Consider the following 114113-nt stretch of genomic DNA (forward strand, 5'->3'; position numbering starts at 1 on the left):
GAAATCGGCCGAGATATCGTAATTCCGAGCACGATGGGTTGCTTCGTTCAGCAGACGATTGAGGGTAGGCGAGAGCCGGTAGGTGTTCTCAACTGCGGCGTTGATACGCACTGCTCTGATCTGCTGAAGCTTCGTCAGCGCTCGAGCATTCTCATCATCCCGGGTGACATATCCGGCCGAATACATCTGTGATATCACTCTGCGATATTTATGCAACACTTCAAGATGACTGGCCACCGACTCTTCGAGCGTGTTCATGACTCGGCTCTCTTGTCGTACTCGCTATCTTCTTCAGAGATCTCGTCGTGCAGCATGATGTACTCGATAGCTTCCATCAGCCACTCGATGCGGCCAGTGAACATGAAGATTTCGGACTCAGGATTGACGAGGAGCAGGTATCCCTCATTCTGGAAGCGCTTGACGATCTTGTTCAGGCGCTCCCGATCGGAGCCATCCTTCGTGTTGATGTCGATCGTCGTCTGCCGCAGCTGTAGATATAGACTGGGATTCTCAGAGATCCTGGCCATCATTTGATTGAGGTTCAAAACCTGGCCGGCAGCAACGGACTCATCATCCCCAGTGATGCGCATCACCAGCTCAAGGAAAGACACCATGGGGCGCAGAACATTCTTGACCTCTGTGAAGCGCTTTTTTGCATCCTTTTTCCCCTCGATGTCGATGTCAGCATGCGCGGCAAAGAATGCACCGCCATCCCGCGTGGTGGTCAACCTGAGGTCAATGCGCCTGAGGTACTGATCAACATCGCCCTGGTTGCCGTTGTTGGCCAGGAACTGATGGCCTTCGTAGTCGGTAATCTGGCAGATGAACCCGCCCTGCATGAGAGCAGTCGCTACCCGGGCAAAGGTGCTCATTCGCCGTCCTCCCAGGCAAGCTCAAGCTCGCTGTCATCGGTTGCGTCGTTTTCCAGGGCGAGTTCGCAATGCACCAGGCGTCGTTCAGCATCCAATTTGTACTTGTGTTCAAACAGCATCAGCGTCTCAGCGTCAGGATCGGGGAAAGCGGTGCACAGAGTAATTCTGTTCTGGCCTAGGTTGCAGAGCGACACGATGTTCTCGGCATCAATCGCCTTGAGCTCATCGACACACCAGGTCAGCTGTACAGGAGCGTTGCCCCGAACCTTACAAATGAACCCCAGGAACAGGATGATGAGCACCAGGTAACTGAGACCGTTCGACGAGATGTTAGTTTTTCCTACCTTCTCAGGTAAACCCATTGCGGGTTGTGGGGTATGTAAACCTTTCGCCATCCCCGCCTAGCCAGAATCCCATGAATTCAAGGTTCTTCATCAAACATGGCGGTGTATAAAGGTCACGACGCTGCTCTGCAACAGATCCACGATGTAAACAAGCCTTTTTTGGGGCTTTTTTCACTGTGGATGTAAACCCAGACACAGGTTTCCAGGTGGCTCGGGCTAGGTGTTGAAGCGGTGCGATGTAAACAAGCCACGGAATTCGCGGCCTCCAGCGTTTACATTCTACTGTTCACGAGTCAAAAAAATGAGGTCATTCAGTGGGCCGACCTCCGCAAAGCTAACGAAGCGAAATCCGAAGCGCCTGATGCCGAAAGCTCTCCGATTTTGCATAGAGCTCGGCGCAACCGGCAAGAGCATTTGCCCACAAATCACGATCCACCCTCCGGTCGCTTCCTGCGCTGGTTACCTCTATCTAGGGAGTGATTCCGGCAGTTTGTCGGCGCTGATGTCACTGAGATATCATTCTGCGCCGCTTGGGCGCGCGACGCTTAGCGACCGATTAATGGATTTTGGATGAGAAGCCAGTGAGTTCAGCAGAACCGGATTTTTTGTTGGCAAAGGCGAAGCAGACTGTCGAGCAAAAACGGCGGGTACGTATAGTGGGCATGATTCTTCCAGGGGTTCTGGGAGGACTGCTATTTGTGGTGCACTCAATGTTTTACGGTGTGCTAATGGACTCCAATCTTGTTTTGCCAGTTGGGCTCCTGTCTATTGGTTTGATTGGGGTTTCAGCAGGTTTCGTTGTCATAAATTATCTGCAGACCGGATTTGCTCTGACTAAAGAGTATGAGGTCGAAGCCGAACTTGCAAAGCTCAAAGACCCTTCATCCATGGCGGGGATGCTAGGGCCAGAAATAAGAATGTTGAAAATAAAGCGCTCGAATTACCCTGTTGATGAGTTGTCGGGGTTACGAGATGAAGTGGAAAAGATTAAAGGTATAGTTGATAGCGACGCCTTTATGAAGATTAGTGAGGCTGATAGTGATTTTAGGCGCGCGTTCTTAAATAACTCTGCTGCGGAAATTGCTGATAAAGCTAACGCAATTTTGGCCTCGAAGGTTCATCAAAGTGTAAGCTCAAGCTTGACTTGCACTCGGTTTGAAGAGTGTCGTGTTCGTTTAATGCAGGAAATACGTGATCTTAATCGAAAGGGAGATATTAATTTAGCTATCGGTGCCGGGATTTCTGCTGCTGGTATATTGCTTTTAGGGGTGACGCTTGTATATGAGACAGCTGAGAGTAAGGATATTATAAGTCTTGTTTCTCATTATCTTCCTAGGCTTTCTTTGATTATACTAATTGAAGTTCTTGCGTATTTCTTCTTGCGTCTTTATAAGGCTGGTCTTGCGGAAGTCAAATATTTCCAAAACGAGCTTACAAACATTGAGGCTAAGCAGATAGCTACCGACGTTGCCAGGGAGGCTGGCGATAATACTTTGATTGGCGTGGTCGTGACCAAGCTTGCCGAAACTGAGCGTAATCATGTTCTCACGAAGGATCAGACCACTGTTGAGCTCGAAAAGGCTAGGTTGGAAAGCGATTCAAAAGTAGCGTTCGGTAAGTTTGTGACCGACTTCTTCCAGAAAGTTAAGCCGTCAAGCTGAATTAGGCTTTTCTTTCAAAGGGCGCTGATGATTGTTCGCTTTTAACTTCATTTGTAAAGCGCCTCAAAGATGGTTTGAAAGAGTTCCGATTTGCGTAGAGATTGATTCAAGCGATAGGGCCATCTGCAAGGGGGCTAAGTTAGGATACCTTCACGCCTCTGTACAGCCGTCCGACCTTCTTGCAGAAACCGAATTCACATTTTGCCATCGATAGCCGATTGAACTGGCGCATCGGAGCCGCTATGGTGAGCCGGTGACATCAACCGAGACTCCTTATGGACGATCCATCATCAACTGAAAATCCTACAGTCCAGGCTGCAGGTGGGCCTGTGCCCTCGGATCCGGTCACGGCGGAGCTCAGAGCGGAGTTCGCACGACTGGAGCAAGCCGAGAAGGACGCGAGAGAGCGGATGCGGCTGTCCATGCACATCCTCGACGACCTTGATCCTACTCGCCCAAGCGCTCGACGCATGATAATGTGCGCCATTGAGCGAGCTTTCTTTGCCCTGGAGGCTCTCGATCAGGCCGTGGGTGCCTTCGGCCCATCTGACTTCTTTGCTCATCAGTATCGTTTTTGGTTCGCTTTCCTCGCCTACTGCCTGAATGCGCTGGCGACACTCAATTCCCTCCAGGCTCGTGCTCAGCGAGCTGTTCTTCGGGTACCTCTCTTCGCGGATGGGCCTGAACTCAGCGGATACAAACACCGTCTTCGTTGATTCCCTTCGAAAAAATTCTCCATTTTCGAACGGGATGACCAGCATGAACACTGACCATCGTTGTATCTGCGCTACCTGCTCCAGAGAAATGGAGCCGGCTCGGGATTTCGCGCCTGCAGCAAATTACTCCAATCTTTCCACAGGACGTGCGGGCGCCTCGACTAAGGCTCCGCAACCTCCTACTCGCTCCTGGGCTGACCGGCTCATTGAATGGGCGAAGATCATTGTGAAGCTTGGGTACCTGCTGCTCGAATTCCTGAAACTGTAATCGGCCAGGCGACGCTCGCCTCCTCGGAGGCGGGCAGTTGCCCTGCATAGGCTTCGTCGGCCTTACCTTTACTGCCGCTCCAACGCATGGAGAAGATGCACAGGTTAGCGCATTGGATATCCTGGCGCTGATCATGGCGCTACACAAGCGACCTCTTAGCCACGCCGAGATTCACTCGCCAGTTTACGTCGAGTTGCGGATGCCGTTGAGGGTTCACCTCTTCCGTCACCTGCAGCGCTACCTGATCGAGCGCTCGCGTGCTACCGAGCCGGTACTGGAGGCGTTTTTGGCTGTTGAGGTTGGCTTGTAGCCCCGTGCCGGCAGATTGAGCTCGCTGCAGTCACAGGCTCAATACTGCCGTTCACCAGGTTTTATTTAGACCAGTGCCGCTTTCACCACGCCGAAGTAAGTGATAAAGACGAATGCTCCCACATAGATTAGGCCCACGAGTGCTGGATGAAGAGAGGCCAGCGGGGTAGGTCGAGGCAACCGAATCTGAATGTTCGCCATACTCATGGCGATGATCAAGCAGACAATCCAGGTGATGGTTACGGCTGCCGGTGGATAGTCATCTGGCCGAAGCTGGACTTTTGTCATCACGATCAGCAACGAGGTCAGCAGCCCAATGAGCGCGCCGAGTGACCACAATGTCAGATCGCTGGCCAGCCGGCGAGAGAGGCCGGCCAAACGACCTCTGGCCATTGCTCGGTACTGTGCATTTCTCAGGGCGACCTCTAGATCCTTGGTCATCAGAGCCGGGATACAGAGAATCAATGCGATGCTGCCCATGATATTGAGCATAGGGGCCACCGAACGGCCAACGCCATCGAGGTAGGCCAGAGGATCGAAGTGCTTGATGCCCGTGAGAGTTGCGACAGATGCAATCACCACGAAGACAAATGCGCGGAAGCACACGTCGCGAAATGGGGATTGCTTGAGCGTGCGCTCAATGTCCGTGTCAGTGATGGTGATGGTGATGTTTTCGATTGCCGTCATAGGGTTGTCATAAACCTTGTATGGATCATGGAAACTGCAGTGAGTCTTAACTCGATTCAGCAGCTCTATCTCAAGCATTGGCCAGGGGGGGTACCCGTGTGCACAGGTTTCTGCCCGAGGTAATGATCCAATCGGCATGATTTCTCAATTCTTCACTGCCTCAGCGATTTTCTTTTCTTCATGCTGATCCAACGTGGAAAAATGCATATGGGCTCCCTTGCTCTGGCACCAGCGCACTCGCAGTCTGCTGCTACGTGTTCTCAGGTTCTGATTTGAGCCAGCTTGTCACTGACCTCGGGAACGAGAAAAGCGATGACTCGGTTGTAAGACGGATCCTGTCGGAAAGCCACATCGTGATTTCCCATACCGTCCTTTATGACCTTGGTGCGACGGATCCATGTTCCCTTGGTGTCCTGGTCTTTCAGAATTTGCTCGTATCCGCATAGCCTGAGCGTCCAGCCAAAAGCGTATAAATACTCTTTGTAGTGATCGAACGCGGTGTTTGCAACGTTGAGCAATCGCGGCAAGTTGTAGCCAACCGGACGGCCGAAGCGAGCGCTTAGCATCAGCGAAACCACGCCATGGAACTTGTCCATGCGGTAGTCCATGGGAAGGAGGAGGTGTGGCACGGCGACGCGCATCTGCTCTCTTAATGCTTGCCAGGCAGTGTCTGTCTCCCGGCAATCGTGTGCGGCGTGCTCAAACCAGAAATCATAAAAAGCCTGCCGAGCAGTTGATATGTCCAGTAGTCGCTCCAGCTCAGCACGGACAGCATCGTAATCCCGGTAGTAGACCTTCTGTGCCTTGGTGTCGATGGTCAGTTGATCGAGAAATATTTCCTCTTTGATCCACTGATCGATGATCGTTCGACCCTTGAGGTGTGGGATCGCAAACCAGCAGTCCAAAGCCATGCGTTTGGCGCGGCGGGAGCGCTCCAGCGTTTCCTCGTTCACGATGAACGCGTTGTTGTTGTTCAGGTAAAAAATATCTTCCTCGGAGGTGCGGGTCTCATTGGGATCAAAGCTCTGAAAAACCCAGATCACACCACCATTGTTGGCACGATAGAATTCTCATCGACCCACGATTTCGGTGAGGTAGGTGGTCGATAACTGCACTTCGAATGCCAGCCGCTGGCCGGCACGTTCGACCTGGACATCCGGTTTACGCCACTGAGCTCGATCTGCCAGCGGCATCCCTTTCCAGATCTTTTCCACCAGGGGTTCTGAACAGTTCTCATCGGCGATCAGGCTGTCACGGATGATCCCTTTCAGCCGTAGGTGCGCAGCGCTTTCCTGCGCGGCGTTGTACTTCATGCAATTGATCTGGGCGGCGCTGAATTTGCCTCGCGTGGAGACAGAGCATTTGTGCCTACCCTCTTCTCTGGGGTGGTGACGAAAGTGGAATCGTCGTTCCTGAGTCAGCACGAGAATCACAGGAGTGGTGCACCATTCGCATACCAACCACGGTTGCTCGGGATTGCGTGCATACCGGCTTGCCAGTTCGCCACGGTCTTTCATGACCAGGCCGAGCTCGCGACTGAGAAAGGATTGAAGATCGACTGTTTGACCCGTCTCCAGATCGAGAATCTCAGTCAGGCGCATCGTGTCAGTGGGTTGTGCAACCTTGTATGTGAACATGCTGCTTCCTTCCGTGGAGGCAGGCCAGCTGAGTGCTGGCCCCTCTGGTTAAAAACCTACATCGCGGGCGGTAAGCGCGCTGTTGATCCTGCTCTTCAGATCTTCAGCAAAACTGCGGATTGAGCGTATCGCCTGTTGAACCTCCTCAGTGGTGAGTTGAATTGGCTCGTCTTTGATGGTTTTGCCATTGCGATGAACGATGTCGTGACGCTTGTCGGTGATGCGACCAATCGCGCTCACATCAATCCCTTTCATGGCGTCGCCGAACATTGCCTGCAGAACTTGTTGGATCGTGGATACGTTGTGGAAGGACAGCTCGGAAAGCTTTTTGAGAACGGTGCTTTCCACGATCTTCGGCTCTTGGGCGATCTGCTGGAGAGTGATGGGGATGCCGTTCAGCTTTTTGTAATGGGTTATCAAGCTCAGAAGTAGGTCTCGCTCGCTCACGAGGAGCTTTTGAATGACCGAGCTGATCAACGTTTCAAGGAGCGTTACGGCATGGGCATAGACGAGCTTGTTAATCGTTCCAGTGTGCGAGGGGCTGTTCGAGATCGTTAGCAAACTGAACGCCGTCTCTAACTCCGCCGAGAACTCAAGAAAGAATTGGCTGTGGGAGTGACGGTGCAACCATTCGAACTCCGCTGCCTCCTCCTCTGCATCCAGCATGGCCGAATACTCAGCCGCTAATTCTGCCCATTGATCTTCATCCTCGTCGGGATCGACCTCAAGCCCATACGTCTTGCGAATCCATTCGATGCATTTTTCTTGCTGAACTTCGAAAAAATAGTCCTTGATCGAGCTCATGGGTGTCCTGTCCTCTGACGTTTAGGGGGCGTTACTCGCTACTGTGGGGCGGGGCCAACCTGCAGGCGAGGTGTTGGTTTGCTACGTGCGATCAGCGATCATCCTCAGCTTCTGCGCAATTGTATTTTGCCACCATTGTGCGAAAGGATGACGAGATCGGCATGGCTGTAGAAAATGTGTGCTTCAAATGCGTGATGGACAAATTTCTAGGTGGGCAGATTGAGCGCAAAGGTACGTCCACCTGCTGCAGTCTGTGTGGCGCAAAGCGTAGAAGCGTGCCGCTTTCTGAGATCGTCACCCGTGTGGAAGCAGTCCTTCAGCTTCACATCGGTCAAGGTGACTTTGATTTCCGCTGGAGGGGCGATGGCCCAGAGCAGTATCAGCGAGGAGACACGATCGAATACTGGGTCAGCGAGGTGTTTGGTTGCGATAACACCGACTCTATCGTGCGCGCGGTGTGCGACAAGCTGACGTCTTACGACGAGGACGTGAACTATTCCCAGTTGCCATCCATGCCTAATGATATCCGCTACCAGTGGGGTGAGTTCCAGGAGGGGATCAAGCACGGAAATCGTTTTTTTAACGAGAGCGCGAAGGCTTTTCTGGGCTGGCTGTTCAAAGACCTGAGCAAGTACTCCGCATCGTCGGACGAACACGCTGTTGTCCGAGTGTTGACGCCCGATAATGCGCCGCCGATTTATCGTGCTCGTACATGCGTGACTTCAGGCAGTCTGAGTGAAATCACCGCCAATCCCGCTCGCAACCTTGGGGCACCGCCGAAAGACAGGGCGGGAGAGGGGAGAATGAACCCAGCCGGCGTGCCGGCTTTCTATGGCGCTCTAGAGCGTCTGACATGCATTGCTGAGCTTCGTCCTCCTGTCGGAGGTACCGTCGTGAGTGGCGAATTCAGATTGAACAGTGACGTCAGGGTATTGGATTTCACGCGTTTGGAGGCGTCGGATCTGGGCCCGAAAAGCTGGATCGACTCAATACATCGTCCCAATGCAGGCTCGATTTCGCCCATGTGTGGTGTTGTTATGGAGACGCTCAGGATGTCGGCAGCTTCGCCAATCCCCACGTGGACGGTCATCAAGTGATGTAAATCGCTAGGGCGAGGGAGTCGGCTCTGATTAATGCCTACTCGCAATCGCTGTCGGCACGGATGTGAGGGCATTCCGATCCGCGCAGAAAAAATTTGCAAGTGTACGGTTTTGGCCGTACATTCTTTTCTTGTGCCGTACATCGTACGGCTAATGGTGATTACCCATCCGTTTCCGAGGTTGCTATGGACGTCAAAGATCAGAGGCTTGAGATTCGCATTCCCCAGCAGCAGCTCGACGAGCTGGATGCCATCCGCAGTTCAACGGATTCTCCTTACACGCTGACCCGCTCTGACGTGGCTCGCATGTACATTGCTCAAGGCATTGAGCGTCATAAGCAAGGTGTAGCAGAGTCCTCTCGCCGTGAGCAGGAGCTTTCGCTAGGTGAGCGTCTCAGCGTATTTTTCCAGATGGCGCTAATGCGTCTCCCCCTCGCAGAAAAAAAAGCGTCAAAAATCGATCTTTACCACAACGATGAGCCCACCTCAATCGACCCTCAAGAACTCGTCAGGAAAGTTTACGAGAAGCGGTTTTTTTGGTTTTTCGAGCTAGAGCCTAAGTCTTTGGCTGAGTTAGGCGAAGGGTACGCGGTCGATGCTGTCACTGCGCTCCTTGATAGGCAGCCGAATGCACAAACGAGTTGTAACTTGGAATATGTCTGTGAAGTGGTGCGGATGCTTAACAGCATTAAAAGATGTATGGATCGGGCCGAGCATAGAGATGGGGTGGCTGAATCCATCAAAAAGTATAGCAATCGTAAGGGCGTACCTTTAGAGTTCAAAGGTTTCTCGGTCAGCCTTCCTCAACTCAATGAAATGGCAACCTTGGTTCGATGGGTTGATAAGCGAAGTGCGTGGGGTGCTTTTTCCCCTATCACGTGTGAACAGTATCAAAATGCCATCCTCGATCAAATGCTGGAGGTCTATCGCGAACTGAAAGACAGCCGTGGTGAGATCGAGCTTGAGAATCTGCAAGACATGATCTTGGATCCTCGTATTGGCTGACGGCGCAGCCACTGTTCTGGGGCGATGCCGTTTGCCGTGTAAAGGCCTTGAGCGGCTGCGGTGGCCAACCTCTGATGCGCTAGGAGGAAGCCGTATCGAGAGGGGGCGTGGGATCGCCCCTTGACGAGAAATGGCAGCATCCCCTAGTATGCAATACCGAGCTGAGCACTAAGAAAGTGCGAGCTTGAGATAGGTGATGCGCCACCTTAAGGGCCACTTCCATACACTCCTCTACTCACAATCTTAATAGGCATCAGTCTAATTAGATTGCCATAGAAATATATCCATCTTGAATTATCTCGGCGAATTAAATGCATAAATTTGCATTTGGTTGCTGGGCTCATATCGCTATTGCAAAGACTCGTCAGTCTCATAAACGGGAAACCACTGCGCACCGACTTCGTGAACCTAAGTGTTCGATAGGGCGCAACTCTTTCCGGCTAATTTATGAAATTACAAGGAGCTCTCACATGTACCAACTGCTTTTCGAGGAAGTATTCCCCCCAAGCTCATCGAAAGACGGAGCGATAGCTCTGCTTTTTGAAGGCTAGGAGCCTAATGAGCGTATCATCGTAGGCATTCAGGGGGTGCTGGTTCAGGATTGGAACCGTCCCATCACCATTCAGCTTCCTGGCTGGTGTCGTTGGAGCCCGCAACATGTATCAAGCCTGGGTGGCGGTTTGTACAAGTGGGCTCTCCAGCCAGCACAGGAACCCTACTCATTACTCTGGCCTGAAGATGTCCCAAGGGCCGAATACAAAATCGGCAGCCTGCCACTGAAGGTTTACTTCGGAGAGGAGCCGCCGGCGCTGAAGGGCACTTTGAAGCTAAATCGTTGACGATTCTTCAACAGATCAGTCCACCTAGAGCTTGAGATCCGGTCGGTCTGACGGATCTATCAAGTCGTGGGCTTTTCAGGATTCAAAGCCGTGTTCAAGGCGCTCGACGAGCGCCAAGGCGCCTTCGATAGAGCCCATTAGGGCGATGGCTGCATCCAGCCGCTGTAGATCAATCCGGCGACTCAGCGCTTCTATGTTCGGGGCTCACCGCTTCCTTGATAGCGGCTGCGAGCGTCTCCAGTGCTTCCCTAAGCCGAGCGTTTTCTCGAAAATCCCCACAGTTTGGTTGGTGCTCGGTGCAGTGGTGCAGAAGCGCTTGGGCGTCATTTATGTTCAGATCGAGCTCGATCAGCATGTAGATTCCTTTAGAAAGTAGGGCGCCTAAGTCGAATATCCGTGTAGTGGTCTTTCTGGTTGCCCAAGATCTGGCTGAAGGTGTCTCGCAGGCTGGTGAGGTTTTGCTGGGTTCGAGGCATGCGCAGGGGGGCTCCGATGTCGTTGAACGGATCGTGGTCACCCTAGTTCGATATTCGGCCCATAGGTCAGAATATCCACTAGGCGCAGCGCTTTTCGAGCATCCGTCTTTAGGTTGGCGAATTCAGTGTCTCGCAGGGCAGTGATAAGCATTGAGCGGTCGCTGGCATCGGTCGCTGCTATGAGCAACTGGCGAGTCCAGTATTTCTTAGAATCTGGATTCGCAGACGCATACACCGCAGGAAAAGCCTGGCCGGCAGTGAATTCGCCGGCATATAACGCGGCTAGTGGCGGTATTGCTTCCAAAGAGGCTTCACGAACAGTGTCTTCGTTGCGCTCCATCGAGTCGGGGATGCTTTCTCGTGCGGCTTCAGCCGCAGCAGATTGTGTGACAGTAAAGGTCGCAATTTCTGTAGCTGGCGGAAGTGTGCGCTCCTGTCTTTTGGCTTCAAGGGCTTTGATGGCTGCGGTACAGCGTTCTTTGAACTGTCCCTGAGCCGATACCGCCGAAGCCCTACGAAGCTGGCCGATTAGCTGACCGATGTCGTCGACCATCGATACCAAGAACCAGTATGGGCGCTCTGTTCCTTGCTGGCTCAATGCAGTAGCCACGAAAGGCCACACTTCTTGGCCGGTGAGCGTTTGCCGATCCAGAGTCTCGCGTAGCTGCTCTGGGCCTTGGAGGCACAAATCGAGCAAGAAGGACTCTGGGGGCAGATCCAGAATACCTTGATCGAGCCGTCCATTTGCATTTCCCACGTCTGCGCCAAACTGCTCACGCGCGTGGCCAAAGGCTTGGCGCATGTCCTGCAAGGCGATAGGTAACGCATTTGGGTCGTTTGGCCGGACAACTACTGGTAGTGCTTGGCCCCCTGCATTCATGCGACGGAATCTCATTGGTGCCGCGCGTTCAAGTGTTTCCAATAGCAAAGTGATGTCGGCAGGGCGTGGCGAGACCACGGAGCGGTCAAACGCTTCAAGCCACTCCGGTGCTTCTGGGGGGACTTCGGGGAGGATCAGAAACAAAGATCGTAAGGCGTTGACCCGCTCGGTCATTGCATCGGTACTTTGGAATTTTTGAATGAGGTCATCAATCAATACAGTCTGATCGATGACTTCATCTGGTGGTATCGGCAACCGATCCATATAGGCGCGGATACGTGTTGACCTGGCTAGGAGTTCAAGGAAACTGTGAACCTTCACGGCTTGTTTCAGTGTCACTGTGCGAGACAAACCAAGGCCAGCATGGAGCCCGGTCGCCCGGTAGGTGAAAAGCACAGAAAATCCTTCTGACGCCTGCAGGATCGACTCACGGTGTTGAGCCGGGTCGGCTACGCCTGCGGTCAGGAAAGAGCTGGCAGGAATGGGCGCGCGGAGTAAATCCCTCATGTCCGACAAAATCTGTCGCGCACTTTTGTACTGGGTGGGGGAAGCAGCCAGAGCCTCATCGCCCCGAACCTGAACGATAATTGCAGCCAAAGCCTGCTCAGCGGCGGCTCCGATCAATCCAATCGCGGGTGAGTATCGAGCTACCTCAACTCTCAGGCTTCCCCGATTTGGAGTGCCTAGACAATGCAGCGCCAAGGCCAAAGACTTTTGACTCGCTTCCAAAAGACGTATTGCGCTGTTACTGAGGTATCTGGGCATCGCGAATCCTTGCACTGCTCAAGTGGTGGCTCAGCGGAGGATGGCCTGGAGAGGTGACCGTCTCTGGCTAGATCAAAGCGATCGTCACTGCTTACGACGAATCAGCTCCGATGGCATGCATGACGTCCACTGTACCGCGTGGACGCCATCGTTCAGACCGAAAAATTCCCGTGGTGCACTGTCGAGTCGATGTTGCCGGGGCACTATCAGGTAAACCGGGGCAACTTCCCAAGGTTGTCTTTCTTGATATCGTTCGGGTCAGTCGACAAGTAGTCATCACCAATCACATGCAAAGTCGCACCATTCTCCCACTTCTTCGTGGAGGGATTGCGTGTGATGGTCTGGAAGGTGGCGCATCCTTTCCGAATCAAATCTGCCACGAATTCACGAGGGACTTTCCTCACGTCACCTACGCGGCTTGGAAAGTCTTCACGGACTTCCAACCACTCGATGTGCTGCTCTGCTTGGTCATACTTTACGGCTGAGACGCAGAAATCTGTCATGGCGCTTCCCTGGATGAGTGGCTTATTGCCACCCTTTAGACGTAAGGGCGCCTGTCTGTGAAATCAAGTCCGCTGGATCCCCGTGAGTTACCTCCGGATTGGCCAAGACTCAGGGCCTCCAGGGCACATAGAAAGGACAAGCTGATCTGCGCGTACCTATCGGTCTGGAAAAGAATTTCAAATAGGTACCGCCCCCTCAGATGTCGAGCGGTAGCCTTGGCACACGTTATCCAACAGGACTCACCGAGTGCACACACCTTCCGAAGCTGTATTTCAATGCGAAACCCTCTTGCGCACCATGATGGAGGATTTCCAAGCCAAGCGTATCTGGCCGAACGTGCGCAGCAGGATTGCTGGCATGCTCAAACGCCGCATCGAGCTCGCAGATGTTTACGATGAGGTGCATGCCGCGCTGGCCACTACTCCCAGGGCCCTTTACGCATTCTGGGATGCCTTCGTTCACGCTGCCGATGGGTGGAATCCAGAAAAGAACCGAGCCGCCAGGCAGGCGCGATATGAGCTGGTGGGGATCAACAGCCGGATCAGTGAGCTCGCTGACCAGATGACAGCACTGCTCGACCGGCGTGATGAGCTTCATAACTATTCGGGATTTCGCTCGGGTACCCAGTACCACATCATGGACATTGTGCACGAAGCGTCAGAGCACAATTATCACTACGAGAGCTACGTGAAGGATGAGGTGGAGCGCCTCCAATACCGGTACGACTTGAAGTACTGGCCGAAATTGGGTGAGGTCGTTCAGGCCATCGGTGACGATGCCGAGAGGGCAGAGGTTACCGCTTATGATGAGGCCACTGCGGTTGCCACGGAAAGCCGCAAATCCGGTCGCTCGGACTTCGTAAAAGCGCTTCTTGCTCGCATTGACGACAACAAAGTGAGGGCATGCGGTTTCATACCCAACAGCTTTGCGCTCTATGACAGCACCTTGGCTTCACTCGTCAACTGCGGGTTGGACTTGAACGTAGATGAGCTCGTCGATGCAGATTTCATCAAGCGATTCCGCCAACGCCAACGGCAGGCCAAGAGGGCTTGATTGCACTTAGGGGAAGCCGTGAATCGTCTCTGTGGGCCAGCCCCCTGACAACGGACGCCAAGAAGCGATACTTAAATCGCTATCTTGGAGGTTGCTATGTCTAAACGCACCCGCCGTACCTACACTGACGAGTTCAAGACACAGGCTGTCGCTCTGGCTGCAGCCTGCGGGCCGGCTCTTTGCCAGCGTTTTGATGACGTGGATGCATTTGCCCTGAGTTCAGAGCTGGGGATCATGAAGCTGCATCCTGACATTTATCGCCATATCTGCAGTCGGTTAGGCTTCCCCTTGCCCTGGGATGTAACTACTCCCGCCGATCACGTCGTCATAATCGGAGACTCGCCACGGTGTGATCGGGATGGCCCTGCTCTGGTAGGCATTTCTGGGTACCATCTGGACAGAACAGGGGGAGGGCAGATCACTGACCTGGTGCAGTTCGCAACGCGTGTTCTTGAAAGCGCACGCATCGAAAGCGGTCGCACCCCTGGCTGAGCAATCGCGCCTGGTGTGATCTGCGACTACCCGCTTCAGCCCGTGGGTTGTTGTCGTTGCTGACGGTGCTCCAGCCAGCGCGCGTAGGCCAGGATCATCTCCCACCCAAAATCTCGTGCATGACTGAACTCCTCCGCAGTCGGAGTCCTGAGAGGGCCGTTTGTTTGGCCTCGGTGTCTGCTGACGCTGGATGGGTCATTGCACACGGCATGAAACTTCCCGATCTTGGCCTTCTCAATAGCCAGCGCGTCGGTCAGCTTCGGAGGCTTTCCGAAGGTGGTTTGAAGGGCTTCTAGGATTTCGTAGAGGTGGGTGAATTCATTGCCAGGATTGCGTTTTGATGCACTGAGGCTTCCTAGCAAGCGGCAGAGCAGGTCATCGTCGGCATGTTTCGACAGCAGCTCAGCCTCACCCTGAAGCCGTTTTGAGCGTTCCTGCGCTGTGTCTTCAATCAGCACGCCATTGCGGTAGATCTTGATGTCTAGCGTCTCAGTCACGGAGATGGTCGCATGGCACTCAAGGTGGAGTTCGCGCGGTCGACCATCCGTATGGGTGATCGTGAGCACAGGTGACGATTCGATGATCACTGGCTCAGCACTCTGTTGCTCGTACGGTGCCAACCGGGCTCGGATTACCTTCAGCAGCTTCTGTGCGATTGAGCTGTCACCCCGATATAGCGCTTCGTCCAGATCCGCACGAGCTACACCATCCTGGATCACCATAGATGCTCCATGAGTGTCGAGAACCTGGGGTTCTGGTATGAGATTCGCTGGGGTGTAACACCATTCCAAGGCTGTAGTGCTGGATGTCATGTTCGAACTCAAAAAGAAGAGGGCCCCATCATACCTGGTGGGGCAAGCTTGGAGGCCGGCGAAGCAGGATGCTGAAGCTATTGCTGCACGTTATGGGCAACAGCATGAAGCTCGCTCCACAGGCGGTAGCGAATCAGCGCAGAGGCCACGCCAAACACTTCAAGGCGAGCGGTCTTGTCCTCCCGGTCATCGTCAGGCAGTACCGCTACAGTCCAAGGTACCGACCTGCCTCCCAGTGCATGCACCACGGAGGCAAAGTAAGGGCCATCCACCGGGTCAAGCGAGTGGCCAAGCACCACGACCTGGTCGGTATCGTGCAAGCGTGCGAAGAAGTCGGCATTGCGCTTGATGATCTCTCCCGAAGGTTTGAAGGTCGCCGCGAAATAGTCGTCCAAAGACTTCATGGCTTCGATGATGCGATGGTCTGAATCCTCGTGATCTACGGCCTTGAATAGCGATGATCGATCTTCTGGTGCCCAGCCATGGCCTAGTACAAGGTCAGAGTCATCATCTTCTGATTCGCCATGGATATGCAGAATGTTCGAGTCAGGCACCTGATAGACGCTGCTCAAGGTGCCTGTGTAGTTGAAGGTCAGGTAGGTTGCATTGGTGTCCAGCTCCGCCAGGCGATTCTGCGCATTGGATGCGTCGGGGATCTCGATTGTCCTGACCCATTGGGCGAATAGCGTTTGGAGTGTCCCTGACAACCCCTCGGCCACCCGGTCGACCTCATACTGAAAATCGTGATTGCCCGCGTCGCTCCAGTTCTCGTCGGCGTACGATCCCATGAAATGTTTGAGGCTATTGACGATGTGATCGGTGTCCAGGTGGGCGAGCGCTGCCTCCAGGTCTGCCCAGTGTTCACCGGCTGGCACGTAGTCCTCCATCCAGTCATAGACGTCACGATCATGTGACTTCACATACGCCTTGAAATGCCGGTATCCAGTGGGCATGTGGTGGTTCAGATCAAAGCCATTTCCAATGATGTAAAGCGTCTTGGTGTGCATAGGTATAACCACATTAGGTTGATGCTCCTGCTCCTGCTCCTGCTCCTGCTCCTGCTCCTGCTCAAGTTCAAGCAGGCTGCCTGGTGCTGTCTCAGGAGGTCGGGATTACAATTGTGTTTAATTGCCCAAGTACCCAGATACCCCGGGGTTACGAATCTCCAGGGAAGGGTTCCGGGGCTTTCATGCGACGCCAGTCTCATCACATCGGTGGCGAGCCCAGCGTTCAGTCACCGAGCTCTGGTTTCATGATGGCGCGGATGTCGTACAGCAAGCTGCTCACGTCGTGTAGCTCGCTGATGAACTCCTCCCGTATCTCGTTGGTGACTTCGAAGTAGCGACCTTTCTCGTCCAAGCGATGGTGCAGAATTTGCTGCCTAGCCTGGTTGGTGATTGGGTAGGCATGCATGATGTCCGAACGCCGGGTGTTCAGCGCTTCGAACATATCAGCGGCGGCGCGGCCAATAGGTTCAACCGCCGGCCTCGTTACCTTGGCCTTCTTTACGCACTTGCGGAATTCGCTGAGGATCTGGCCGCCCGTTTTTGCCTGAAGCTCAGTGCGGTTTACGAGCGGATCCAAATGGTGAGCGAGCTCGGCCATGATACTGCTCAAGGAGGCAAAGCCGTACAGCGCGACCCCAAGCCGGTAGATGTAGCCATCGTCAGCTGGAAGCGCGAGACGGGTGAGCCCTCTGATGGCTAGGGTGTTTAGCTCGATGGTCATGACGTGTACTCCAATATCCTTATCGTGTACTGAAGATGCCGGGTTCAGCGCTGCGAACCCGGACTGTGCTTTGTAGGGGGCAAATCACTGAGTTACTTGAGCTTGTCGCGCACCCAGCCCATTACCCGGATCAGGACTTTCAGCCTGTGGTAGAAGTTATCCGCATCGACCAGAAAGCCCAGTCGCTTGCGTAGCTGAGCCATCTCATTCGTGACGGCCCTGTGCGCATCGGTGTCAGCCAGGCCTGCTGCAACCATGTCCTGGTCAACCTCGCACAGCTGGCGATGCCAGGCAATATCGACTGCATGGCGCTCGAAGTAGCGGTTGTTGAGCATACGGTGTTTCCCGAGCAGAAACAGGTAGGCGCCAAGGCCCGCCATAAAGAACTGCAACATGCTGACCTCAACCCCGTGAGCATTCAGGAACTGGGCGATTTGTGGGGTTCGCCAGCAGCCGAGCGCGAACAGTACAGGCCATAGGGTAATGGCGAACAATGCTTCGTTCGTGTGCGGATAGTGGGTCAGTTGAACGGGGATGAAACGCAGGCGGGTCATGGCAACTCCTGTTGGACGGCTCTCCTGGCCGAGGGGCCAGGACTCGCTCAAGCTTCCGGTTTTGTATGGGGGCGTTGCAACTCATGTGGTTGCAGTTACTACCACCCGCACTCCTAGCCTCTGCTGCGGGCTTTTGCTCGTTCTTTTGCACCGTTCACCACAGAATGGCACACCGTCACCGGTGCTCGGTTCTGCCTGAGCACAAAATCTATCTGCCAGAGCCAAGTCGAAGCCCCTATGCAACCTGATGACCAACTCACTACCTTGGCCGTGCTCGATCCCGCCCAGCTCAAACGCATCGAGTCCTTACACAGAGGTTTCCTGTATCAACATCTGTATGGTGTAGGCTGCTTATTCCTGGCGCAGGCTGCGGGTGTCAACGAGGTGCTGGTCGAGCTGGATGAAGACATAGAGCTCAGCACCGATTCCGGGTGGGTTTATGTTCAGGTCAAAACTCGTTCTCAGCCCCTGATGCCTGGCGACGCTTCTGGTGCACTGGAGCGCTTTGAGCAGATCCGACGCACGCATGGGCCGGAGGGAAGGGCTGGGAACCCAGAGTTTGTGATCGTTGCGAACCAGCCGCTCGGTAAAACGCTCCAGACCCAGGTGGACGAGAAGAAGACACCTTCGGATCTGATCTACCTCTATCCCGGATCGACGGCCCCGCGCCCAGACTACCTTCCGCCCGCGTGGGCGACGTTGGAGGAGGCGGCCCAGTGGTGTGTCACACAGGCTGAAAAGCTGCAATTTTCACTCCTGTCGCCTTCGTCGTTGACCTGGAAAATGGCGGGATTGGTGATGTTGGCGTCCGCTGCCGGCAATGGCAACGCCAGGCACGTGTTCCGCACTTCGGATTTGCCGGGCTTGTTCGAGCAATTGATCGTGCAGCTCCAAGATTTTCCTACGCCACCTGCTTCCTACAAGCCGCAACAGAACGAGCCTGCTCTGGTGTCGGCGGAGCGGGTGCGGATCATTTGTGGGTTGTCCGGCGCAGGGAAAACGTCTTGGGCAGCCTATGCGGCTCTGCATAGTCCCGAACCATGTGCCTACTATGATGTCGGTGACCTCCCAGGGCCCGCTATTGCGAGCTCAATCGTGCGCGAGCTTGCCTCCAAGTACTCCCCAAAAGACCCCGAAGGTATTCGGCAAATTCTTTTGCCTGGTGCTAGCGGTTACGAGGCGATTCGCGCCTTCGACCGATTTTTGGAGCAGACTCAGACACCCTTGGTTGTTGTGACCGACAACGCACACCGCGTTCCAGTATCCCACCTGCGAGACTTGCTGAACGCGACTCGCCACATCCGTTTCACGCTTCTGTGCCAGCCGCATGAGAATGTCCGGGAACTTGAAGCGGTCATGACGTTGCGACGTGAGACGCTTCTTGGATGGGATCTGGATACCGTGGCGCGCGTTGCCAATGAAGCCGGGGCGTTCGGCAGTGCTCAGGCATTTGAAGAACTCCGGACATACTCTGGCGGGCTGCCGCTGTATGTTGACAGCGCCATTGCGGTTGCACTGTCGGAATATGGCGGGGACATCGAAGCGCTCTGTGTCGATCTCAGCCAGCAAGCGAACGTGGTGGAAACGGCCCAAGAGGTCATCCTGGCTCGCGTTTACGATGGTTTTGACCAGGTTACCCAGAACGCGTTGGCCGTCGTCAGCCTGGCTGATACAGGGCTCACGCATGAGGAAGTTGTTCGTCTGCTATCGGCCACGCTCAAGCTGTCACAGGGCGGCGCAGCTGCGGCCATCAAAAAAATTCTCGCCACAGGGACAGTTGAGGTGTTTGGGGCCAAAACACTTAAAGCCCATGATGCTGTCCGTGCTCTAGGCCTACGCCACCTGGAGCTCATGGGCACGCCCGTGATCACTGAGGCCTTGGTCACGCTGAAGGAGCTGCTGATTCAGAGCCTGAAGAAGCGTCGTGATGTCTCGCGGTTTTCGCTGCTCACACGTGTATTTATCAGACTTGACGACGTGATGACCCTGATTGGCCTCGCAGGCGAAGAGCTGTTCTACGAGATGGGGATATCGGTCGATATCACCTCCAGCTTGAAGCGGGCGCTTGAAGCGGGCGAACTTAATCCACACCAAGCGTTCTGGGCGCTTGATGCCCTAGCGTTCTCTTACATGCGAGAAGGGCGCTTTGACGAGGCGGCTGAACCAGTCGCCATGATGCAGCAGCTCCTGGATACCCACGGGTTCGAGCCCCGTGAGCAAATTGGGTGGGCGATGCGAAAAGTGCTGTTGGCATCTGATCAGGGGCGTGAAGACGAGGTCAAGCAGGCTGTAGCGTACGCCACTCCCAGAATCCCTGACGCTGATTACCGCCGGATATTCGATTACAACCACGCGGTCGCGCTCTGGAAGTTGAAGCGCAACAAAGTCGCTGAAGCGATGTGCCAGAAAATAGTCAGTGAGTACTTCGAAATTCTGGGGCTGACGCCTAGAGGTGTCATGGGCAAGAATTCGGATGCCCTCTGGGAAGTCATCAAGCGACCACCTGATGTCCATGAGCACATCAAGCACCTCGCGGATGCTCTGGAGGTGTATGCCAAAGCTCGCGAAGCTCAGGGGTTGGAGGCACGCCTTCAGCGTATCCATGCCATGAAGTTCTACGGAATGGTTGAAGGATACGAGTCAATTGTGCGTGTCGGGCAGGATTTGGCCGATGCGTTCGTGGATGCCAAGGACTTCGTGGGTGCAAAAGAGGTCATGGAGCAGCATGTTCTGCCGGTTGTTAGCCGGGCAGGCCTTATTGGCAGGCTGGTTCAAGTCCGGAGTCAATACGCGGTGATTTTGGCTTGGTGTGGTGATCACAAAGGTGCGATCTCCGAAATCAGGCGCCTAGACCCCTATTTGGAACTGGGCTGCAAGCGTGAAGTTCGGCACGATAGTTCAGAAAATAATCAATAGCCAGTCGGAGCTGGTAGCCCCAGCTTGAAGTGCGCCGCGGGGCGCACTTGACCATGATGAAGTGGAGGCTCAAGCAGAGATTGGTTTTCGGATCCCACCCTGGGTGATTCAGGTAGGTGCAAGTGACCACCTGGCCATTAGTCCCGGTGATGTAGGTGATGGGAACGCCTTCATTGATTTGCTCTGTTGAGGGGCTCGAAGCCGGAGGCTTCAGGGCGGTCTCGCTCTCAACCGGAATCGCGTCCTCAGGGAGCAGTTGGGTGAACTCATCTTTCACAGTGCAACTCCGTAGCTTGCCGGATGGCGTCTTTGCTGGGGAATTCAGTGCCTTCTATGCACGCTACGGTGTTTCGAGCGCTGGTGACTTGAGGCTCGCTGCTTCGGATCGCGGCGTTTCGGGCTTTAAGGCAGAGGGGGCTGAAGGGATTTGCTCCTCCCACTCCCCATGGGCCGCGCACCACGACCTTGCAGGTAGAAAATTTCACCAGGGGTTGCCAGAGGTAAGAGGCTTTCCTTGTACGTGCCTGGTGCTTTTCTGTCATTTTGACGCTTTTCATTATGTTTACATTATTGATCAAAGAAAACTATCAGATGAGGTTTACCTTGATCAATAAGAAAAACTAAGACACGTTTTCGAGTTCAGTACGATTGCGGAACTGCCGGAAGTTGCCCTGTTCCCGCACGGAGCCGCGGATACTGACCAACGATTTAAACTGAGCACTGATGCCGCGATTGCCATCCCAGATCGCGAGCAAGGCGTTCAGATAGGCAACGGCATCCGCGCTGGGCAGACTGTCCTCCTGCGTCCATTCCTCCCGGTCATTGGTGATTTTGTTGATCACAGACCAATAGTCGAGCTCTTCAACACCCGAGTAGATGGAGATCTTCAGTTCGGAGAGGTTGTCGAACACCGCCGAGCTGTGCTCCAGATGCTCTTGCAGGGACGTATTGAAGCTGGAGAGCTTCTTGTTGAAGGTCTGCAGCTCACGGTGAAGGCCTTGGATTTCGCCGAAAATGGTTTTGGCATCTGCGACCAGAAGCCGTCGGCTCTTATCATGCTCAGTGGCGAACCAGTCCTCGACAACTCGAAGGGTCACGCGGGCATCGACATCCTCACCAGTTTCAGTGCGGATGTTGTGGAGGCGATCTTGGAAGTAAGTCGACGGAGCAGCGTTCGGCACGTCGAGGAAAGCGTGGCGCATTTTGAAAGTAAGCTTCCGCAGCTGTGTCTCAGCTTCAGTGATCTGCTGCTGGAATGCGACCATCGCAGCCCTCAAGGGTAGGGCTTCCCATGCGGTGTCGTACGAATTATGGCGACTGGTGGATTCGTAGGCTTTGAGTCGTTCCTCAAGACAGGTAGCGACAATCATCAATTGCCCATCGATGCTTATGATAGTTGATCGACACTCTTTGATAGCGTCGAGTACCTGCTGCCGTTTTCGTAGCCAGGCCGCTGTAGTCTCTTCTAAACGAGTGGTGTCTCGTGCGAAGTCTACTTGGCTTTGCTCCTTCTTAGCCTGGAGCACCGGGATCTGCGGGAGGCTTTGGTTTTTCCAGATTTGCCACATGGACAAGAGCTCGCTCCATGAGCTGATATCCTCAAGCGTCTTCTTTAGGTCATCACGCTCGTCCTCGAGGGCGGTGATTACGTTCACATCAGCGCCCTCGCCAGCGAGTTCTTTCTTCTGCTGCTCCAAATAGAACTTGATGCTGGTGTCGCAGGTACTCTTGTGAGCAGCAACACCAGCTTGGATATCGCGAACTCCAGAACCAAGCCGAGTGTTGAGGGCCGAGATGTCCTGTTTACATTGCTGGGTGATGGCAGCCTTCTTACTTGCGATACGCTGGATCAGATCATCGTGAGCTTTCTGAGCATGACCGAGGAGGCGCTCGCATTCTGCCAATTGCGCCTGAGCAAGCTGGCGAGCTTCGTCCAGTGCCTCACGTAGCTGCTTTTTAAGCTCGTCGACTTGTCTCTCCAAACCTTGGGCCGTTGATCTAGCCTTCGTCAGGCCTGAGTTCGCCAGCGATAGATCTTCAGATGCTGTCTTAATCGCTTTGCGTAGCTCGACCTGCTGATCAACGGCGCGTTCTAACTGAGCTTCAAACGCCATCAAGGCTTGGTTGGCATCCTCAAGCTTTTCACGAAGCTTCGACTCATCTGCCTCGTCAGCTGCATCGACATATTCCAGCTCGAGTGTGATCCCGTAGAGGCTTTCAGATATGGCTGTCAGCTGGGGGTGAAGATCGTTACGGTGGAGGAGATCGGGGTTTATGACCTTGGCGATGTCTTGTGACCAATCTGGACGATTGCTTCGTAGAAACGCGAGAAGGCTATCCTGTTCAGGCTCATGAGCTTGTCGGATCTGGGCAATCAGGTCTTTTTTTTTGCCGATTGAGTGTTTCACAGCCTCGATCGTCAGATCGTATTTGGAAGACTGGGCCTGCAGATCGTTGACGACACGCTGCTTCGCCGCGACACATGCGTGGGCGGCACCGATGGCTTTGTGTGCGTCCCTGAGCTCGATGTCTCTCTTATCGATTTCATCCTGAATTGAGGGGTCTACGGAAGGATTGGCGACGTACGCCTGAGCTCGTCCCATGTCGCCATGGCGTTGTTGTAGCTCTAGCACAAGCCTGGCAAGCTCATCGGCGGATGAGTCGTCCAGCACCCTCAGGGCGTCTTCACATGCATCTTCGAGCTTGACCACGGCGTCCCGGGCCTGTTCGCGAAGGATGTTGGTTTTCTCGATGGCAGCAGCGTGGAAATCGTTGTGCAGCTTGGTTTCCTCGTTGATCTGCTTCTCGTATTTGGCCTTGACCTCTCTCGCTGCGCCGAGGGCCAGATCCAGTTTGGTATTTACACTTCTGAGCGCGTCCTCAAAAACTGCTTTTTGAGCCGCACGTGCGCGCTTTTCCTCGACCCCCTTGCTTTCGTAATCTTGGCGAGCACTTTCGATTTCAGTGAGATTACGATCGTAAGATTCGATATCAGCCTTGGTGCTATGAATGGCCCTGGTGATTTCCAGGGCATTCGCTTCGTGGGCGACAGCTTCTTGCTCAAGATACGTTTGCTTGAGGGACTCTTCGCTCTCTCGCTGGGCTTTTGAGAAGCGAAGATGGTCTTGAAGGAAGATGAACTTTTCCTTGACCTCTCGAATGGCATCCTCAGCGGCTTCGAGTTTCGCTCGGTGCTCCCTGGCCTCATCAACCAGCGGTGTGATGTTCTTGATACTTTGGTAAGCCTTGTGATCTCGCGGCCAGTTTTCTACACGCTTGCGCATCTGTTTGGATGCCGGCGGAAGGTTTGCCTTCGAAAACCCAGTCGGCCACCACCTGCTGTAGATCATCAAAATTGACCTTTCGAGAGAACATACCTTTGGTGAGCTTCTCAAGATGCCGCAAAGGACGGTTGTAGGTAGTGAATCCGTACATGTCCGACATCCCAAGCAGATAGCGCCTGTGCGTAGGGTCTACGTGCGGCGGCTGCCATCCCTGGATGATGGCCCTGTAGTCGACGTACGTGTCCACCAGTCTGTCAGCATGGGGGATTTTCAGGTAGATCAGGCGCTGGCGGAACTCCTTATTGAGTACAAACTGGCCGTCATCGGTGACGAACATGTCACGTCGGAAATGGCTGTTCACGAACCGAAAACGGATCTTGTCGGCGGTAGAGTTGCTGAGCACGACCACGAGCCGGCGAGTTCCATCGGGACGTTCATACTCATACACGAGGTAGGAAGTCTGGTTCGGTAGGTAGCAGTCGATGAACGAATCCTTACCTTGCGAAACCACGTCGCGGGGCTCAACGCCGGCGAAGAGCAGCGCCAAAGAGAGGAGGGAGGTTTTGCCTCGGCCGTTGCGCCCGGTCAGCGCCATGCCACCATCAATACCCATCGTCTGAACTCGCCCGCGGGAAAGCGAATCGATGAGATGGATGTTCATCAGTCGGAAGAGCGCCTCCGGCGCGTTCTGCGGCGGTTCAATTTGCTCCTGGGCCGGCAGTGGCGGCTCCTCGGCCATTACGACCTCTGGTACCAGAAGGTCGAGACCAGCGTTATGTGTTTCAATATTCATCGCAACTCCTTTGCTTTACCCAGGGCCAGCCAGCACCAAGCGAATCCACACGGGTGGACGGGGCGTGTGGATGGCTACCAGGTTAGGGAATGTATAAACGTGGACGAGCAGCGAGTGGGCCTCTCCATCTGACGGCAAGTGGCGCCCACTGGCGAGCTCATTGAGGGTTTCAAGGCGCTTTGGAGGGCTTCGCGGCCCCTGCCTTAGTCGCGGCCTTTGCTTTTTTCGTCTTGGTTGACGCACCTGATGTAGGTGGAATCTTCTCGATCAGCTCTTTGCCGATCTTCATACCCGTGCGTCGCAGTCGATCACAGGCTGCCATGAGGCTAACTTTGCTGAAGAAGGGGATTCCCAAAGAGCCGCCTTTATAGGGTGGCCGCATGATTCCGTACACTACGGTGTAGTCGCTGCGATTGAAGTCAGATTTTCGCCCATCCGGGAGTGACTTCAAAAATGCGCTCCCACCCTTGGTCTTTGAGACAGTGTCCTTCAGCTTCGTGCGGAATTTGCTGTCTGCCACGAAGGCCTCGGCACTGACAACACCTTGCATCCACAGGTGGCTGATGGGCCCTGATGAACCGCCATCCTTCAAATGGATGAATATCTTGTCGTTTGAGTAGAAGTCACAAGGCTCAAGGTTGCCCGCAGTGACGCCCTCGGGATTGATTTTGGTACGGTCTAGCTTGATCAAGTCGGGACGCTTAGCAGTGATGTCCGCAATCAGCTCTTCTTCGTTCAGACATGAGGTTCGACCGATGATGCTGAAATCCGGAATGCTATCGAAATGTTTTTCGACCAGATCTTTGAAGGTTGCGGAAATTTCGTACCATTTTCCTGCAAATAGCACGTAGTGCGTCCGAGTCGGCTTGGTTAGCGTGTATTCCCAGTTCAGGCAGTCATAAACCTTCCATCCAATCGGTTCACCAGACTTTTTGCTCACGGAACGAACCCGATGCGAGGACTTCATGACGTCCATCGTTTGGGCGCAGGTCAGCCGATTTAGCTCGTCTACGTAATCGGTGATGGATAGCTTGGTGAACTCGCTTTTGCGGCTACCAAAACCGGTGTACCCCAGTTCCGCGCCCTCTTGGTAATCAAGGATCTCTGGAGGGGACATGTGCAATAGGCTGTTGGCGCCTCTGCGGATCGCACGAATCTCGCTGTAGAGCTGCCGATCCAGGATCTTCAACCGCTCAGAACTGGTCTCCACCCTGACGTTGTCAAACCAGGCGTAATCGCGCTTGTAGGTGATTGACTTATAAGCCTTAAGAATTTCCGCGCACTTGTCGTGAAACTCGGACGGAGCCAGCGGGGCGTCTAGGCTTAGCGCGTCTTTGCCGGCAACAAACTTGGCAAATCCATTGTCACTGGGCTGACCGCCCGCCACCCTGGCCAGGTCTCGTAGTGTGTCCATACCAAACTGGCTGAAATCCGAGAGTTTGCTGGCTTGTATCCGCTTCTGAAATGTCACCGCGTCTGGAGTGGCGAGATCGAGGCTAAGCAAGCTACCTCGCGGCACAGTGTTGAGCGCCACCTTCAGTCCAAATTGGTGAACGAAGGCATCTTCCTCCAGCGCGAGGTGGGCATAGCCAAAACAAAGGGCCATCCAGCGGTTTTGTACGTACAAAAAGAGGATGGCTGCAGAACCGCTGGAGTGCAGGCTTCCGAGAGGATCTGAGATGTGGGGCTCGAGCAGGGCCAGCCATTCAGGAGTTCGGTCATACACCTGGCCATAGTAGAGGATGCCTTCTCCGCCACCCTCCCAGTCCTGCCCCTTCAACTCCTTAGCGCCGCTTGGCCCATATTTTGGGCTGAGGCCATCCTCTGGATCTAAGTTCGGCTTCAGCAGCCGCACCGTGATTGAGTTGACGCCAATCCTGCTCATTACCACCCCTCAGCAAATGACCAATTCAGACATATTTGGATCCGATTTTTGCTTACAGTGATATCAAATTGCAATGAGTGCCGATATTCTGGTGGCTAGGCGGCAGTGACTAGGACCTGGATGCAATAGGCAGGTACAGGGCAGGATTGTGGCCTGGTGTGGGCAGCGATTACTTGAGCGGGATAGCGAGGGCGCTGGTGAAGGATGTGGAGCATTCGATTTCTGTTTGTAAGCGTTCGGCAAAGTCACCTTCCGAACTCCAGCATTAAGGGTGATGTTGCCCGCGTATTAAGTGAACACCATGGCCTTCGGCGGTGGAGTCGGGAAGGTGTGGTCGCCGGCCCCTTACAGATGGACCTTAGACTGGGGGGATCATTTTCAAACCATCCAAAGCATACCCTCAGATTTGCCCCCAATGTAGCAACCCACTGGAAGTGAATGGAGCTCCATGGTCTGTGGAAAGGCAGAAGTAATCAGAAAAACAGCCTATCCGACGACACCTAAAGACTCTCAGGGTCGCCGAAAAACATCTGAATCCGCGAACGCAGCCAGCGTTCACCTGGGTCGTTGTCCTGTGCGCCGCGCCAGGCCATGTGCAGTTCAAAGCTGCGGACGTCGATCGGCAGTTCTTCGGCGCGCAAGCCGCCTGCAGCGGTCAGCACTTCGGCGGTGTAGTCGGGCACGATGGCCAGGATGTCGGTGCCGGTCAGCAGGCTACCCAGGCCATTGAACTGTGGCACGGCCAGTACGACATGGCGCTTGCGGTCGAGCTTGGCGAGTTCTTCGTCGATGAAACCACTCAGGTCACCGGCGAACGACACCAGTGCATGGGGGCGGCAGCAGAAGTCGTCCAGGCTGAGGCTGCCCGGCATGCTGTCGGCCCGCAGCAGCTTGGGTTTGCTGCGCCGCAGTACCTTGCGCTTGGCATTTGCCGGCAGGTCACTGGTGTAACTTACACCCACCGAGATCTCGCCCGAGGCGAGCAAGGCCGGCATCAGAATGTAGTTCACCCGCCGCACGACCAGCACGATACCCGGGGCTTCGGCGCGAATGCGTTTGAGCAGTTGCGGCAGCAGGGCAAACTCGGCGTCGTCGGAGAGGCCGATGCGAAAGACCGCCGTGCTGGTGGCGGGGTCAAAGTCGGCCGCACGGCTGACGGCGGTGGAGATGGAGTCCAGCGCGGGGGAGAGCAGGGCGAAGATCTCTACCGCACGTGCCGATGGCTCCATGCTGCGGCCGGTGCGAACGAACAGCGGATCGTCGAACAGCGTGCGCAGGCGCGACAGTGCGGCACTGATGGCCGGCTGGCCGAGGAACAGTTTCTCCGCTGCACGGGTCACGCTGCGTTCATGCATCAGGGTTTCGAAGACGATCAGCAGGTTCAGGTCGACGCGGCGCAGGTCGTTACGGTTCATCGCTTTGCTTCACTGGATGGGGCAGGGGTGAATCTTAAGGGGAAAGGCTGCTACCCTGCACCGAATAAATTGAACGTATGCCAGTACCTTCAATCAATGACAGGCATGTCGACTATTAATAGCCACGGATGGCCTAACCAGGAAAGCCCCGATAGAGTTCAGGGTATTAGCGATTCACTTGGCGAGGTTTGCGATGTCCCGCATGATCCGTTTCCACAAGTTCGGTCCGGCCGAGGTGCTCAAATGCGAAGAGCAGGCAGCGCCGACCCCGGCTGCCGGCGAGGTGCAGATTCGCGTCCAGGCGATCGGCGTCAGTTGGTACGACGTGCTCTGGCGGCAGAACCTCGCCTCGTCTCAGGTTCGCCTGCCGGCCGGCATCGGGCATGAGATGGCGGGCGTGGTCATGGCCGTGGGTGAGGGTGTCGATGACCTCGCCGTTGGTGACAAGGTCGCCAGCTTTCCGGCCAGCAGCGCCAATACGCACCCGGTGTACGGTGAAGTCATTGTGTTGCCGCGAGATGCCTTGACGCGCTACCCCGATGTCCTCAGCCCTGTCGAGGCCAGTGTTCATTACACGCCCTTGCTGATTGCCTATTTTGCCTATGTCGACCTGGCCAGGGCCAAGGCCGGGCAGACGGCACTGGTGACCGATGCCAGCCACTGTGCCGGGCCTGCCTTCGTGCAATTGGGCAAGGCGCTGGGCATTCGGGTCATCGCTGCCACCAAGCAAGCGAGTGAGCGTGACTACTTGCTTGGTTTGGGTGCCGAGAAGGTGATCGTCACTGAAGAGCAGGACCTGCTCATGCAGATCAACAAGTACACCGAAAACCGTGGCGTTGACATGGTGCTCGATGGGCTCGGCGGGCCGCAGATGTCGTTGCTAGGGGATGTCCTCGCACCCCGTGGCAGCCTGGTGCTGTACGGCTTGCAGGGCGGTAACCAGACGCCGTTCCCGGCGTGTGCGGCCTTCCAGAAGAACATTCAGTTTTTCGTTCACTGCATTGGCAACTTCACCGGCAAGCCGGAACTGGGCATTGTGCAGGACCATGTGGCATTGCAGCGTGCACTGCGTGACATCAACCAGTTCACCGCCGACCACTTGCTGACACCCCAGATCAGCAAGGTCTATCCGTTCGAGGCGTTTGTCGCCGCGCATCGGCATATGGATGAGTGCCCGTGTGGCGGGCGGATTGTGCTGGAGCTTGCTCCTCACTGACGGCTTGGGCCTGGTTGAGCCGCAGTGCCTGTATCGTTTGATTTAACGACAGGTCAGGCCTTACGGTTGCGGTTCGTACTGCTGTGGCGGGGCATCGGTAGCGCGAACACTGCTTTCGATCTGCTCTGCCAGGTAATACACCCCGGCCATGACTCCCGAGGCTCGGTTTTCCAGCAGTGTTGCCCATTCTTCGTCCAGGGCGACGTTCAATATGACCCTGAGCTGCTCGACCATTTCAGGCCGCTCACTGTCATGCATCAGCGCGCCAACGCCCGTCACTACCAGTGAAATCATCATTCCGGCAACCCGGCCAACGGCGGCCGCCGTTGCGCTCGCCGCACCGCGCACGGGCAGGGTGGACTCCAGTTTTTCGCTGGTGCGTTGTGCAACCGAGGACAACACCGCATCTGCCTGGTCTGCGCCACCTGCGCCCGTCGCGGTGCGCACCTGCGTTACCAGTGCCGCATACGCCGGCAGTTTGCTGACTGGGTTGGTGTAGACCAACTGGTAAAGCGATGCGTTGAGGGTAGGGGGTGGCCCCAGGCTGATCGCAGGGATACGGCTGAGCCGCAGGTTGAATTGGTCGGGCGGTAAACGATAGCGCTGCACGATACCCTGAAGTTGCGGACCGAGCAGTTGGGCGTACAGCGCGATGGCTTGTTGCATGACCGCATCGGGATCAATCTCCTTGGCGACCGGCTCCAACACTCGTTCGTGGTATTGCTCTTGAAGGTATGCAGCCAGGCGCTTTTCGCCGGGTTCAGTGTCATTGCCGGCGTTCATTTTGTACCAGGCAACCTTGATGGTCAGCCATTGCTGGGTCCAGTAGCTGGTGAACCAGGGAATGAAGTCGGCTTCGGTCTGCTGGTAGACGCGGTCCCGCCAGGCTTTCATCGAGCGGCGTGCGTAGTCTTTGACCGACTCTGTGACTGCCTGCGAAGCACTGACGATTTCCCAGTCCACCTGCTGCCAGGTGGATTCAGGTACCACCACGGGCGCCTGCGTCTCGGGGGGCGGCGCTTTTGAGGCGCAGCCAGGCATACCCGCCAGGAGCGCAATGATCAGGGGCACGGTCAGGGAACGTCGATTCAAGACCGCAGTCCCCCAGATGAGGTTCGACAATGGGTGGGGTCTGCTGTGCCTGCCCCCCCGCCAGTACGCTACCTGTTAAGTATAGGTGGCGAACCGGTCGTTCAGCGCCCGTGCGGTACAGCGCCTTCTAATGTGCGCAAGCTGCTGTCCAGTAGCTAACAGCGTTGCATGAGGGCTGTTGCGCGAACAACAGTAGCGGTGTTCTTCCTGAAAAAATATTCAATAAAAACAAATGGATACGATTGGCACAAAAGCTGCTGATAGTCCTGCAGCCTGTCCGCCGGACATACCGAAACAGTGCCTTAGCCGGTGCGGTGTTTAGCCCGCACCCAGGTCCAATCGAAATCGACAAGGAAGAACCGCATGTCAATACACTGGCTTCGCCATGCCGCCCTGGGGGGGCTGCTGCTGGCGGCGAATGGCCTCGCTCTGGCGGCAGACAGCCCTTGGCAAGTGCGCCTGGGCGTCAGCAATATCGTCCCAACCTCCGACTCTGGCAGCATTCAGCCTGGCACGGTCGATATCGACAGTGATGCCGGCCCGACCTTCAACCTGGCGTATTTCCTGACACCAAACCTTGCCATCGACGTACTGGGCGGCTTGCCGTTCAAACACGACATCAAACTGAACGGCAGCAAGGTTGGCAGCACCAAGCAATTACCGCCGATTGTCTCGCTGCAGTGGCATTTCGCCCCCGACGCCCCTGTGCGGCCCTTTGTCGGTGTCGGCCTGAATTACACCTATTTCTACGACGAACATCTGGATAACGGCGCCAAGCTGGAGCTTTCCGATTCTTGGGGAGCCGCCTTCCAGGCGGGGCTCGATATTGCCATTGATGAGCACTGGAGCCTCGGCGGCGATGTGCGCTACGCGAAAATCGACAGCACCGTGAAGATCGACGGCCAGAAGGTCGGCAGCGTCGATGTCGACCCGACGGTGTACAGCCTCAACCTTGCCTATCGTTTTTGAAGGAAACTCGCCATGACTGAATTGAACACCCCATTGGCCGAGCAGGCCGACGCCTTTATCCAAACCCAATCAAGCACGCCGGCACAGCGCCTGACCAGTGAAGCGCAGGCCATTGAAACGGCCCGGCGCCTGGCCAGCGAGTTTGCCCGTGAGGCCGTTGCGCGTGATCGCGAGCGGCGTCTGCCGGTTGCCGAACTCGACGCATACTCCCAGAGCGGGCTATGGAGCATCGTGGTACCCAAGGCGTACGGTGGGCTGGGCGCCGGTTACCGAACGGTCGGTGAAGTCTTCAAGCAGATCTCGTCGGCGGACGGCTCACTGGGCCAACTGGCGCAGAACCACTTCGTTATCCTGGCCCACATCGCCTTTGACGCCAGTGAGCAGCAGAAGCGCTTTTTCTTCGACCTGGCACTGTCAGGCGCACGCTTTGGCAATGCCTTCTCCGAGCGTGGCAGCAAGCACGTAGCAGACTTCCAGACCCGTATCAGCGCTGAAGGCGACGATTTTGTAGTGAGTGGCCAGAAGTTCTTTTCCACGGGGGCGCTGTTGGCGCACTGGGTGCCGATTGTCGCGGTTACCGAGGAAGGCTTGCCGCACCTGGCCGTGGTGCCACGCAATGCACCGGGGCTGAAGGTGGTGAACGACTGGTCCAGTTTCGGTCAGCGCACCACCGCCAGCGGTACGGTGCTGATCGATCAGGTAAGGGTACCTGCCGCGCAGGTGGTGCCGATCTGGAAGGCGTTCGACCGTCCGACCGCAGGCGGTGCCATTTCTCAGTTCATCCAGGCTGCCATCGATGCGGGCCTTGCCCGCGGCGCGTTCAACGATACCCGGGACTATGTGCGCCGGCATACCCGTCCATGGATCGACTCGGGGTTGGAGAAAGCCACGGATGATCCGTACATCATTCAGCAGGTGGGCGATTTGCAGATTCGCTTGCGTGCCGCTGATGCGGTATTGGACCTGGCGGCTGATGCGATTGACCATGCACTGCGCGAGCCGACAGAAGACAACGTGGCGCAGGCCTCGCTGCTCACCGCCGAAGCCAAGGTGCTGACCACCGAAGTGGCAATCCTGGCCAGCAACCGCCTGTTTGAATTGGCGGGTACCCGGTCGACCCTTGAGGAATACGGGCTTGACCGTCATTGGCGCAACGCCCGTGTGCATACGCTGCACGACCCGGTACGCTGGAAGTACCACATCGTTGGCAACTATGCGCTCAATGGCGTCAAGCCACCTCGCCACCCCTGGAGCTGATCGGCGTGTGCTGGCTAGGCACTGTGTGGTGTTGTAATGCGACGTAAATGTCCTGTTTTTATCCAAACGCTGGCGCCATCAGCGCCCGCTGTGGCGACCAAATGGTCGCCTTTGGGCAGGCGCATCCACGACAGGGCTGTAAGCAGGTCGCCATCAACCTCCACCTCACCGGCCAGCACCAGCATTTCGGCGCCATCCGGGCATGCCATCTCGATGTGCGTGCCTGGCACCCACACTTCCAGGCGTACCGTTTCGTGATTGTCCTGGAACAATGGGATAACGCCTATACCCGGGCGTTGGGCATCCGGTGTCAGTGTTGCGTGGTTCATGTCGATCACGCAGTGATGACGGTCTGCCGGATCGAACTGCCAGAGTTTGACGAAGATGATGCAACCATCGCTGGAGCCGGGTGTGTGCCGCGAGGTTGGAGGATTGCGCACATAGGTGCCGGCAGGGTAGTCGCCATGCTCATCCTGGAACACACCCTCCAGTACGATGAACTCCTCGCCGCCGTCATGGGTGTGAGGGCTGAACTGGCTGTTAGGCGCATAGCGCACGATGGAGGTGGCGCGTGCAACTTCGTTACCGATGCGGTCGAGCATTCGTCGCTGCACGCCCTGCATAGGGGAGTCTACCCAGGGCATGTGTGCTGCGTGCAGCACGATACGCTGGTCGAAGTCGGCGTTGATTTCCATGCAGGGAGTTCTCGTTTTGGCGGCGGTTCGGGTTACCTGTCACCCGTTAGTGTTGTGCCAACGCAGCGGCCGCGCAAGGCGTTAGTACTTGCCGTTGGGTAGCGGGCTCTTTAAATAAAAAACCCTTGCTTTCTGGCAAGGGCTTTTCCACGTCTGAGGGTGGTTATTCTTCGACAGTTTCGAGGGTGTTCTTGATGTGCTGAAACAGCGTGTCCTGGCACGTCCGGTATTGGCGTTCTAGTTCATCAAGCTCTTGCATTCTAGAAAGCCAAACCTCGTCGGATACAGTACTTAGATGATCCACGGTGTTTTGCCAAGTAGCTTTGGCGCAGTCGGTGGCATTCAGCAAGGCTAGGAAGTGTGCGTCTACAGGCAGTGCTTGCGCAGAGTGTTTCCGTGACAACATTAAAAAACCCGGTAATCCATTGATTTAGTGTGGTTAATGTTAACCCTCTGTGAGCAAAAAATCGTGCGGTATACGACGAATGGATAGTGGGCTATCAATCTGTGCGCGGTGTTGTCAGAGGTTTTCCCTGGCCTGTCACAAGCCTTAAACATGACGTCGGCAAAATGACGTCAAAATGCTCACGGGGCGATGTTAAAGTGATATTATTCTGCGCTGGCGATGTGCAAGTCTGAGCTGTGAGGGTGTGCGTATCGGCCCAGGAGCAGATTATTTATAAGCGTATGCACGGATGGCATCGTAAAAAGGACCCTCGGGTTTGTAACTTTCACATACCGCATTCATAACCGCTCAACTTATTCAGGGTTTGCCGTGTGCCTGGCGATTTAACGTCATGAACGCTGCGATGCAGTACCACTCGCCTGAAAATCATCGGATATAAAGTTTTTGCCAGAGCGTTTTACACGTCGTGGCCGCCAAGGATTATGTGCATGTTCAATCAGCTTAAATTCAGCCAGAAAATTTTGCTCGCTGCCGCTGTGGTAGTGGTGATGATTTTCTCCTTATCCAGCCTCTATAGTTACTCGTTACAGCGCGATGCGGTCAGCAAGAGCCTGGAGAACTACCTCAACGATATTGGCGGCGCCACCGCCAAGGGCATCCAGAGCTGGCTGGCAGGGCGTATTTTGCTGGTGGAAAACACCGCCCAGTCGATTGCGCGTAACCCGGCACCCGAGGAGGTCGTTAGCCTGCTGGAACAAAAAACGCTGCTGTCGAACTTTGTGTTCACCTACCTGGGGAGCACTGACGGCCGTTTTACCATGCGCCCGGACAGCAAGATGCCGGATGGCTATGACCCCCGCACGCGACCTTGGTACCTGGCCGCCAAGGCGGCTGGAGGCACCATCCTGACCGAGCCCTATGTCGATGCGGTCACCGGCGGGCTTGCCGTAGCCATCGCCACGCCTGCAGGCAGCGCGGGTGTGCTGAGCAGCGATCTGAACCTAAACGTGCTGAATGACACCATCAATTCGCTGAACTTCAATGGCTTGGGTTACGCATTCCTCGTGAGCAGTGATGGCCGGATTCTGGTTCATCCAGACAAGAGCCTGGTCATGAAGAACCTGAAGGACGTCTACCCTCACAATACGCCACGTATCGGCGACAACTTCAGCGAGGCGAGCAACCAGAACGGTACACGCATTCTCAGTTTCTCCCATATCGACGACCTGCCTTCCGCTGACTGGTACATCGTACTGTCCGTTGATAAAGCCAAGGCCTACTCGCTGCTCAGCGAATACCGCACGTCAGCGATCATCACCACGCTGGTCGCGGTCGCTGTGATCATGCTGTTGCTCGGCGTCCTGATCCACGTGCTGATGCGCCCGCTGAACGCCATGGGTGTTGCCATGCGTGACATTGCCAAGGGCGAAGGGGACCTGACCAAGCGCCTGACGGTACATACTCAGGACGAATTTGGTGAGCTGGCCACGGCCTTTAACCAGTTTGTCGAGCGCATTCATGCCTCCATCCGCGAAGTGTCGTCGTCGGCTTTCCATCTGAGCGATGTGGCGACCCAAGTAGTCACGGCTTCCAATTCGTCGATGCTCAACTCCGACGAACAAGCCAGCCGTACCAATAGCGTGGCTGCGGCCATCAATGAACTGGGTGCTGCTGCCCAGGAAATTGCACGCAATGCGGCAGAGGCTGCACACCAGGCCACCGATGCGCGGGCGCGGGCGGAAGAAGGCCAGAGCATTGTGGACGCCACCATCAAGACGATGAACCAGCTGTCCGCCAGGATCAGTGACTCGTGTGGCAACATCGAGGCGCTGAACGGCAAGACGGTCGACATCGGGCAGATCCTTGAGGTCATCCAGAGCATTTCCGACCAGACCAACCTGCTGGCACTCAACGCCGCCATTGAGGCAGCGCGTGCCGGTGAAGCCGGGCGCGGCTTCGCTGTGGTCGCCGATGAAGTGCGCAACCTTGCCCATCGCACACGAAGCTCGGCGCAGGAAATCCAGCAGATGATCGAGGAGTTGCAGGTTGGTTCCAAGCAGTCGGTAGAAACGATGGTAGAAAGCCAACGCGACAGCGAAAGTAGCGTCTTGATCGCCAATCAGGCCGGCTCCAGCCTTGGGGTTGTCACCGAGCGTATTGGTGAAATCGACAATATGAACCAGTCCGTGGCCACGGCGACAGAAGAGCAGACGTCGGTGATCGAGGCGCTCAACCTGGACATCAACGAGATCAATACCCTCAACCAGGACGGTGTCGAGAACCTGCAAGCGACCTTGCGCGCCTGCAACGATCTGGAGCGCGAAGCCAACCGCCTAAAGCATCTGGTCGGAACCTTCCGCATCTGATTGCGGCCAGCCGCTGCGCCAAGTGGGCCAAGGCGCAGTGTTGGACGGGTAGGGGCTTGCCCTTACCCGTCCTGGTGCTGGCGTGCGCCGTGCCGCAAACTCATCCAGTTCTCACGACTCAAGCGGTACATGCGCACTGGCCGGCCATGAAACTCGCGTAACTCGAATGTCGTAAAGCCGGTTTTTTCAGCCACCCTCAACGAGGCGATGTGCTCCGGTTCGATGACTACAACGACAGACGCCAGTTGTTTTCGAGCAAAAACGTCATCAACAACAGCGTTGCTCGCTTCGCAGGCAAGCCCTTGGTTCCAGTACCTTCTGGCCAGGCGATACCCCAGATTGGCCTCTTCTGCGCCATCAATCACTTCTGGCCCAACGCCACAAAATCCGACGAGGTCATTCGTGGCTTTTTCGACCAAGGCCCATGGGCCTATGCCGAGCGAGGCGTAGCAGGCCTGGCACCATTCAATAAAACGCCGGGTGGCCTGCTCGTTACATACCCCGCGCACCGAATACCTCATCACCTCAGGGTCGCTCAGCATTGCTGCCAGCGCGGGTAGATCGTGCTGTGATAGATGCCGCCCAATCAGCCTCGGCGTTTCAAATACATGCACTCATCTCTCCTTGTGCCTGCCCTTAAGTTGACCGGCGCGCGGGTGCGCGTCGTCCTTGCATGCAGCGTCAGTCGTCAATACGGTAACATCCTGGCCGCCGCTAGGTAGATCAAGCAACAACCGTTTACCTCTCTGGAAAATAGCGAGTAGCGCCCATGCACATGCCGAGTGTGAACTGATGACCGCCTTGACTGCCCGCGAGGTGTACCAATGCTTGCGAGACGCCGCCCTGGGCATTCGACCCTTGCAGCGCCTTGACCAGCCGTCTGGGCATGGCCTGTTGGAGGTTGCCATTGAAGGGTGGCAACTGACGCTCGACTTCAGCGGCAACAGCCTGCACCACTGCCTGCGTGGTCAGAGCCCGGATGGCCGTATAGGGGCCTGCGACAGTTGGCAACGTACCGACCCGGTCAGTTTGCTCAGTACCTGGGAACTGGCCCAGGTTGAGCGGTTGCTGAAGGGCGCCTGAGTCAAGGCTGCACGGGTTCGTCGGCACACTGCTTGAGCCAGTCAATCAGCACCTGTACACGCTGGGGCATGGCTTCGCGGTTGGGGTGGACGAATAACCTGTGGCCACGGCACTGCGATCAAGGGCTAGTGTCCAGCCAGTAGTGTACGGCCCCGGCTCAGGTAGGCGTCCATTTCTTCGTCCGGGACCATGCTGCCGCCAGTGCCCCACATGATGTGCGTCGCCTTGGCCATACGTAGGTCATCCAGCCCCAGGCGTGCCCTGTAGCCTTGTTGCTCCTGCAACACCCGCAGGAAACCGGGCAGCCCGGCCAGTGCCGAGGGCTCCAGCTTCAGGCCTTCGGTAGCCTCCATCAGGGCCAGCAGGCGGTAGAGTTCGTCATCGGTGACGGTGTAGTAACCGTCGATCAAGCGCTGCATAGCGCGCCCGACAAAGCCTGATGGCCTGGCCACTGCCAGGCCATCGGCGGCGGTGTGGTTGTCGATGCCGACGTCGTAGACGCTGACCGCATCGTGCAACCCGGTGTAAACCCCCAGCAGCATGCAGGGCGAGTGCGTCGGTTCAGCAAATACGCAGTGCACCGCATCGCCGAAAACCTGCTTGAGACCGAACGCCACCCCGCCAGGGCCACCGCCGACACCGCAAGGCAGGTAGACGAACAGCGGGTGCGCCTGATCTACCGTGATGCCTGCAGCGTCAAGCTGGCGTTGCAGCCGGCGTGCGGCTACGGCGTAGCCAAGGAACAGGTTCAGAGAATTTTCGTCGTCGACGAAATGGCATTTCGCGTCCATCTCGGCCTGTTTGCGGCCTTGCTCCACCGCCACACTGTAGTCGGAGGCGTATTCGATCACCTCGACCCCGCAGGCGCGCAGCCGGTCTTTCTTCCATTGCCGGGCATCGGCGGACATGTGCACGGTGGCCTTGAACCCCAGGCGGGCGCTCATGATGCCAATCGACAAGCCCAGGTTGCCGGTGGAGCCGACCGCGATACTGTACTGGGCAAAAAAGGCCCGGGCTTCATCGCTGTCCAGCGTGCTGTAGCTGTCGCCGGGCTGAAGCAAGCCGCCGGCCAGGGCCAGGTCCTCAGCGTGCTTGAGTACTTCATAGATACCGCCCCGGGCCTTGATCGAGCCAGAAATCGGCAGCAGGTTATCGGCCTTCAGCCATAGCCGGCCTTGTATCGGCAGCTGTTGCTCCGCGCACAAGGCAGCCTGGAGCTGGGCCAGCGGCAGCAGCGGCGACTCGATGATGCCGTCACTGGCGTGCGTCTCGGGAAAGGCTGATTGGATAAATGCGGCAAAGCGTTCAAGCCGGGAGGCGGCGTCGTCGACATCGGCGACGTTCAGGGGCACATCACCCAGCGCCTGTGCTGTCGGTGCCAGCGCCGGATTGAACCAGGTGGTTGGCTCAAGACGGATCAATTCGGCGAGCAAAGGATGGTTTTCGCACCCGTTGTCGATCATTTCATTGAGGGTCATGTTCTGCCCTTTGTTCTCGTCAGTGCATGAGGTTGTGTAGATCGCAGTTGCAGCGATTAAGCCTCGGACGCTGGGGCTTTACAACGGATGGATGTTCAGCGGATGGCTGATCTGTGGTCACCTGTGCATGTTCGGCAGAGCACGTCGGGCATGGCTTCGAGCCGGTGCCTGTCTGCCAGGCTTGCGCCATCACAAAGGAAGAAGCCTGTTCTGGATGACTTGCTTCATTACCAGGGTGGAGGTCAGCCGCTGCACATTGGGCAGTGTCGAAAGGCTTTCATCGTAGAGCCGCTGGAAGGCCGGCAGGTCCTGAGTGATGACCTGAAGCAGGTAGTCCGGCTCGCCAAACAGTCGCTGAGCGTCGACCACCTGGGGAATGTCAATCAGCGCCGTCTCGAACGCCTCGACCGCGCGCCTGTCGCCCTCTCGGAGCGTGACAAACACCATGGCAGAAAAGTTCAGGCCCAGTGCGCCGGGATTCAGCTGTGCTCGATAACCCAGCAACACGCCAGACTCTTCCAGTGCCCGTACTCGCCGATGGCACGGAGAAAGGCTCAGGCCCACGCGCTCGGCCAGTTCGGTGACCGATAGACGACCATCTTTTTGAAGCTCGGCAAGAATCTTCCGATCAGTCCTATCCATATAGAAGAATCTCCCAGTTAGCGGCACGTACATGATGATATTCGAAAGAAAATTCTAGCAAGATTTCACTAATCTTCCTCGCACCCTTAACAGCTGCACTTTTCTGGCGACCAGAGGAGGGCGGCGTTTGATTCACGGAGCGAGACGATGCAGATGGCGATGAGTAAGCAGCAGGGGCGGGTGGCCCGATGACGTTCAGTGTGGTCGTTGCATTCTGGGCGGTGTCGATCCTGTTCATTATCACGCCCGGCGCGGATTGGGCGTATGCGATTTCGGCGGGCCTGAAGGGGCGTGTCGTCATACCTGCGGTGGCCGGGCTGCTGTCTGGCCACTTGATTGCAACCGTGATTGTGGCAGGCGGTGTCGGCACGCTGGTTGCCAGCCACCCGGTAGCCCTGTCGGCACTGACCGTTGCCGGGAGCGCTTATCTGCTTTGGTTGGGCATCAATATGCTTGCCCATCCGGCTACACCGCACGCTGATGCCCGTCAGGCATCGGGCTCCTGGTCGCGCTGGGCAGTCAAGGGGCTTTGCGTGAGCGGGCTGAACCCGAAAGTGTTCCTGCTGTTCCTGGCACTCTTGCCTCAATTCACGGATGTCACCGCGCCATGGCCCGTTCCCATGCAGATCATTGCGCTGGGGCTCATACACGCCTTGAGTTGCGGTGTGATCTATCTGCTGGTCGGGTTTGGTTCACAAGCCGTTCTTCGGGCACGCCCGGCTGCAGCGCACCTCATCAGCCGGCTCTCTGGTGCAACCATGATCATCATCGCGTTAGTGCTGCTCGCCGGGCAGCTGTCCGGTTAATTCTATTTCAGCGAGGCGACCCCCGATGAGCGACCAGCCTTCACCTTATGGCAGTGCCCCTCGTGCCCAACAGGCGACCCGCGTCAGAATTTCACACCTGAAACAGATGAAAGTTGACGGCCAGAAGTGGGCGATGCTCACTGCGTATGACATGTACAGCGCCGCTATCTTTGAAGAGGCCGGGATACCTGTCCTTCTGGTGGGGGATTCTGCCGGGAACAATGTCTATGGCAATGAGAACACCCTATCGGTAACCGTTGATGAACTTATCCCGCTGGTACGCGCGGTAACTCGCTCGACACAGCGAGCACTAGTGATTGCGGATCTGCCTTTTGGTGCTTACCAGGCTTCGGTGGAGCAGTGCTTTAACACGGCCGTCAGGTTCATGAAGGAGGCCGGTGCGCACGCTGTGAAACTGGAGGGCGGTATCGAGGTGTTGCCGCAGGTTGAGAAGCTTGTCAGCTCGGGTATCCCCGTCATGGCGCATATCGGTTTTACTCCACAACTGGAACATCAATTAGGTGGATACCGCGTACAGGGTCGTGGCGAAGATGCACAGCGACTGATCGACAGTGCCAAAGCCTTTGAAGCCGCGGGCGCGTTCGCTATCTTGATCGAGATGGTGCCGGGGGACGTGGGTGGCGCGATCACTGCAGCTGTTTCGATTCCTACTGTCGGGATCGGCGCGGGTAACCAATGCGATGCCCAAGTGCTGGTCTGGCAAGACATGGCCGGGCTGCGCACGGGGCGGCTACCGCGGTTCGTCAAGCAGTACGCCGATCTACGTTCGATCCTTCACACCGCGGCAAGGGACTTTGCAGGTGAGGTAGAGGCAGGAACATTTCCCGGCCCCGAGCATACGTTTTAACCGCCGACTATCAGTAGCCAAGGAACCCCACATGAAAACCCCGAGAGAACGTGCTGCTGAAGGTCTTCAGGTCGGCGACTGCTTTACAGTATCCCGCTGTTTCTCAGAGGACGATGTTCGTCAGTTCGCACAGATATCTCGGGACTACAACCCGGTTCACTGCGATGCCTGCTATGCCGAACTGCGCAGGTTCAAGGCGCCCATTTCCCACGGTCTTCTGACGGCCAGCCTTCTCACTGAAATCGGCGGGCAGATTGGTTGGCTGGCGACAGGGATGCAATTCGAGTTCAAACGCCCGGTTTACCCAGGCGAACAGATCACGTGCCATTGGCGCATCACTGACATCAACGAGCGGGGGCAGGCAAAGGCCGAGGTGATAATACTCAACGCAGAAGGCGTCACGGTGCTGGAGGCTTTGACCTCGGGTGTGCTGCCGGGCGTACAGGAGCGTGAACGCCTCAAACAGATGCTTTGTGAGGGGGACCCCACCAACGGTGCCGCCGCGTCTGTGAGTTGATTGGCGGCCATGAACACCAAGCGGGCAGGGCGCTATGCCACTACCCGCATACACCGCTAGCGTGCTTCCGGCCTTGACCGGTCGGCCTCCATGCCTCCGAGTAACGCCTGCGCCAGCCCTTGAGCCATATCAACGGCTGTGCGCGTGGACCAGAGCAGATGACGGGTTTCGCTGTCGACCACCTGACAGGCCTGTTCATTGGTGGCGTAAGCGGAACGTAGCAGGATGGTGAGGTGGATCAGCACGTCTTCGACGTTGAGCCCGGCGCGAACACTGAACAGCGGATCGTGAGTGTCTTCGCAGGAACCGAACGTGGCGCAGGCGGTGGTTTTCAGGATGTTGGTGTGCGGGGGATCGGGGACTATCTTGGTCATGGTGGTGCTCCTGGAAAATCTGACCGCTGACCTCTTGCGCTAGGTGGACGGTCTCGCTGAGACCCTGTTCAGTCATGTTAAGGCTCAATAATGTCAATGGGCCGCTATGCCAAAAGGACGAGGTCATGCTTCTGCAAACCCGCAATTTTATTCTTGAAGCACTTGGCGACCTGGCCATTGGAGATTACAACGCACGCCCCTTCGACTGCGCTTTCGAGTTGCTCGCGGCACCACCAAGCCGCAAGCGTCTGATCATGGTCGGCTTTAACGGCTCTCTTGCCGATGCCGTCCACACCAACGCCGGTTCAATAGGTGCAGGTTACGATCAGCCTGAATTTTCCAATGTTGCCTATGGCCTTGATGGCGGTTGGGGGCCGAAAACCCTGGCTCGGCGCCTGACAGAGTTACCCACCGCACTGGGTTTTGAGTGGCGCGATACCGTTTACACCAATGCACTGTTGATGTGCTCCAAAGATGCCGCATCGATACAAAAAGTTGCGCGAGGATCCTCTGCTGCGAGCCTGGAGTCACTGACACGCAAATCAATGCAGTTTTTCCAACGGGTGACGATGTCGCTCGCTGAACCAGAACTGATCATCGCGTACAGCAATGGGTTGGGGAGCCCGTCCGCCGCGAGGATCATGTGGGAGGCATTCGGCAACGGTGAGGCATTGGACCATGTCGATTCGTCTTCCTACCGTGCGACGTACGGGTTCACCGCTACCATCGCAGGGCGGAGGGTACCGGTTGTGGGAATACGGCATATGTCCAGGTTTGTACCAAGCGTTGAGAACATAAAGCTGGCCTGGACAAGGCAACGAGAGCGGGCTTGAAAAGCTGAGTGGCCAGTTAAAGCAAGACAACCAGCCACTCAGCCAGCGCCTCAAGCAATGGTGGAGGTCGAGCTTTTACTCGCGTAAATCTGAAAGAAAGACGTTTCAGTAGGGGGCTCACCACTCAGGCGGGTTTGTTGGTGGTCCAGACACAACAACGCTGCTCCGCGCGTTCGGGGCGTGATGCGTCTGGAGGTTTCGGTCAGTCGTACGCTCTGACAGCCGTTCCGACCTGGCTGAGAGAGGCTTACTCAAGAACGCCAGGGTCGCGGCGGATTTCCTCGCGTGCCATGGCTTCCCACAGGAACGGGAAGCCATTCGTATCGGTGCGCGTTCCGGTTGCGAGAGCGACGCTAGCGGGCAATGGTGAGCCGCCACCTAGCGTTTCGACATGCCAGGCCAGACGGCTGCGCCACTCCAATGTGATAGCGCGCAAGTGCGCCTGGCGAATGCCATTGGCCACCACCAGTACGCCGTGGTTTGCGAGCAGCGCCCATTTATGCGTGCCCAGTGCATCTACGACAGCTCGGCCCAATGCAGTGTCTTCCACCGTGCCTCGATACTCGTCATAGAGTACCGGGTCAGTGTCAACCAACGCGGATGTCTGGTCGTAAATCGGCGGAATTCGTCCGGCCGCCGACCACACCGATCCCCATCGCGGATGGTTATGGATCACCACGCCCACATCATGACGGGCTACGTGCACATCCATATGCAGATTGATGGCCGGCGTGATGTTCCATTCCCCCTCGATCACCTTGCCTTCCTGATCGAGGCGCACGATATCCGAGGCGGTCACTTCTCCCCAGGTGAGTTCCCAAGGGTTGGCCAGGTAAGTGCCATCGTCCTGGCGAACGGTGATGTGACCGGCGATGTGGTCGTTATAGCCTTCGCGAGATAACACCCGGCAAAGTAGCGCCACGCTCTGGCGCGGAGTCAATTCAGGCAGCAGCGCATAGCGACCTGGCCTGGGTATGTAACGGGTCAGCAAATCGTAGTTCAGTTCATCCTTCTGCATGGCTGTTTCCTTGAGAGTTACGCGTGGAAAGGCCCGCGAGCGAATACCGAGGTACGCTGCATGCGCCGTTGATGCGGTTGATAGTCCAGGATGGCGTTGTGGAGCACGCTGCGGTTGTCCCAGAGCACCATGTCACCCACTCGCCAGCGATGGCGGAAGCCGAATTTAACGTGTTGGCAATGTGCATTCAGGTAGGCAAGGATCGCATCGCTTTCCTGGGTGGCCAGGCCGTCGATATGGGTGGTGTAGGTCGGGCTCAGATACAACGCCTTGCGACCTGATACCGGGTGCTGAATAACCAGCGGATGCAGGTGTCGACGGTTCATGTTGATGACCTCGACATAGCGATCATGCGTGACAACGTTCTGGCGCAGTGCGGCCGTCATCGGTCCGTTCATGTCGTGCCAGGCGCCAAGGCCTTCAAGGTAACGCTTCATGCGTTCGGACAGCTCGTCGTAAGCCGTGGTCATGCTGATCCAGCAGGTGTCGCCGCCACTCGGCGGCAAGATCTGTGCGTGTGTCATGGTGACGATAGGTGGGCTTGGCAGAAAGCTCTCATCGTGGTGCCACATATCGGCGCGGTCGCCCAGCTTTGAGTCGATCACGGTGATCTGTTCAAAGCCTTCGCCCAGGTTGGGATAGAAGGTGTGAACTTCAGGCTCACCGAAGTGCCGTGCCATTGCCAAATGTTGCTCGGGCCTTAGCCCTGGGACGTGCAGCACTATGGCTTCATGTTTTATAAGTAGCGCCTCAAGCGCCGCCAGCGTTTCCGGCAAAACGATTGAAGCGGGATCTAGATCAAGCACCTCGGCACCCAGGTTTGGGCCAAGAGGCTGGACGCTGAACGATGAAGACATAGGCAATCTCCCGGTAGGGTTGGAATATCCGATCTTATGGGCCGTATCACGCTGCGTTTAGACGTTGTCTGATCGACGAAAATGATCATACTCACGTCGCCAACGTTGAGATATTCGCATTCCGGAAGCCCTGGAATTTGAAGTTAAGTGATTGATTTAAATGGATAAATATATAAATCGTGGTGCGGCGATAAACGCAGCACTCGGGTTTTCATGAGCAAGAGAGGCGATGAAACCACGATGGCCCCAACGTCTAAGCCGGAGCAGCTTCCTGCGTTACGCAAGCGTCCGACTCAATCACGCTCTCGCGCACTGGTCGATGCTGTGGAGCAGGCGTGCCTGCAGATTCTGGATGAAGCAGGCGAGGCAGCGCTGACCGTCGCGCGCATCGCGGAAATATCAGGGGTCGCAGTTGGGTCGATCTACCAGTATTTCCCCAACAAGGACGCGATCGTCGCCTTGCTGTACGAGCGAGTACTCGATGAGGAATCCGAGGCATTATTGAGGCTGCGCGAAAGGTTGGTTGGCGTGCCCTTGAAGTCGGCGCTGCGGGTAATTCTGGCCAATATCATTCGGGTCGAAACACGTCTGTTCAACTTGAACAAGGCGTTTCACTTGCGTTATCACTCGGCCTTGCACCTGGGAATGTGGCGCGGCCCTTATCATACGGCGGGAGAGTTCATCGAAGCGACATGGCTGCCGCTCCTGCACCTTTACCAGGATGAGATCGCCACCGAGCACCCTGCTTTGGCGGCTTACTTGCTCGGGCAGGGACTGCGCAGCGTCATCCGGTCCGTACTGGAGGACATGCCGAACCAGCTCGAATCCCCGGCGTTACTCGATAGCCTGGTGGCCATGGCGCTCGGTTGCCTACGCCCCTCAACATTCGACTAACACGCCGTCACGCAGGCAGTGTTGGCTAACGCGGCACTCAGGCTGATCGAGTCGTTACGCATGAACAAGGGATGTTATCAGGGCTTCGGGTTGAATATTCCAAGCTGATATCATTCGCCAAATTGAATGCTGAGCAGACACAAATGAACCGTCGTAAAAAAATAAACCAGTTGTTAAAGGCTCATGCCAAAAAGGCGAGTGCCAAACTGGCGCCGAAGAACAAGCCTAAATATGTGAGTAAGGCTGATCGATTGAAGCTGGCTGCTGAGTCCGACCAAGACTCAATTAGACCGTAAGCGTCTGCCCCCCATGCGTTGCAGTGAATGAGTGGCCAACGCTATAGGTTTGCTACCATTAACGAACGGCATCGAGATGGAGGTCTGCAGCGTGCAGAGTCGGCCTTCGCCTCCCTGGCATTGACCCACTTGTTGCAAGCCTGCCTGACCACATTGGAGGTGCAATGCGCATTCCATTGTTTTACGCGGTGTCCGCAGCACTGTTCTTGAGCGGGTTTTCCTGCCTGGCGCAACCACTGGATGCGACCGAGAGCGCAAACACTGGTGATCATTGGCTCGTTGTGGGGCGATTGTTGGTGATAGCCGCCAGTGTGGAATGGTCGTGCATTGCTGCCGCACAGTAGGCATTTCCAACGCCTGAAAAGGCCGCTCAAGCGTTCGTCGAGGCCGTGGGGACGGAGCACGCCGATCAGGCACGTTTAACCGAGTTGCTCGGTGAGGAGTGGCGCAGTTTCATTCCGCGCGAAAGCCTGCAGCGCAGTGATGTGGATGCGTTTTAGCAGCAGTACCATGAACATCACGATTAGCACGTGGGGCGGCGGTCAGTAGAACCGCCTGACGCTTTTACCTGTCGCGCTGATCGTTGTGCTTGCGACGGGTGCTCTGTGTCGTCTGCCTGCACGCTGAACTGTCTACCGAGGCCTTGCATGCCGTAGCCTGACTTATCGAAACATCCTATTGTTGGGCAGTGGGGGATCACAGAGAGGACCGCGCGATGAGCAACGAACAGGAAGCACCTGAGACACACGGTGTGACGGTGAAGTTACTTGCAACGCTTGACCTTGGCCCTGAGATCGCCGGCATGGCAGGGCGCCAACTGAGAATGCGCCTGGTGACTATCGAACCCGGAGGCGTCTTCGGCCCGATGCACAGCCATAAAGACAGGCCAGGTACCGTTTACATCTTGCAAGGTACGATCACTGACCATCGCAATGGTGTCGCCACGGACTACGGGCCGGGAGTAGGGTGGCCCGAGGACAGGAACACCACCCACTGGCTTGAGAACAGAGGCGCGATTTCGGCGGTGGAGATCTCGGTCGATATCGTCAGGCAAGCGTAAATACAGGTCCGACCGTTAATGCGATCGGGCCTGTCAATATCCTCAGCTGCTTTGAATTGTGTTATTGCGGCCACAACTAACTACAGCGTGTTTTAAAAGTACAAACGCATTCATTGCCGTATTCATATCAATCGTATCCGCTGGGTGTAAGGCTCACCTGCACCGGGCGTTGAATCTTGAATACCTGAGCCTGCCAGAACGCCGGGTGCGGTGTGAGGCCGTCAGCAGCAACGCGGGTTGCTGCTGCGCAGCCTAGCCTGGCCTGGCCTGACGGGACCGGCCAGCGGCCATTGCTCAAAAGCACAAGACTTCCGGCCGAAAAGCCGGATAATGGCGGCCAAATCGTTTGGCTCGTATTCAGGTAATCCCGCATGGAAATCAAGGTTAATTTTCTCGACAACCTTCGGCTTGAAGCCAAGTTCGATGACTTTACGGTGGTGGCCGATCAACCTATCCGCTACAAGGGTGATGGCTCCGCACCGGGTCCGTTCGATTACTTTCTGGCTTCATCGGCTTTGTGTGCGGCTTACTTTGTGAAGTTGTATTGCCAAACGCGCAATATTCCCACCGACAACATTCGCCTCTCGCAGAACAATATTGTTGATCCGGAAAACCGCTACAACCAGATCTTCAAGATTCAGGTGGAGTTGCCAGCGGATATTTCCGAAAAAGACCGCCAGGGCATTTTGCGCTCCATCGACCGTTGTACGGTAAAGAAGGTGGTGCAAACCGGGCCTGAGTTTGTGATTGAAGAGGTGGAAAACCTGGATGCCGACGCCCAGGCATTGCTGATGCTGAACTCAGCGTCAGACGCGAGCACGTACATCCCCGGCAAGGACCTGCCACTGGAACAGACCATCGCCAACATGTCGGGAATTTTGGCGGGCCTGGGCATGAAGATTGAAATCGCTTCGTGGCGCAATATCGTCCCCAACGTATGGTCGCTGCACATTCGCGATGCGCACTCGCCACTGTGCTTCACCAACGGCAAGGGCGCGACCAAGGAAAGCGCACTGGCGTCGGCGTTGGGCGAGTTTATCGAGCGGCTGAACTGCAACTTCTTCTACAACGACCAGTTTTGGGGCGAAGACATCGCCAATGCGGCGTTCGTGCATTACCCGAACGAGCGCTGGTTCAAGCCTGGCCGTAAAGATGCACTGCCGGCTGAGATTCTCGACGAGTATTGCCTGGAAATTTACAACCCTGACGGCGAGCTACGTGGCTCGCACCTGTACGACACCAACTCTGGCAACGTAGAGCGCGGCATCTGTTCTCTGCCGTATGTGCGCCAGTCGGATGGTGAGGTGGTGTATTTCCCGTCCAACCTGATCGAAAACCTGTTCCTCAGCAATGGCATGAGTGCCGGTAATACGCTGGCTGAAGCGCAGGTGCAATGCCTGTCGGAAATTTTCGAGCGTGCGGTGAAGCGCGAAATTCTGGAAGGTGAAATCGCACTGCCTGATGTCCCGCACGACGTGCTGGCGAAATACCCCGCTATTCTCGCCGGTATTCAGGGGTTGGAAGAGCAGGGCTTCCCGGTGCTGGTGAAGGACGCGTCGCTTGGCGGGGCGTACCCGGTGATGTGCGTCACCTTGATGAACCCGCGTACTGGCGGCGTATTTGCCTCGTTCGGGGCGCACCCAAGCTTTGAGGTGGCGCTGGAACGCAGCCTGACGGAACTGCTGCAGGGCCGCAGTTTTGAAGGCCTGAACGATTTGCCTCAGCCTACCTTTGAAAGCAATGCAGTGACTGAGCCGAACAACTTTGTTGAGCACTTTATCGACTCCAGCGGTGTGGTGTCGTGGCGCTTCTTCAGTGCCAAAGCTGATTTCGAATTTGTTGAGTGGGACTTCTCCGGCGAAGGTGAAAACTCCAATGCCGAGGAAGCTGCGACCTTGTTCGGCATTCTCGAAGACATGGGCAAGGAAGTGTACATGGCGGTGTACGAGCATTTCGGCGCAACCGCCTGCCGCATTCTGGTACCGGGCTATTCGGAGATTTATCCGGTAGAAGATCTGATCTGGGATAACACCAACAAAGCGTTGTTCTTCCGCGAGGATATCTTGAACGTGCACCGTCTGGATGACGCCGGCCTGGAAGCACTGGTCGAGCGTTTAGAAGACAGTGAACTGGACGACTACACCGACATAGCCACCTTGATCGGTATCGAGTTTGACGACAATACCGCCTGGGGTCAGCTGACGATTCTAGAGCTGAAGCTGCTGATCTATCTCGCCTTGCAGAAATTTGAAGAGGCGAAAGAGCTGGTGGAAGCCTTCCTGCAGTTTAACGACAACACGGTCGAGCGCGGTTTGTTTTATCAGGCCTTGAACGTGGTGCTGGAAGTGCTGTTGGACGATGACCTGGCGCTTGAAGATTACGAAGTCAATTTCCGCCGGATGTTTGGCAACCCGCGGATGGACGCCGTGTTGGGGTCAGTGGACGGCAGCGTGCGCTTCTTCGGCTTGACGCCTACGAGCATGAAACTGGAGGGGCTCGACAGGCACCTGCGTCTGATCGAGAGCTATAAAAAACTGCACACGGCGCGGGCCAATGTGTCGGAGCTGTGCCGCTAATAGCGCAGCCGTGAAAAGCCAGGCACTGCCTGGCTTTTTTTTGTCAGGCGTTTGCTGGGCGCCTCTGTATTGTTATCGACGAGAAGCGGACCTTAACAATAGATGAACAGGAACAGATTGCAGTGATAAAGGGCTTATGAAACTTGCGAATAGATGCTTGCGATCTTTTTACGTTGCAGCGTGCTTGTCAGGGCAGCGACCAACGTCAGAATAGCTCCGGTACCAAGACAGATCTGAGGTGCGGATTCGATTGGGAACAGTTTAAAGAGCAGCGCCATAATCACTGCTCCAGCGGTTTGCCCGAGCAGCCGAGCAGTGCCCTGCATGCCCCCGGTGGCACCACTTCGCTCTACGGGCGTAGATAGGAACATATTACGATTGTTGGCCACATTGAAAAGGCTGAAACCCAAGCCGCACAGCACTGTCAGTGCTACAAGCAGAAGGTATTGGCCCGTCGGTTGGCACAGTGAGGTGCCCCCCAGCCCGGTAGCTAGACACAAGCCGCCTATGGAGCAAAGGCGAGCCATCGAGGTTCGGTCTGCAAGGCGGCCAGCGAGCGGTGCCACGATTGCAACGGTCAATGGCCAGGGAATCATAAAGAGGCCTGCCTTAACCGCCCCTAGTCCTAAATTGTGCTGCAGGTAAAAGGGCAGTGCGACCATTCCTGCGGTCTGTCCCGCAAAGCAAAAGGTCGAGGCGATCACTGAAATGCGGAATGAATGGGATCTAAGCAAATCAAGCGGGATCAGTGGCGTTTTTTTGGGCATTTCCCGTCTTACCAGCAACGTCAATTGAATGGCTGAGATGGCCATGAGAGCGCTAGCAAGCGCGGGCTTGTCTGTGATGATCCAGGCTGCGATGACCAACGTTGCAAATACACCCGCATTCAACAACACGCTCAGCAGGTCCATCCTACGAGCAGTGCCCTCAGTGCGAGGTAATGCACTGGCTGCTATCAGTACCAGCACGCCTAAGGGGAGGTGTACAGCGAAGAGCCAAGGCCAGTTGGTCACCGAGAGTATTGCCGCCCCGATTACCGGCCCCGCTGCCGATGATAGTGCTACAGCAAGGGCATTCCAGCCTATCGCGGCACCGAGCTGCCGATGCGGTACTACTGTGCGAAGTAGCGCAATCCCCAGTGCCATGACTGCCGCTCCTCCAAGTCCTTGTAAAAAACGGGCAGCGATGAGCCAGGTTATGGAGGGAGCCAAAGCACACAACAAAGTGGTGCCTGTGAACAGCACAACACCCCATCGGAATACCCGGCGATAGCCCATGCTTTCACCCAGTGCAGCGCATGGCAGTAGAGCCATTAGCAGTGCTGTCTGGTAAGCCGTCACAATCCAGACGGACATCGCAGCGGAGACCTTTAACGATCCGGCAATCGTTGGCAGGGCGACGTTTACTATCACCGTGTTCAGTACCACCAGAACCATGGCCGCCAGCACGGAACCGATCGCAATTGCACATAATGGCTCGGGCAGGTCTGAATCCGCATCTGTTGAGTGTGGCGAAGGGTATCTTGCCGACGATGCTGATTCAGGTTGTTTGCATGAGCGCAACGGTTCTGCGCAGAGCCGCAACGTCCTGGCGCTATTAGGGCGAGGTTTCACCGCCTTGCCTCCGGCACCCAGGCACCGTCTTGCTCGACATACCTCGTCAGCCTTTGGGCCTCTTTGTCCTCTTTCTTCAGATCCCGTTCGGTAAACCGGAATAACAGCGCGGGCCCATCTATACAGCGCGTATCGTGAATGTCGCCAGGCAGGTACACCTGAGTTTGTCCGGAGCAAATTACAGTGGAGCCCCGTTTTACGAGTTTCACCCTACCGTCCTGGTCCTTGATCCGGGAATAGGTGCCCATTTCGATAGCACCCTGCTGAACCGCATAAATTACCCATCCTCTTCCATGATCATGTGGAGGCCGATAGAGCCCTTCAGGTTCAGTGTGCGCCAACAGCATGAATCCACTTGTCGGGTCTCTGTAAACTTCTTGTTGCGCCAATGCTTCCAGGTGCAATGTTGCCAACCACTGCTCCGAGATAGGGGTATCCAAGAGTTCATCCAGTTGCTGTTGACAGCCTGCAACTAACTCAGCGCTCAGAGGCCCCCAAATTGACCTGACGTTGCTAACGAATTTGTCCAATGAGTTCATACATGCTTCCCCTATCTAGTTCAGTACGGATGTCCCGATAGCTCGAACTGTAGGTAGCAATGGTGCATGGCGGAAGACGCACCACTTGCACTTTATTGATGCGTTTGACGCCCTATCACCTGTGGGGTGCGCTAACATCAACCCATGACGATTCCAGATTTCAATCTGCTGATTACCCTTGATGCGGTCCTCGCTGAAGGGAGTGTTGCTCGCGCAGCCAAGCGCCTGCACCTTAGCCCGTCGGCCATGAGCCGAGCGCTTTCGCGGTTGCGGGAAACAACGGGCGATCCACTTTTGGTCAGGGCGGGTCGGGCGCTTGTGCCAACACCTAGAGCGCTAGAGCTCCGTGACCGTGTCAGTCAACTGGTGATGGATGCGCAGGATGTGTTGCGTCCTACACAGATGCTCGACTTCAGTCAACTCGTTAGAACGTTTACTCTTAGGACTAGCGAAGGTTTTGTGGAGTGCTTTGGGCCCGAGCTTATCGCACGCATCGAGGAAGATGCCCCTGGAGTGCGACTGTGTTTTTTGCAGAAGCCAGACAAAGACAGCCAGCCTCTTCGCGATGGGATTGTTGATCTGGAAACCGGTGTGATAGAACTCTCGACCGCTCCTGAGTTGCGGGGGCAGGCCTTGTTCAGGGACAACTATGTTGGCGTTGTGCGATCAGGACATCCACTTAGTCGTGAGAAAGTAACGCCTACTGAGTATGCTGCAGGCAAACATATCTTTGTGTCACGAGAGGGGCTGGACAAAGGCCCGATTGATGACGCTTTGATGTCTCTTGGACTGACGCGCAAGGTTGTTACGATCGTCGGAGGCTTTTCGACCGCTCTGGGTTTGGCCCGGGGGTCTGATCTGATCGCTAGCGTTCCTGAGCGCCATACTGCAAGTTTGCGCCAGGGGATGCATAGCTTTGCGCTTCCGGTTCGCACCGCAGAGTTCACCGTTTCTTTGCTTTGGCATCCAAGATATGGAGCTGACCCCGCTCATCAATGGCTTCGGAGTCTAGTGCTGGAGATTTGCAAAAGAGGTACTGAGGGCGTTTGATGGCTGCCAATACCAGTTGAAACCGGTCAACTGCAGCCATTCAGGTGCGCAGGCAGAACAGAGGCGCCCCGGGGCGAGCAAATAGCGGGCTCCGGGGCGCAAAGAACTAGGCCGAGAACCCCCCATCAATCGTCAAGCTGGCGCCGGTGATGTAGCCTGCTTCCGGGCCGGCCAGGTAGGCGACAAAGCCGGCAATTTCCTCGGCCTTGCCGTAACGATCCAGTGCCATCAGACCTTTCAGGTACTCGGCGCCCTCACCATCGGCCGGGTTCATCTCAGTGTCCACCGGGCCGGGTTGCACGTTGTTCACGGTGATGCAGCGCGGGCCCAGGTCGCGGGCCATGCCTTTGGCCAAGCCGACCAGCGCCGATTTGCTCATGGCGTACACTGCGCCGCCAGCAACCGGGATGCGTTCGGCGTTGGTGCTGCCGATATTGATGATGCGCCCGCCGTCGAGCATATGTTTGGCAGCTTCCTGGCTGGCGACGAATACACTGCGCACGTTCACCGCCAAGGTGTGGTCAAGCTGCTCCAGGGTGATTTCCTCAGTGTTGCCCCAGGCCAGCACGCCGGCGTTGTTGACCAAAATATCCAGGCCGCCGAAGTGCTCGACTGCCGTACGAATGGCCTGTTGCACGGCTGCGGCATCAGCGCTGTCGGCCTTGAGGGCAAGTGCCTTACCACTAGCGGCAACCACTTCACTGACCAGAACATTGGCCCGCTCGGTAGACGATACATAGGTGAAAACTACTGCCGCGCCTTCACGGGCCAGGCGTTTGACGATGGCCGCACCGATACCGCGGGAGCCACCTTGAACGAAAGCGACTTTTCCTTGCAGCGTTTGGGTAGAGGTCATGGTGTATCTCCTTTACAGAAAGTTAGTTCAGCCCGACTGCGGTGTGAGCAATCTATTGCCATGGGCCTGCTTAGCTATAGCCTGTTGATCAGGAGCAGGGCCCCATAATTTTTTACGGTTCATCCGGGCGCGGTGTGTCGAGGTGCAGAGTATTGCAGTGGGTGGTTAAGTCAGGATTATGGGCGTCCGCCACTGGCCGGTATTCGAGAACGCAGCGAGAATGGCAGCATAGCCCACACCGTGATTCACCGCGGAAGGTGACCTAGGATAAACGGGCAGGTGCGCCTCATCACACGTCAGGCAGCGCCAATATGAGGAGGACCGTGTCTATGCAAACGCGTATCAATGAAGCAATCCAGACGCACTACACCCGTGCGGATTTGGGAGACGTCATACTGACGGCGCTGGAGAAAGCGGGCAAGGACATAAACCCACCTCACGCCCGAAGACTTGGCGCTCATCGACCAGTTTCATATCCGCGGCCGGGCGGCGACGCTCGAGCTTGCCCGGGCTGCAGGGCTCGATGCATCAAAGCACGTACTTGATGTGGGTAGCGGCGTAGGCGGGACCTCGCGTTGCCTGGCGAAGGAGTTCGGTTGCCGTGTCACGGGCATCGACCTTACAGACGAGTACTGCCGCGCTGCTTCGATGCTCTCGGCCAAGACTGGCCTTGCACACCTCGTCGACTACCGCCAAGGCGACGCCACCAAGCTGCCATTTGATGACCAGACATTCGATGTCGTATGGACGGAGCATGTGGCAATGAACATCCCGGACAAGACGCGGCTGTACAAGGAAATGCACCGCGTTCTAAAGCCGGGCGGCACGCTCGCTATCTACGATGTACTTGCTGGTCCGTCTGGCCCGGTGCTGTTTCCAGTTCCGTGGGCGCGCACACCGGATACGAGTTTCCTCGTGTCGCCAACTGAGTTGCGCGCGCTTCTCGAGGAAGCAGCATTCACGATTACCGACTGGTCTGACACAACAGAAGCGGCGCGCGCGTGGTTTGTGACCCTGGCCGAGAAGATCCAGAAAGAAGGCTTACCATCCCTTGGATTCCATTTGCTGCTTGGCGCTGATTTCAAGGTAATGGCGCAGAATCAGGGTCGAAACCTGCAAGAGGGGCGGATTGCTCTTGCACAAATCGTTGCGAGGAAGTGAGCTATGCTCGCAGGGTAAGTTTATCCTCTTGGATATGTTTATCGACGGTATCTGCGTGGAGGGTTCAGTCAATTCGCCTCACAGTAGGATATGCGACTGAATCGAAAACTGAATCGATCCTCTTTTTGTACGTGCATGGAGTGAAGGCTCCTGGCCGATTCCTGCCATTCCCAATGACCGCTATGGGTTGTGGATTCAACCGGTCGCGTACGACTGCAATCGATCAAAAGCATCTGCTCATTCGCGGGTTTGTGGGGCGGGTAGAATTCAGATGCCTTGAAGGTCGATGACTCAGCGCTTGTAGAGTAACGCTTCAACTACAACGCCAAACGCTGATGAATGTTCACGGCGATTGGGGTAGTAGAGATGGTAACCGGCAAAGGGTTGGCACCAATCTTCCAACACCCGCACAAGGCTACCGTTGGCTAGCTCTTTCGCCACCATGTCCTCCGGCAGGAAACCCAAGCCACATCCCGCCACGGCCGCACGCAGGATCGGCAGGCTGCTGTTGAATGTCCATTGCCCTTCGACACGGGCCTTCAGTTCGTGACCATCCTTTTCAAAATCCCATTGCATCAGGTTGCCATGGGTGGGGAGGCGCAGATTGATGCAATTTTGCGCCGCCAGATCACCGGGCACCTTCGGCACTGGCCGCTTGTTGAAATACTCAGGTGAGCCCACGACTGCGATGCGCAAGGGTGGCCCGATAGGAACGGCGATCATGTCCTTAGCCACCTGATCTCCCAGGCGTACACCGGCGTCATAGCGTTGCGCGACGATGTCGGAGAGGGCGTAGTCGACGGTGATTTCGACTTTGATGTCCGGATAGTCGGGAAGCACCTTTAAAAGCTTGGGCCACAGAATATTGTTGGCGGCATGTTCGGATGCTTGAATCCGCACATTGCCTGCCGGGGTGTCACGAAACTCGCTGACTGCGGCCAGTTCGAGTTCAATCTCATCGAACCGCGGCGCCATTGACTGATACAGCCGCTGACCCGCCTCGGTCGGCGAAACGCTGCGCGTGGTACGCGTTAGCAGGCGCACACCCAATCGGCTTTCCAGCGCGCGCATGGTGTGGCTCAGCGCCGACTGCGAAACGCCAAGCTGGGCGGCCGCGCGGGTGAAACTGCCTTCGCGGGTGATTATCACGAAGGCTTGCAGGTCGTTGAGATTGGCGCGGGACATTGATGAGAACCTCTCATGAGGGGCGCGGGATTAATCCATGAAAGCAGGTTGCACACGGATGCGCGACCCCCAAGAGAGTTGATTACAAGGTGCGGGCGTAAAACGCGGTCAGTTTGCCAATCGCGGCATCGACATAACGCGGCACCCAATAGGTTTCGATGTGGGTCGCGCCGTCGAGGATAAACACTTCCTTGTCGGTGGTGCCGGTGGCTTTCGGAAAGGCGTCCTGCGTCATGTACAGGCTGTCGGCTTTGCTGCCAGCGATCATCAGCAACGGTTGGTTGATCAGCTCGATATGGTCAGTGGCGTCGAAACGCATCAAGTCGATCAGGCTGCTGGTGGTGTATTTGAAGGTCGAGTTCGGGTGCGCGTGGGTCTTCCAGTAGTACTCATAACCTTGGCGATACAGCTCGAAGGGCAGTTTGGCAATCTGCTCGTCGGCGAGGTTGGCATCGCCCGAATACAGCACCGCGCCGCCGGCCGCCTCTTGCGCGCGGGCTGCTGACGCCTGTTGCAGGCGTTGCTGAATGCTGTCCATTTGCGAGTCGTTGTAGCCGTTGCGACGTACCCGGCCCGAGTTGAACATGCTCACCGTTGCCAGCGATTTGAAGCGTTTGTCGGTTTGCGCTGCCGCCAGCGAATAACCACCGCCACCACAGATGCCGAGCAGGCCCAGACGCTTGTCATCGACGCCGGCAAACTGGCTGATGAAGTCGGCCATGCCGTGAATGTCTTCGATGCGATACGCCGGTTTATCGATGCTGCGCGGCTGACCACCGCTGGCACCCTGATACGCCGCATCGGCCGTGATGGTGATGTAGCCCTGTTCGGCCAGGCGTTGCGCGTACAGACCGGCGACTTGTTCTTTCACGCCGCCATTGGGGTGTGCAACGACCACGGTCGGGTAGGTCTTTTTCGCGTCATAGTTAGCCGGTGTGTACACGTTGGCGGCGATATCCAGACCGTTGAGCTTGTAGCTGACCGGATGGATGTTGACCTTGCCCGGTTCGTTCTTGCTGATCGCGCCGTCGTAGGCGAGGGTGAACGGGTTCTTTTTGTAATCGGCGGCCAAGGCTTCGCCCGCGGAGAGGCCGACCAATGCCGACATGAATGTGGCTTTGAGTGTGTTTTTCACGTGAAGCTCCTGAGCAATCAAAAGGGCGGCAGTGGCAAAAGTATTTGGGTCAGTCCAGCTGGTTTTCTTTGAGGAACTGCGCGACCAGGTCAGCGATCTGCACGTTGTTCAGATCCGACATGGGGAAGTGGGTATTGCCGTGAATGCCGATCTCCGGCAGGTGGATCAGTCGCACATCACCGCCGTGGCGATTGACCGCGTCACGCCAGAGTCGGGCCATTTTCAGGCGTGCGCGCCAACTGTCCTGAGCGGGCAGGTCGACCGCCTGCTCCGGGATGTTGTCGCCGTAAAGGATCAGAATCGGAATGCGCGTGAGAGCCATGAATTGCTCCATCGGCACCGCCGCGCCTTGCACTGTGTCGAACGCGCTGGGAATCGGCGCAGGCACTTCACCTTGAGCGAACACGAAGCTGCTGCCTGGCTCGAACGCAACAATGGCTTTCACCTTGGTGTTCTTGATCGCCGTCAACCAGCCCGGCCCGCCACCTTGCGAATGGGTGAATAAAATCCCCGGGCCGATTTTGTCGAACAGTGCTGACACGCCATCAGAGACCACGCCCATGTCGAACGGCCCGGTGTTCGGCGTCATCGCCCGGAAAAACTGCTCGCGGGTCTGGGCATCCTGTGCCACTTGCACGCCGTTGAAGTAGTTGGGCCACAGGCCGATGCGGAACTGGTTGAACCACAGTTGCTCGTCAGGCACAGGCTTGATTGTGGCCTCGACCATGCTGCGCCCGGCATCGCCACGCCGTGGCTGATCGATCAGATAGACGCCGTAATGGCGGCGCAGAAAGATGTTCTGAAAGCCTTCGCGACCATCGGCGGTAGTTTCCCAGGTCTTGGAAAACTGACCCGCACCGTGCCACATGACGATGGGCAGTTTTCGCGCATCCACCGGAATCTGATAGAAGGCGTATACGTGGTCACCGTGGTAGGTCTGGCCGTTGGGCGTCATCGGTTTGTGCGGGTTGAAGGTGCCCGGTGCAGTTGTCACCGTTCCGCCGGCGGCGAAGCTGCCTTGTTGTTGAATCAGCAACGAGCCATCGGGTTGGTTCGCGCAGGCCGCCAACAGGCTCAACAGCGTGATGCTCAGCAGGTACTTTACAGATTTCATGTCATTTCCCCGAAGCCGCGAGGGCCTGGGTCAACGCGGTATTGGCACGTTCAGCCGTCTGCGCATCGCCGTGTTTTTTCAGCAGTTCCGTGACCTCGAGCAACTGTGCCGTGCTCAGACCGACGCGCAAGCTCGCCGCCATGTGTGAGCGCAATTGCGGCTCGACACCTGGCGTTGCGGCCAGCGCCCCGACGGTCGCCAGTTCGCGGCTTTGCCAGTCGAGGTTGTCGCGCTCGAAGATGTCGCCGAACAGGTGGGTTTGCAGGAACCGGTTGATCACCGGAGCGAACTCGAACACCGGGCCTTTGACCGGGGCGCCGGAGATCCTGGTTTGATTCGCGGTTCCGGCGGCCAGCAGCTCATTCCCGATCGGAATCGCCCGGCTCGGCTCAAGCCCCGGCGCGTCTTCGATACCGCGCTGTTTGCGCGTCTGCACCACCGTCATCAGCTCGTTCAAGGCGTTGAGGCTGCGGGGGAAGCCCACATAGGCGTATAGCTGCACCAGAATTTCCCGGGTTTCGCTGATGGTCAAGCCGGCATCGAGCCCTTGATTGAGCGCGGTGTTGAGGTTGGGTATGTCGCTGGTTGCCATGAACGCGGCGATCAGGGGAATCGTTTGTTGTTGGCGCGACAAGGTAGCTGCGCTGGCTGGCGTGCTGGCCATGGTCTGCGATGCCTCGGCTGCTTGAGTGGTAACGCTGAACATCGCCCCGATGCCCAGACAAAGTGCCATGAGTGTGGGGAGGGCAGTGCTATTGCGTGCGTCAGTGGTCATCGTGAAAGGCTCCATCCATTGCGGGTCACTGCGGTGTCACTGGATCGTACGGAGGATGGTTGTTGCGATTAATCCCGAAATTTCGCATGGACTTCTGAGCAGAACTCATGAGTCGACATTGACATAACCGCTGCAATTCCGGCGCGACCCCACTGATACGGGGCCTCTAGGGCGCATGACGGTTTGTGACAAAGGTGCCGGGAGAGCAACTTCGACACATTCCGTAACTTCATTGGCCGGCGTACTGCGCCTCCGATACCTGTTCCGCCCAGGTGACGGTCTTGCCGTCCTCGGCTTCAGCGATGGCGATGTGGGTCATGCCGTTGCTGGCCGTGGCGCCATGCCAGTGACGGGTATGCGGCGGAATCCAGACAGTGTCGCCCGGTCGGATTTCCTCTCGCGGGCCGCCCTCTTGCTGCACGTATCCGACGCCTGCGGTGACGATCAGCGTTTGCCCCAGCGGATGGGTGTGCCACGCCGTGCGTGCGCCGGGCTCGAAGGTCACCGTGCCGCCGCCGATGCGCGCCGGCGCATCACCTTTAAACAGGCCATCAACGCGCACTGTGCCGGTAAAGTTTTGCGCCGCGCCCTTGACCGAGGGCTGCGAGCCGTTCGGCGTAACGCGGATTTCGCTGGCGGCCTGGGATTCTGCCGCCATGCATGACAAAGCAACGAGTGGTGCGATCAATCGGTTCATCGGGTCAACTCCGGTCAGGCGTGAAAGCGGCGCCGCACGTGGCGGCGCGTTGGGCAGACTCAGAGTCCTGTCATCTTCAGTGCCGATTCTGGCAGGCGTTCACCTTGCACCTGAATCTGCGCCATCTGCTCGTTGATCACGCGCAGATCGTCACTGGTCAATTGAAGCTCGACTGCGCCCAGGTTCTCTTCGAGTCGATGGGGTTTGGTCGTGCCCGGGATCGGCACAATCCACGTTTTCTGTGCGAGCAACCAAGCCAGCGCCACTTGCGCCGGTGTGGCGTGTTTGCGATGCGCGACGGCTTTCACCACGTCGACCAGCGCCAGATTGGCCTTGCGGGCTTCAGGGGAAAAGCGTGGTACAAAGTTGCGGAAATCGCTGGCGTCGAACTGCGTGTGCTCGTCGATTTGACCGGTGAGGAAACCGGCGCCGAGCGGGCTGAACGGTACGAAGCCGATCCGCAGTTCTTCCAGCACTGCCAGCAGTTCCAGCTCTGGGCCTCGCCAGAACAGCGAATATTCGCTCTGTACCGCCGTAACCGCTTGCACCGCGTGTGCCCGGCGAATGGTTTCCACACCCGCCTCAGACAGGCCGAAATGCTTGACCTTCCCCTCGGCGATCAGCTCCTTGACGGTACCGGCGACGTCTTCGATGGGTACCTGCGGATCAACGCGGTGCTGATAAAAAAGGTCGATGCAGTCGGTGCGCAGGCGCCTCAACGATGCCTCGGCCACGGCGCGGATATGCTCCGGGCGGCTGTTGGTGCCGCCGCCGCGTGCGCCGGTGATCAGGTCGATATCGAAGCCGAACTTGGTAGCGATGACGACCTGCTCGCGAATCGGCTGCAAGGCCTCGCCCAGCAGTTCTTCATTAGCGAACGGGCCATACGCTTCAGCGGTGTCGAACAGGGTGATGCCTTGCTCGTGAGCCGAACGAATCAGCTTGATCATGCCGGCTTTGTCGGCAGCCGGCCCATAGGCCGAGGTCATGCTCATGCAGCCCAGGCCCAGTGCGGACACTTCCAGGCCATTACCCAACGTGCGGATTTTCATGATGTCACTCCGTACAGAATTCGATTAACGCGTGCGGGGGTGATCGCTCAGCCAGGCGTTCACGCGTTCCATAGTCTTGCGCTCCTGCTCACTCTCCATCACAAATCCCTTCAGAACCCTAGCCTTCGGCGCGTGCTCGACCAGCACGCTGCGACTGTTGCCCAAGCCATAACCCCCGTGGGTGTTGAAGGGGATGAGGGTCTTGCCGGTCAGGTCGTGGGCGCTGAGAAAGGCGCGCACGATCGGCGGGGCGGTTTCACCCCAGATCGGAAAACCGAGATAGATCGTGTCGTAGTCGCTGAGGGCGTGAATCTTGCTTTGCAGCTCGGGTTCGAAGCCGCTGTCACGCTCCTGACGCGCCTGCTCCACGGTTTGCAGATAGTCCTCGGGGTAGGCGTGGGTCGGGCGAATCTCGAAGAGATCGGCACTCAGTCCACGCTGGATCAGCCCTGCAACGACGCGGGTATTGCCCGAGCGCGAGAAATACGCGACCAGAATCCGCGAGCCTGAGCGCGGTGTTTCACTAGCGCCTTGCGTGTCGGCGAGCGATAGCAGCGGGGCGCTGGCCAGTGCGGCGATCACCGTGCGCCGCAGCGGATCATGATCGTTGCTCATCGACCGACACGCGCCTTGAGGGCCTCGGGATAACGCTCGCCTTCGATGCGGATCTGCGCCAATGCTGTATCAATTGCCTTCAGTTCGAAGGCGTCGAGCGTGATGTCTGCGCCGCCGAGGTTTTCTTCCAGACGATGCAGTTTGGTCGTCCCCGGAATCGGCACAATCCACGGCGCCTGCGCGAGCAGCCATGCCAGCGCGATCTGTGCGGGTGTGGCTTGTTTCTGCGCGGCGATCTGACGGATCAACACCACCAGGCCCTGATTGGCTTGCAGCGCCGACCGGCGGAAACGCGGGACGACGCTGCGGAAATCGTCGCTGCCGTAAGTGGCCTCCGCCGACACCGTGCCGGTGAGAAAACCTTTGCCCAATGGGCTGAACGGCACTAAGCCGATGCCCAACTCCCAAAGCGTCGGCAGGATTTCCTGCTCAGGCTCGCGCCACCACAGCGAGTATTCGCTTTGCAGCGCTGTGACCGGCTGCACCGCATGCGCACGGCGAATGGTCTGCGCACCGGCCTCCGACAGGCCGAAGTGCTTGACCTTGCCTTCGCCAATCAAATCCTTCACTACTCCGGCGACGTCCTCGATCGGCACGTCCGGATCGACGCGGTGCTGGTAAAGCAAATCGATGTAATCGGTCTTCAGTCGACGCAACGAACCCTCGACAGCGACCCGGATGTGCTCGGGGTGGCTGTTGAGAATCTGCTGTTTATTGTCGTCGCCGAAGGTGAAGCCGAACTTGGTGGCGATGACCACTTGATCACGCACCGGTGCCAGGGCTTCGCCCACGACTTGTTCGTTCAGGTAAGGGCCGTAAACCTCGGCGGTATCGAAGAGCGTGACGCCTCGGTCAACCGCCGATCGGATCAGAGCAATGGCTTGTTGTGTGTCAGTCGCCGGGCCGTAGCCATGGCTCAAGCCCATGCAACCCAAGCCCAGGGCTGACACTTCGAGTGAACTGCTTCCGAGTGTGCGCTTGTGCATTTGGATCTCCCGACATTTGGCGTTGGGAGAACAGTAAGCGAGCTAATGAGCGGGCACTAGACGGTTAAATCGGCAAGGGTTCATGAAATTTGCTCATCAGTCTCAGAAAACGGGAGGTGACGACTGTGTCCTCATGGATACCTAGACGCCCTGAGCAAGTGCTCAGAAACAGGCCTAACTATCGCGTTTGATAGTAAATAATCGAGCGATCGCTTCTGGCCGTTACCTGCCCTCCGCGAAGGGCAGTTTTGGGTAAAGGGCTGCTGGTCATGGATGAGTGCTATCGACCCTTAGCAGACGCTTGCAGGTTCTCTATGAATGACCGGTAGTTGTTTGCTCTTCTGCACTGTCAACTGCAGACCAGTACGCCACCCCCTCCAATTGCACATATTCAATGCGGTTCCGTCCATTGTTTTTAGCCGCATATAGCTGCTGGTCTACGGCGTTGATGAAGTCTGTAGGCTTTTCCCACTCACCTGGCACCACCGAGCCCGCGCCTATGCTGACCGTGACGCGGTGACCATGCGGCGATAGCGCATGCACGATGGACTGCTTCTGAATCAACCGCTGGCAGCGCTCAGCAACTCTACGCGCCACCTCGGCATTGGCTTCGGGCAGCAGCACGACAAACTCTTCGCCTCCGTAGCGAGCCACAAGATCGCGAGGGCCATCCAACGCCAAACTCAGCGTCTGTGCAATCGCTATCAAACATTTGTCGCCTTGAATATGGCCGTACAAATCGTTGTACTGCTTGAAAAAATCGACGTCAAACAACAGCAGAGACAGTGGCTGGCGCTCGCGGCGCGCGCGTTCCCACTCCAACTCGAAGCAGCTATCGAAGCGGCGGCGGTTGGCGATACTCGTCAAACCGTCCTTGAACGAAAGCACCTCTAGCTCTTTCTGCAAGCTCAGCAGTTGGTCCTCGGTCTTCTTGCGTTCGCTGATGTCAAACATGAAGCCGATCAGTGCTTCGACCTCGCCTCTGTCATTGCGCACCACGTGCACAACGTCGCGAATCCACACATAGCCGTTGTCCTTGGTCAGCGCTCGGTAGTCCGCCTCATGGTCCACGCCAGCCTGGGATTGTGTTACGCAGAAATTCACCACATATTCGCGATCTTCTGGATGCATGCGCATAGCCCAGTCTTCCACGCTCACCCAACTTTCAGGGCTCCAGCCCAGCAACGCTTCGATCTGAGGGCCGATATAGGCGAATTTCATCGAGGTCCAATCAATCTTCCAAGGAATCGCCTTGGTCGACTCCAGCAAGGTTCTGTACACCTCACTGTCATTAACGAACTCGCTTGCATCGGACATACGCAATAGCCCTCAGAGTCATATCAGTAAACCACTTTAGCCTTAAGCAGGCAGTCGTGGAAATTTACTGAGTGTGTTGCAACGTCATCTGTCCTGCGACCGATCAGCGATGCGCTCTCACCGGCATTCGCGACTAGAATTCCACTGCCGACCCTTCTAAAGCCAGGTCCGGTTTCAACCCTGCAATGTCAGGTCGCTAGTGTTATTTCCGTCTATGGGATACCGGTATGGCAAATCTGCAAGACAAAACCGAATCCGAAGAGGATCTGGCCCAGATGGTAATAGGGCGGGGCCCCTGCACCTACCTGTTGTTGCTGTTGCTCGGATTGATCCTCCTGTTTCCTTTTCTCGAGGAGGGGATACTGGCCCGCACGTTGCTCGGCATTCTGTTTTCAATCGTGCTGCTGGTGGGCGCCTCTGCCACTCGGCAGACTCGGCGGGGGTTGATCCTCAAGCTGGGCCTGGCGTTGCTGGGGGTTGGCCTTCAATGGACGGCGTTGTGGGCGGAGAGTGTCGCGACTCTTGTCTTTGCCGCCGTATGTTATGCGGCGTCGCTTGCCGTCTCGTTTAGCGGCGTGCTCCGCTACATTCTCAAGCGCGGGCCCATTACAGCCGACAAGCTGCATGGTGCGCTTGCAGGTTACATCATGCTGGCCTTCGTCTGGTCCTTCGTCTATGGCCTGGTCGAGGTATCCAGCGCGGGTTCCTTCGGCCCCGGCCAACTCGACTTCATGCAGCCCGGCTCGTTCTTCAAGCTGATCTATTTCAGCCTCACGACGCTCACGACCACTGGCTATGGTGATGTTATCCCGTTGACCGACCACGCCCGCTCACTGGTGATGGTCGAACAATTTTCAGGCGTCTTTTACGTGGGTGTTGTCATCGCGCGGCTTGCCGGCCTTTATCCGTCGAATCAGCTCAGGTGACGCTCGATTTTGACTGAGTTGTCCCTGATTGAGGAGACACATGCCAGGCGACCCCATGAAGGCGATGCAGCGCATGTCCTGGGGGTCAGAGCCCTCCGCCGAAGCGGTACTGCCAGACGATGCCAATGGCATCGTATTCGCTGCCCGTACGGGTATGCCCGCCATTACTCGCGTTCAGCTTTAGCGAATGGTTGCGGTTCAATGGCAGCGTAAGGGTGCATCCGTAGCGTGTATTTTCCTGAAAGTCATGGTTGCCGACCCCATCGACTGAGCTACTTCCGCCCGCGAAATAGGTTGTATCCAGCGACGCCCAAACACCATTGCTAAAGGCATAGATGAGATGCCCTTGTACTTGGTAGATCGGGTTCTGTGACAGCGTGTGGTCGCCGAGGAACTCGTTATTGTCGGTGTAAAAGGTACCCGCGCCGGATAACTCCAGGGTCACTGGTTCCAGGCGTTTGGAAATCCCAAGCTCGGGTTTGAACGACCAGCGGTTGTTGCCCAGGTTCACCAGTTTGTTCGCGTCGTATTGCCCCAGAGGCGCTGTGATCGCCAGGCTGGCGCCGATAATGACATCTTGTTGATAGCGGGGGAATTCAGCCAGGGACATCGCCGGGGCGCCATACAGGTTCACCGAGAAGCGCAATCTTGGATCGATCAAACCCGTGACATTGCGCTCCTTGGGTTCACCGTTGAACAGGGCAGAGCCGCTCAGTTTTGCCTCAGGCACGACGATGTCGAACTTCCCCGAGCGGCCCCAGACGTCGAGGGACCTGGCAAAGGCAAACACGACTGTCTTGATGTTGAGCTTGGCATCCTGGAGCGGAACTGAGGGGTTGGCCGTCACGCTGCCATGGAGATCGCTGTAGCCCATCAGCAGGAAATTGATACCGACCGGCGTATTGGCGTAAGACCTGGGTTCGAGATCCTCTGCGACTGCGTTGGGGGCTGTGATGACGAGCGAAGCGGATGCGAATCGAACCAGCCTGACGACGCAGCGTTTGTGTTTCATCCACGTTTGCTTCCTGTCAGGCCCTGAAGTTCTATGTATTGTTGTAGCGCATCTGGATTTGTTTGGCACTGGCCGCGGCTACCCGCTCCATGTGCTGATCGCTGAGGATGTCTGTGGGTGAGTCGATATCCAGCAGGACACCTGAATCTTCAACCTCTACCGGAATACAGGCATCAGCATTGTCGAGGATGACCTGCCTGCCGCCCTGATCGCCTTGCAGATGAGCAAGCGCTGGCCAGAAGCGCCGACCAAACACCACGGGATGCCCCCGCTGTCCTTGATGGAAGGGCAGGACGATATGGTCGGTGCTGGACAACGTGCGCAGTTGCTTAAGCGTCTGCGCGTCGATCCATGGCATGTCACCGAGCAGAACCGCCACGGCCTTTGCCCCTGAATGCTCAAGTGCGCGTACGCCCGCCGCGAGACTGGCCCCCATCCCGTCATCGGCATGCGCCGCCCACACGATGTCGACCTGGAGGTCGATTGCCAACTGTTCGGGGACGTCACCTGGACGTAGCACCACCCGAACGTCGTCGAACACCTCCCGCGCACGCGCCAGGGTTGCCGCCAGTAGTGATTGCCCCGAACGCAGTCGGGCTTTTCGCTTGTCGCTGCCAAAGCGCTCGGCGCGGCCCGCTGCCAGTACCAGCGCGACACAGCCGCCCTGCGAGCCATGAGGCTGCTGATTACACCTGTCGTGTTGCTCCCTCGTACGCTTGGCCCGGTCCACGGACAGCTCGCCCGGCAGCGCGACATTGTTCTTGGCGGCAAGCACTTCGGCCATGACACTGACCGCGATTTCCGCCGGGGTCTTGCTGCCGATGTAAATGCCGATCGGCCCATGCAAGCGCCTGAGCGACGCTTCGGTCTCACCGAAATGCTCGATCAGCCGCTCTCGGCGGTTCTGGCTGTTGCGCCGGGAACCAATGGCTCCAATGTAGAACGCCGGGCCGTGCAGGGCTTCGAGCAAGGCCAGGTCGTCCAGTTTCGGGTCATGGCTCAGGGCAATGATGCAGGTACGCACGTCGGGTGCGAAGGCCCGGACGACGTCGTCGGGCATTCCGACCACCGTATCGACGCCGGTAACCGTCCAGGTGTTCATGTACTCGGGCCTGGGGTCGCATACCGAGACCTTGAAGCCATTGAACTGGGCCATGATCGCCACATATTCAGCCAGTGCGCCGGCGCCAATCAGCAGCATGCGGTAACCCGGGCCGAGTGGGTTGCTGATGCGCTGACCGTCGAAGCTGAACGGATCTGGTGTGGTGGTTGCTTCGAGTGCGACCTCGCCGGTCGCCAGGTTCAGGTGGCGACGCATCAGCATGCCTTCATCAAGTCGCGCCAGAAGCTGTTCCAGCGCCTGCTGGCACGGTGCGAATTCGAGGACGATCTCCAACGTGCCGCCACAGGGCAGGCCGAAGCGGTGTGCTTCGTCGGTGCTCACCCCGTAACGAACAAGCTGCGGTGCACCCTCCGGCAAGCCGGGCCCTTCGTAGGCACTACTGTAATGGTGAATCAGGTCATCCTCGATGCATCCACCGGAGACGCTGCCCACGACGCGTCCGTCGTGGCGCAGCACCATCATCGAGCCTACCGGTCTTGGCGACGAGCCCCAGGTGCGGACCACTGTCGCCAGCAGGCAGCGCTCGCCGGCAGCGAGCCAATCCCGGGCGGTGCGAAGAACGAGCAGGTCAATGCTTTCCATGGAATCTCCTCAGTGAGCACTGCGGCGTCACAGGTTGAGCCTGAGGCTCGATGTTCATCGGCCTCGCGGCTCCAGGCCTGCCTAGCCGAAGGTGTACCTGGACAACGGCATGCTACGGATGCGCTGGCCAGTCAGCCGCGCCACCGCGTTGGCCACCGCCGGTGCGACTGCCGGCAACGGCGGTTCGCCAATCCCGCCCATCTTCGCGCCGCTCTCGATGATGCGTACATGCACCCGCGCCATGCGCTGCGGTGGCAGGATAGGGTAGAGGTTGTAGTTGCGTGCACGTGGCTGGCCGTTGGCATACACCGCTTCCTCCACGAGGGCCTGAGACAATCCCAGCGCTACGGCGCCATTGACCTGAGCCTCGATGATGGCCGGGTTGACGATGCTGCCCGGATCAATCGCTTGCCAGATATCGTGGACTTTTACCTGGCCCTGTTCGATGGACACCTCGGCAATCACCGCCGCCTCCGAGCCGAACGGCGAGGCCATGGCCACGCCCCGTGCCCGGCGCGAACCATCTTCGGCGGTGAACGGGCCGCGTTTCCAGCCACCCGACAGCTCGGCGACCGCCTTCAGGAGATGGGTCAGGCGGTCGTTGCCGCGCAGCAGGTGCAAGCGCAGCTCAAAGGGGTCCTTTTTGCCGTGGTCGGCCAGTTCGTCGAGGAACGCTTCGTAGAAGAAGTCATTCATCGAGTTGCCCACCGAGCGCCAGTAGCCCAGCATTGCCGGGCCTTTGACGTACACCTGGGCGATGCGCTTGTGGGTGATGGCGTACGACTTGCCCGTCAGCCCCTCGAGTGCCGAGGGGTCGAGTTTTTCGCCCTGTTTTCCGGCAATTGCTTCGGTTGGGCCTTCGGTCGCGCTCACGGCTTCAAGCGCTACGGGCAGGCCCTCGGCGTCCAGTGCCGCGCGGAACTTGACCACCGCCATGGGGCGCAGGACATCGCGCAGAAACTCCTCCTCGCGGCTCCAGATCAGTTTGACTGGGCGCCCGACTGCCTTGGCCAGCAGGATCGCCTGTGGGTAGGGGTTGGCGCTGTCGTAGAGGAAGTGACGGCCGAAGAAACCACCCAGTAGGGGCGAGTGCAGGGTGATCTGTGACGGGTCCAGGCCGGTACGCTTGGCAATGTCGGCGCGGAACATGTCGGGTGCCTGGTTGGGCAACCACAGCTCAAGCGTGCCATCGGTGTTGAAGCGTGCCAGGGCCGAGGGCGGCTCAAGCTGCGCGTGGTTCAGGTACTGGTTGTGGTAGGTGGCCTCGACCTTGGTTGGCGCCGAGGCGAACGCCGCGCTGAAGTTGCCCTCGTTCTCCGCATCGCGGCCTGGGCCCGGCTCACCGGCCAGTCGCTCACGAAAGGCGTCACTGGAGAAGTCAGCAGGCATCGGGCGCAGCGGCGAGTCTTTGCCAGCTTCCTGCCACTCCACCTGCACGGCTTCCACGGCGCGCTTGGCATGCCACCAGCGCTCGGCAACCACGGCGACTGCGCCAGGCAGGCGATGAACCGAATGCACGCCCTTCATGGCCTTTACCTGCGCTTCGTTGCGCAAGGCGCCCACGGTCATGCCCAGGCGCGGCGCATGCTGCACGGCTGCGTGCAGCATGCCGTCGAGTTTGACATCGATGGTGTAGACGGCTTTTCCGGTGGACTTGTCGTAACCATCGACCCGCTGCACCGGCTTGCCGATCCAGCGGAACTGGCTCGGATCACGCAGTTGCACATGGGCAGGATCAGGCACCGGCAGGTCCATGGCGCGTTCGGCCAGTTCGCCATAGCTCAGGACACGGCCCGAGGCGGCATGGACTACGCGACCGGGTTCGGTGGTCAGTTCGCCGACCGGCACCTCCAGGCGTTCAGCGCCCGCCTGCAGGAGCATGGCCCGGGCCAGGGCACCGAGGCGGCGCATGGTTGGGTAGCTGGTACGTACCGACATGCTGCCGCCAGTGATGCGCATGCCGTTGTCCATGACCACGTATTGTTCGCCGGGCGGGGCGCTGTCGACCAGGAAGGTCGCAGGGTCGGCATCCAGCTCCTCGCCGACGATTTGTGCCATGGCGGTGAAGGTGCCTTGCCCGCCCTCCATGAAGGGGCTGAGCAGGCGAACAGTGCTGTCCGGGCGGATTTCCAGGAACGCCGGGACCTGTGTGCCCGCCGCCTGACCGCCACTTGCGGCGGCTTGGGCTCGGGTAAGGCTGATTGGCAGGCCGAAGCCGAGCACCAACGCGCCTGCGGCGGTCCCTGCGGACGCAAGGAGAAACCGGCGTCGGGAAATATTCACCGGTTCTCCGAGCGGGTATGGCTGTCCGTCGGGGCTGCTGAAGATGCTGTCGTTCATCAGCTGTTCTCCTGATCGGCCGCTACTTCATGCACGGCGGCCTGGATGGCGTTGTAGGTCCCGCAACGACACAGGTTGGTCATTGCCGCCGCGATCTCTGCGTCGGTCGGATGGGGCGTGTGCTTGAGCAGGGCGGTGGCCGCCATGACTTGTCCGGACTGGCAATAGCCGCACTGGGCGACCTGATGCTTGACCCAGGCGGCGACCACCCGTTTGCCCACCGCATCGGCTTCGATGGCTTCTATGGTAGTGATATCGCGCCCGACGACGCCCGCAATGGGGGTGACGCAGGCGCGCAGCACGTTGCCGTCGACCATCACCGAGCACGCGCCGCACTGTGCCAGGCCGCAGCCGTACTTGGTTCCGGTCAGCCCCAGGTCGTCCCGGATGACCCACAGCAGTGGTGTGTCCGCGTCGGCATCGACCTGGTAGGTCTGTTGGTTGATTCGAAGCTCCATGGCTCACCTGCAATCAGTCGGTTGGTGTCTCGGTTTTCTCGTGGGAGCAATACGCCAGGCGCACGTCATCCAAAGACGCTAGCACAAGGTCGGCCCGGCGATGCCCGCAGGGTATTGCTAAGACCTAGCGATGAGCTTGATAAAACGGGCTATGCCGTAGTGCGTCTGAAGGCAATCAGTCCACCAGGCGCAAGGCGTCGATCACGACCTGCATGGCCCGTGAGGTCTCCCGCTGGGCGGCGTAGTAGAGGTGATAGCCGGGAAAGCTGCGCCACCATTCTTCGAGCACCGGCACTGCCCGGCCCGACGCCAGGTGTGGGCGGGCCAGGTCTTCGGGTACGTACGCCAGGCCATGGCCGTCCAGCGCTGCGTTGAGCACTTGGTAGATGCCGTTGAAGGTCAGCCGGCCCTCGACCCGCACATTCAGCGCGTGTGCGCCGTTCTTGAGTTCCCAGGCATACAGGTTGCCGTGGGTTGCCAGGCGCAGGTTGATACACGCGTGGGCCATCAACTGCTCGGGGCGCGTGGGCATCGGGTGCTCGGCGAGATAGCTGGGCGCGGCGATGATCGCCAGGCGAAAATCCGGCCCGATACGCACCGCGCAGATGTCCTTGGTCAGCTCGTCACCCAGTCGCACGCCGAAGTCGTAGCGGCCCTCGACGATGTCGACAAGTGCATAGTCCGAGTGCATCTCGAACTGAATGCGCGGATAGCGGTGTAACAGTGTGGCCAGCTTTGGCCAGAGCAGGGTGTCGATGGCGTGGTCACTGGCGGTGAAGCGCAATGTGCCGCTTGGCGTGTCGCCCAATTCAGCCACTGCGCGCAACTGCGCCTCGATGTGTTCGATCCTGGGCGCTACAGCTTTGAGCAGGCGTTCGCCGGCTTCGGTTACTGAAACGCTGCGGGTGGTGCGTGTGAGCAGGCGCACGCCCAAGCGCGTTTCCATCGCGCGGATGGTGTAGCTGAGCATTGATTGGGACATGCCTAATTGCGCGGCGGCGCGGGTGAAACTGCGCTCACGTGCCACTGCAATCAGTGACAGCAATTGGCTGTAATGCTCCTTGGCCATTGATCAATACCATGCAAGGTTTAACGTTCAGTGTAATCGGGCCAGGGCGGATTCGAGCGTGATTCGGCCGCAATGGTCAATTGGGCGCGTGCTGTTCGGCCCTCGCAGTCAGCACGGTCAGCAGTGCCGAGCAGAGCAGAAGCGCTGCGCTCATCTCGAAGGTGGCGCGGTAGCCCAGTGCATCGAACAGCAGGCCGCCCAGCGTCGCCCCGAGCATGATCGCCATCTGCACCACCGCAACCAACAAACCTCCACCGGCTTCGGCGTCGTGGGGCAGGCTCCTGGCTAGCCAGGTCCACCAGCCCACCGGCGCTGCCGTACCCATCAGGCCCCAGATGCCAAGCAACAGGGCGGTGCTCATCAGTGAACTGCCCAGAAGGGTAAGCGCCAGTGCGATTGCCGCCATGACGACGCTAATCAGGGCCAGGGGGCGATACACGTCGTTCTTGAGAAAGCTGCCGATCAGCGCGGTACCGATGAACCCGGCAACACCGACCACCAACAGCAACAGTGACAGGGTGGCGGCATCGACCTGAGTAACGCTTTCCAGGAACGGACGCAGGTAGGTGTACAACGAGAACTGCCCCATGAAAAACAGACTCGATGCGGCCATGCCCAGCGCCACGGGGGTACGCTTGAGCAGGCTGAAGGGGCTGGCGCGGTATTGGGTGCGTTCGGCTTTCAACGTCGGCAGGCTCAGCAGCTTCCAGCACAGTGCGATAGCGGCGACCGGCACCACTGCGAAGAAGGCCATGCGCCAGCCAATGATGGCGCCGAGAAAACTGCCCAGCGGTGCGGCGACGACGGTAGCCAGTGCGTTGCCGCCATTGAGGATCGCCAGCGCCTTGGGTACCTGCGGCGCCGGCACCAGGCGCATGGCTGTGGCGGCGGACATGGACCAGAAACCGCCAATGGCCACGCCGATCAGCGCTCTGCCGAGAATGAAGGTCAGGTAATTGGGGGCGAAGGCAATGACGGTACCGGACAGGATCATCAACAGCGCCAGTGAGGCCAGCACACGCTTGCGGTCGAGGTGTCCGGCCAACGAGGCGATGCACAAGCTGGTCAGCAAGGCGAACGCGCCGGAAACGGCGATGGCCTGGCCGGCCTGGCCCTCGCTGACCCGAAGTTCAGTGGCGATTGGCGTCAGCAGGCTGACCGGCATGAACTCGGAGGCGACCAAGGCGAAGGCGGCGAGCGCCATCGCCAGTACAGCGCCCCAGGCTGCGGTGCCCTCGGGTTGGACGTTGGCGAGCGAGGTGGGTAGGGTTTTCATGGTGTTCCTGCAAGGGCAAGGCTTTGAAGGCACTTGTGCGTGAGGCCAGCCCCCATCCAGCGATGAGTGCTCTCCTTCGTATGCGACAAGTCCCCAAGGGGACGAAGTTGCCTACTCTAGGTGCTGCTCGACTAGCGGGTAACCCGCATAAAGCGCATGTACCTATGCAAGAAATTGATTAATCAAACCGGCAGGGTGGGACGCTTCACTCCAGACGCAGTGCCGCGATCAATAGAGACATGGCGCCAGTGGGTTGCCGTCGGCTGGGATAGTACAGGTGCAAGCCGGGCCACATCGGGCACCAGTCATCCAGCAGTCGCACCAGGTGCCCGGAGCGCAGGTAGGGCTCGGCCAGTTCTTCCGGCAGATACGCCACGCCCAGTCCGGCAATGGCGGCGTCCAGGCAGTCGAAGGTCGTGTTGAAGATCAACTGACCGTCGACCCGGATGTTCAACCGGCGGCCGTCCTTCTCGAACTCCCAGGGCCACAGGTTGCCATGGGTAGGCAGGCGGATATTGATGCAGTTATGGTGCATCAGGTCCTCAGGCTGTTCAGGTGCGGGGTGTCGGGAAAGATAGCTTCTGGTTGCCACCGCAGCGAAACGTGCGTCGGGGCCGATGCGCACGGCGATCATGTCCTGGTCCAGGGACTCACCGAGCCGCACGCCGGCATCGAAGCGCTCGGCGACGATATCCACCAGCCCGTTGTCGGTGAATACCTCCACCTTGATACCGGGGTACTTGGGCAGGAAGCGCTTCAGCTTACCCATCAGCACGGTATGAACCGCGTGGTCCGAGGCGGTGATGCGCAGGGTGCCGGTCGGGCTGTCGCGCAGATCATTCAGCGCTTCGAGCTCGGCGTCGATCTGTTCCATTTGCGGCGCAACAGTCTGCAACAACTGCTCACCGGCTTCGGTTGGGGTCACGGTGCGGGTATTGCGTGACAGCAACTGCACACCCAGGCGCGTCTCCAGCGTACGCACGGCGTGGCTGACGGCGGTCTGGGACAGGCCCAGGCGTGCGGCTGCCTTGGTGAAGCTCCGGTCCCGCGCCACCGCAAAAAATACGGTCAGGCCGGCAAAAGCGTCGCGTAGGGTCTTGTGTTCCATGGGCTGGCAAACCTCGAATAACCGCATCTGTAGCAGGCTTGGCAACGTACTCGCACATGGAAGACCTGAAAAGCCCCTCTAGCTTATGGCGCGTTTCATAGAGGATTGGCAGGCATTTGCATCCCCGCAACCATCTCTCGTGCAGCCTCGATGAATGCCGTCGAAGCCCCATTGACCTGGCACGTGACGATCAGCCCCTCACCGATCACGAAAAGCTGCATCGCAGCCACAGACGGTTGCTTGAGCTGTGCCTCGGTACAGATCGTTTCCAGGTAGGCGAGCACCTGTTGCTTATGCTGCTTTGCCAGTTGGTGAGGTGTTTCGTGCTGGTCACTGTATTCAGCAGCAGCGTTGATAAAGGCACAGCCACAAAAGTCTGGCCCTTGTGCCCAAGCGGCAATGAAATCGATGTAGGCCAGTGGTCGCAGCGGGCCAGGCGTAGCCTCTACCGCTGCCTTCATCTGCGCTATGAATTCGGTATGGCGAAGCTGTAGCGCGGCCTCGATCAAGTGTTCTTTGCTCGGAAAATGCCGATACAGCGTTTTCTTGGTGACCCCGGCCACCTGGCTCAGTTGTTCTACGCCGGAGGCGTGGTAGCCCTGGCGGTAAAACAAGCGCAAGGCCGACTCGGTGATGGTCTGGTATGTGCTCATGTGTTCTGGCCTCCAGGGTGCTGGGCGTAGTGTACACCGATCGGTTGACATGCATGTATACCGATCGGTATCTTTTGCGCGATCTCAAGCCTTTCTGGAGTTGCTACGATGCCCATCGGCCCCATCCTCAAATCGAGTGCGCCCCCCGCGCCTTCGCTGCATTTCAGCCTGTTGTCATTCATTGGTGCGGTTATCGCGATTGGTGCCACAGGCTGGCTTAGCCATGTGTCTGGAGCTCCCTGGTTGATGGCGTCCTTTGGTGCAAGCTGTGTACTCGCCTTCGGGTTGCCGGAGTCACCCTTGGCCCAGCCGCGCAGCATCATCGGTGGGCACCTGGTATCGACACTGGTCGGGTTGCTGGTACTGCACACGTTGGGGAATTCGTGGTGGGCCGGTGCGCTGGCCGTGGGCCTGGCGCTGGTAGCGATGCAACACACGCGCACATTGCATGCACCGGCAGGCGGGAATCCATTGGTGGTGTTGGCGGCCGGTGCGCCTTTCAGTTTTCTGCTCACACCGGTATTGGCCGGCTCAATCGTGATCGTTGCCGTTGCCTGGTGCTTGAACAACGCCCGTAGCCGTTCCAGTTATCCGAAGTACTGGCTATAGGCCGGCGGTGTTCAGTTGCGAGGTTCGCTGCTGTCGGTCGAGGCCGGGTGGAGGCCTTGCCGTTCGGCGACAGCGCGCAATGTTCTGAGGGTAATCATCGGGGCGTCGATGACGAACTGATTGGCCAGCCATGAAGGAATATCCCCCGCAGGGTCGGCCTGCAGTTGGTAGGTCACCTGCGTTTCACTATCGCTTTTGGGCACCATTTGCCATAGGCCACTCAGCTTGCGCACACGGGTCTGGCCCGGTACGCCAGGCACCATGCCAGGCACGGCGCTGAGGTGGCGTATGACTGCGCCGTCGTCGGTACGCTCAGTGTGTACCTTGAGTACGATGTCGCGGGTATTGGCCGGCCATGGCAGGGCGGTGGTGAGGTAGACCCAGGTGTCATCGCCTTCGACTTTCAACAGGCGCATGTCTGCGCAGGCGTACAGCCATTTGCAGGCGACCCGAAGGTTTTCCTGCAGGTCGCTGAGGGTGGCCACGCTGGCCTTGATCAGCGCTACGCCACGAAAGCGCTGATAGGGAGTGCCCGGCACGCTGCTCAGGTAGACCTGGATGCCGTCCTCGTTCGCGGCCAGTTGCCAGTCCTCGGCGCTGACCTGCGTTGGGCGGCACAAGCCCAACGTGAGCAACAGGCCCGTGGCCATCGCTGGGAGGAGGTTCATGATCAGACTCCCTGGGTACTAGCACGTTGAGCCGCTCCGCTACGGTGAGTCTCCGGTCCTAGGGTTGGGCATACACCTTGAAGAGTTTTTTGGCCGTCTCGCCAGCGCCGCCCAGGTACTTGTCGTAGGCCTGTTCGATTTCGCCGGAACGGTACATCTCGCTGAGTGTGGTATCGACCAGCAAGCGGAAGTTTTCATCGCCGCGCTCCACCATCAATGAGACAGGTGCGAATTCAAAGATACGGTCCAGTATCATCAGCTTTCCGCTCGGGTAATCGGCGGCGACATGGGTTTTGAGCGACATCCGTTCAGAGAAGAATGCATCGGCCTTGCCATCGGCGACCAGTTTTATCCCTTCGTCGTTGTCCTTGACCGTTATCAGTGTGGCAACTACGCCGAGCAAGCGCATTTTCTCGCGGATCCACGCCTCGGAGACGCCGCCTCCGGTGGTGACGAAGGTCTGGTTGGCGAGACCACGGTTGACGGTGGCGCGCCAGGTCGGCCCGCTGTGGGCCACCTTGCCATTGAGCACATTGAGTAACGCCTCATTGGCGTTGTCACGCACGACCACGGAAAGCCCGGCGGTGTAGACCGGTATTGAGTAGCTCACTGTTTTGCGCCGTTCCAGTGTCGCCGGCGTTGGCGTACAGAGGATGTCGATCTTGCCCGAGCCGACGGCGCTGGTGGCCTCGGTGATGTTGATGGGCTGGTAGTGCACTTGCAGCGAGGTCAGCCCCAGTTCGGCCTTGACCTTGTCGGCGATTTTCAGGCACAGGTCGATGGCGTAACCGCCGACCTTGTCGCCCTCCATGCTGCTGAACGGTGCGTAGTCTGGCAGGTAGCCCAGGTTAAAGGTGTTGTTGGTGCGAACGCGCTCCAGGGTGTTCGCGCTGGCCACGACCGGCATCAGCGCAAGCAGGCAGGTCATCAACAGGCTTGCGGGTTTGGTCAACTGTACGTTCATATCCTGTTCCCCGTGTTCAAATGTCTATGCAGTCCTGACAGCAACGCCTAAGGATTGCCGGCCCTGGCCTGGGCGGTTTGAGGCTCATTGACAAAACGTTTGGCGAGGAAGCCGTAGAGCAGGTAACCGAAGGCCAACACCAGAGTGCCACCGAACACGGCGTCTCTACCGCAGGCATAGAGGGCATACAACGAATAGGCCACGGCAACCAGCAGCACGGCGGTATTGCGTGTGTTGACTGCTGATGAAGCCTTGGCCTTGTACATCATGACCAGCAGCCCGGTGAGCGCTGTCACGTAGGGAATCAGGTTGGTCACTGCCGCCAGGTTGACCAGTTTGCTGAACTGGGCACTGGCATTGGGCGAAATGGTCGACAGTGCCATGAGGGTCTGCAGTACGCCGCAGACGATCATGCCGATGATCGGTGCATTCCGTGCACTGACCTTGCTGAACAGTTTCGGGAACATGCCTTGGTCGGCGGTCATCTTGGCCGTTTGCGCCAGGGTGAACTGCCAGCCCAGTAGCGAGCCCACGCACGCCATCACTGCCAGCGCCATGATGATGTTGCCGACCGTTGGGTTGAAAATGTGCGCATAGACAAGTGCGAAAGGCGCCGACGCGTTGGCCAGTTCAGCGTTGGGGATGATGCCCTGGATGACGGTAGTCGAGAGCACATACACCACCGCAGCCCCCAGGGTGCCGAACAGGCAGGCCAGCGGTACTGTACGTTTGGGGTCTTCCACTGCATCGGAGGCCTGCGCGGCCGACTCCATGCCCAGAAATGCCCACAGGGTCAAGGGAATGGCCTTGCTCACTGCCTCTGAGATCGGCAGGCTGTTAGGGTTCCAGGCCGCGGCCAGCACGTCAGGCTTGAACCAGAACCAGCCGATGATGCACAGGCCTGCCACCGGGATGATCACGCCCCAGACGGTGACTGCACCGATCTTGCCGGTGATGCTGGGCCCGCCAAAGTTGGCCAGGGTGGTCAACCAGAGCAGGCCCACTGTACCGATGAACAACGGAATGGCGCCGCTGCCCAGCCAGGGCACGAATGAGGTCATGTAACCCACTGCGGAAATGGCGACGGCGACGTTGGCGATGGCCAGCGACAGGAAGTACAGGTACGAACAGAGGAAGAACCCGGACTTTGCGTGCGCCTCTTCGGTATAGGCAGACAATCCGCCTGATCGTGCGCAGAAAATGCCACATTGGGAAAAGCAGTAGGCGATGGCCATGGACCCAACGGCGGTCACTAGCCATGACAACAGTGATACTGCGCCGAGTTGGGCCATGCTTGTGGGCAGCATGATGATGCCGGAGCCCATCATGTTGACCGTTACCAGAGTGGTCAGCCCCACGAGGCTCATTTTCTTGCTTGAATCAGCCATCTGAAAACTCCTTACGCTCTCAAAAGCACTGACCCTGATTCCGGCGCTTTACTGCAGGCCGCAGGGGAGGGGGCTAAACGCTATTGTTTGACCACATACACCTTGTAGGTTGGCCGCCCCTGGCCATCACGCTCGATCTCGATGCCATGGTTGTCGTGCTCGAAACCCGGAAAGTGACCATCGAACAGCTCCATTGCCAGCAAGTAATCGACGATGGCCTTTTTGTCGGCACCGGCTTTCTCTCCCGGCATCATCAGCGGGATGCCCGGCGGATAGGGAACGATCTGCACCGCGACCGTTCGATCAAGCATGTCGCGTACGGCAATCTGTTCTATTTCGCCACGAACCAGCCTGGCGTAGGTGGCGCGCGGGGAGGCCACCGGGTCAGGTAGCAGGGTGTAGGCAGCATCCATGTTGTGCAGCATTTTCGAGGCAAGCATGTCCTGGTGCATCTGCTCGGCAAGGTCCTTCAGGCCCATGTCGCGATAGCGATCACCATGGCTGGCGACCAGGTCGGGCAGTACCTGTTCCAGCGGCGAATTGTTGTCGTAGTGCCTCTTGAATTCCATCAGGCCAGCGACCAACGTGCCCCATTTGCCTTTGGTCACGCCGATGCTGAACAGCAGCAGTATCGAGTACGGTTCCGTCTTTTCCACCACGGTTCCACGGCTGGCGAGGAAGGTCGAGACCAAGGGGGCCGGGATACCGCTGGGCTCCATTGCGCCTTCGAGTGTCTGGCCGGGTGTAAGTACCGTGACCTTGATCGGGTCAAGCATGCAGTAGTCGTCACCCAGGTCGCCGAACCCGTGCCAACTGGCCGTTGGTTTGAGCACCCAGGCATCGCCTCGGTGTAGCGCATGGGGGGCGATTTCGGCAAAGGGCACGCCGTTGACCTCATCCGGTTGCCAGACGCCAAACCACCAGTCGCTGGAGTCGCGCTCACGCAGTTCGTTGCTCAGGCGCACCATAGCCTGGCGGAAGGCGATCGCTTCGCTGATCGATTCGTCGGTGAGGTACTCGCCGGCATCGTCCATCATCTTCGAAGAGACATCGATCGACGCGATGATGCTGTATTGCGGTGACGTCGAGGTGTGCATCATGAAGGCTTCGTTGAACAGTGCCGGCTTGACCGGCACCTTGCCTGAGCGGATGTGGATCATCGACGCCTGTGACAGCGCGGCCAGCAGTTTGTGGGTCGAGTGGGTGACGGTGACTGTCGCATCATCGGCATGCCGCTCGCCACGGTGCATGCCGTAGCGTCCTTCATACAGCGTGTTGAAACGCGCGTAGGCGAACCAGGCTTCATCGTAGTGGATGCGGTCGACACTCTGGCTCAGCTCTCGGGTGGTGACCTGCACGTTGTAGCACAGGCCGTCGTAGGTCGAGTTGGTCAGCACGGCCAATACCGGACGTGCCTGCTTGTGGGTTGCCAAGGGGCTGTCGGCGAGTTTCTGGGCCACGGCTGCCGGTGTCAGTTCGCTGCGCGGTACAGGGCCGATCAGGCCGCGTGCATTGCGGCGTGGGCGCAAGTACAGCGGTACCGCACCGGACATGTTCAGCGCATAGTTCAACGATTTATGGCAATTGCGGTCGACCAGCACTGCATCGCCGTCGGTCACGGCAGCGTGCAAGACGATCTGGTTGCTCGCTGAACTGCCGCCCATCGAGAAGAAGGTATAGTCGGCACCAAACACCCGCGCGGCGTATTTTTCTGCTTCGTCCACCGGGCCGGAATGGTCGTTGAGCGAGCCTAGCTCGCCAACCGAGACGCTAAGGTCTGAGCGCAGCATTTGCTCGCCATAGAATTCGAGAAAGCTACGTCCTACGGCGGTCTTCATGAACGCCGTGCCGCCGGTATGGCCCGGGGTATGCCAGGAGTACTCATGGGTGCCGGCAAAATTCACCAGTGCACCGAAGAACGGCGGCAGGATGCTGTCGAGGTAGCGACGGGCAGCCGTTTCGATGCGTCCGGCGATGAATTGAGGGCTGTCTTCAGGTTGCCAGATAATCCCGTCGATGTGCTCGAAGAACGCCAGCGGAATCTGGCCTTGGGTCGCTTGGCTCAGGCCCAGCATGACCGGCAACTGTGCGGTGCGTCGCCGGATCAGGCGAATCAGTCGCAGCGCCTGTTCTGGTGCCGCGTCGCATAGCCCCCAGCCGATAATGGCGCAGCTGTAAGTTGAGTTGGCACTGATGGCGATCTCTGCCTCATCAAGCGACCCCACCAGCTCCACCCCGAGTTCATGTTCATGCAGCGCTTCAGCAATGGCGTGGGCGCTGCGCACGATGATGCTGTCGTCGTGCCCCTTGGCATTGATCACGATCAGGACGGGGAAGCGTTGAACCATGTCGGCGGGTAAGCGCGTTTGCGATTGACTCATCGGGGAGGCTCCTTGAGGGTGGATAGCGTGTGTAGCGTCAAGTCTTGAGCACGTAGCCGTAAGCGCGAGTGCGTCCACCGTCCTGTTTCAACAATACTCCGCACTCTACTTCCCCAGGTACTGCACAGAGCACGCCAGGCGTATAGGGTAAGGCGCCTTAGGCGGCGATGTGACCGTCGACGTCTGCCACGTGCCGTTTGAGCACCTCGGCCGTACAGTTGTTGCGCAAGTAGCGCTGGGCCTTCATGGGGCCGCAGGTCGCCCAGATTCCGACCCAAAGCCGCCGTGTTATTGGTTATAGATCATATTGGTGGGCAGGTAATGTTTTGTCGAAATGATGAATAGCGAGGCTGCACGCTGTCGATTTCATCCACAGAACTTCAAGGTCACTTGCCAGCCACGTCGGGAGTCGATAGGGTCAACGTTATGAGTCAATCACGTGTTACCTCGACAACCACTACCACGACCGCCAGAGGCGGGGCGTGAGCGGTGTCGTGAGCCAGTAAGCGTACGAACCCTAGAGGCCCCGTCAGCGATGGACAGGGTCTTTTTTTTGCCCTTGTGTCGCTGGCTCAATGTAAGGAAACGCAGCATGCATGCACTCTTGATTCTCGACATGCAGGTTGGGCTTTTTCACGGCCCTGACAAGCCGTGGCGTGGCGAGGCGCTGCTGAGCACACTGAACAGCCTGTTGAGCAAAGCCCGGAAGGCGGGTGCGCCGGTTTTTCTGGCGCGTCATGTCGGCCCGGCTGGCTCGCCTATCGAGCCGGGCAGCCCGTTGACAGCACTGGTTCAGGAACTGGTGCTACACGGCGACGAAATCATCTTTGAGAAACACCGACCCAGTGCCTTCGCCATGACGGACTTGGCCGCCCGGTTGCGGGTGTGCGGCTCAGAGGGCGTGGTCATTACCGGGATGAAAACCCAGTATTGCGTCGACAGTACTTGCCGCGCGGCGCGAGATAGTGGGTTTGATACGGTGTTGATTGCTGATGGTCACACCTGCAGCGATACCCCGGCATTGACGGCCGAGATGATCGTCGCGCACCACAATGCAACACTGGCGGGGGCATTCTGTCGTGTTGTCGATGCCGAGGACTGGCACTTTTAGATTGCATTAACGGCTCTACAGAATGTGCTACCGAGTGAGTCGATAACGGCCTCGGCGACTAGGGCCCAAGTAGGTGGTGTATTGATGCGGGAACTACCTGTGCGCGTATGCGCACAGGTAACGCAGTGGCTGCCTATCTCAAGCGCTGAGCCACTGTTCGACCTTGTCACGGGAGGGGACGCCCCCTGAGTGAACAACCTTTCCATCAATCACAACGCTGGGCGTGGACATAACCCCGTAGCTGACGATCTGTTGCATGTCTTCGATCTTCTCCAGCTTCACCGGGATGCCTGTCGCGCTCGCCACCTGTTCGATGATGGCCACCGTTGATTTGCATTTGGCACAACCGCTACCCAGAACCTTGATGTCTTTCATAAAAACCTCAATACGTGGATTAAAGCGCGAAGTTGAAGAGGTAACCGACGATGAGAATGCCGACGCCGACGACCCCAATGAAGGTGGCTATCAGGCGAACCTTCAGCACCTTGCGCAAGATCACCATCTCCGGAAGGGAGAGGGCGATGACACTCATCATGAAGGCCAGCACAGTGCCCAGCGCCGCGCCCTTTGCGAGCAGTGCCTGCACGATCGGGATGATGCCTGCAGCATTGGTGTACATGGGGATACCGATAAGCACCGCGAGCGGAACCGACCACCAGGCTTCCTTGCCCATGAAGCTGGCCATGAAATCCTCAGGCACATACCCGTGAATGCCCGCGCCAATGGCAATACCGGCAAGGATGTAAGGCCATACTCTCCCAACGATTTCACGCACGCTGTTAAACCCGGCATTTATCCGCTCATACAGCGGCATACTCGTGTCACCGGCGGTTGCCTGGATTTTGGGCATTTCACGAACCCAGTCCTCCAGATAGGCCTCCATTTTCAGTCGTCCAATGACCCAACCTGCGACAACCGCAATAAACAAACCCAAGCCCAGGTACAGCAGTGCGATCTTCCAGCCGAACAGGCCAAGCAACAGTGTCAGCGCTACCTCATTCACCATAGGCGCGGAAATGAGGAAAGAGAACGTCACCCCTAGTGGCACGCCCGCTTGAACAAAACCTATGAATAGAGGAACGGCTGAGCAGGAGCAAAATGGAGTAAACACACCAAGTGACGCGGCCATGACATTGGCCATCCCCTCGCTGCGTCCCGCCAGCATTGCGCGGGTGCGCTCAGGCGTGAAGTGGGAGTTGATCATGCCCATCAAGAACACAATGCCGGTCAGCAGCATCAGCACTTTGGGTGTGTCGTAGAAGAAAAACTGTAAGGCGCCGCCAAGGTGGCTATTGCGATCAACCGGAAGCGTTGCGACCAACGCTTCGGACGCAGGAATCAGGGCCTCATACAGTCCGAACCAGACAGACGCGGCCACTGCCAAAAAGAGGCGGGGGTTACGTTCAGGCCAGCGCACAATTACTTCGTTCATGCACACGACTCCCAGGGTGCAGACGCACTAGACCACGGACGAATGGCCAAGAAAGGCTAAAATTTCGTTGACGGTGCTACGTGCGCTGCGTGCTACGCCGATCAACGTGGCAGAAGCCGAACCTGTCCACTCGCCATAGCCGACCAGCCATAGCCTCGGTTCTTGGGTCGAGTGAGTGCCTTCGACGTCAACGCGGCCTTCGGCATTGATTACGCCAAGTCCATTCAGATGCTGCAGGGCTGGCCTGAATCCGGTACACCAGATCACCACATCCACGGCAGATTCAGTTCCATCGGCCCACCTCACGCCGTTGCGAGTGAAATGTTCAAAAGGGCGTACAGATCTGAGAGCGTTACGCTCACGAGCCTTGACAACGGGAGGCACCATGACGATGTCTCCCAACCCGCCGACGGGTTGGTCAATGACACGCCCCTCCTGTTGAGCTTTCAATCGCTCAGTCGCACGCTCGAAAAGTACCCGCCCATCAACATTGTCAGGCAGAAACACCGGTTCAGCAGGGGTTACCCATGTGGTCTCGGCGACCTTGGAAACTTCTGCCAGAATCTGCGCCCCGGAATTACCGCCGCCCACCACCAGCACCTTCTTGCCCGCAAATGCATGTGCTTCAACATAGTGCGCAGAGTGCAACTGCCGCCCAGCGAACTGTTCGGCACCGGGGTAGTGAGGAATGTAAGGGTTGCTCCAGGTACCTGTCGCGCTGATGACAACCTTGGCATCCCAATGCCTGTCGTCAGCGTGTACTCGCAAGCCAGACGCTGTACGCTCCACACGCGAGACCTGCACTGGGCGCTCGACCGGAAACTGGTACCGCTGCTCGTACTGGTTGAGGTACCCGATCACATGATTTCGTGTCGGGTAGCCATCTTGCGTGGGGGGCATCATCCAGCCGGGGATTGAACTCCAGGTGGACGGTGAGAACAGGCGCAGTGAGTTCCAGCCATGACGCCAGGCGCCTCCTGGCGCTTCCTCTGCGTCGAGGATGACGAAAGAAAGTTGGGTGCGGCGCAGGAAATACGCTACAGCCAAGGCTGATTGGCCCCCACCGATGATGACGATGTCTAGTTGACTGCTAAGCGGATGAGCCATGGGAGGGGAGCCTGGAGTCGATGCGGGGCGGTGCTTAGTATAGCGACTCCGTTTTGACGCCAACTGATCTGGCTCACAAAGCCATTGCGATTATCAGGCGAAAAAAGTGCATTTTCAGATGGCCATGACTGCTATGCGTTTTGCGTTTCGTGCAAACCACAGGCCTCTTGACTCGCCAACCAGCCAGGAAACGAAGGTGGCGCTTTACTGTATATTTGAAAAATCATATATTCGTTTAACCATATAAGCCCCTGAACTTGGCAATGAGCGGCAAGCCCGATGCTTACCGCCATCCTCTTCACGACAGCCATGAACATATCAAGAGGTTTGTGCTGGTGAAAACCAAACGTCGAGACCCCTATGGCTGACCCCCTGACGCCAACCACCGTATTCAAATGCCTGGCCGATGAGACCCGCGTTCGCCTGATGTTGCTCATTGCTCGTGAGCAAGAGCTGTGCGTTTGTGAGCTCACCTGTGCGCTCGATGAAAGCCAGCCCAAGATTTCCCGTCATCTGGCACAGCTGCGCAATTGCGGTTTGCTTGAGGATCGTCGGCAGGGGCAATGGGTTTATTACCGCCTGCATCCCAACCTCCCGGCCTGGGTGATCGCTGTGCTCAAGAGCACCCTTGACGCCAACCAGCGTTGGCTCAGCCCCGACGCCAAGCGCCTTGACGTGATGGGTGACCGCCCACAGCGCCTTTCTGCTTGCTGTTGAGTCAACGCTTGCCCGAGCTGTGCTCGGCTTTTATGAGATAGCCCGCAGGGCGCACTTGCTCAGGAGTCAATCCGTGACTGAAGAACATCTCCCCAACCTTAATGCTGAACTGGTCGAACTGCCGACTCCCGATAAGCTTGGCAGTACCCTGTTGGCCACGCACAAGCCACGCATCCTGCTTCTGTACGGCTCGACCCGCGAGCGCTCGTTTAGCCGCTTGCTGACGGAGGAAGCCGCTCGCTTGCTGGAGCATTTCGGTGCCGAAACACGAATCTTCAATCCATCCGGTCTGCCCTTGCCTGACGATGCTCCGGACAACCATCCCAAGGTGCAGGAACTACGCGAGCTGATGCAGTGGTCGGAGGGGCAGGTTTGGTGCTCACCTGAGCGTCACGGTGCGATGACTGCCGTGTTCAAGGCGCAGATTGACTGGGTACCGCTGGCCATGGGCGCCGTGCGTCCGACCCAGGGCAAGACCCTGGCCGTGATGCAAGTCAGTGGAGGGTCTCAGTCTTTCAATGTGGTCAATCAGTTGCGCGTACTCGGACGCTGGATGCGCATGTTCACCATTCCGAACCAGTCGTCGGTACCCAAGGCCTACCTGGAATTCGACGAAGAGGGCCGTATGAAGCCGTCGACGTTCTACGACCGCGTCGTGGATGTGATGGAAGAACTGGTGAAATTCACCCTGCTGTTGCGTGAGCGCTCCGACTATTTGGTCGACCGTTATTCCGAGCGAAAGGAGTCCGCAGAAGAACTCTCCAGGCGTGTCAATCAACGCGCCATTTGAAGGGTTCGTTACTGTTTCGTAATGCCCGTACGTCATTATCAACGGCATCTACAAGTCCGACATCGTCACGTCGTAACTACCTGCAGGCCGTTGCTTCAAGAGAACAAACACATGCGTATAAAAGTAGGTATCAACGGTTTCGGTCGCATCGGTCGTCTTGCCTTGCGTGCAGCCTGGAGCTGGCCTGAGTTTGAGTTCGTGCAGATCAACGATCCGGCAGGCGACGCAGCAACGCATGCGCACCTGATCAACTTCGATTCGGTGCATGGCCGCTGGTGCCACGAAGCGAGCGCCGAGGGTGATCAGGTTGTGATTGACGGCAAGCGGATCAAGGTGACCGCCAACAAGGCGATTGCCGACACCGACTGGTCGGGTTGCGATCTGGTCATCGAAGCCAGCGGCAAGATGAAAACCGTTGCGGTACTTCAGGCCTACCTGGATCAGGGTGTGAAGCGTGTGGTTGTGTGCGCGCCGGTCAAGGAAAGCGGCGCGCTGAACGTTGTCATGGGGGTTAACCAACACCTGTTCGACCCGGCATTGCACCGTATCGTGACCGCAGCCTCCTGTACCACCAACTGCCTGGCCCCGGTGGTCAAGGTGATCCATGAAAACCTGGGGATTCGCCACGGCTCGATCACCACTATTCACGACCTGACCAACACCCAGAGCATCCTTGATCAGCCGCACAAGGATTTGCGTCGCGCCCGTGCCTCGGGCATGAGCCTGATCCCGACGACCACGGGTTCTGCCACCGCGATTGCCGAGATCTTCCCTGAGCTGCGCGGCAAGCTGAACGGCCATGCCGTGCGCGTGCCGCTGGCCAACGCCTCGCTTACCGATTGCGTGTTCGAAGTCGAGCGCGCTACCTCCGTGGATGAGGTCAACGCGTTGCTTAAAGCGGCCGCAGAGGGCCCGCTGAAAAATATCCTGGGCTATGAAGAACGCCCGCTGGTGTCCATCGACTACCGCACCGACCCGCGCTCCTCGATCATTGATGCGCTCTCGACCTTGGTGGTCAATGACACCCAGGTGAAGATCTACGCCTGGTACGACAACGAGTGGGGGTACGCCAACCGTGCTGTCGAGCTGGCCAGGCTGGTCGGTTTGGCAGGCTGAGAAGAGAGTGATCATGCACGCGCTGTCAGCCCTCTCCCCGCAGGTGCGCCAGTACCTGCTGGTCACCGGTAATTACTGGGCCTTTACGCTCACCGACGGTGCACTGCGCATGTTGGTGGTGTTGCACTTCCATGCGTTGGGCTACAGCCCGTTGCAGATTGCGTTCCTGTTCCTGTTCTACGAGATCTTCGGGGTCATTACCAATCTGTTGGGTGGCTACCTTGGCGCCCGGGTGGGTCTGAATCGCACCATGAACATTGGTCTGGGGCTCCAGGTGGCGGCGTTGTTGATGCTTGCCGTACCTGCGGCTTGGCTGACCATCCCTTGGGTGATGGGTGCCCAGGCAATGTCGGGGATTGCCAAAGACCTCAACAAGATGAGCGCCAAGAGTTCAATAAAACTCCTGGTGCCCGACAGTCAACAAGGCACGCTCTACCAGTGGGTAGCGATCCTTACCGGCTCGAAGAACGCATTGAAGGGCGTTGGCTTCTTCCTAGGCGGCGCATTGCTCGCGCTGATGGACTTCAAAAGCGCAGTACTGGTCATGGCGGCGGTCTTGGCGTTGATCTGGCTAGCTAGCCTGTTCTTGCTGAAGAAAGATCTTGGCAGGGCCAAAGGAAAGCCAAAGTTCCGCGACATCCTGTCCAAGAGCCGGGCAATCAATATCCTCTCGGCAGCGCGAATGTTCCTCTTTGGTGCCCGCGATGTGTGGTTCGTGGTGGCCTTGCCGGTCTACCTGAGTAGCGTGTTTGGCTGGGATTTCTGGCAGGTGGGCGGATTCCTGGCTGCCTGGGTGATCGGCTACGGCATTATCCAATCGCTGGCTCCAAACATCACAGGAAAGAAACGCGGCCACGTTCCTGATGGGCGGGCTGCCTTCGTTTGGGCGGGGCTGTTGGCAGGCCTGCCTGCGGCCATTGCCCTGGGACTCTCGGCGGGCGGCTCTCCGCAACTTGTGCTGCTGGGCGGCCTCCTGGTGTTTGGCGCACTGTTTGCCGTGAACTCGTCGCTGCACAGTTACCTGATCGTTTCCTACGCCAAGGAAGATGGGGTGTCCTTGGACGTAGGCTTCTACTATATGTCCAATGCAATGGGACGATTACTGGGCACTGTGTTGTCGGGCTGGATTTATCAGCGTTACGGGCTGGAGGCGTGCTTGTGGGTTTCCACCGCATTCGTCCTGTTGGCCGCACTGATTTCCGTGGCCTTGCCTCGGCACGCGATTGTGCACTAACGATTCAATCAACCGGCCTGAACCACGCTTGGGTCGGTTGAGCGTACAGAATGACCACCATCGTCATACCCAACGAAGGCTAAATCCGAAGGATCGAATCGATCGCTCGTGTCCATCCGTACATTTCGCAGGCCCACTGTTTCCAGGTGCGACGCGTACAGACGCTCAGAAAAATAGCTGATCAGCAGGGTGCGACGGCGTGCGCCGATTGCGTTCAGGCTGGCGGCATGCACCAGATCGACATCAAACACCAGAATGTCACCCGCAGCGCCTGAAAGCTGCACAGATCTGGATTCGTCGTTGAAGTCGAACGGCGGCGCTCCGTGCTCGGGGCGATGGCTGCCGGGGACGATACGGGTTGCGCCGTTCTCAGGGCCATAATCGTCGAAATAAGCTAAAGCGCCGACGATGTCGCCTGGTCGTTGCGCCGACAAGTCGCGGTGCAGTTGCTGATGGCCGCCACCTGCAAGGGGTTCGCGACCCTCGACCTGTGCGAGGAAGAACCGTTCTCCAATCAGCTCGCCAACCACCGTCAGTACCTGCGGCAGACGACACACCGCCTGAACCGTCGCGTCAGTGTCCAGCAGCGAGTGACGCCAGTCCATGCCGCGCGGCACTGGCCATTGGTCAGACGGCTTCACGCCCGCATCGAACACGGCACGAAGGTCACTCAGCCACTCGCTCGGGATTGCGCGACGGAGCAGCACATAACCCTCTCGATGGAGCTGTTCGCGGTCTGTCATAGCGTCCTCAGTTCTCATCGCCACCAACGCGTCTTGCAGGGTGGCCCGGCGCTAGACTAAAGCAATCGACAAAACCGGCCAATGATTCAGCGCAGCGTTTGCGAGCCCACTACGACGATCAGTCAGGTGTGCCAGCAGGACCTTGACGGTGATGGCGTTGCAACACCAACCGCATGATCCTTAGCAACTGCACGGATCACCGGTAGCATTCTCGCCTTTTTTTATAAACAATAGCGCGCGCAAAACGGCCGTTGCCTGCGGCCGCCATTAGTATTTTCTCTTTGAGCTTCCCATGCCTTCGACGACTGACATCACCCTTGAACTGGTGCAGGCCAGCCCTGATCAAATCGAACTGGTGCGTAACCTGTACCAGTTCTATGCCTACGAGTCCTCGGACTGGGAGCAGGAAGACGTTGAACTGGACGGTCGCTTCTATATCCACGATGAGCACCTGCAGCGCTACTGGCAAGAGCCGCAGTGGAGCGCCAACCTGTTGCTGGTCGATGGTTTCATTGCCGGTTTTCTGCTGATCGAGCGCAGTGACTTACCCGGTATCGATGCCCTGGAACTGGCGGATCTGTTCATCCTGAAAAAGTACCGCCGTAAAGGCATCGGGCGTGCTGTAGCGGCCCAGATGCTGATGAGTGCGGAGCATGCCTGGCTGGTGCGTTACTACTATCAGGATGAAGCCGCAGCGGCATTCTGGGGTTCAGTCATGGAGCACCTGCCGCGCGCGGTTCAGGCTATCGAGCCGGATGATGACCCCGAACTGTTGAGCTTCCTGCTACCGCGCGTGGTGCACTGAGTACGCGTAGGGTACTGAAAGCACTGCTAACCTTCGGCCAGGTAATGAAATCTTCATGAAATCGAGGTGTTTTCAGTTTGATTTCTACCGTGCAGGAATTTAGTTTCTGCACGCATTTCGCGGGTTCGCAAGGGGCCCGTCCTGGGCGATGCCTCTAGGCGACATTGCTGCAAGCAAACGAGGAATGACGGTAGCCTGATTGGGGGCTCTTGGCGGTGAGACAGTAAATTGCTGTTTTAAAACCGATTTTTTTGTTTTTGAGGCTTCCCATACAGCGCGAAAGTTGATAAATTTCGCACATTCCTGCAGCGGCACTGGTTCGCAAGCTGCAGAATCTTCAATCGAGTGCATGACACTCGTCGCAACAGATACAGGGGCGTCGCCAAGCGGTAAGGCAGCAGGTTTTGATCCTGCCATGCGTTGGTTCGAATCCAGCCGCCCCTGCCATTTTCTATCAGCATCCACGTATGGCTCAGCGCGCAGATTCTGCTCGAGTTCAGGGTGTTCGTCTTTTCGGGAAGCGCGATCTAGTGTTTCCTGAATCAGCAATATTTACCTCCATGTAAAGTCTCTGGCATAGCACCGATTGGCCCACTGTCTTGTTCCTGTGCCGTGCGTTTGATGGCCGGGATCGGGGCCTTTACTGCCCCAATCCCGGCATTTCGGTTACTGGCCAGCCGACAGTGGTGGTGTGCGTGGTGGGATCATTCGTTTGTTCCCGGTCGATTCAAACGCGCAAGCAAGGTGCAACAAGTTTGAATCGTCATAGGCACGCCCAGCGAAGGTCAGCCCCACGGGCATACCGATGTCCTTCATCACGCCCATTGGTACGGTGACGGTTGGAACCCCGAGGTGGCGGATGGCGAGGTTGCCGTTGGCGACCCATACGCCGTTGCTCCAGGCAATGTCTGCAGCTTCAGGGTCGACATCGGCATTTGCCGGCCCAACGTCGGCTACTGTCGGGAAGATCACCGCATCCAGGCCAAGCCGTTCCATCCAGTCTTCGAGGTCGATCTTGCGGGTCTTTTCAAGCCCACGCAGCCCGTCTGGCACGGTCGGGATCTTGTCCCACGGCGTAATCCCGCGCTCGGCCATTCGCACGTATTCGTCCATGCCAGCGGCAAGGTCGCCCTCGCGGTTAGGCAGAGTACCCGGGTCGTGGGGGAAGATCAGCGGGCCGTTCACATCGACCAGACGGTTCAACTTCGGATCGCCGTTGGCCTGCAGGAAGTCATCGAACGCCCAGGCGGTCAAGTCCCACAGTTCGTGATGCAGGAACTCTTTGGACACCAGGCCTCGCGTAAACACGGTCGGCGCCCCTGGGCGATCACCCTCGCAATTGGAGACCAGCGGGAAATCGACTTCGATCACTTCAGCCCCGGCGGCTTCGAGTGCCTTGCGTGCGTCTTCCCAGAGCGCAATCACTGACGGGCGGGTATTGATACGTTGCCCGGTCGGACCACCGATGCCTGGGGCCTCCGCGGTGCCCGCTTCGGGGTCTGCATTGATGTACATGCGGGGAACGCCGAGCCGTTTGCCAGCCAGTGCCTCAGGCTTCGCGGCAAGCGACAGGTAGGAGGCAGGACGAACCGAGGCGACACTCGGAATCGGCACCCAGGGCTGCATCCGCCACAGATCGCCGCGGGTGTCGGGATCTTCTGCGACCACCACATCGAGCACTTCGAGCAGATCGGCCATGGTTCTGGCGTACGGCACGACAACGTCCATCGTCGGCGTCAGCGGCCAGTTGCCGCGCACCGAAATCACCCCACGCGAAGGCGTATAGGCGCACAGGCCGTTGTTCGAGGCCGGGCCGCGCCCGCTCGACCAGGTCTCTTCCGCCAGGCCGAAGGCTGCGAAGCTGGCCGCGGTGGCAGTACCGGCGCCGTTCGATGAGCCCGATGCGAAGGGGGCGGTGAGGTAGTCGGCGTTGTACGGGCTCTCTGCTCGGCCGTAGACCCCACGCTGCATGCCGCCGTTGGCCATGGGCGGCATGTTGGTCTTGCCCAGGCAGATTGCACCGGCGGCGCGCAGTCGTTCGATGGTGAACGCGTCGCAATAGGCAATCAGGTCGACAAATGCCGGGCTGCCAGAGGCGGCAGTGAGGCCCTTGACCAGATAGCTGTCTTTGGCGGTGTAGGGAATGCCATCGAGTGGCCCCAAGGTTTCACCCCTGGCCCGACGGGCATCGGAAGCCTGCGCGTCCTTGAGTGCGTCCGGGTTGCGAACCACCACTGCATTGAGCGCGGTGGCTGTGCCAGGGGCGTCATAGGCGTCGATCCTGGCGAGGTACGCCTGGACGAGCGCGACCGCTGTTGTCTGCCCGGATTCGAGCGCCGCACGCAGGTCGGCAATGGAAACCTCGGTTACCTCGATCATGCTGCGGGTGCTCCGTCACACGGGGAATTGGATACTGGGATGTCAGTTGTCTGAACAGGGTGTCTCATGTCGGTTCTCATTGCACGGCAGGGGCCGGGCTTGCACGCTGGGCCGGGTAAGCGCTTGGGCGTCCTGTCTATCAACACACCAGGAGCGGGTGCGTTAGTGTAACGGTTTGCTGCTACGGTCGACTTCCATTGAAGCGGCACGTTCTGGTAGTTATTGGTTGCAATACGGCCTGCGACGCACGTCAGTGTGACGTTCTGATAACCATCAGCACATTGCCATTCCCGCCCAGGGTTCAAGGGGGAAGGCACCCCCTCGTCGCACCCCTCAAAAATAATGCAGTTTCCCTTCATTTTTTTGCATTACCGCCAGCGTACTCATCTCCTTCAGAATTCCTGCGCAATCGAGTTTTGCCCCGCATGGCTGCTTGCGCAAGGTGTATCGCTCGGTATTGACGGTGCGTGTTTTTTCAAAAGGTATTTGCTCCTCCCATGTCTACCCGTGGTCTGCGTCACTGGCTGCAGCGCCTTGCCCCGGCAACGCTGAACATCCCCCCCAAAGAATGGTTTCGCGCCGGTCTTGGCGCGTTGCTCGGTGTTTTGCTCGCGGGCACGGTGTGCAGCGCGCTGTTCGGCAGCGCGGTGGCCCTGCATCTGCTGGGGCCTTTGGCGGCGTCGGCCGTGTTGCTGTTCGGGGTGCACTCCGGGGCGTTGTCACAACCGTGGCCGCTGATCGGTAGCTATGTCATCGCCGCATTGGTGGCGCTGGGGCTGCACCACTGGATCGGCCCCGGGCTGCTGGCCGCCAGTTCGGCGCTGATGTTGGCCATTCTGCTGATGTGCCTGCTGCGTTGTCTGCATCCACCGGGCGGGGCACTGGCGGTGAGCCTGGCATTGGCGGACCCCTCGCTCGCTGCACTCGGTGTGCAGGTCCTGGAGCCCGTGTTGCTCAACGCCTTGTGCCTGTTGCTGGTGGCGGTGCTGTACAACCGGGCAACCGGGGTGCGCTACCCAAAGACGGCTGCGCCGCGCAAGGACTTGCACCATACCCTCGACCCATTGCCGAGTGAACGGGTAGGGGTCAGTGGCGAAGATCTGGATCAGGCGCTGGAAGCGTTGGGCGAGTTTGTCGATGTCACCCGTGATGAGCTGGAACGGATCATCATGGCCACCGAGCAGCAGGCGTTGAAGCGTAGCCTTGGCGGGATTACCGCAGCCAGGGTGATGTCACGGGACGTACAGTTCGCCACGCCCGGCACCACGCTGGAGCAGGCCTGGCAGCAGTTGTCGGGTCATCATGTGAAGGCTTTGCCGGTGCTCGATGAGACGAAGCGCCTGGTCGGTATTGTCAGCCTGAGTGATTTGATCGGCCCGGCCATGGCCCAGCAACGGTTCAGTTGGCGTGCGCTGTTTGGTCGGCGTCAGCCGGTGCGGCTGGAGACCATCATGAGCCGGCGTGTGGTCAGTGTCGGCAGTCAGCAGCAGGCGGTCACGCTGCTGCCGTTGCTCTGTGAGCAAGGGTTGCATTGCCTGCCGGTGTTGGACGGTGAGCAGGTGGTAGGGGTGATCACTCAGACCGACCTTATTGCCGCGCTCAAGCGTCAGTTGCTCAGCAAAGTGGCAACAGTGCGCTCAGATCTGCGGGTCCCAGCGTTGTGACCAGTCATTGTCGCGGGCGACGACTTCGCGTAATACGCTGAACGCCTGTTGCAGCACTTGCGAGTCGCGTTCGCGGGCATACACCAGGTAGGTGGGGTAGGTGAATTCGGGCGCTTGCGGCACGCGCTCGAACACGCCGCTGTCCAGGTAGGCTTGTACCACGCGTGTGCGAAAATAGCCGCTTCCGCCGTGTTCGAGTATGTACTGCAGGGCCATCGGGCCGAGGTTGAAGCTCAGTGCCGGGCGGGCGCATTCGGGCAAGGCTGCATCGTGCAGGCGGCGGAAGGCATCGCCCCAATCAATGTAGACGTAGGGTTCGGGCGTGCAGGCCTTGCGAATGCGGATCAGCTTCTCTTCCATCAGTTGCTCGACCTGCAGGCCCGGGCCGTAGCTTGGCTGATAGACCAGCACCGCGTCGAGTACCCCTAGCTCCAGCTCTTGCAGCAAGCTGTTGCGCTCGCCGACTTCACAGCGCACGGCGTGGTTTGGCAGTTCCCGCTGCAGGGCACTGACCCAATTGAGCATCAGTGGGTTGCACAGGCTGACTTCGCCGCCGATGTGCAGCACCTGATGGCAGCCATCGGGCAGCGGCAGGTCGCGGCGCGCGGCTTCCCAGGTTTGCACCAGTTGGTTGGCGTACACCACGAAGGCTTCGCCGTCGGCGGTAAGGCTGGCGCCGCTGCGGCTGCGCACGAACAGTTGGCAGGCCAGTTGTTGTTCGAGTTTCTGCACCCTGGCGGTGATGGCGGTCTGTGTGACGTGCAAGCGCTCGGCCGCCGAGGCCAGGCTGCCGCAACGGACGATCTCAAGAAAGGTTCGGGCCAGCTCGATATCCATGAATGCACCTGATCAGCAAGGTGGCCATTCTAGTGGTTTTGTCGGGCATGGGGCGAGGTGTGTGGGTGAGGCAGCGCCGGCAAGGCCGACGCCGGTTTGGCAGGGGCGGTGTCAGCCGCGCAATGCACTCAATCGTAGAGTGCCGGCTGGCGGTCCTGATGTACGTGATTGTTGGCGCTGATGCGCTTGTCGCGGGCCTCGCTGAGGTCCAGGTGGGCAAGGATGATCGCAGGGTCGGCAGCGGCGCCGTGCAGTGGCCCGGCCAAGGGGTAGCCGTTGGCATCGACAATCACCGAGCCGCCGACCCAGTCCACACCGCGTTCAGTGCCACGACGGTCGCAGGCGGCGATATACAGGCGGTTGACCGAGGCGTTGGCCTGCACCCGCACCACTTCAGCAGGACGCTCTCCGGCAGGGCGAGGGCCGTCCGGCCAGTTCACGGGGGCGCACAGCAGTTCGGCGCCGGCCAGTGCCGGCAGGCGCACCCATTCGGGAAACTCCAGGTCGTAGCAGATCATCACGGCAATGCGGCCAAAGCGCGTCTCAACCACCGGCGGCGGGCAGTTGCCGGGGGTGAAAAAACGTTTCTCATCGTTCCACAAGTGCGCTTTGCGGTACACGGCCTGCACGCCGTTGGCATCGATCAATGCCGCGCTGTTGTACAGCTCGTCGCGTTCGGTGCGCTCGCAGAAGCCGCCGACGATGACGATATCCAGCTCCGTGGCCAGCGCCGCCCATTGGCGCAGGGTTTCACCGTGGGCGGTTTCAGCCAGGCTCAGGGCTTCGGCCTTGTCGATGAAGACGTAGCCGCTCTGTACCAACTCTGGCAGGACCACCACCTGCGCGCCCTGGCTGGCTGCCGCACGTATGGCGGCCAGTGCCTGTTGCCGATTGTGCTCAAGGTCGCCGACCCTGGGGGCCAGCTGGCAGCAGGCGACGGTGAGATGTATGGGCGTTGGTTTCATCGTGTGGCTTCCTCAAGCTGGCGGTCGTTGGCGGCCAGCAGGCGTTGTTCGGCGTTCAGGTCCAGGGTTCGGCAGAGGCGCGCATAGATCACACCGGTTACCAGCAGGCCAACGGCGAAGGCAATGTCGGCACCGCCGAGGGCGGCGGCTGCGGGGCCGGTGTAGAAGCTCAGCGACATGAACGGCACCATCGCCAGCAGGCCAATGCCGTAGGCGCTCAGGCCGGCCTTGCCCCAGGCGCCGTAAATGCCGTTGGGGTTGAAGATCTCGCTGATCACATAGTGACCCTTGCGCACACCGTAGAAGTCGACGAGGTTCACCGCCGTCCATGGCACCAGGAAGTACAGCATCAACAGGATGAAGGTGTTGAAGCTGCCCAGGTAACTCTCGGGAATCGCCAGCGCGACGATGAAGACGATGGCAGCGATGATGGCAATGCCAGAGACGCGGATTTTCAGTGACGGGGTAACTTTGCGGAAGCTGTCGATGGCACTGATGCTGGTAAGCATCGCCCCGTAGCAGTTGACGGCCATGATGCCGACCAGCGCCGGTATCGAGATCAGTACAGTAAAGGTGCCCAGCCCCGGGATGAACTGGTTGCCCACTTCACGCACGCTGCCGATGGCATCCGGCGATGGCAGGGCCGAGGCCAGGAAGGCGCCGAGCGACATCAGCCACAGGGCCGATCCGGCCGCGCCGAGGTAGGTCCAGAACACCACCTTGCGGGCAGGCGTATCATGAGGCAGGTAGCGCGAGTAGTCAGAGACGTACACCGAGTAGCTGATCTGGTAGCCCGCTGCTGCAGAGAGTTGTACCAGGAAGGCACCCCAGGAGAAGTGTGCGTTGTCCAGGGCCGCATCGGCCTGCAGGGTCATCACGGCGCTGACGGTCAAGGCGCCGAACACCACGATCATCACGTAGGTCAGCCAGCGTTGAACCGTGTGCAGCAGGTCGTGACCCACCACCGCCAGCACCACGGCAACGGCGATGACGCCCAGGTACCAGGGGGCACGCTGGCCGGGCAGTACGGTGTTGATGGCGTCAGTGGCGAGGATAACGTTGAACACATTGAAACCGATGTACACGAACACCACGGCAGCGAAGGGCACGATGGCGCCTTTGAGGCCGAACTGGGCGCGTGACTGGATCATCTGTGGCAGACCCATGCGGGGGCCCTGGTTGGCGTGAAAGGCCATGAAGAAGGTGCCGAAGCAGACGCCGATGATGATCGCAAGAATCGAGTACAAGGCGCCGAGGCCGAGTGCGGGGCCGGTGAACCCGGTGACCATGGTGGTGAGGACGAAGTTGCCGGTAAACCAGAATGGTGCCTGATGCCAGACTTTGCCATGGCGTTCGGTGCGCGGCACGTAGTCGATGGAGCGAACCTCGATTTTCGGTCGAGCGGTGACCTTGTTGGCGTTGCTCACTGGGAACCTCATGTCTTGTTGTTGTGTACGCGTGTAATGGGCCCGCACTGGCGGACATAAGTGGGGTGGATGTTCCGACAGTGAGTAAGGTCGAGGGAATCGGCGTAGGGAAATAATTACTTCAGAAATTTCTGAAGTAATACCGGCGGTTACTTGAGACCGGTCATCAGGGCTTGACTTCACGCGCCAGCAAGGCGCGTTTGCGCTCCACGCCCCAGCGGTAGCCCGACAGGTTGCCGTCGCTGCGCACCACGCGATGGCAGGGGATGGCCACGGCCAGTGTGTTCGCGGCGCAGGCCTGAGCCACGGCGCGCACCGCCTTCGGTGAGCCAATGCGCTCGGCGATCTGCGCGTAGCTGGCGGTGCTGCCGGCCGGGATTTCGCGCAAGGCCTGCCATACCCGTTCCTGGAAGGCCGTGCCCCGCACATCCAGAGGCAGGTTCAGACCCAGGGCCGGGGCTTCGACGAAGCCAACCACGGTGGCGATCAGTTGCTCGAAGTTGGCGTCTGCGCCGATGAAGTTGGCATTGGGGAACATGTCCTGCACGTCGTGCAGTAGCTGTTGCGGGTCATCTCCCAGGAGAATCGCGCAAATACCCCGCGCGCTCTGCGCGACCAGAATCGAGCCCAGTGAGCATTCACCCACGGCAACGCGGATATCCAGGTGCTGGCCTCCAGCGCGGTAATCACTCGGGCGCATGCCAAGCAGGTGGTCCGAAGCCGCATAGAAACGGCTGTTGGAGTTGAAACCCGCCTCATACAAGGCATCGGTGACCCGGCCGCCGAGGGCCAGTTGCTCGCGTACCCGGCGTGCGCGGTGGGCATTGGCGTAGCCCTTTGGGGTCAGGCCGGTCACGGACTTGAACACCCGATGAAAGTGAAACGGGCTCAAACCGGCATAGGTCGCCAGGTCAGCGAGTGAGGGGAGTTCAGTGCTGCTCTCGATCAGCCGGCAGGCATCGGCAACTCGCGCTGCATGCTGGGCCAGCACTAAGGACGGCGAAGCCCCGGCACGTTTCGAGGGACGATAGCCAGCCGCCTCTGCTGCCTCGGGCGTGTTGAAAAACTCGACGTTTTCCGGTCGCGGCAAGCGCGCAGTGCTGCCTGGGTGGCAGTACACGCCGGTGGTGCGTACGGCATAGACAAACTGCCCATGGGCGGTCGTGTCGCGTGCCAGTACGGCTTGCCAGCGCGGGTCTCGCTCCACTGAAGTGGCCGGCACTGTGGTGCTGTCCTTGTCTGTGTTCATAATGCTGTTCCCGCTGTCAGTGACCTACAGGCTGCACGTTAAGCTGCTATCCGCAGTGAGGCACTCCGACTCTTGCGGTTGAATTCCATCGACAGCATGAGTCACTCATCGAGACACGATGAGACGGTGTTTCGTCAACCCGCCTTACGGAAGGTGAAGTTGATGCGTTGCGCGCCCATCACTGAATGCAGCGCCTCCTTGATTGGCGCTACACCATGGTAACGCAACCGGTCTTCACCACCCCAGACCACCACATCGCCATGAAACAGTGGCACGCGTTGGGGCTTGTCGGCCCGGTGATGGCCGCCAAAGAGGAAAGTGGCCGGGATGCCCAGAGACACCGAGATTATCGGCCAGGTGTAGTCGCGTTCATCTTTGTCCTGGTGAAGGGACATCCGCGAACCGGGTTGATATTGGTTGACCAGGCAGGCATCGGGCACAAAATCGGGGAAGCCTGCTGCGTTTGCCGCCGCTGTCGCCAGCGCTAGAAACGCGCTTGGAAGTTCCGGCCAGGGCTGCCCGCTGGCGGGGTCGATCGGGCTGTAGCGGTAGCCGCTGCGGTCGCTCGTCCAGCCCAGATGCCCGCAGTTGGTCAGGGCCACGGACATGCTGAAACCGCCTGGGGTGACCATGTGCCGAAACGGCGCGACTTCGCAGATGTGGGCCAGGGCCGGCAGCACTGCCTCGACGAAGGGCAGGGCAAAGCCGCGCAACACGCAGGCCTGTTGTGCCAGGGGTTCCATGGCCTGCGTCGGTGTGTGCAGGCCTTCAAACAGATCGAGTGTGCTCATGGTGCTTGCTTCGCGGTTGTGAGGATGCGGCCATTTGGCCCGTCACATCAGCACCAATGTACTCCATTACGTGGGCTCTGGGCTCAGCTGCGCGCCAGCCCGTGCCCAGTGGCCGGTCAGGCCGCGTGTTCGCCGCACAGGTCCAGGGCGAACCAGTGTTCGGCCTCGTCCACACTCAGCCCGGCGCCGAGCAGGGCGAACAGCTTGCCCAAGGCCGCTTCCCGGGTCATGCCGCCCCCGGAGACCAAGCCGACATCGCGCAGGCGGCTGCCGGCGGCGTAGGTGTCGAACAGCACGCTGCCTTGTGGGCACTGGCTGATGGCCGCCAGCACTACGCCGCGCTGACGCGCTTCACTCAGCACCTGCAGCAGTGCGGCATCGTCGGATGGCCCGGTGCCGCTGCCGTAGCATTCCAGCAGCAAGCCCTGGATGCCGCTGTTCAGCACGCTGCGCAGCTGTTCAGCTTGAAAGCCGGGGAACAGTGGCAGCACCGCCAGCTTGACCGGTGTGCGTGGCTGGCGATAGCACAGGCGTGCTGGCAGTGTTTCAGCGCGAGCGCTTTCACGATGACGAGGCAGTTCGGCGAACGCATCGAAGGCTTCGCTGCGCAGCTTGCTGGCACGGGCACCGTGCAGCAGGGCACCGTGAAAGTACAGGTGTACGCCGTCCTCGATACCCGAGGCCATGATGCCGAGGGCACCCCTGAGGTTTTGCCAGGCATCGCTGTTTGGTGCGCCCGCCGGCAGCATCGAGCCGGTCAGCACCACTGGAATATTCAGGCCGAGCAACAGGAATGACAACGCCGCTGCGCTGTAGGCCAGGGTGTCGGTACCGTGCAGCAGCAGGACGCCGTCGTGGCCATCTTCGACCACGGCGTTGACGATGGTGTCACGCATGGCCAGCCAGTTCGCTTGCTGCATGTTGGCGCTGTCCAGCAACGGTTCCAGTTCAAGCAGGCGCCAGGCAGGTGCCGGTGTATCGGGGTGCTCCAGCAGGTAATCGTGCAAGCGTGCCTCGAAGCCGCTGGCCGGGGCCAGGCCTTGTGGCGTTTGCAGCATGCCGATGGTGCCGCCGGTATAGAGGACAAGAAGGTTCTTTACTGCGCGCATGGGAAGCGTCCAGGCAGATGGAAAGTGCGGTGTGAAAGATCGCGGGAGCGGTGGCAGGGAAGGCCGCCCCGGCATAGGGCGGCCTTCAGGTGGTCACTCAGCGTTGCGCCGGTGCCAGTTGGGGTTCAGCGTGCGCCGGGCTTTCGGCGTGTTGGCCCACGGGCCAGGCTTGCGGGTCCAGGTCGAGGTCGGCGAAGCGTGCGGCGTCGAACACCGGTTGTGCGATACCAGCACGGCGCTGCTCGTCATAGTCGCGCATGACCCGCAGGCCGACCTTGAACAGCATGGCCAGGGCGGCCAGGTTGACGAAGGCCAGGCAGGTCATGGTGATGTCGGCAAAGGCGAAGACGGTGGAGAGGTCTTGCACCGAACCCCACAGGATCAGCAGTACCACCAGGCCACGGTAGGCGATCAGCACCAGCCGGTTGCGGCTGAGGAACTGCAGGCTGGTTTCGCCCAGGTAGTAGTTGTAGAGGATGCAGGTGAAGACGAACAGCGACAGCGCAACGCTGACGAACAGACGCCCCCAGTCACCGACTACCGCGGCCAGCGAGTTCTGGGTCAGGGCGATACCGTCACCTTCAAAACCGGGTGTGTAGAAACCCGACAGCAGGATCAGCAGAGCGGTGCAGGTGCAGATCACAAAGGTGTCGAGGAACACGCTGAAGGCTTGTACCACGCCTTGTGCGGCTGGGTGGCGCACCGCGGCAACAGCGGCGACGTTAGGCGCACTGCCCAGGCCCGCTTCGTTGGCGAAAACCCCGCGCTTCACGCCCATGACGATGGCGCTGCCCAGCAGACCGCCGAATGCTGGGGCGAGGCCAAAGGCGCTCTTGATGATGGTTTCCAGCATGGCCGGCACGTGCTCGATCTGGGTGATGATCACGTACAGTGTGACACCGATGTAGGCCAGGGTCTTGACCGGTACCAGCAGGTCGGACACCGAGGCGATACGTTTGATGCCGCCGATGAACACCACGCAGAGCAAGGCTGCCAGGGCAAAGCCGGTCTGCTGTGGTTCAAAGCCAAACGCGTTTTGCAGCGAGTGGGTAACGGTATAGGACTGCAGGCCGTTGAAGGTGAAGCCATAGGTCACCAGCAGCAACACGGCAAACACCACTGCCATCCAGCGCAGTTTCAGGCCATGCTGGATGTAGTACGCCGGGCCGCCACGGTACAGGCCGTCTCCGTCGCTGCGTTTGTAGACCTGGGCCAGGGTGCATTCAAAAAAGCTGCTGGACATACCGACCAGTGCAGTAACCCACATCCAGAACACCGCGCCTGGGCCGCCGAGGGTAACGGCAATGCCGACACCGGCGATGTTCCCGGCACCGACACGGCCGGCAAGGCTCAGCATCAGGGCCTGGAACGAACTCAGTTGGCCTGCCTGGCCGCGCAGCGATTCCTTGAACACACTGAACATGTGGCCGAAATGACGGAACTGGACGAAACGAGAGCGCAAGGTGAAGTAGCTACCCAGTCCGACGATCAGCACGATGAGGAGTTTCCCCGAAAGGAAATCGTTGAGCGCTTCGAGCATGAAGAGACCTCGATTCTTATTGTTTAAGTGAAAGACAAACGACCGCAACAGTGCGGTGCAGGCATGGCGCGCATGGTTGGCCAAGAAAAGCCTGGTTACAATTTCGCGGGTTGATCTGAAATGATGCGACTTGATGCTAAACTGGCGCCGCTAGCATCAATCGGAAGTGCATCAATGAGTGAAAACCTGGGCGTAAACCTCAAACTGGCTTGCAGCCACTACCGCTCTATCTCGGAGGTTTGCCGCCAGCTGTCGATCAACCGTGGACAGTTCAACAAGTACCTCAGCGGCCAGAGCCAACCGACGCCTTACAACCTCAAGCGCATCGGCGACTTTTTCGGTGTCGAGGATTACGAGCTGGGTTTGCCGCCAGAGCAGTTCGCCCGTCTCATCGGCGCGCGCGTTACCGTGCTGCCTGGCGCCGGTCAGGAGGACCCGCTGGTCGACTTGCTGCGTCCTTTGCGTGATCACGGCGGTAACTTGTCGCGTTACTGCGGTTACTACTTCGAGTACTCCAACTGCATGTCGGTGCCGGGCTCGATCCTGCTGTCACTGGTGCACTTGCGTGAAGAGCGGGGCACGTTCCTGTTCGAGCGCCAGGAGCGTCAGGAACGCACCAGCAGCATCGACGTACAGGCTGAAGACTGGGTGCGTTGCCGCTACCTGGGGGCAGCGTTCCAACTGCAGGATCGCCTGTTTCTGGTCGACTACGAGTCGTTGACGGTCAACGAGATGAGCCAGACCATCCTCATCCCCAGCTTCAAGAGCCGCATCACCCGCCTCAATGGGCTGAAGACCGGAGTCTCCAGTGGTGACCGGCGCACCCCGACCTGCACCCGAGTGGTGTGGGAGTACCTGGGGCCGGAAATCAACCGGATCAATGCTTACCGTCAGGTCCGCTTGTACCGGCCGGATGATCCGCGCATCGATGATGATGTGCGTGCGCGCCTGGAGGTTGGGCCCATCCGTAACGGTTTGTTCGAGATTGCCTGAACGTCGTCAGTAGCCGGTCATCTCCAGGTAACCACGCCCGGTATTGCTGCCCAGCAGTTGCACCGGGCCTTCCCAGTAGGCAACGGTAGTACCCATCCAGGCATGGGGTTGCAGGGCCGCGACCTGTACGTCCAGGTTGTGCGTGGCGACTTGCAAGCGCCAGCGAGTGGGGAGCTGCTTGCCGTTGTCCTGGCGCGTCCAGGCTTGCGGGTCGAGCTGGATTTGCTCGCTTCGCAACGGCTCGGCGTGGCCGTCGGGGCTGATCCAGGTACCTGCTCGATAGGGCTGGCCGTCGCGTTGGCGCACCTGGAACAGCATCAGCTTGGCGCCGTTTTCCAGGTGCAGCGAGAACCAGTCCCACCCCTGTTGTGTGTTGCTCAGCGGCTGGCTGCTCCATTCCCGGTCGAGCCAGGCGCGTCCCGTGACCGGGTAGCGTTGGCCGTTGCGCTCAACCTCGCCACTGACCTGATAAAACGGTTGGCTGTAGTAGTACGACGCTTGGCCCTGGCCAGACTTCTCGCTGTAGCCGCGGTCGCCATGCAGCACCAGCGGCCCTTGGCTGATCAGTTGCAGGCGATAGCTGAAGCCGTTGCCGGTAGCGCGCATCTGCAACTGGTCAAGCCCTTGGCCTGCCGTGCTGGCCAGTGACCAGTCGTCGATCCAGGCACGGAAGGGGGACGCGTCGACACCCGCCTGGCCGATGCCGCCACGGGCAAGGGTCTGGCTGTATTGATGGCTGGACGCGCTGCTCAGCGCGGCGTGCCCCAGCCACACGGTCGGGCTGGACCAGCCGGGTACCTCGGCGCCTGGGCGCAAGGCGGAGCGGAACAGTGTCCATTGCACACCCCAGTCATGTCCTTGCTCGTCGGTGAGATTGGCCGTGACGTACCACCACTCGATGCGGTAGCCCGCATGGGCGCCGTGGTCAGCAGGAAAGCTCAGCGCTTGTCCACGCACCACCGGTGTGTAGGTCGCAGTTGCCTGGCCAAGCCCGGCAAAGCCTTCAGTCGCTGGCGGGGCCTTGTCGCACCCGCTCAGCAGCAGGGCACAGGCGATAATCCGGACCTTACGCTTCATCGGCGAATTGCCTCAACAGGTCAGCCGGTTGGCTACGCAGCAGTTGCCACAACGGCCCGATGGCCGCCAACAGGCTGGTCAGCAGGCCCAGTACAACCAACTGCAGCAGTTGTGATGGAAACACCTGCAACGGCAGCCGCCAGCCAAAGGCCTGCACATTGACCACAGCAACCAGGCACCAGGCCAGTAACAGCCCCAAGGGGATTGCCAGCAACACCGTCAGGCCGGCCAGCATCAAGGTTTGCCCCAGGCTCAACCAGGCCAGCGTGCGCCGCTCGACACCCAGCGCCCACAGCGGGGCCAACTGCCCGAGGCGGCTCTGGCCAAGGGTCAGCAGGCTGATGAACAGCGCCACTCCGGCGACCGCCAGGGTCAGGCTGTTGAGCGCAGCGGTGGCGACGAAGGTGCGCTCGAAGACCTCGCGGGACCAGCGTTTGAGGGACGCCTGATCGGTCAGTTGGTTGCTGTCCAGGGCAAACTGCTGTTGCAGCTGCGCCATCAAAGGCGCTACCTGCTGCGTGGCCAGGCGCACGCTCAGGGCGTAGAAATCTGCCTCGGGCCAGTAGCGCTGCAACCAATCGGCACTGACCAGCAGGTGCCCCTTCGGGTTGCCATAGTCGGCATACACCCCGACAACCCTGAGGCTGGGCGCTGCAGCCGGGGCAGGCAGTGACAGGCGATCACCCAGGCTCAGGTGAAGGTGGCGGGCCAGTTGTTCGCTGAGCATCACGCCCTGGCCGGTGGCCAGTTGTCGCCAGGCGTCATCATGTTGCTCAAGTAGCGTCCAGTGCTGCGGGTAGTAAGGGTGATCGGTGATGCCAAAGAGCTGAGCGGGCCACCCCTGCAGGCGCAGTTCTACGCGCCATCGCGGCAGCACGGCTTCGACCTGCGGCTGGGCAGTCAGCCAGTCATTGATCGCCTGCGCTTGTGCAGTATCGCGTGGGCTCAGGTAAAGCTCGGCGGCAAGACGCTGGTCGAGCCAGCTCATGAAGGTCTTGCGAAAGCCTTCGGTCATGCTGCCCACGCCCACACTGGCGCTCAAGGCCAACAGCAGCGCCATCAGGGCAAGGGCCAGCGCCGGTAGCTGTTGGCGGCTGTCAGCAATGAACCAGTGCGCCAGCGGCCGCTGACAGTAGCGTGCGAGCAGCAGCAACGCTGCGTCGAGCAAGGCCGGTAGTAGCAGAGCGGCGGCCAGCAACAAGGCGGTGATCATCACAAAGGCGATACGCAGGCTGTCACCGAACCGCCAGCAGGCCAAGGCCAGCAGCGCCAGGCCAACCGCCAACAGGACCTGGCGGCGCAACCAGAGGTTTTGTGCCGCCTGCCACGCGTGTGGTTGTGCCAGGGCCAGCAGTGGCAGGCGAGCTGCGCGCAACAGGCTGTTTGCTCCGGCCAAGAGTGCACCGAGCAGGCTGATGGTCAGGCCTGTCAGCCACCATGTGGGTGACAGGCTCAGTTGCCCGGCCACCTGCACACCGTAGAGGCCGCGCAGGCTGGCAGCGACGTCATCCAGCAGCAAGGCCGCCAGCAGGTAGCCGCTGAGCACGCCGGCCAGACCGCCCAACAGGGCAAACAGACCAAGCTCAAGTGCCAGTGCGCTGACCAGTGCGGCGAGGCTTACGCCGCAGGCGCGTAAGGTGCGTAACAGGCTGCGGCGTTGCTCCAGGGCCAGGCCAATGGCGGCGTGCACGATAAACAGGCCGACCAGGAACGCCAGCAGGCCAAGGGCGCTGAGGTTCAGGTGGAAACTCTCGGTCAGGCGCTGCAGGTCCTGTGCGTCGCTTGAAGTGTGCAGTTGCAACGTGCCAGCCAGGTTGGCCGGCAGGCGCGGTGCGCTATCGGCGAAGGCCGCTGGCATCAGCAGCCGTGAAACCTGCCCTGGCGCTTTCAGCAGTGTTTGCGCGTAGCCAATATCGACAACGATTACCCCAGGGGCCAATTGCCCCTGCACGTGCAGGGGCGGCAGGTATTGACCATCTTCGGTCTGCACCTGGGCGCCCGGTTTCAGGCCAAGGCGTTGCAAGGTGTCTGGGCCGACCCAGGCTTGCCCGGGCGGGCCAATGAAGCCGCCAAGGTCGAGTCCTTCGTTGGCTTGCCCGGCGATGGCTGATCCCTGGGGCAGGGTGAGCGGTTCGATTCCGATCAGCCACACGTTAAGCGCGGCATCACCCACAAGGTTCAGGCGGCCTTCGAGCAGCGGAGAGACGGGCCAGCCCTCACGGCGCAGCGCAACATATACCGCTTGGCCGATGTGCGGGCCTTGGCGTGGTGCCCAATATGCCTGCGCCACGCCGCCGAGTACGGCGCTGGCCCGGGCGTAGTCGGCCCGTGCCTGGGTATTGAGTGCCTGTACGCCGGCCCATAGTGCGGTAGCCAGCCAGAGCCCGGTGAAAATGCTGAAGCACTGCAGCGGGTGGCGCCGCCAGTGGCTGAGCAGGGCCTGGAGGCTGATCCTCAGGCTGCTCATTACACCGCCTGGGGCTGGACACGGCCCAGGTGCAGATAGCATTGCCGGGACAGTCGGGCAGCCAGGCGTGGGCTGTGGGTGACCATCAACAGGCTGCTGCCGGCCTCGCCGACCAGCCGCAGGAGCAGCTCGAGTACTGTGTCGCTGCTGGCTTCGTCGAGGCTGCCCGTCGGTTCGTCGGCCAGCATCAGCGAGGGCTTTGCTGCCAGCGCGCGGCCAATGGCCAGGCGTTGCTGTTGGCCACCGGAGAGTTGTTCGGGGTAACGCTCAAGCAAGGGGCGCAGCCCCAGTTGTTCGGCCAGGTAGGTGGCCCAGGCGGTGTCGTGACGCTCTGCCAGGCGCGCTTGAAAGGTCAGGTTCGCGGCCACATCAAGGCTGCTGATCAAGTTGTACTGTTGGAACACCAGGCCAATGCCGAGCCGTCGCCAGCGTGCCAGCTCCGCTTCCCGACGCCCTTGAAGCGGTGTGCCATCAATCAGAATGTGCCCGCTGTCGGCCCGCTCCAGGCCTGCGATCAGGTGCAGCAGGGTGCTCTTGCCGCTGCCGGACTCGCCCATCAACGCCATGCTCGTCCCGTTGGGCAGGTGCAGGTCTACGCCCCGCAGAACCGGCAGTGTGCCTTGGGCGGTGGTGAAGGACTTGTACAGGTTTTCGACCTTTAGCATGGGTAGCACACTTGCACGGGGAGCACCTGAGTAGGGTAGGCCATCCGCTGGATGCTTTCGAGGCGTCCACCTCAAACCCGGATCAGCCTAGCCGCTGGGCAGCTCCACCTCCGGGCTAAGGGTACCCAGCCAGGCCACCAGGCCAAGAACGATCACAGCTACCGATAGCTCCAGGACCATGCTGCGCCGCAAGGCGTTGATAGCACTTTGGTAATGGCCGGTCTGTAGCGAGGTTTCCAGCAGTGGGCTCAATTGGAAACGATTCAGTGCGGCAAACACCAGCATGCCGGCAAACAGTATGAGTTTGAGCGACAGCAACCCACCGTATGTGCTGTTTGTCAGCGGTTCCAACGTCATCCCGACGATCAGCAGGTAGTTGACGACGCCGGTGAACACCAGCACAACCACGATCAATGTCCCTGTGACTTCAAAACCCCTGAGCGCCTGGGCCAGTGCCCGCAGTTGCTGGTTTGCTGTGGGGTGATTGGCCTTAAGCAACCAGGCAAAGGCGAACAATGCTCCCAGCCAGCCACCTGCGGCCAGCAGGTGCGCAATATCGCTGGTGAAATGCAGGTAGCGCCTGTAACCATCGTCCATGGCACCGTGTCCGCTCCAGGCCAGGGTTGCCAGGGCCACTGCGCCACACAGCATCACCAGCCACTGGCCCACGGGTGAGTCGCGCCCTACGCCGAGGGCTACGAGGGTCGCGAGGGTTAGCGCGCCGATGCGCAGCCACCACATGTGCCCGGCATCGGTTTCCATCAGTACCATCTGCAGCATGTGCGGGTGCAGTTCAGTGAAATCTGAGGCGCCACTCATCGTTTTCGTCAGTTGCAGTATGCCGAGGGCCGACAACAGCACACCCAACACGGCGCCAGTGGCAAGCAGTGCGCTGAAGCGCGCTGCCGAGCTTTCGGCCACAACCTGCGTCGCAGGGCTGTACAGGCGAAAGGCTGCCAGCCCAAAGAGCAGCATCAGGTCGATGCAGAGCACCAGACGCAAGGCGATGTTGAGCAGGTCATCCATGCTCTCAGTTCACCGTGAAGGTAACAGCACCGGTAATAGGGTGGGTGTCGGAAGACACGGCTCGCCATTCGACCTTGTAGGTGCCCGCACTGAGCGGCGCTGCCGGCGTGATGAGCATGGCTTTCGGGTCACTGCTGCCACTGACCGCGGCTTTGACGGCCATCGGGGCGTGCGCCATACCCTGCATGCCGGTCATCATCAGCTTCGCGCCTGAGAATTGCGTCACCAGGTTCTCGGAAAAGTGCAGTTCGATTTTCGCCGGTGAGGCGACAGTGGCGCCCTCTGCCGGGCTGGAGGAGAGCAGCTTGGGATGTGCTTGCGCGCTGAGGCTAAGGAACAGACCGGCGCTGAGTGCGGCAGCGACGCTGAGTGTTTTCAGAGGGGACATGCAAGGCTCCTGACGGCCCGGGCCGTGGTTGGGTTAGTGTGTGGTGGGCTTCAAGGGGGGGCCGCTGTTCAGAACCACATGCGCACGCCCATCACCAAGCGTGCCTCGCTGCGGTCTTCACCGTCGTCAAGGGCGTAATCGGCGGTCTTGCCATACGTACGATTCCAGGTAACGCCAATGTAAGGTGCAAACTCTCGACGGATTTCATAGCGCAGCCTCAGGCCTACCTCGGTATTGGCCAATCCGGAGCCTGTAGCCCGTTGCGGGTCGTTTTTGCCGTAGAGGTTCAGTTCAGCCGTTGGCTGCAGGATCAGGCGGTTGGTGAGCAATACGTCGTACTCACCTTCAAGTCGAGCGGCCGTTTGACCGTTCTCGCCCACGTAGGCGGTTGCCCTCGTTTCGAGGTCATACAGGGGCATGCCTTGCACCCCCAGTGCTGCCCAGGTCTGCGGATCTCCTGGCTTGAAGTCCTGACGTATCCCGCTGACGACGTCCCACCAAGGGCCGATGGCATGCGCCCAAAGCGCCTGCAGTTCGGCCTTTTCGGTGACACCGTTGCTGCGCTCACCTTCGGAGCGTACCCACAAACGGTTCAGGTCGGTGCCAATCCAGCCGTTCACATCCCAGTTGAGTACGGCGCCATTGTCCGCGTCCTGCCATTCGAGTTTATCGATCAGCACCTTTGAGTTGATCGCGTCATCATGCATTTGATGGCCGCCCGCGCTCTCGAAGACGGCTGCGCGATCAGCGTCCGTGAGCACCGGAATCGGTGTGCGACTTTCCTGCGTTGGACTTGGGGCCATGCCCTGCATCGGGCTGTAATCCATACCCTGCATCGGGCTGTAATCCATACCCTGCATCTGGGAAGGGTCCATGCCTTGCATCGACTGTTCCTGCGCCACCGCCACAGGGAGGTGCAATAGCCCCAGGCTGAAAGCCACGAGGCTTGTGCGCAACGGTTTCGCGGTTTTTTCGATGTTCATGCCATTCTCCTACTCATCTACCCGTACTTCGCGGAACATGCCCATTTCCATGTGGTACATGAGATGGCAGTGATAGGCCCATCGACCCAGTGCATCGGCGGTGACGCGGTAACTGCGCTTGGTGCCGGGTGGCATGTCTATCGTATGTTTGCGAACCATGAAATTGCCGTTTTCATCTTCCAGATCGCTCCACATGCCGTGCAGGTGTATCGGGTGCGTCATCATGGTGTCGTTGACCAGGACAATACGGATTCGCTCCCCGTACTTGAGCCGAATCGGCCCGGCATCGGCGAACTTGATGCCGTCGAACGACCACGAGAACTTCTCCATGTGGCCGGTCAGGTGCAAGGTGATCGTGCGGCTCGGTTCGCGGCCATCGGGGTCCTGGAAGGTGCTCTTTAGGTCAGCGTAGGTCAGTACGCGTCGGCCATTGTTTCTCAGGCCCATGCCGGGATCACTGAGCTTGGGGGCCGGGGCCATGGTTTGCATGTCTACCAGTGGATTATCGGTTTCAGAGGCTGGGTGGCGCTCCATTCCACTCATCGCGCTCATGTCATGCATGCTGTGCTCAGGCGTTGTGCCTGGCTGGCCATGGTCCATGCTCTGCATGCCATCCATGGTTTGCAGGCCGTCCATGCTCTGCATAGCCCCTTGGTCCATGTTGGTCATATCGCCATGGTCCATGCTCCCATGGTCCATACCGCCCATGCCCATGTCGCTCATGCTGATCTGCGGCCGTGGGTCAAGCGTTGGCACAGGAGCACTCAGCCCTTCGCGTACGGCGAGTGTGCCCCTGGCAAAGCCGGTGCGGTCCATTGATTGGGCAAAGAGGGTATAGGCCTCCAGGGTCGGTTCGACGAGCACGTCATAGGTTTCGGCCACGGCAATACGTAACTCATCGACACTTACCGGCGTGACGTATTGGCCGTCTGCTGCGACGACGGTCATTTTCAGGCCGGGAATGCGCAGGTCGAAGTAGCTCATGGCCGAGCCGTTGATAATCCGCAGCCGTAGCCGCTCACCTGGTTTGAACAGGCCGGTCCAGTTAGCGTCGGGAGCGTGACCATTGAGCAGGTAGGTGTAGGTGGCCGCACTGATGTCGGCAAGATCGGTGGGGTTCATCTTCATCTGTGCCCACATCTTTCGATCGGCTACAGTGGCGGCCCAGCCGTTCTTGCCGACATCATCAATAAAGTCACCGACGGTACGCTTGTGGTAGTTGTAGTAGTCAGACTGCTTCTTCAGCTTTTTCATGACGTGCGTCGGGTTTTCGTCTGTCCAGTCCGACAACATCACCACATAGTCGCGGTCGTAGCTGAATGGCTCGGGTTCCTTCGCGTCTATGACCAGAGGCCCATAGACACCAACCTGCTCCTGAAACCCGGAATGGCTGTGGTACCAGTAGGTGCCGTTCTGTTTGACCTTGAACTGGTACACATACACACCACCCGGCTCGATACCGTGGAAGCTCAGGCCGGGTACGCCGTCCATGTTCACCGGCAGGATGATTCCGTGCCAATGAATCGAGGTGTTTTCTTTCAGACGGTTCCTGACTCGCAGGGCGACCGTATCACCTTCACGCCAGCGCAGTAGCGGCCCTGGCAGGCTGCCATTGATCGTCATGGCGGTACGTGGCGTACCGGTGAAGTTAACGCCCATTTCACCAATGGCCAGATCGAAGTCGTTGCCGGTCAGTACATTCGGCTGGCCAGGGCTGGCAATCGCCCATACTGGCGTGCGCCACAGGCCGCAGCCTGCCAGCAATCCGCCTGCGGCCAGGGCTTTGACAAAGGTGCGTCTGGAGGTCGTGGAAGACATGCCTGTGGTGTCCCGTCAGTCAGAATCTCTCGATTGGAGAGAACGTGTTATCTCAGGGCGGGAGGCATTTTTGCGGATGCCAGGCGCTATGGACATTACGATGCCACAGCGCAATCGGGCAGGTGATTACATTTCAGTCAGGTTGGCTGATTCAGGGCAGGGTACCCTTCGCCCCCTGATTGCTCTCGAGGATATCCGAGAAGCGGCCAATGGCCTCGACCACCTGTTTGGCACCCACGTGAATCGCCTGCATGGCAGCGCCTGCTTCCTCTGCGAGTGCCAGGCCTTGTTCAGCCTTGAGGGTGCTGTCGTGCATGCTTTTGACTGCTTGCTGGGCAAGCGCCTGACTGCGCGCTACCACCTCGCCGATTTCAAGGGTGGAGGTACTGGTGCGTGTCGCCAGGTTGCGTACTTCGTCGGCCACCACTGCAAAACCGCGGCCTTGTTCACCGGCACGTGCCGCTTCGATGGCTGCATTGAGCGCCAACAGGTTGGTTTGCTCGGCAATGGCGCGAATGGCGCCAACAATGCTGCCAATTTCTTCGGACAGCTGGCTCAGGGCATTGATGCTGTCGGCGGCCTCCCGAAGCTCCTCGGCAATGTCCTGTACCCGGCTGACCGCCTGAGCAACCACGGCCGTCCCCTGACTGGCGTGTTCATTGGTTTCACGCGAGGTTTCGAAGGCCAGCATCGCCGCCTGTGACTCGGACCGGCGCTGCTCGATTCTCTCGGTGATGTCGCTCGCCAGTTTCATGACCCCGTACAACTTGCCGTCGACGTCATAGAGCGGGTTATAGGTAGCCTGCAGCCAGACGTGTCGGCCTTGCCTGGCTACGCGCTGGAACAGCCCCGAACGCGGTTCACCTCGGCACAAGCCCAGCCAGAAATCTTTATAGGCGGCGCCGTGCACTTCACTGGGCAGGCAGAAGGTGCTGTGGTGTTTGCCACGAATCTCTTCCAGGCGGTATCCCATGGTCTTCAGGAAGTTATCGTTGGCGTTCACCACCTTGCCCTGCAGGTCGAACTCGATCACTGCCATCGAGCGATTCACCGCATCCATTACGCTGGCGTGCATCTGGTTGCGCAGCGTACCTTCGGTGATGTCGGAGGCCACTTTGATGACTTTTTCAACCTGGCCATTGGCGCCGCGAACCGGCAGATAAGTGGCCTCCAGCCAGACCGCTCGCCCCGTGCTCGACAGGCGCTGGAACTCACCACTGACAGGCTCGCCTTGTTGCAGGCGGCGCCAGAGTGCCGCGTATTGCGGGCTGTTGGCATACTCGTTGGTGCAGAACAGGCGGTGATGGCGGCCCATGAGGGCGCTCAGGGAGTACCCCATCAGGGTGAGGAACAACGGGTTCGCATCGAGAATTTCACCGCTAGTGCTGAATTCGATGATTGCCATCGACCCGCGCAGGGCCTCGTGTTCGGCGTTCCGCTCGGCCAGGCGCTGCTGGCAGGCATCCAGGGCGTTTTTCAGAAGGGTGGATTTACGTGTGAACATGCCGGGAGTTCCAGAGAGAAGCGTAGCGTGAGAGTCGCAGAAGGCAATTTGATACTGTCGTACCATTGTGCACCAAATACTTGTACATAAGTAATTTTATGTACAAGTATTTTGGGGTGAGGTGCCTGGCTGCACCAGGCAGTCATGTGGTGAGTCACACCCGTGCCATGTGCTGGCCACGCGCAGCAGCAAGCATCTGCGTGGGCCACTGGTATTGAATCCGAAAGGTTTTGACTCGTAAATTGAGCTTTAGGCGTAGGCTTTAAAGGGGTATTGCACGCGCAGGTGTTCTGCTTTTCTAGCCAGTCACAGGGCTCTGCCGAGAGGGAGGCGTGTATGCGCAACGAATCGCGTGAGCCGGGTGAACCCGTCAAGCGCCTGTTTTTCGCCTTGCCTTGTGCGCAGGCACAACGTCGAGCCATTGCTCAATGGCGCGGTGCTCTCCACGTGGACAGCGGGCGCCCGGTGCCGGTCGACAATTTCCACGTCACGTTGTTATTTCTTGGTGCCGTTGCGGTAACGCAGGTTCCTGCCCTCTGTGCGGCGGCTGCGACTGTTGCGCGAGCAGGCCAGCACTTGACAGTGCCACTTGATCGCCTGGAGGTGTGGCGTCAGTCCCGTGTGCTCTTGCTGACTTCCGTGCAGACGCCGCTGCTGCTGCGTCAACTGGTCTATGCCCTGCGGGAAGCCATGTTGCCGTTGGGCTTCACTGAGTTGCCCAAGGATTTCCGGCCGCACCTGACACTGATGCGCGACTACCGTACTGCCGTCCCGGAAAGCAGTGCGCCGCCGGACTTTCATTTGAATGCCGGCCATTTCACGTTGTTCGAGTCCCATAGAGGCCAATATCGACCTGTGGGCGAGTGGCGTTTAGGTGGCTAGCTCAGGGTACTGCCACGGCCTTGGTGTTGCCTCGCAGCCACTCGCCGGGTGATCTGCCGAACTGCTGACCGAAAGCCGCAATGAATGCTGACAACGACTCGTAACCGCACGCCAGCGCCACATCGGTCACGCGGTCGCCACGCTCCAGTGCCGGTAGCGCACTCAGCATACGCAGCCGCTGACGCCAGGCACGAAAGGTCAGGCCCGTCTCGCGTCGGAACACTCGGCTGAGGGTTTTCTCCGAAACGCCCAGCTGGAAAGCCCAGGTCGCGAGCCCTGTTGCATCGTCGGGGTGCTCCTGCAAGCGCTGGCACAAACCACGCAGTCGTTTATCGCCGGGCAGCGGTAAACGCATGTCTTGCTCAGGCGCGCTGGCGAGTTGATCCAGCAATACCTGCACCAGACGACCATCGGCGCCGTGTTGTTCGTAGTCCACCGGTAGGGCGCTGAAGGTGGAGATCAGTTCGCGTAGCAGCGGGTTGATGCCCAGTACGCGGCAGTCGGTGGTACGCCTGCAGTTGGCAGCCTGGTCCAGGTACAGGCTGCGAATACAGGTGCCCGACGTGCAGGTCACCCGATGCACGGTATTGGCGGGTATCCATACCGCGCGGTGTGGCGGTACGACGTAGAACGCGTGTTCGGTATGCACTTCCAACACGCCACTGATGGCATGGGACAACTGCGCCCACGGGTGGCGATGGGCGTAGCCGAGCGCAATGTTGGGTAATGCGTGTGCATGGCCGTACACCGGACGCGGCAGCCGCTTGAGCGCGGCGAGGCGTTGTGTGGGGCGTATTGCGTGTTGTCCGTTTGGCGACACTGGCAGCGTTCTGGCGTTAGTCGTAATGGGCCACAGACCGTATCGTCTCGCCCGGCAAGCTTCAAGCCTAACCTCATTTGCCAGGACGCCCGATGAAGTCGTTACGTGTGTTGTTCGATAATTTCACCCTTGCGCTGCTCGCAGTGATCCTCGTCGCCACGCTGTTGCCATGCGAAGGGCAGGGTGCCTTGGTGTTTGGTGTGTTGACCAACCTGGCAATCGCCCTGCTGTTCTTTCTGCACGGGGCCAAGCTTTCCCGCGCGGCGGTCGTGGCCGGGGCAGGGCACTGGCGTCTGCACCTGCTGGTGTTTGGGTGCACCTTCGTGATGTTCCCGCTGCTGGGGCTGGCACTCAAACCGCTGTTCCTGCCACTGGTTGGCGATGAGCTGTACCTGGGCGTGCTGTACCTCTGTGCTTTGCCTGCGACGGTGCAGTCGGCCATCGCCTTTACCGCACTGGCCCGTGGCAATATTCCGGCGGCAATCTGCAGCGCCGCCGCATCGAGCTTGCTGGGTATCGTACTGACGCCTGTGCTGGTGGTGCTGTTGATGGGGGTGGAGGGCGAGGGGGCTTCCAGCCTCGATGCGCTGTTGAAGATTGTTCTGCAACTGCTGGTGCCCTTCGTGGCCGGGCAACTGGCCCGACGCTGGATTGGCGCCTGGGTCATGCGTAACGCTGCGTGGCTGAAAAGCGTGGACCAGGGCTCGATTTTGCTGGTGGT

General features: G+C 58.6%; 105 protein-coding genes, 1 tRNA gene and 4 pseudogenes (2 of these 110 cut by a window edge). 38 read left to right on the top strand and 72 right to left on the bottom strand.

The features are described from left to right. The 3 genes in view from AB7M23_RS16880 to AB7M23_RS16890 are tightly spaced (each overlapping or abutting the next) and all read right to left on the bottom strand, a layout consistent with a single transcriptional unit that may run on beyond the window. Positions 1-258 carry the 5' end (the start) of a hypothetical protein gene (locus tag AB7M23_RS16880; protein ID WP_454241409.1) on the bottom strand. 981 nt of this gene lie to the left of the window's left edge, so the window shows 258 of its 1239 coding nt (coding positions 1-258); it begins with the start codon at positions 256-258; its stop codon lies off the left edge, out of view. After that, a complete protein-coding gene (locus AB7M23_RS16885) occupies positions 255-872 on the bottom strand; it encodes a condensin complex protein MksE (protein ID WP_454241410.1) in 618 nt (205 codons plus the stop codon). Before AB7M23_RS16885 ends, AB7M23_RS16880 begins: the two co-directional genes overlap by 4 nt. Further along, the gene (locus AB7M23_RS16890; protein ID WP_454241411.1) at positions 869-1267 is read right to left on the bottom strand and encodes an ATP-binding protein; all 399 of its coding nucleotides are present in this window, start codon (positions 1265-1267) and stop codon (positions 869-871) included. Before AB7M23_RS16890 ends, AB7M23_RS16885 begins: the two co-directional genes overlap by 4 nt. A gap of 530 nt (positions 1268-1797) precedes the next feature. Between AB7M23_RS16890 and AB7M23_RS16895 the strand changes: the two genes are divergently transcribed. The 3 genes from AB7M23_RS16895 to AB7M23_RS16905 all read left to right on the top strand — a co-directional run bounded on the left by AB7M23_RS16895 (position 1798) and on the right by AB7M23_RS16905 (position 4171). Beyond that, on the top strand, positions 1798-2877 hold the full coding sequence (locus AB7M23_RS16895) for a hypothetical protein (RefSeq protein WP_454241412.1): 1080 nt from the start codon (positions 1798-1800) through the stop codon (positions 2875-2877). 275 nt (positions 2878-3152) lie between these two features. Continuing rightward, positions 3153-3593, top strand: coding sequence for a hypothetical protein (locus tag AB7M23_RS16900; RefSeq protein WP_454241413.1), 441 nt, complete (start codon positions 3153-3155; stop codon positions 3591-3593). Between the two features lie 401 nt (positions 3594-3994). Then, positions 3995-4171, top strand: a complete 177-nt coding sequence (locus AB7M23_RS16905; protein ID WP_454241414.1) for a hypothetical protein — start codon at positions 3995-3997, stop codon at positions 4169-4171. Positions 4172-4236: 65 nt separating this feature from the next. Here AB7M23_RS16905 and AB7M23_RS16910 read toward each other — a convergent pair whose 3' ends face one another. The 4 genes and pseudogenes from AB7M23_RS16910 to AB7M23_RS16925 form a co-directional block, all read right to left on the bottom strand. Next, positions 4237-4857, bottom strand: a complete 621-nt coding sequence (locus AB7M23_RS16910; protein WP_454241415.1) for a hypothetical protein — start codon at positions 4855-4857, stop codon at positions 4237-4239. A gap of 260 nt (positions 4858-5117) precedes the next feature. Beyond that, a pseudogene (locus AB7M23_RS16915) lies at positions 5118-5915 on the bottom strand (DUF6035 family protein); the annotation flags it as partial. A gap of 12 nt (positions 5916-5927) precedes the next feature. After that, the gene (locus AB7M23_RS16920; RefSeq protein WP_454241416.1) at positions 5928-6494 is read right to left on the bottom strand and encodes a DUF7830 domain-containing protein; all 567 of its coding nucleotides are present in this window, start codon (positions 6492-6494) and stop codon (positions 5928-5930) included. 48 nt (positions 6495-6542) lie between these two features. Then, a complete protein-coding gene (locus tag AB7M23_RS16925) occupies positions 6543-7298 on the bottom strand; it encodes a HEPN domain-containing protein (protein WP_454241417.1) in 756 nt (251 codons plus the stop codon). A gap of 161 nt (positions 7299-7459) precedes the next feature. Between AB7M23_RS16925 and AB7M23_RS16930 the strand changes: the two genes are divergently transcribed. Together AB7M23_RS16930 and AB7M23_RS16935 are read left to right on the top strand one after the other, a co-directional pair. Continuing rightward, complete coding sequence (locus tag AB7M23_RS16930; protein WP_454241418.1) at positions 7460-8395, top strand: RES family NAD+ phosphorylase; 936 nt, start codon at positions 7460-7462, stop codon at positions 8393-8395. Between the two features lie 188 nt (positions 8396-8583). Beyond that, entirely contained in the window at positions 8584-9402 is an 819-nt protein-coding gene (locus AB7M23_RS16935) for a hypothetical protein (RefSeq protein WP_454241419.1), read from the top strand. Between the two features lie 1008 nt (positions 9403-10410). Here AB7M23_RS16935 and AB7M23_RS16940 read toward each other — a convergent pair. The 3 genes from AB7M23_RS16940 to AB7M23_RS16950 all read right to left on the bottom strand — a co-directional run bounded on the left by AB7M23_RS16940 (position 10411) and on the right by AB7M23_RS16950 (position 12865). Further along, a complete protein-coding gene (locus tag AB7M23_RS16940; protein ID WP_454241420.1) occupies positions 10411-10596 on the bottom strand; it encodes a hypothetical protein in 186 nt (61 codons plus the stop codon). 158 nt (positions 10597-10754) lie between these two features. Then, entirely contained in the window at positions 10755-12362 is a 1608-nt protein-coding gene (locus AB7M23_RS16945) for a hypothetical protein (protein WP_454241421.1), read from the bottom strand. Between the two features lie 206 nt (positions 12363-12568). Beyond that, positions 12569-12865, bottom strand: a complete 297-nt coding sequence (locus AB7M23_RS16950) for a DUF3892 domain-containing protein (protein ID WP_454241422.1) — start codon at positions 12863-12865, stop codon at positions 12569-12571. A 247-nt stretch (positions 12866-13112) separates the two neighbouring features. Here AB7M23_RS16950 and AB7M23_RS16955 point away from each other — a divergent pair, with 247 nt between their 5' ends. Together AB7M23_RS16955 and AB7M23_RS16960 are read left to right on the top strand one after the other, a co-directional pair. Then, entirely contained in the window at positions 13113-13919 is an 807-nt protein-coding gene (locus tag AB7M23_RS16955) for a hypothetical protein (RefSeq protein WP_454241423.1), read from the top strand. A gap of 96 nt (positions 13920-14015) precedes the next feature. After that, on the top strand, positions 14016-14411 hold the full coding sequence (locus AB7M23_RS16960) for a hypothetical protein (protein WP_454241424.1): 396 nt from the start codon (positions 14016-14018) through the stop codon (positions 14409-14411). A 35-nt stretch (positions 14412-14446) separates the two neighbouring features. Here AB7M23_RS16960 and AB7M23_RS16965 read toward each other — a convergent pair whose 3' ends face one another. The 4 genes from AB7M23_RS16965 to AB7M23_RS16980 all read right to left on the bottom strand — a co-directional run bounded on the left by AB7M23_RS16965 (position 14447) and on the right by AB7M23_RS16980 (position 17505). After that, positions 14447-15133 carry a hypothetical protein gene (locus AB7M23_RS16965; protein ID WP_454241425.1) on the bottom strand — a complete coding sequence of 229 codons (687 nt, stop codon included), beginning with the start codon at positions 15131-15133 and terminating at the stop codon, positions 14447-14449. 167 nt (positions 15134-15300) lie between these two features. Further along, positions 15301-16230, bottom strand: a complete 930-nt coding sequence (locus tag AB7M23_RS16970) for a bacteriophage abortive infection AbiH family protein (RefSeq protein WP_454241426.1) — start codon at positions 16228-16230, stop codon at positions 15301-15303. 223 nt (positions 16231-16453) lie between these two features. After that, positions 16454-16951, bottom strand: coding sequence for a hypothetical protein (locus tag AB7M23_RS16975; RefSeq protein ID WP_454241427.1), 498 nt, complete (start codon positions 16949-16951; stop codon positions 16454-16456). A gap of 92 nt (positions 16952-17043) precedes the next feature. Beyond that, positions 17044-17505 carry a hypothetical protein gene (locus AB7M23_RS16980; protein WP_454241428.1) on the bottom strand — a complete coding sequence of 154 codons (462 nt, stop codon included), beginning with the start codon at positions 17503-17505 and terminating at the stop codon, positions 17044-17046. A gap of 237 nt (positions 17506-17742) precedes the next feature. Between AB7M23_RS16980 and AB7M23_RS16985 the strand changes: the two genes are divergently transcribed. Continuing rightward, on the top strand, positions 17743-20421 hold the full coding sequence (locus AB7M23_RS16985; protein ID WP_454241429.1) for an ATP-binding protein: 2679 nt from the start codon (positions 17743-17745) through the stop codon (positions 20419-20421). 620 nt (positions 20422-21041) lie between these two features. On the opposite strand, the gene AB7M23_RS16990 is transcribed toward AB7M23_RS16985, so the two are convergent. The 4 genes from AB7M23_RS16990 to AB7M23_RS17005 all read right to left on the bottom strand — a co-directional run bounded on the left by AB7M23_RS16990 (position 21042) and on the right by AB7M23_RS17005 (position 27798). Beyond that, complete coding sequence (locus tag AB7M23_RS16990) at positions 21042-23705, bottom strand: ATP-binding protein (RefSeq protein ID WP_454241430.1); 2664 nt, start codon at positions 23703-23705, stop codon at positions 21042-21044. Then, the gene (locus AB7M23_RS16995) at positions 23629-24498 is read right to left on the bottom strand and encodes an ATP-binding protein (RefSeq protein WP_454241431.1); all 870 of its coding nucleotides are present in this window, start codon (positions 24496-24498) and stop codon (positions 23629-23631) included. The genes AB7M23_RS16990 and AB7M23_RS16995 overlap by 77 nt, the downstream gene beginning before the upstream one ends. Positions 24499-24667: 169 nt before the next feature. Beyond that, positions 24668-26383: a DUF6119 family protein gene (locus tag AB7M23_RS17000; RefSeq protein WP_454241432.1), complete on the bottom strand. Its 1716-nt coding sequence runs from the start codon at positions 26381-26383 to the stop codon at positions 24668-24670. Positions 26384-26883: 500 nt separating this feature from the next. After that, positions 26884-27798, bottom strand: coding sequence for a LysR family transcriptional regulator (locus AB7M23_RS17005; protein ID WP_102053131.1), 915 nt, complete (start codon positions 27796-27798; stop codon positions 26884-26886). A gap of 193 nt (positions 27799-27991) precedes the next feature. Here AB7M23_RS17005 and AB7M23_RS17010 point away from each other — a divergent pair, with 193 nt between their 5' ends. Further along, a complete protein-coding gene (locus tag AB7M23_RS17010) occupies positions 27992-29014 on the top strand; it encodes a zinc-dependent alcohol dehydrogenase family protein (protein ID WP_099774558.1) in 1023 nt (340 codons plus the stop codon). 60 nt (positions 29015-29074) lie between these two features. Here AB7M23_RS17010 and AB7M23_RS17015 read toward each other — a convergent pair whose 3' ends face one another. Continuing rightward, positions 29075-30055, bottom strand: coding sequence for a hypothetical protein (locus AB7M23_RS17015; RefSeq protein WP_454242188.1), 981 nt, complete (start codon positions 30053-30055; stop codon positions 29075-29077). A 414-nt stretch (positions 30056-30469) separates the two neighbouring features. Between AB7M23_RS17015 and AB7M23_RS17020 the strand changes: the two genes are divergently transcribed. Both AB7M23_RS17020 and AB7M23_RS17025 read left to right on the top strand, forming a co-directional pair. Continuing rightward, the gene (locus AB7M23_RS17020) at positions 30470-31075 is read left to right on the top strand and encodes an OmpW/AlkL family protein (RefSeq protein ID WP_454241433.1); all 606 of its coding nucleotides are present in this window, start codon (positions 30470-30472) and stop codon (positions 31073-31075) included. A gap of 12 nt (positions 31076-31087) precedes the next feature. Next, a complete protein-coding gene (locus AB7M23_RS17025) occupies positions 31088-32332 on the top strand; it encodes an SfnB family sulfur acquisition oxidoreductase (RefSeq protein WP_454241434.1) in 1245 nt (414 codons plus the stop codon). A 14-nt stretch (positions 32333-32346) separates the two neighbouring features. On the opposite strand, the gene AB7M23_RS17030 is transcribed toward AB7M23_RS17025, so the two are convergent. Beyond that, a complete protein-coding gene (locus AB7M23_RS17030; RefSeq protein ID WP_454241435.1) occupies positions 32347-33027 on the bottom strand; it encodes a cupin domain-containing protein in 681 nt (226 codons plus the stop codon). A gap of 954 nt (positions 33028-33981) precedes the next feature. Here AB7M23_RS17030 and AB7M23_RS17035 point away from each other — a divergent pair. Both AB7M23_RS17035 and AB7M23_RS17040 read left to right on the top strand, forming a co-directional pair. After that, a pseudogene (locus AB7M23_RS17035) lies at positions 33982-34944 on the top strand (HAMP domain-containing protein); the annotation flags it as partial. A 90-nt stretch (positions 34945-35034) separates the two neighbouring features. Next, positions 35035-35799: a methyl-accepting chemotaxis protein gene (locus AB7M23_RS17040; protein ID WP_409277230.1), complete on the top strand. Its 765-nt coding sequence runs from the start codon at positions 35035-35037 to the stop codon at positions 35797-35799. 62 nt (positions 35800-35861) lie between these two features. Here AB7M23_RS17040 and AB7M23_RS17045 read toward each other — a convergent pair whose 3' ends face one another. Further along, positions 35862-36413, bottom strand: a complete 552-nt coding sequence (locus AB7M23_RS17045; protein ID WP_102053124.1) for a GNAT family N-acetyltransferase — start codon at positions 36411-36413, stop codon at positions 35862-35864. Positions 36414-36591: 178 nt separating this feature from the next. On the opposite strand from AB7M23_RS17045, the gene AB7M23_RS17050 reads away from it, so the two are divergent. Beyond that, entirely contained in the window at positions 36592-36882 is a 291-nt protein-coding gene (locus AB7M23_RS17050; RefSeq protein ID WP_454241436.1) for a DUF7693 family protein, read from the top strand. A gap of 125 nt (positions 36883-37007) precedes the next feature. Here AB7M23_RS17050 and AB7M23_RS17055 read toward each other — a convergent pair whose 3' ends face one another. Together AB7M23_RS17055 and AB7M23_RS17060 are read right to left on the bottom strand one after the other, a co-directional pair. Further along, complete coding sequence (locus tag AB7M23_RS17055) at positions 37008-38360, bottom strand: D-serine ammonia-lyase (protein ID WP_454241437.1); 1353 nt, start codon at positions 38358-38360, stop codon at positions 37008-37010. A gap of 189 nt (positions 38361-38549) precedes the next feature. Further along, positions 38550-39002, bottom strand: a complete 453-nt coding sequence (locus AB7M23_RS17060) for an Lrp/AsnC family transcriptional regulator (protein ID WP_065761496.1) — start codon at positions 39000-39002, stop codon at positions 38550-38552. A gap of 188 nt (positions 39003-39190) precedes the next feature. Between AB7M23_RS17060 and AB7M23_RS17065 the strand changes: the two genes are divergently transcribed. Genes AB7M23_RS17065 through AB7M23_RS17075 form a run of 3 tightly spaced genes read left to right on the top strand, consistent with a single transcriptional unit; the run spans position 39191 to position 41193 of the window. Then, positions 39191-39808, top strand: coding sequence for a LysE family translocator (locus tag AB7M23_RS17065; RefSeq protein ID WP_454241438.1), 618 nt, complete (start codon positions 39191-39193; stop codon positions 39806-39808). Between the two features lie 25 nt (positions 39809-39833). Beyond that, positions 39834-40676 carry a 3-methyl-2-oxobutanoate hydroxymethyltransferase gene (gene panB, locus AB7M23_RS17070; protein WP_454241439.1) on the top strand — a complete coding sequence of 281 codons (843 nt, stop codon included), beginning with the start codon at positions 39834-39836 and terminating at the stop codon, positions 40674-40676. A gap of 31 nt (positions 40677-40707) precedes the next feature. After that, complete coding sequence (locus AB7M23_RS17075) at positions 40708-41193, top strand: MaoC family dehydratase (RefSeq protein ID WP_454241440.1); 486 nt, start codon at positions 40708-40710, stop codon at positions 41191-41193. A 56-nt stretch (positions 41194-41249) separates the two neighbouring features. On the opposite strand, the gene AB7M23_RS17080 is transcribed toward AB7M23_RS17075, so the two are convergent. After that, entirely contained in the window at positions 41250-41567 is a 318-nt protein-coding gene (locus AB7M23_RS17080) for a hypothetical protein (RefSeq protein ID WP_454241441.1), read from the bottom strand. A gap of 125 nt (positions 41568-41692) precedes the next feature. Between AB7M23_RS17080 and AB7M23_RS17085 the strand changes: the two genes are divergently transcribed. Further along, on the top strand, positions 41693-42400 hold the full coding sequence (locus AB7M23_RS17085; RefSeq protein WP_454241442.1) for a hypothetical protein: 708 nt from the start codon (positions 41693-41695) through the stop codon (positions 42398-42400). Positions 42401-42647: 247 nt separating this feature from the next. On the opposite strand, the gene AB7M23_RS17090 is transcribed toward AB7M23_RS17085, so the two are convergent. Then, positions 42648-43418 carry a class II aldolase/adducin family protein gene (locus AB7M23_RS17090; RefSeq protein WP_454241443.1) on the bottom strand — a complete coding sequence of 257 codons (771 nt, stop codon included), beginning with the start codon at positions 43416-43418 and terminating at the stop codon, positions 42648-42650. A 17-nt stretch (positions 43419-43435) separates the two neighbouring features. Beyond that, the gene (locus AB7M23_RS17095) at positions 43436-44275 is read right to left on the bottom strand and encodes a TauD/TfdA dioxygenase family protein (protein ID WP_454241444.1); all 840 of its coding nucleotides are present in this window, start codon (positions 44273-44275) and stop codon (positions 43436-43438) included. 213 nt (positions 44276-44488) lie between these two features. Here AB7M23_RS17095 and AB7M23_RS17100 point away from each other — a divergent pair, with 213 nt between their 5' ends. The 5 genes and pseudogenes from AB7M23_RS17100 (at position 44489) to AB7M23_RS17120 (ending at position 49101) form a co-directional block, all read left to right on the top strand. After that, a complete protein-coding gene (locus AB7M23_RS17100) occupies positions 44489-45169 on the top strand; it encodes a TetR/AcrR family transcriptional regulator (protein WP_102053115.1) in 681 nt (226 codons plus the stop codon). Between the two features lie 143 nt (positions 45170-45312). Continuing rightward, positions 45313-45465: a DUF2986 domain-containing protein gene (locus tag AB7M23_RS17105; protein ID WP_454241445.1), complete on the top strand. Its 153-nt coding sequence runs from the start codon at positions 45313-45315 to the stop codon at positions 45463-45465. Positions 45466-45755: 290 nt separating this feature from the next. Then, positions 45756-45962: pseudogene (locus AB7M23_RS17110) on the top strand (DUF2950 family protein); the annotation flags it as partial. 218 nt (positions 45963-46180) lie between these two features. Continuing rightward, positions 46181-46525 carry a cupin domain-containing protein gene (locus tag AB7M23_RS17115; protein WP_454241446.1) on the top strand — a complete coding sequence of 115 codons (345 nt, stop codon included), beginning with the start codon at positions 46181-46183 and terminating at the stop codon, positions 46523-46525. A 371-nt stretch (positions 46526-46896) separates the two neighbouring features. After that, positions 46897-49101: an OsmC domain/YcaO domain-containing protein gene (locus AB7M23_RS17120; protein ID WP_454241447.1), complete on the top strand. Its 2205-nt coding sequence runs from the start codon at positions 46897-46899 to the stop codon at positions 49099-49101. Between the two features lie 134 nt (positions 49102-49235). Here AB7M23_RS17120 and AB7M23_RS17125 read toward each other — a convergent pair whose 3' ends face one another. Next, the gene (locus AB7M23_RS17125) at positions 49236-50549 is read right to left on the bottom strand and encodes an MFS transporter (protein ID WP_454241448.1); all 1314 of its coding nucleotides are present in this window, start codon (positions 50547-50549) and stop codon (positions 49236-49238) included. A gap of 161 nt (positions 50550-50710) precedes the next feature. Beyond that, positions 50711-51253 carry a hypothetical protein gene (locus AB7M23_RS17130; protein WP_454241449.1) on the bottom strand — a complete coding sequence of 181 codons (543 nt, stop codon included), beginning with the start codon at positions 51251-51253 and terminating at the stop codon, positions 50711-50713. 144 nt (positions 51254-51397) lie between these two features. Here AB7M23_RS17130 and AB7M23_RS17135 point away from each other — a divergent pair, with 144 nt between their 5' ends. Beyond that, positions 51398-52303, top strand: a complete 906-nt coding sequence (locus AB7M23_RS17135) for a LysR family transcriptional regulator (protein ID WP_454241450.1) — start codon at positions 51398-51400, stop codon at positions 52301-52303. Positions 52304-52409: 106 nt separating this feature from the next. Here the strand turns inward: AB7M23_RS17135 and AB7M23_RS17140 are convergent, their stop codons facing one another. Then, on the bottom strand, positions 52410-53159 hold the full coding sequence (locus tag AB7M23_RS17140; protein ID WP_454241451.1) for a 3-oxoacyl-ACP reductase family protein: 750 nt from the start codon (positions 53157-53159) through the stop codon (positions 52410-52412). Positions 53160-53609: 450 nt separating this feature from the next. Between AB7M23_RS17140 and AB7M23_RS17145 the strand changes: the two genes are divergently transcribed. Next, entirely contained in the window at positions 53610-54320 is a 711-nt protein-coding gene (locus AB7M23_RS17145; protein WP_454241452.1) for a class I SAM-dependent methyltransferase, read from the top strand. Between the two features lie 291 nt (positions 54321-54611). Here AB7M23_RS17145 and AB7M23_RS17150 read toward each other — a convergent pair whose 3' ends face one another. From AB7M23_RS17150 to AB7M23_RS17190, 9 genes are all read right to left on the bottom strand, one after another. Beyond that, positions 54612-55505, bottom strand: coding sequence for a LysR substrate-binding domain-containing protein (locus AB7M23_RS17150; protein ID WP_454241453.1), 894 nt, complete (start codon positions 55503-55505; stop codon positions 54612-54614). An 82-nt stretch (positions 55506-55587) separates the two neighbouring features. Next, on the bottom strand, positions 55588-56640 hold the full coding sequence (locus tag AB7M23_RS17155) for an alpha/beta hydrolase (protein ID WP_454241454.1): 1053 nt from the start codon (positions 56638-56640) through the stop codon (positions 55588-55590). 49 nt (positions 56641-56689) lie between these two features. After that, a complete protein-coding gene (locus AB7M23_RS17160) occupies positions 56690-57634 on the bottom strand; it encodes an alpha/beta hydrolase (protein WP_177442442.1) in 945 nt (314 codons plus the stop codon). Positions 57635-57755: 121 nt separating this feature from the next. Beyond that, complete coding sequence (locus tag AB7M23_RS17165) at positions 57756-58529, bottom strand: carboxymuconolactone decarboxylase family protein (protein WP_454241455.1); 774 nt, start codon at positions 58527-58529, stop codon at positions 57756-57758. A gap of 229 nt (positions 58530-58758) precedes the next feature. Further along, positions 58759-59226 carry a (R)-mandelonitrile lyase gene (locus AB7M23_RS17170; protein WP_454241456.1) on the bottom strand — a complete coding sequence of 156 codons (468 nt, stop codon included), beginning with the start codon at positions 59224-59226 and terminating at the stop codon, positions 58759-58761. A gap of 59 nt (positions 59227-59285) precedes the next feature. Then, positions 59286-60278 (bottom strand): aldo/keto reductase, encoded by a 993-nt coding sequence (locus AB7M23_RS17175; RefSeq protein WP_454241457.1) that lies wholly within the window; start codon positions 60276-60278, stop codon positions 59286-59288. Positions 60279-60302: 24 nt separating this feature from the next. Beyond that, complete coding sequence (locus AB7M23_RS17180; protein WP_454241458.1) at positions 60303-60893, bottom strand: flavodoxin; 591 nt, start codon at positions 60891-60893, stop codon at positions 60303-60305. Next, the gene (locus tag AB7M23_RS17185; protein WP_454241459.1) at positions 60890-61879 is read right to left on the bottom strand and encodes an aldo/keto reductase; all 990 of its coding nucleotides are present in this window, start codon (positions 61877-61879) and stop codon (positions 60890-60892) included. Before AB7M23_RS17185 ends, AB7M23_RS17180 begins: the two co-directional genes overlap by 4 nt. Before the next feature lie 312 nt (positions 61880-62191). Further along, entirely contained in the window at positions 62192-63196 is a 1005-nt protein-coding gene (locus AB7M23_RS17190) for a diguanylate cyclase domain-containing protein (RefSeq protein WP_454241460.1), read from the bottom strand. Between the two features lie 227 nt (positions 63197-63423). On the opposite strand from AB7M23_RS17190, the gene AB7M23_RS17195 reads away from it, so the two are divergent. Then, positions 63424-64122, top strand: a complete 699-nt coding sequence (locus tag AB7M23_RS17195; RefSeq protein WP_454241461.1) for an ion channel — start codon at positions 63424-63426, stop codon at positions 64120-64122. An 85-nt stretch (positions 64123-64207) separates the two neighbouring features. On the opposite strand, the gene AB7M23_RS17200 is transcribed toward AB7M23_RS17195, so the two are convergent. The 9 genes and pseudogenes from AB7M23_RS17200 to AB7M23_RS17240 all read right to left on the bottom strand — a co-directional run bounded on the left by AB7M23_RS17200 (position 64208) and on the right by AB7M23_RS17240 (position 73743). Beyond that, on the bottom strand, positions 64208-65134 hold the full coding sequence (locus AB7M23_RS17200) for a transporter (protein WP_454241462.1): 927 nt from the start codon (positions 65132-65134) through the stop codon (positions 64208-64210). A gap of 31 nt (positions 65135-65165) precedes the next feature. Next, positions 65166-65864, bottom strand: coding sequence for a nucleotidyltransferase family protein (locus AB7M23_RS17205; protein WP_454242189.1), 699 nt, complete (start codon positions 65862-65864; stop codon positions 65166-65168). Further along, positions 65838-66839: pseudogene (locus AB7M23_RS17210) on the bottom strand (XdhC family protein); the annotation flags it as partial. The pseudogene AB7M23_RS17210 and the gene AB7M23_RS17205, both read right to left, overlap by 27 nt. Before the next feature lie 81 nt (positions 66840-66920). Beyond that, positions 66921-69179: a molybdopterin cofactor-binding domain-containing protein gene (locus AB7M23_RS17215; protein WP_454241463.1), complete on the bottom strand. Its 2259-nt coding sequence runs from the start codon at positions 69177-69179 to the stop codon at positions 66921-66923. Further along, entirely contained in the window at positions 69179-69637 is a 459-nt protein-coding gene (locus AB7M23_RS17220; protein WP_099774632.1) for a (2Fe-2S)-binding protein, read from the bottom strand. Before AB7M23_RS17220 ends, AB7M23_RS17215 begins: the two co-directional genes overlap by 1 nt. Before the next feature lie 175 nt (positions 69638-69812). Further along, positions 69813-70706, bottom strand: coding sequence for a LysR family transcriptional regulator (locus tag AB7M23_RS17225; RefSeq protein ID WP_454241464.1), 894 nt, complete (start codon positions 70704-70706; stop codon positions 69813-69815). A gap of 76 nt (positions 70707-70782) precedes the next feature. Continuing rightward, complete coding sequence (locus tag AB7M23_RS17230; protein ID WP_454241465.1) at positions 70783-71982, bottom strand: MFS transporter; 1200 nt, start codon at positions 71980-71982, stop codon at positions 70783-70785. Between the two features lie 205 nt (positions 71983-72187). Further along, positions 72188-73090, bottom strand: coding sequence for a LysR family transcriptional regulator (locus tag AB7M23_RS17235; protein ID WP_454241466.1), 903 nt, complete (start codon positions 73088-73090; stop codon positions 72188-72190). Positions 73091-73185: 95 nt separating this feature from the next. Further along, on the bottom strand, positions 73186-73743 hold the full coding sequence (locus AB7M23_RS17240; protein WP_454241467.1) for a TetR/AcrR family transcriptional regulator: 558 nt from the start codon (positions 73741-73743) through the stop codon (positions 73186-73188). A gap of 108 nt (positions 73744-73851) precedes the next feature. Between AB7M23_RS17240 and AB7M23_RS17245 the strand changes: the two genes are divergently transcribed. Continuing rightward, on the top strand, positions 73852-74352 hold the full coding sequence (locus AB7M23_RS17245; protein WP_099774643.1) for an HPP family protein: 501 nt from the start codon (positions 73852-73854) through the stop codon (positions 74350-74352). Between the two features lie 11 nt (positions 74353-74363). Here AB7M23_RS17245 and AB7M23_RS17250 read toward each other — a convergent pair whose 3' ends face one another. The 4 genes from AB7M23_RS17250 to AB7M23_RS17265 all read right to left on the bottom strand — a co-directional run bounded on the left by AB7M23_RS17250 (position 74364) and on the right by AB7M23_RS17265 (position 79753). Beyond that, on the bottom strand, positions 74364-75002 hold the full coding sequence (locus AB7M23_RS17250) for an START domain-containing protein (protein WP_454242190.1): 639 nt from the start codon (positions 75000-75002) through the stop codon (positions 74364-74366). A gap of 76 nt (positions 75003-75078) precedes the next feature. After that, positions 75079-75984, bottom strand: coding sequence for an amino acid ABC transporter substrate-binding protein (locus AB7M23_RS17255; RefSeq protein WP_454241468.1), 906 nt, complete (start codon positions 75982-75984; stop codon positions 75079-75081). Positions 75985-76031: 47 nt separating this feature from the next. Beyond that, the gene (gene potE / locus AB7M23_RS17260) at positions 76032-77372 is read right to left on the bottom strand and encodes a putrescine-ornithine antiporter (RefSeq protein ID WP_330522670.1); all 1341 of its coding nucleotides are present in this window, start codon (positions 77370-77372) and stop codon (positions 76032-76034) included. 80 nt (positions 77373-77452) lie between these two features. Beyond that, the gene (locus tag AB7M23_RS17265; protein ID WP_454241469.1) at positions 77453-79753 is read right to left on the bottom strand and encodes an Orn/Lys/Arg family decarboxylase; all 2301 of its coding nucleotides are present in this window, start codon (positions 79751-79753) and stop codon (positions 77453-77455) included. Between the two features lie 592 nt (positions 79754-80345). Between AB7M23_RS17265 and AB7M23_RS17270 the strand changes: the two genes are divergently transcribed. Then, the gene (locus AB7M23_RS17270; RefSeq protein WP_454241470.1) at positions 80346-80864 is read left to right on the top strand and encodes an isochorismatase family protein; all 519 of its coding nucleotides are present in this window, start codon (positions 80346-80348) and stop codon (positions 80862-80864) included. A 138-nt stretch (positions 80865-81002) separates the two neighbouring features. Here the strand turns inward: AB7M23_RS17270 and AB7M23_RS17275 are convergent, their stop codons facing one another. Genes AB7M23_RS17275 through AB7M23_RS17285 form a run of 3 tightly spaced genes read right to left on the bottom strand, consistent with a single transcriptional unit; the run spans position 81003 to position 83403 of the window. Next, positions 81003-81239 carry a thioredoxin family protein gene (locus AB7M23_RS17275; protein ID WP_099774653.1) on the bottom strand — a complete coding sequence of 79 codons (237 nt, stop codon included), beginning with the start codon at positions 81237-81239 and terminating at the stop codon, positions 81003-81005. 19 nt (positions 81240-81258) lie between these two features. After that, on the bottom strand, positions 81259-82296 hold the full coding sequence (locus AB7M23_RS17280; protein WP_454241471.1) for a permease: 1038 nt from the start codon (positions 82294-82296) through the stop codon (positions 81259-81261). Between the two features lie 27 nt (positions 82297-82323). Continuing rightward, positions 82324-83403 (bottom strand): ArsO family NAD(P)H-dependent flavin-containing monooxygenase, encoded by a 1080-nt coding sequence (locus AB7M23_RS17285; protein ID WP_454241472.1) that lies wholly within the window; start codon positions 83401-83403, stop codon positions 82324-82326. Between the two features lie 360 nt (positions 83404-83763). Here AB7M23_RS17285 and AB7M23_RS17290 point away from each other — a divergent pair, with 360 nt between their 5' ends. The 4 genes from AB7M23_RS17290 to arsJ all read left to right on the top strand — a co-directional run bounded on the left by AB7M23_RS17290 (position 83764) and on the right by arsJ (position 87260). Further along, entirely contained in the window at positions 83764-84120 is a 357-nt protein-coding gene (locus tag AB7M23_RS17290; protein ID WP_065761202.1) for a metalloregulator ArsR/SmtB family transcription factor, read from the top strand. Between the two features lie 73 nt (positions 84121-84193). Next, positions 84194-84910 carry an arsenical resistance protein ArsH gene (gene arsH, locus AB7M23_RS17295; RefSeq protein WP_099774662.1) on the top strand — a complete coding sequence of 239 codons (717 nt, stop codon included), beginning with the start codon at positions 84194-84196 and terminating at the stop codon, positions 84908-84910. Between the two features lie 111 nt (positions 84911-85021). Next, positions 85022-86026, top strand: a complete 1005-nt coding sequence (locus tag AB7M23_RS17300; protein WP_330522665.1) for an ArsJ-associated glyceraldehyde-3-phosphate dehydrogenase — start codon at positions 85022-85024, stop codon at positions 86024-86026. 13 nt (positions 86027-86039) lie between these two features. After that, positions 86040-87260: an organoarsenical effux MFS transporter ArsJ gene (gene arsJ / locus AB7M23_RS17305; protein ID WP_065761199.1), complete on the top strand. Its 1221-nt coding sequence runs from the start codon at positions 86040-86042 to the stop codon at positions 87258-87260. Positions 87261-87268: 8 nt separating this feature from the next. Here arsJ and AB7M23_RS17310 read toward each other — a convergent pair whose 3' ends face one another. Then, on the bottom strand, positions 87269-88003 hold the full coding sequence (locus tag AB7M23_RS17310; protein WP_454241473.1) for a phytanoyl-CoA dioxygenase family protein: 735 nt from the start codon (positions 88001-88003) through the stop codon (positions 87269-87271). A gap of 292 nt (positions 88004-88295) precedes the next feature. On the opposite strand from AB7M23_RS17310, the gene AB7M23_RS17315 reads away from it, so the two are divergent. Together AB7M23_RS17315 and AB7M23_RS17320 are read left to right on the top strand one after the other, a co-directional pair. After that, the gene (locus AB7M23_RS17315) at positions 88296-88808 is read left to right on the top strand and encodes a GNAT family N-acetyltransferase (protein ID WP_065761197.1); all 513 of its coding nucleotides are present in this window, start codon (positions 88296-88298) and stop codon (positions 88806-88808) included. 372 nt (positions 88809-89180) lie between these two features. Further along, positions 89181-89255, top strand: a tRNA-Gln gene (locus AB7M23_RS17320). A 219-nt stretch (positions 89256-89474) separates the two neighbouring features. Here the strand turns inward: AB7M23_RS17320 and AB7M23_RS17325 are convergent. After that, entirely contained in the window at positions 89475-91187 is a 1713-nt protein-coding gene (locus tag AB7M23_RS17325; protein ID WP_454241474.1) for an amidase, read from the bottom strand. Positions 91188-91684: 497 nt separating this feature from the next. Here AB7M23_RS17325 and AB7M23_RS17330 point away from each other — a divergent pair, with 497 nt between their 5' ends. Continuing rightward, positions 91685-92851, top strand: coding sequence for an HPP family protein (locus AB7M23_RS17330; protein WP_454241475.1), 1167 nt, complete (start codon positions 91685-91687; stop codon positions 92849-92851). On the opposite strand, the gene AB7M23_RS17335 is transcribed toward AB7M23_RS17330, so the two are convergent. The 7 genes from AB7M23_RS17335 to AB7M23_RS17365 all read right to left on the bottom strand — a co-directional run bounded on the left by AB7M23_RS17335 (position 92825) and on the right by AB7M23_RS17365 (position 100769). Then, entirely contained in the window at positions 92825-93688 is an 864-nt protein-coding gene (locus AB7M23_RS17335) for a LysR family transcriptional regulator (RefSeq protein WP_454241476.1), read from the bottom strand. The two genes, AB7M23_RS17330 and AB7M23_RS17335, sit on opposite strands and share 27 nt — an antisense overlap. Before the next feature lie 128 nt (positions 93689-93816). Further along, positions 93817-94653: a nitrilase family protein gene (locus AB7M23_RS17340; RefSeq protein WP_454241477.1), complete on the bottom strand. Its 837-nt coding sequence runs from the start codon at positions 94651-94653 to the stop codon at positions 93817-93819. Further along, positions 94650-96080 (bottom strand): purine-cytosine permease family protein, encoded by a 1431-nt coding sequence (locus AB7M23_RS17345; RefSeq protein WP_099774674.1) that lies wholly within the window; start codon positions 96078-96080, stop codon positions 94650-94652. The genes AB7M23_RS17340 and AB7M23_RS17345 overlap by 4 nt, the downstream gene beginning before the upstream one ends. Before the next feature lie 166 nt (positions 96081-96246). Continuing rightward, positions 96247-97329, bottom strand: coding sequence for a bifunctional DNA-binding transcriptional regulator/O6-methylguanine-DNA methyltransferase Ada (ada, locus tag AB7M23_RS17350; protein WP_454241478.1), 1083 nt, complete (start codon positions 97327-97329; stop codon positions 96247-96249). A gap of 134 nt (positions 97330-97463) precedes the next feature. Next, positions 97464-98120, bottom strand: a complete 657-nt coding sequence (gene alkB, locus AB7M23_RS17355; protein ID WP_454241479.1) for a DNA oxidative demethylase AlkB — start codon at positions 98118-98120, stop codon at positions 97464-97466. A 116-nt stretch (positions 98121-98236) separates the two neighbouring features. After that, entirely contained in the window at positions 98237-99229 is a 993-nt protein-coding gene (locus tag AB7M23_RS17360) for an asparaginase (RefSeq protein WP_454241480.1), read from the bottom strand. 97 nt (positions 99230-99326) lie between these two features. Further along, entirely contained in the window at positions 99327-100769 is a 1443-nt protein-coding gene (locus tag AB7M23_RS17365) for an alanine/glycine:cation symporter family protein (RefSeq protein WP_454241481.1), read from the bottom strand. Between the two features lie 174 nt (positions 100770-100943). Here AB7M23_RS17365 and AB7M23_RS17370 point away from each other — a divergent pair, with 174 nt between their 5' ends. Beyond that, complete coding sequence (locus tag AB7M23_RS17370) at positions 100944-101762, top strand: helix-turn-helix domain-containing protein (RefSeq protein WP_454241482.1); 819 nt, start codon at positions 100944-100946, stop codon at positions 101760-101762. Between the two features lie 6 nt (positions 101763-101768). On the opposite strand, the gene AB7M23_RS17375 is transcribed toward AB7M23_RS17370, so the two are convergent. The 8 genes from AB7M23_RS17375 to AB7M23_RS17410 all read right to left on the bottom strand — a co-directional run bounded on the left by AB7M23_RS17375 (position 101769) and on the right by AB7M23_RS17410 (position 111690). Continuing rightward, a complete protein-coding gene (locus tag AB7M23_RS17375) occupies positions 101769-102839 on the bottom strand; it encodes a lipocalin-like domain-containing protein (RefSeq protein ID WP_454241483.1) in 1071 nt (356 codons plus the stop codon). Continuing rightward, positions 102829-105306: an FtsX-like permease family protein gene (locus AB7M23_RS17380; protein WP_454241484.1), complete on the bottom strand. Its 2478-nt coding sequence runs from the start codon at positions 105304-105306 to the stop codon at positions 102829-102831. Before AB7M23_RS17380 ends, AB7M23_RS17375 begins: the two co-directional genes overlap by 11 nt. Then, positions 105306-105971, bottom strand: a complete 666-nt coding sequence (locus AB7M23_RS17385; RefSeq protein ID WP_454241485.1) for an ABC transporter ATP-binding protein — start codon at positions 105969-105971, stop codon at positions 105306-105308. Before AB7M23_RS17385 ends, AB7M23_RS17380 begins: the two co-directional genes overlap by 1 nt. 87 nt (positions 105972-106058) lie before the next feature. After that, positions 106059-106997 (bottom strand): copper homeostasis membrane protein CopD, encoded by a 939-nt coding sequence (gene copD / locus AB7M23_RS17390; RefSeq protein WP_454241486.1) that lies wholly within the window; start codon positions 106995-106997, stop codon positions 106059-106061. Positions 106998-107001: 4 nt separating this feature from the next. Beyond that, positions 107002-107385, bottom strand: a complete 384-nt coding sequence (copC, locus tag AB7M23_RS17395) for a copper homeostasis periplasmic binding protein CopC (protein ID WP_065761415.1) — start codon at positions 107383-107385, stop codon at positions 107002-107004. Positions 107386-107453: 68 nt separating this feature from the next. Continuing rightward, complete coding sequence (locus AB7M23_RS17400) at positions 107454-108368, bottom strand: copper resistance protein B (RefSeq protein ID WP_454241487.1); 915 nt, start codon at positions 108366-108368, stop codon at positions 107454-107456. Positions 108369-108377: 9 nt separating this feature from the next. Then, complete coding sequence (locus AB7M23_RS17405; protein WP_454241488.1) at positions 108378-110186, bottom strand: copper resistance system multicopper oxidase; 1809 nt, start codon at positions 110184-110186, stop codon at positions 108378-108380. Positions 110187-110337: 151 nt separating this feature from the next. Further along, on the bottom strand, positions 110338-111690 hold the full coding sequence (locus AB7M23_RS17410; protein WP_454241489.1) for a methyl-accepting chemotaxis protein: 1353 nt from the start codon (positions 111688-111690) through the stop codon (positions 110338-110340). 336 nt (positions 111691-112026) lie between these two features. Here AB7M23_RS17410 and thpR point away from each other — a divergent pair, with 336 nt between their 5' ends. Next, positions 112027-112572, top strand: a complete 546-nt coding sequence (thpR, locus tag AB7M23_RS17415; RefSeq protein WP_454241490.1) for an RNA 2',3'-cyclic phosphodiesterase — start codon at positions 112027-112029, stop codon at positions 112570-112572. A 1-nt stretch (position 112573) separates the two neighbouring features. On the opposite strand, the gene AB7M23_RS17420 is transcribed toward thpR, so the two are convergent. Continuing rightward, positions 112574-113392 (bottom strand): AraC family transcriptional regulator, encoded by an 819-nt coding sequence (locus AB7M23_RS17420; protein WP_454241491.1) that lies wholly within the window; start codon positions 113390-113392, stop codon positions 112574-112576. A 92-nt stretch (positions 113393-113484) separates the two neighbouring features. Here AB7M23_RS17420 and AB7M23_RS17425 point away from each other — a divergent pair, with 92 nt between their 5' ends. Continuing rightward, positions 113485-114113 carry the 5' portion of a bile acid:sodium symporter family protein gene (locus AB7M23_RS17425; RefSeq protein ID WP_454241492.1) on the top strand. It continues 337 nt past the right edge of the window, so 629 of the gene's 966 nt are visible here — the first part of the coding sequence; it begins with the start codon at positions 113485-113487; its stop codon lies off the right edge, out of view.

The sequence above is a fragment of the Pseudomonas sp. HLS-6 TE3448 genome (genome assembly GCF_053629555.1).

Coding starts and splice junctions, on each gene's coding strand:
- AB7M23_RS16885 (WP_454241410.1), bottom strand. CDS start 872: ATGAGCACCTTTGCCCGGGTAGCGACTGCTCTCATGCAGGGCGGGTTC.
- AB7M23_RS16890 (WP_454241411.1), bottom strand. CDS start 1,267: ATGGCGAAAGGTTTACATACCCCACAACCCGCAATGGGTTTACCTGAG.
- AB7M23_RS16900 (WP_454241413.1), top strand. CDS start 3,153: ATGGACGATCCATCATCAACTGAAAATCCTACAGTCCAGGCTGCAGGT.
- AB7M23_RS16905 (WP_454241414.1), top strand. CDS start 3,995: ATGGCGCTACACAAGCGACCTCTTAGCCACGCCGAGATTCACTCGCCA.
- AB7M23_RS16910 (WP_454241415.1), bottom strand. CDS start 4,857: ATGACGGCAATCGAAAACATCACCATCACCATCACTGACACGGACATT.
- AB7M23_RS16920 (WP_454241416.1), bottom strand. CDS start 6,494: ATGTTCACATACAAGGTTGCACAACCCACTGACACGATGCGCCTGACT.
- AB7M23_RS16925 (WP_454241417.1), bottom strand. CDS start 7,298: ATGAGCTCGATCAAGGACTATTTTTTCGAAGTTCAGCAAGAAAAATGC.
- AB7M23_RS16930 (WP_454241418.1), top strand. CDS start 7,460: ATGGCTGTAGAAAATGTGTGCTTCAAATGCGTGATGGACAAATTTCTA.
- AB7M23_RS16935 (WP_454241419.1), top strand. CDS start 8,584: ATGGACGTCAAAGATCAGAGGCTTGAGATTCGCATTCCCCAGCAGCAG.
- AB7M23_RS16940 (WP_454241420.1), bottom strand. CDS start 10,596: ATGCTGATCGAGCTCGATCTGAACATAAATGACGCCCAAGCGCTTCTG.
- AB7M23_RS16945 (WP_454241421.1), bottom strand. CDS start 12,362: ATGCCCAGATACCTCAGTAACAGCGCAATACGTCTTTTGGAAGCGAGT.
- AB7M23_RS16950 (WP_454241422.1), bottom strand. CDS start 12,865: ATGACAGATTTCTGCGTCTCAGCCGTAAAGTATGACCAAGCAGAGCAG.
- AB7M23_RS16960 (WP_454241424.1), top strand. CDS start 14,016: ATGTCTAAACGCACCCGCCGTACCTACACTGACGAGTTCAAGACACAG.
- AB7M23_RS16965 (WP_454241425.1), bottom strand. CDS start 15,133: ATGGTGATCCAGGATGGTGTAGCTCGTGCGGATCTGGACGAAGCGCTA.
- AB7M23_RS16970 (WP_454241426.1), bottom strand. CDS start 16,230: ATGCACACCAAGACGCTTTACATCATTGGAAATGGCTTTGATCTGAAC.
- AB7M23_RS16975 (WP_454241427.1), bottom strand. CDS start 16,951: ATGACCATCGAGCTAAACACCCTAGCCATCAGAGGGCTCACCCGTCTC.
- AB7M23_RS16980 (WP_454241428.1), bottom strand. CDS start 17,505: ATGACCCGCCTGCGTTTCATCCCCGTTCAACTGACCCACTATCCGCAC.
- AB7M23_RS16985 (WP_454241429.1), top strand. CDS start 17,743: ATGCAACCTGATGACCAACTCACTACCTTGGCCGTGCTCGATCCCGCC.
- AB7M23_RS16990 (WP_454241430.1), bottom strand. CDS start 23,705: ATGCGCAAGCGTGTAGAAAACTGGCCGCGAGATCACAAGGCTTACCAA.
- AB7M23_RS16995 (WP_454241431.1), bottom strand. CDS start 24,498: ATGAATATTGAAACACATAACGCTGGTCTCGACCTTCTGGTACCAGAG.
- AB7M23_RS17000 (WP_454241432.1), bottom strand. CDS start 26,383: ATGAGCAGGATTGGCGTCAACTCAATCACGGTGCGGCTGCTGAAGCCG.
- AB7M23_RS17005 (WP_102053131.1), bottom strand. CDS start 27,798: ATGAACCGTAACGACCTGCGCCGCGTCGACCTGAACCTGCTGATCGTC.
- AB7M23_RS17010 (WP_099774558.1), top strand. CDS start 27,992: ATGTCCCGCATGATCCGTTTCCACAAGTTCGGTCCGGCCGAGGTGCTC.
- AB7M23_RS17015 (WP_454242188.1), bottom strand. CDS start 30,055: ATGCCTGGCTGCGCCTCAAAAGCGCCGCCCCCCGAGACGCAGGCGCCC.
- AB7M23_RS17020 (WP_454241433.1), top strand. CDS start 30,470: ATGTCAATACACTGGCTTCGCCATGCCGCCCTGGGGGGGCTGCTGCTG.
- AB7M23_RS17025 (WP_454241434.1), top strand. CDS start 31,088: ATGACTGAATTGAACACCCCATTGGCCGAGCAGGCCGACGCCTTTATC.
- AB7M23_RS17030 (WP_454241435.1), bottom strand. CDS start 33,027: ATGGAAATCAACGCCGACTTCGACCAGCGTATCGTGCTGCACGCAGCA.
- AB7M23_RS17040 (WP_409277230.1), top strand. CDS start 35,035: ATGCTCAACTCCGACGAACAAGCCAGCCGTACCAATAGCGTGGCTGCG.
- AB7M23_RS17050 (WP_454241436.1), top strand. CDS start 36,592: ATGACCGCCTTGACTGCCCGCGAGGTGTACCAATGCTTGCGAGACGCC.
- AB7M23_RS17055 (WP_454241437.1), bottom strand. CDS start 38,360: ATGACCCTCAATGAAATGATCGACAACGGGTGCGAAAACCATCCTTTG.
- AB7M23_RS17060 (WP_065761496.1), bottom strand. CDS start 39,002: ATGGATAGGACTGATCGGAAGATTCTTGCCGAGCTTCAAAAAGATGGT.
- AB7M23_RS17065 (WP_454241438.1), top strand. CDS start 39,191: ATGACGTTCAGTGTGGTCGTTGCATTCTGGGCGGTGTCGATCCTGTTC.
- panB (WP_454241439.1), top strand. CDS start 39,834: ATGAGCGACCAGCCTTCACCTTATGGCAGTGCCCCTCGTGCCCAACAG.
- AB7M23_RS17075 (WP_454241440.1), top strand. CDS start 40,708: ATGAAAACCCCGAGAGAACGTGCTGCTGAAGGTCTTCAGGTCGGCGAC.
- AB7M23_RS17080 (WP_454241441.1), bottom strand. CDS start 41,567: ATGACCAAGATAGTCCCCGATCCCCCGCACACCAACATCCTGAAAACC.
- AB7M23_RS17085 (WP_454241442.1), top strand. CDS start 41,693: ATGCTTCTGCAAACCCGCAATTTTATTCTTGAAGCACTTGGCGACCTG.
- AB7M23_RS17090 (WP_454241443.1), bottom strand. CDS start 43,418: ATGCAGAAGGATGAACTGAACTACGATTTGCTGACCCGTTACATACCC.
- AB7M23_RS17095 (WP_454241444.1), bottom strand. CDS start 44,275: ATGTCTTCATCGTTCAGCGTCCAGCCTCTTGGCCCAAACCTGGGTGCC.
- AB7M23_RS17100 (WP_102053115.1), top strand. CDS start 44,489: ATGAGCAAGAGAGGCGATGAAACCACGATGGCCCCAACGTCTAAGCCG.
- AB7M23_RS17105 (WP_454241445.1), top strand. CDS start 45,313: ATGAACCGTCGTAAAAAAATAAACCAGTTGTTAAAGGCTCATGCCAAA.
- AB7M23_RS17115 (WP_454241446.1), top strand. CDS start 46,181: ATGAGCAACGAACAGGAAGCACCTGAGACACACGGTGTGACGGTGAAG.
- AB7M23_RS17120 (WP_454241447.1), top strand. CDS start 46,897: ATGGAAATCAAGGTTAATTTTCTCGACAACCTTCGGCTTGAAGCCAAG.
- AB7M23_RS17130 (WP_454241449.1), bottom strand. CDS start 51,253: ATGAACTCATTGGACAAATTCGTTAGCAACGTCAGGTCAATTTGGGGG.
- AB7M23_RS17135 (WP_454241450.1), top strand. CDS start 51,398: ATGACGATTCCAGATTTCAATCTGCTGATTACCCTTGATGCGGTCCTC.
- AB7M23_RS17140 (WP_454241451.1), bottom strand. CDS start 53,159: ATGACCTCTACCCAAACGCTGCAAGGAAAAGTCGCTTTCGTTCAAGGT.
- AB7M23_RS17150 (WP_454241453.1), bottom strand. CDS start 55,505: ATGTCCCGCGCCAATCTCAACGACCTGCAAGCCTTCGTGATAATCACC.
- AB7M23_RS17165 (WP_454241455.1), bottom strand. CDS start 58,529: ATGACCACTGACGCACGCAATAGCACTGCCCTCCCCACACTCATGGCA.
- AB7M23_RS17170 (WP_454241456.1), bottom strand. CDS start 59,226: ATGAACCGATTGATCGCACCACTCGTTGCTTTGTCATGCATGGCGGCA.
- AB7M23_RS17175 (WP_454241457.1), bottom strand. CDS start 60,278: ATGAAAATCCGCACGTTGGGTAATGGCCTGGAAGTGTCCGCACTGGGC.
- AB7M23_RS17180 (WP_454241458.1), bottom strand. CDS start 60,893: ATGAGCAACGATCATGATCCGCTGCGGCGCACGGTGATCGCCGCACTG.
- AB7M23_RS17185 (WP_454241459.1), bottom strand. CDS start 61,879: ATGCACAAGCGCACACTCGGAAGCAGTTCACTCGAAGTGTCAGCCCTG.
- AB7M23_RS17190 (WP_454241460.1), bottom strand. CDS start 63,196: ATGTCCGATGCAAGCGAGTTCGTTAATGACAGTGAGGTGTACAGAACC.
- AB7M23_RS17195 (WP_454241461.1), top strand. CDS start 63,424: ATGGCAAATCTGCAAGACAAAACCGAATCCGAAGAGGATCTGGCCCAG.
- AB7M23_RS17200 (WP_454241462.1), bottom strand. CDS start 65,134: ATGAAACACAAACGCTGCGTCGTCAGGCTGGTTCGATTCGCATCCGCT.
- AB7M23_RS17215 (WP_454241463.1), bottom strand. CDS start 69,179: ATGAACGACAGCATCTTCAGCAGCCCCGACGGACAGCCATACCCGCTC.
- AB7M23_RS17220 (WP_099774632.1), bottom strand. CDS start 69,637: ATGGAGCTTCGAATCAACCAACAGACCTACCAGGTCGATGCCGACGCG.
- AB7M23_RS17225 (WP_454241464.1), bottom strand. CDS start 70,706: ATGGCCAAGGAGCATTACAGCCAATTGCTGTCACTGATTGCAGTGGCA.
- AB7M23_RS17230 (WP_454241465.1), bottom strand. CDS start 71,982: ATGAAAACCCTACCCACCTCGCTCGCCAACGTCCAACCCGAGGGCACC.
- AB7M23_RS17235 (WP_454241466.1), bottom strand. CDS start 73,090: ATGGAACACAAGACCCTACGCGACGCTTTTGCCGGCCTGACCGTATTT.
- AB7M23_RS17240 (WP_454241467.1), bottom strand. CDS start 73,743: ATGAGCACATACCAGACCATCACCGAGTCGGCCTTGCGCTTGTTTTAC.
- AB7M23_RS17245 (WP_099774643.1), top strand. CDS start 73,852: ATGCCCATCGGCCCCATCCTCAAATCGAGTGCGCCCCCCGCGCCTTCG.
- AB7M23_RS17250 (WP_454242190.1), bottom strand. CDS start 75,002: ATGGCCACGGGCCTGTTGCTCACGTTGGGCTTGTGCCGCCCAACGCAG.
- AB7M23_RS17255 (WP_454241468.1), bottom strand. CDS start 75,984: ATGAACGTACAGTTGACCAAACCCGCAAGCCTGTTGATGACCTGCCTG.
- potE (WP_330522670.1), bottom strand. CDS start 77,372: ATGGCTGATTCAAGCAAGAAAATGAGCCTCGTGGGGCTGACCACTCTG.
- AB7M23_RS17265 (WP_454241469.1), bottom strand. CDS start 79,753: ATGAGTCAATCGCAAACGCGCTTACCCGCCGACATGGTTCAACGCTTC.
- AB7M23_RS17270 (WP_454241470.1), top strand. CDS start 80,346: ATGCATGCACTCTTGATTCTCGACATGCAGGTTGGGCTTTTTCACGGC.
- AB7M23_RS17275 (WP_099774653.1), bottom strand. CDS start 81,239: ATGAAAGACATCAAGGTTCTGGGTAGCGGTTGTGCCAAATGCAAATCA.
- AB7M23_RS17280 (WP_454241471.1), bottom strand. CDS start 82,296: ATGAACGAAGTAATTGTGCGCTGGCCTGAACGTAACCCCCGCCTCTTT.
- AB7M23_RS17285 (WP_454241472.1), bottom strand. CDS start 83,403: ATGGCTCATCCGCTTAGCAGTCAACTAGACATCGTCATCATCGGTGGG.
- AB7M23_RS17290 (WP_065761202.1), top strand. CDS start 83,764: ATGGCTGACCCCCTGACGCCAACCACCGTATTCAAATGCCTGGCCGAT.
- AB7M23_RS17300 (WP_330522665.1), top strand. CDS start 85,022: ATGCGTATAAAAGTAGGTATCAACGGTTTCGGTCGCATCGGTCGTCTT.
- arsJ (WP_065761199.1), top strand. CDS start 86,040: ATGCACGCGCTGTCAGCCCTCTCCCCGCAGGTGCGCCAGTACCTGCTG.
- AB7M23_RS17310 (WP_454241473.1), bottom strand. CDS start 88,003: ATGACAGACCGCGAACAGCTCCATCGAGAGGGTTATGTGCTGCTCCGT.
- AB7M23_RS17315 (WP_065761197.1), top strand. CDS start 88,296: ATGCCTTCGACGACTGACATCACCCTTGAACTGGTGCAGGCCAGCCCT.
- AB7M23_RS17325 (WP_454241474.1), bottom strand. CDS start 91,187: ATGATCGAGGTAACCGAGGTTTCCATTGCCGACCTGCGTGCGGCGCTC.
- AB7M23_RS17330 (WP_454241475.1), top strand. CDS start 91,685: ATGTCTACCCGTGGTCTGCGTCACTGGCTGCAGCGCCTTGCCCCGGCA.
- AB7M23_RS17335 (WP_454241476.1), bottom strand. CDS start 93,688: ATGGATATCGAGCTGGCCCGAACCTTTCTTGAGATCGTCCGTTGCGGC.
- AB7M23_RS17340 (WP_454241477.1), bottom strand. CDS start 94,653: ATGAAACCAACGCCCATACATCTCACCGTCGCCTGCTGCCAGCTGGCC.
- ada (WP_454241478.1), bottom strand. CDS start 97,329: ATGAACACAGACAAGGACAGCACCACAGTGCCGGCCACTTCAGTGGAG.
- alkB (WP_454241479.1), bottom strand. CDS start 98,120: ATGAGCACACTCGATCTGTTTGAAGGCCTGCACACACCGACGCAGGCC.
- AB7M23_RS17360 (WP_454241480.1), bottom strand. CDS start 99,229: ATGCGCGCAGTAAAGAACCTTCTTGTCCTCTATACCGGCGGCACCATC.
- AB7M23_RS17365 (WP_454241481.1), bottom strand. CDS start 100,769: ATGCTCGAAGCGCTCAACGATTTCCTTTCGGGGAAACTCCTCATCGTG.
- AB7M23_RS17370 (WP_454241482.1), top strand. CDS start 100,944: ATGAGTGAAAACCTGGGCGTAAACCTCAAACTGGCTTGCAGCCACTAC.
- AB7M23_RS17375 (WP_454241483.1), bottom strand. CDS start 102,839: ATGAAGCGTAAGGTCCGGATTATCGCCTGTGCCCTGCTGCTGAGCGGG.
- AB7M23_RS17380 (WP_454241484.1), bottom strand. CDS start 105,306: ATGAGCAGCCTGAGGATCAGCCTCCAGGCCCTGCTCAGCCACTGGCGG.
- AB7M23_RS17385 (WP_454241485.1), bottom strand. CDS start 105,971: ATGCTAAAGGTCGAAAACCTGTACAAGTCCTTCACCACCGCCCAAGGC.
- copD (WP_454241486.1), bottom strand. CDS start 106,997: ATGGATGACCTGCTCAACATCGCCTTGCGTCTGGTGCTCTGCATCGAC.
- copC (WP_065761415.1), bottom strand. CDS start 107,385: ATGTCCCCTCTGAAAACACTCAGCGTCGCTGCCGCACTCAGCGCCGGT.
- AB7M23_RS17400 (WP_454241487.1), bottom strand. CDS start 108,368: ATGAACATCGAAAAAACCGCGAAACCGTTGCGCACAAGCCTCGTGGCT.
- AB7M23_RS17405 (WP_454241488.1), bottom strand. CDS start 110,186: ATGTCTTCCACGACCTCCAGACGCACCTTTGTCAAAGCCCTGGCCGCA.
- AB7M23_RS17410 (WP_454241489.1), bottom strand. CDS start 111,690: ATGTTCACACGTAAATCCACCCTTCTGAAAAACGCCCTGGATGCCTGC.
- thpR (WP_454241490.1), top strand. CDS start 112,027: ATGCGCAACGAATCGCGTGAGCCGGGTGAACCCGTCAAGCGCCTGTTT.